Raw genomic sequence first — 84,590 nt, 5'->3', positions numbered from 1 at the left:
CTCCCGGGCCACGTGGCTGCGAACCACGCAACGCAGGACGCCGCCCCTCTCCCCGCCTCAAGACGCCTCCGGAGGCGCCCCTCGATGGGAGAGGTAATGTGTATTTATTCCTATTCGATCTGCTTGTCAACGGCGATTTTTGCCGCTTGGCGGCGGGCGCATTTCCACTGCGCGTTTCGAGCCCGGTCGACGGCGGCCTGATTGAGTTGGTATCAATCCTGCGGCAAACGCTAGAAGTCTCCATGGACGTTGCGATCATACCATCACGGGAGCAGATCGATAGGATCGAACAAGCAAAGGCGCAGTTGCAGGCGCTTGGGTTCAAGGACCACGAGATGCAGCAAGTAGCCCGCGAAGGGCGGGTTAGCCGAAGGCGTAGGCCGCCGGTGACAGCGGTGTTCTCATTGAGGGAGTGGCAGATTACGCTTCGCTCATCCGCCCAACCGGCCGGGAGATCGAGGATGGAATTCGACACCGGCAAGATCGACGACGCGACGCTGGCACTGCTGTATCTGACATTGCATGACGGCACCCGCGCCTGGAAAGGCCACGACTGGAATACGTTGGACCGGCTGCACGACAAGGGCCTGATCGGAAACCCGGCCGGCAAGGCGCAGTCGGTCGTGGTTACCGACGAAGGCCTTCGGCGTGCCAAAGAGTTGTTCGAGGGAATGTTTGCGAAGAAGAAAACGTAACGCCGACGTGTGACCGTAGGGCGGGTTAGCCGAAGGCGTAACCCGCCGGGCCAACGTGGCGGTGCCTTGGCGCAAGGGCGGATTACGCTACGCTAATCCGCCCTACGGCCTGCCGAGCTAACCCGCGTTAAGGGCGACGATCCGAATTCGATTATCAGTCCATCTCCGTATTTGACCAGCGCGACCTGATCTCTTCCACTTTATTAGTGCCTCTCCATTCGTCTATCATTATCCAGTTTAGATAGTGAGTAAGATTCGGCGTCTTTAAAGCGATTTTTTCAAAATCGGTGACGATACCTGTAAGAAACATTCCAAGCGTATAGTCGCCCCAATCGAAGGTTTCGATAGAGCCATCAAGGTTATGTAAGATGCATCCCTTGCCGAGAACACTGATGCTCTTGACGAGATAACGACGTTTATTGTGTCGTTTGTAGCCAGGGCTCTTTGTGCTGAACGAGCTGAAACTTTCCTCGACCGGGTATTGCCTACTAAGTTTATCGAATTGATCGGCTATCGAATGCAATGACCTTTCATCCGCAAAAGCAAAGATATTCAGAGCAGGTGGGCAGCCGGTAACCAATTCGTTGTTTGAAAGATTCGATCGTCGTTTAAGGTCGTGCACAGTCTTTAGATTCTCAAAGGCGTCCGCGAGAGTCTTTGACGTTAAAGTCGTTTTAATTTCAACGACCTCAAACACCCCTTCGATTGGGAGAATTTGATTCTCGTTCTCGTCAACGAACAGGGCAGGACATTGAAACGCGTCGTAAATGATTAAGTCGGCGTGTCGACTCATCTTTCCATCTGAGTTTGCGACTTTGCCTTTGCCAATTCCGAATCGTCTTGGGAGAAACCATTTAAGAAGATCCCGGAGGGCCTGCTCATTTCCCAGGCCCTTTTCTAAATTGTGTTGAATCAATTCGGCTTGATGCTTCTTTGCCTCAAGCATTCTATGCAACTGTTTCGAAATTGATCTCGCTAAGGATGAACGATCGTCGGAGTTCATCTACTTACTGTCCTCCAGCGAGTAGCCCGAGTGAGCGCAGCGATACGCGGGGTTGAACGAACGCAGGAGCCCCGGGTATCGCTTCGCTCACCCCGGGCTACGCTTGCTAGCGTTGCTTAGACAACTTGATCACTTCATCCAGCCATTGGACAACGGGAAGAAGCCATTTACGGTTGTCGTTCATGCCTACATACAGCTTAAGATAGGGAATAATTCTCTCCAAGTATCTAATGTATCTTGATTGATTGCGAGACAAATTGTTCTGTATGGTCTTAGCAAGCTCAATCACATGCCGTATGTTGACCTTTATAAAGTTCTCCAACGAGCGCCAGACGCCCAAAGTTGCCGTCTTTCTAGTCTCGATCTCCCCGCTGCTCCGTTCCAGTCGTTCAAGTGCGGCCAAAACCTCATTACTCGCTACCCCCGATGCTTGTCGAGTTTCCGTAGCGATATTGGCGAGAAGGTCGTGTTGTTTCGTAAGTTCGTCCTGATCTGGTTCGTACTGAGACGCGTCAGATTCGAACTCTCTCCAAACTGGGAACTGCCTTAGCACGCGTTCTTGTGACAGAAGTAGAGCTGATACTTCCGCAATTGCGAAGCTTGGAAGCTCGTCTGCCATCTGGAGCAGATAGGCGCGAAGTTTGCTGGAATAAAGGTCAACCTTAATTGGCGAAAAGTCAGTCTCGATTAACGCTCCAATGTAATCGGTTAGAGCAGTTAAGAAGCGGCGGTCAGCATTTGTAAGTTCTAAGCGTTTAGCTATCGCAGAAGCTTCGCTGGTCAAGATTGCGAGGGCTTCAGAGGCGTTAGCAGGTTTTTCAATCGGAGGGGGTGGAGCGAGGTCGATGGTGTCGTTGTCAACTTCAAATAGGTAGGGCGCGTCGAGCTGCTCAAGTTGGCTCCCAATCACGAGTTCATAAATCTTGTCTCTCGCGTTCGGGTCGCTCTTCGTCAAAACGTTGGTCAGTAGATGAATTTTCTCAGATAGTGGGGTGAGTGATCGTCTTAGGTTGGCAAGGTTGGTGTCTATGTTTGTATAGCGAACAAAGTGTCTTCTGCTGTCTAGAAAGAATTCAGTCGCTCGGATTTTACTCTGGTATATCTCAGAAATGGTCTTGATGGCTTCGTTGCATCTGTTCGAAATATGGATTCGATATCTAACGTTCGGGTCGTATGCGTCGTAGTATTGGCGAGTGGCGTCGTTCTTTTCATTCTGTCCGGCTCGCGGGTTGCTCAGGAGCGATCGTCTAGCGAGATAGAGATGGTGGTCTGCCAAGAATGAAATTTCGACGAGATCATCGACGAGATTCATCGCAAATATTCGAATAATCGGATCGTGGACGTCATCAAAAGCTGCCATCTTATGCTCTTCGCGCCGGTTCGGTGTAGTATTCGCTAACATTCATTTCAGATGGATGCCCGGGTCGAGCCCGGGCATGACGTTTGTGGTGTGGTGAGCCCGCTGCCTTACGACAGCGCCTTGTTGCTCTCTTTCACCTTCTCCGCGTCGAGATACACGCTCGATCCCATCTCCTTGAACTTGGCGCTCATCTGCGCCATGCCGTCTTCGATGGTGCCGCTGATGGTCATGCCGGCGTGGCCGACCGGGTAGAGGGCGGCTTTTTCGTTGTCGCCGAGGCCGGCGGCGTAGTCGCGGACGTCCTGGGTGATCTTCATCGAGCAGAATTTTGGGCCGCACATCGAGCAGAAATGCGCGACCTTGTGGGCGTCCTTCGGCAGGGTCTCGTCGTGGAAGGCTTGCGCCGTATCCGGATCGAGGCCGAGGTTGAACTGGTCCTGCCAGCGGAATTCGAAGCGGGCGCGGCTCAATGCGTCGTCGCGGAGCTGCGCGGCGGGGTGGCCCTTGGCGAGGTCGGCGGCGTGGGCGGCGATCTTGTAGGTGATCACGCCGGTCTTGACGTCGTTGCGGTCGGGCAGGCCGAGGTGCTCCTTCGGCGTGACGTAGCACAGCATCGCGCAGCCGAACCAGCCGATCATCGCGGCGCCGATGCCGCTGGTGATGTGATCATAGCCCGGCGCGATGTCGGTGGTCAGCGGGCCCAAGGTGTAGAACGGCGCCTCGCCGCACTCCTTGAGCTGCTTGTCCATGTTGATCTTGATCTTGTGCATCGGCACGTGGCCGGGGCCTTCGATCATCACCTGGCAGCCCTTGTCCCAGGCGATCTTGGTGAGTTCGCCGAGCGTCTCCAGTTCGGCGAACTGGGCGCGGTCGTTGGCGTCCGCGATCGAGCCCGGCCGCAGGCCGTCGCCGAGCGAGAACGACACGTCGTATTTCCGCATCAGATCGCAGATCTCGTCGAAATGCGTGTAGAGGAAGCTCTCCTTGTGATGCGCCAGGCACCACTTCGCCATGATCGAGCCGCCGCGCGACACGATGCCGGTGACTCGGCTGGCGGTGAGGTGGATGTATTGCAGCCGCACGCCGGCGTGGATGGTGAAGTAATCGACGCCCTGTTCGGCCTGCTCGATCAGCGTGTCCTTGTACAGCTCCCAGGTCAGCTTGACCGGATCGCCTTCGCACTTCTCCAGCGCCTGATAGATCGGCACGGTGCCGATCGGGACCGGCGAATTGCGCAAAATCCATTCCCGGGTGGTGTGGATGTTGCGCCCCGTGGAGAGGTCCATCACGGTGTCGGCTCCCCAGCGGATCGCCCACACCATCTTGTCGACTTCCTCCTCGACCGACGAGGTCACCGCCGAGTTGCCGATATTGGCGTTGATCTTGGTGAGGAAGTTGCGGCCGATGATCATCGGCTCGAGTTCGCCGTGATTGATATTGGCCGGGATGATCGCGCGGCCGCGGGCGATCTCGTCGCGGACGAATTCCGGGGTGATGAACGCCGGCACTGCGGCGCCGAACGATTCACCGTCCGCCAGCGCCGCTTCGGCGCGTTCGAGCTGCTGCTTGCGCCCCAAATTCTCGCGCTCGGCGACGTAGATCATCTCCTTGGTGATGATGCCGCGCTTGGCGAATTCGTACTGCGTGATCGGCGCATCACTGAGGCCGCGCAGCGGCTGGTGATGTGCGGTGAAGGCTTTCGCCGCATGCGCGGCGCCGACATTGCCGTTGTCTTCCGGCTTGATGTCGCGGCCTTCGTACTGCTCGACGCCGCCGCGCTCCTTGACCCATTCGGTGCGGGGACGTGGCAGGCCCTTGTTGACGTCGATGACCACGTTCGGATCGGTGTAGGGGCCGGAGGTGTCGTACACCGGCAGGTTCGGCTCGGAGGCAGCCTCGCTCAGGATGATCTCGCGCAGCGGCACGCGCAGTTCCGGCGCGGCGGTCGGGTTCGCGTAGATCTTCTTGGAGGAGGGCAGGGCGCCGGTGGTGACGGCCGCGCGGGTGGTCTCGGGATTGGAGCGGATATTCATGCCATCCTCCTTGTTATCGGTTGTTATTCGGGCCGCTTGGTTCGGTCGTGTTGTCGGTCGGAGTGGTGAGGGCACGTTGCGTGTCGCCCTCACCCCGACCCTCTCCCGCACGCGGGAGAGGGGGAATTAGCGCTTCGGTCGCGGCGGCGCCTCACGCACGGCCTGCTCCCTCTCCCGCTTGCGGGAGAGGGCTGGGGTGAGGGCGCCGCGCGTCGCAGCGGTCATCACGCCTTCTCGGCGACGAAATCGAGCCAGGCGCGGACGCGGGCGTCTGGATCGGGGTTCTGCGTCACGTCGCTGACCACCGCGATCGAGTCGGCGCCGGCGGCGAAGATCTCTTCGGCCTGCTCCAGCTTGATGCCGCCGATCGCGACCAGCGGGATGTTGCCGACGCGCTTCTTCCATTCGGTGATCTTCGGAACGCCCTGCGGGGCAAACCGCATCGATTTCAGCGTGGTCGGGAAGATCGGGCCGAGCGCGATGTAGTCCGGCTTCGCGGCCAGCGCGGTTTCGAGTTCGGCGTCGTCGTGGGTGGAGAGGCCGAGCGTCAGCCCGGCGCTCTTGATCTCGGCGAGGTCGGCCTCGGCGAGGTCTTCCTGGCCGAGATGCAGATGCTGGGCGCCGGCGACGATCGCGGCGCGCCAGTAGTCGTTGATGATCAGCTTGGTGGGCGTGTCCTTCACCGCCGCGAGCGCGTCGGTGACGAGCTGCAGCGCGGCGCCGTCGTCGAGGTCCTTGGCGCGGAGCTGCACGGTGCCGACGCCGAGCGCGGCGAGGCGTTTGACCCACGCGATGCTGTCGACGACGGGATAGAAACGGTCAGGATACGGCATGCCAGAACGGGGTCCCGATCACAGGGGTGGAGGGCGAAGCGAAATCGCGGGCGCCCATCAGCCCCGCTTCGTAACCAGTGCGGCCGGCTTCGACCGCGAGCTTGAAGCCGCGCGCCATCGCCACCGGGTCTTCGGCCTTGGCGATCGCGGTGTTGAGCAACACGGCGTCGTAGCCGAGCTCCATCGCTTCGGCGGCGTGGCTCGGCGCGCCGAGGCCGGCATCGACCACCAGCGTGATGTCGGGCAGGCGGTCGCGCAGCAGCTTCAGCGCGTCGCGACTGACGATGCCGCGCGCGCTGCCGATCGGCGCCGCCCACGGCATGATCACCCGGCATCCGGCATCGACCAGCCGCATCGCCACCGACAGATCCTCGGTGCAATAGGGAAACACCTCGAAGCCATCCTTGATCAGGATTGAAGCTGCTTCGACCAGGCCGACCACGTCCGGCTGCAGCGTGTCGTTATCGGCGATCACCTCTAACTTGATCCAGCTCGTCCCGAACAATTCGCGCGCCAGCTTGGCGGTGGTCACCGCATCGCGCACGCCGCGGCAGCCGGCGGTGTTCGGCAGCACGGTGACGCCGAGTTCGCGGATCAGCGACCAGAACTGATCGCCGGCCTTGCCGCCCGCGGTCTCGCGCCGCAGCGACACCGTGACGATCTCGGCGCCGGACTCGCGGATCGAGTCCTGCATGATCGAAGGCGACGGATACAGCGCGCTGCCGATCAGCAGCCGGGAGCCGAATTCGCGGTCGTAGAATTTCACCATGACGCATCTCCAGTGCCGCGGCGCGCTCCCTCTCCCCGCGTGCGGGGAGAGGGCTGGGGTGAGGGGGCGGTTCGGCGAGTTCGAGCCTCTCGGCTGCGCGGAGGCGCCCCCTCACCCGAACGCTTCGCTGCGCTCAGCATTCGACCTCTCCCCGCGCGCGGGGAGAGGTGAGTAGCAGCGCTGCGACTCGCGGCCCCCCACCCCCGACCCCTCCCCGCAAGGGGGAGGGGAGCGGAGGCGCTGCGGCGCGTAGCGTGTATCACCGCCATCCTCATCCCCACCACAGTCGTCATCCCCGCGAAGGCGGGGATCCAGTATTGCAGGGCGGTGGTGATAGATCGCAGCCGCTCTGGGATACTGGGTCGCCCGGACGAGCCGGGCGATGACGGCGGGGTGTGGGGCAGGCGCGGTGCATCACTCCGATTGAAGGACGGTGATGTCCGGGGCGCGGCCATCCTCATCCCCCCTGCCGCGGGGTCAGGATCTCGATTTCGTCGCCGGCGGCGACCGGCGTCTCGTCCCATTTGCCGCGGGGGACGACGTCGTAGTTGAGCGCGACGGCGAAGTGGCCGCCGGTGCAGTCGAGCTCGGCCATCAGCGCCGCGACGCTGGCGGACTGGATCTCGCGCTGTTCGCCGTTGATGGTCACAAGCATCGCATCACCTGATTGTCGATCTCGCCGCGCTCGACATAGGCCACCACTTTCTCGGCCAGCGACGGCGCCATCAGGAAGCCGTGACGATACAGGCCGTTGGTGGCGACGCGGCGGTTGCCGATGGCGATCCGCGGCAGGTTGTCGGGGAAGGCGGGACGCAGCCCGGCGCCGAGTTCGACGATGTGGGCTTCGCCGAACGCCGGATGCACCGCGTAAGCCGCGCTCAGCAGTTCCAGCGCCGAGCGCACCATCACCAATTCGTCTTCGCTTTCGACGGTGGTGGCGCCGAGCATGAAGTGATTGTTCTGGCGCGGGATGACGTAGAGCGGCCAGCGCGGGTGCATCAGCCGCACCGGGCGCGACAGCTGTACCTCGGCGGTCTTGATCACCACCATCTCGCCCTTGACGCCGCGCAGCTCCGGCGCCTTGTCGCGGGCCGCGAGGCCGCGGCAGTCGATCACCAGGCCGTCGAGATCTTCCGGCGTCATTTCCGATTCGAAATGGATCGAGCCGCCGGCCTCGATCAGCCGCTCGTGCAGCCGCGCCAGCACCAGCCGCGGCTCGACATGGCCTTCGTCGGGGAAGAACAGGCCTTCGCGGAACCGGCCGGCCAGCGCCGGTTCCAGCTCGGCGATGCCGTCGGCGTCGACGCGGCGGTGGCCGGTGGTCATCTTGGCGAAGCGCTCGAAATCGGCGCGGTCGCGCGGATGCGCCACCACCAGCGAGCCGTTGAACACCGCGTCCGGGAATTCCTTGCGCCACATCTCCAGCGAGCGCATGCCGATCTGGCTGACCATCGGCTCGGCGCCCTCGGCCTCGCAATACGGCGCAAGCATGCCGCCGGCCCAATGGCTGGTGGCCTGTGTCATCTCGTTGTCGCCGCGCTCGTACAGACTGACCTTGCGGCCGGCGCGCGCCAGCAGCAGTGCCTGCCAAGCCCCGGCGATGCCGGCGCCGATCACCGACACCGGTGCATCCTTGCGCAGGTCCGGCTTCTCGCTGCGCAGCGCCGCGGCGGTCAACGCCGAAGCAGCCGAAGCCGAGGCAACTGAAGCCGAGGCAACTGAAGCCGAGGCAACTGAAGCCGAGGCAACTGAAGCCGAGGCAACTGAAGCCGAAGCGACGGAAGCCGAAGCGACGGAAGCCGAAGCGACGGAAGCCGAAGCGACGGAAGCAAACGCGGAAAGATTGGCGGATTCGGCCCCGCCACGGCCTTCAAGTCTCTGATGCATCCCTGTCCCTTCGCCGGCATGACCCGGATCAGGTTCAAAGGGTCACCGCGGTCTCTGTGCCTCGCGATCGAAGCGGCGAGCGTGCGGTATCTCAGCTCCTCGTCGGAGCCCCCCTCGGAACGGGCTCAATGTAGGCGGATGAATCCCGCTGTCAACGTGCCTTTGGTGCAGGGCTGCGCGCCGCCCGTCCCGCCGCGGAATTGGAACGATGCGCCGTGCAGCGGCCGCCACGCGGCGCTGCGATCCGGCTATTGCCGCGGCAGGGTGATGCGGGCGACCAGGCCGTTCGGCGTGCGGTTGTGCAGCGACAGCTCGCCGCGATGGCCGCGGGCGATGGCGCGGGCGATCGACAGGCCGAGGCCGAACGAGGAACTGTCGTCCATGTTGCGGGCGTCGTCGCCGCGCACGAACGGCTGCAGCACGCTGTCCTTGTCGGCGTCGGCGATGCCGGGGCCGTCGTCCTCGACCTCGATGGTGACCCTATCCTGCGTCAGTGCCAGCCGGATCGTCACCTCGGTGCCGAACCGCACCGCGTTCTCGACCAGGTTGGTGACGGCGCGATGCAGATCGCCCGGCCGCGCCATTGCCATCGCGTGCTCCGGGCCCTGATAGCTGACTTTGGCGCCGACGTCGGCGAACTGATCGGCGATCAGTTGCATCGCGCTGGCGAGATCGATCAGCGTCGGCGCGTCGCGGGTGGCGCCGTCGCGCAGAAAGGTCAGCACCGCGGTCAGCATCGCGCCCATCTGGTCGAGGTCGTGCAGCGTCTGGGTGCGCTGGTGCTCGTCCTCGATGAACTCGGCGCGCAGCCGCATCCGGGTGATCGGGGTGCGCAGATCGTGGCTGATCGCCGCCAGCATCCTGGTGCGATCCTCGATCAGCGTGGTGATGCGCCCGCGCATCCGGTTCAGCGCCCGCGCCAGCGAGCGGATCTCCGCCGGTCCGCGCTCCGGCAGCGGCGCGTCCGAACTGTCCAGGCTGAAATTCTCCGCCGCCGCGGCGAAGCTCGACAGCGGCGCCGCCAGCGTGCGCGCCGCCCACAGCCCGAGCAGCGCCAGGCTGACCACACCGATCAGCAGCGAGGCCATCCACGGATTGCCCCATGGCGGCGGCCGGCGCCGCTCCGGCGGCATCCGCGCGCCGATCGCGGCGCCGTCCGGCAGTGTGATCACCACCTTGCCGTCGCCGAGTGCGGTGACCCGGTAGCTCGGGCCGAGCCGCCAGCCCAGTTCGGCGATCTCGTGCGGCGGCCATTGCGATCCGGCGGCATCGGCGGGGGGCGACGCGGCGGTGGTGATCTCGAGCCGCGGGAAGGCGGCGGCGATGGTCGCGATCAGTTGCGGCCGATCCGCGGCGGCGCTGCGCCCGATCAGTTGCGTCAGCGCGTGCAACTGCTGCGGCTCGGCCAGCGAGGGCATCGGCCGGTCCGGCCGGTTGACGAAGAACACCACCGCGATGATCAGGTGGCTGGCGATGATCGACGCCAGCACCAGGATGGCGATCTGGCCGCGTATACCCTCCAGTCCGAGGCCGAATTTGAGCGCCGCCAGCCGCCTGCGCACGCTCATGTCGCCTCGACCACCGGGGTGAAGACGTAGCCGCCGGCCCGCACCGTCTTGATCAGCGTCGCCTCGCGCGGATCGGGCTCGATCTTGCGCCGGATTCGGCTGATCAGCACGTCGATCGAGCGCTCGAAGGCGCCGACGCTGCGGCCGTGGGTGAGGTCGAGCAGGGCCTCGCGCGACAGCACCCGTCCGGCGCGCTCGCACAGCGCCTGCAGCAGGTCGAACTCGGCGCTGGTCATCGCCACCAGCGCGCCCTCGGGATTGCGCAATTCGCGCCGCCGGCAGTCCATCCGCCAGCCGAGAAAGCCGAGCGTGGTGGCGCCGGGCACGGCGCTGGCGGTGACCGCGGTGGCCTGCCGGCGCAGCACCGAGCGGATCCGCGCCAGCAGCTCACGCGGATTGAATGGTTTCGGCAGGTAATCGTCGGCGCCCATCTCCAGGCCGAGGATGCGGTCGACGTCGTCGCCGCGGGCCGTCAGCATGATGATCGGCAGTTGCGAGGTCGCGCGGATCTTGCGGCACAGGCTGAGGCCGTCCTCGCCCGGCAGCATCACGTCGAGCACCACGAGATCGACGCGATGGTCGGCGATCCAGCGCTCCATATCGCGGCCGTCCGCGGCGGTGGCGACGTTGCAGTTGTTGCTGCGCAGATACTTCGCGATCAGCGCGCGGGTTTCGCGATCGTCCTCGACCACGAGAATGGATGGCGGTGTGCTGCTCATGCCGGGGGTTCTGCGATGTTTCGAGGCGGCCTGCCGAAGAATCTTGTTTCAGTTTGTTTCTACGCGCCAGTCCGCAAAATCCCGCAACCAACCGGGCAGGGCGCCGGAATATCTCGTTAATTGATTAACCATAGCGTCGGTCGTGATCAAAGCCTGGAGTTTCTCATGACCTCCATTTCCTCCGCCGCCTCGACCGGCAGCTACCTGTCACCGCTCCAGATGCTCCAGAAGGAGCTCGCCTCCGAAGTCTCCGCCGGCGCCGTCAGTTCGTCCGACGCGGACGCGCTGTCGACGGCGCTGCAAGACATCGATACGGCGCTGCAGAGCGATCGTGCCGGCGGCAGCGCCGGCTCGAAGCCGAGTGACATGAAGTCGAAGATCGACGATCTGATCGCGACCGAAGTCTCCAACGGCACCCTGACCACCGACCAGGCCGGCGAACTGCAGAGCCTGTTCCAAAGCGCCTTCGCCGGCGGCGCGGCCGGCGGCGCCGGTGGACCGCCGCCGCCACCGCCACCCGACGATTCCTCCGGTTCGGTGTCCTCGGTCTCGTCGAGCGGCTCCTCGTCGTCGAGCTCCGACGTCAGCGAGGTGCTGAAGGAGTTCCTGAAGCTGCTGCAGGAGCAGCAATCATCGTCGAGCGCGAGCAGCTACGGCGCGAGCGGCAGCGCGACCAGTTCCTCCTCGTTCTCGGCGCTGCTGATCAACTACCAAGTCTGAACTCCACCAACTGGATCTACCCGACTGTGTGACGCCGTCGGTTCGAGCGCACCTCTTCCGTCCCGGAGGAGGTGCGCTTCTTCGTTGGAGTCGCCGAGGTGACGCGCGTCGTTGCGACGCACCTTGGAGTGATTGCGGCTCGCTACGGGAACCCGGATACAAGGGAACTCCGTGGCCGCGAACTAATCGTGCGGATGCCGGGAAGCGGCGAAAAAAAGTTCGATTGCGGGAACGCAGTGTGGTGTCCGCGGTTTTGTAGGCACCATTCACAAGCAAGGAGGGCTTCCCATGAAGGCCAACACGATGATCGCCGGTCTGCTCGGCACCACGCTGCTCGCGACCGCCGCCTATGCGCAGAATCCGGCGCCGGCCAACAACGCCAACACGATGTCGAAGTCGACCACCGCGGCGAGCTCGGATGCGTCGCAGCAGAACATGGGGCAGTGGCGCGCGTCGAAGATGATGGGCCTCGACGTCTACAACCAGGGCAACGAGAAGCTCGGTGACATCAACGAGATCCTGCTCGACAACCAGGGCCGTATCCAGGCGGTGGTGATCGGCGTCGGCGGCTTCCTCGGCGTCGGCGAGCGCGACGTCGCCGTGGCGTTCGACAAGCTGCAGTTCGTCAACACCCCGGTGTCGTCGAATACCGCGATGAACAAGACCACGCCGACCGGCTCGGCCACCTCGACCACGTCGCCGGCCGGCACCACCACCGGCGCCGCCACCTCGACCGGTGCCGCCAGCTCCACCACCACGACTGCGAACAACGCCGATCGCTGGTATCCGGACCACGCCGTGTTCAACGCCACCAAGGATCAGCTGCAGTCGATGCCGGAGTTCAAGTACTCCAAGTAAGCGACTCGGGTCCATGAACGCGGGCGCCGCCGGTTTTGCCGGCGGTGCCCGTGCGCGTTGACATGAAGGGGACGCCAGCCGGTCAGCGCGGCTGCGGCTGCGGCAGCTCCGGCGGCTTCAGACGCGTGATCTTGACCTCGAGAATGCCGTTGGCCTCGGCGGTGATCCGCAGCATGTTGGAGTCGAACACCAGATCCGACAGCCGCAGGCTGGAGATTTCCGAGGAAATCCGCATTCCATCCTCGTTGCGCTGATAGTTGGCGATCATGCTGCCGACCCGGCGCTGGATGTTGGTGGATTCCGGCTTGAGGTCGATGACCGCCTTTTCGGCGATCGCCTTCTCCAGATACGGCACTGCGGCGCGGGCGGTGTCGCCGAGCAGCCCGAACGCGGCTTCGGATTCGACCGCGAGCTGGATGTCCGACAGCCGCAGCGTCTGCTCTTCCTGATCGAGCGTCGGCCGGCCCCAGACATGCAGCGTCGCCTCGGTGCCGAAGCCGAACAGGCTGCGGTTCTCCTTGGCGTCCACCAGCAGCGAGATCAGCAGCCGGTCGCCGCTGGCGGCGAGCTTGGCGCGCTTCACCGTGATCGCGGCGCGGCTGTCGCCCTCCGGAAAGGTCTTGCCGACGAACTGCGCTTCGAGGATGCGGTCGAGCTCCTTGAACGGGATGTCGATCGGCACCGCGACTTTGACGCCGGCGGTGTCCGGCGCGACCATCTGCAGCGCCGGCGGGAACGGGCATTGCGGCTTGGTCGGGCCGGCGGTGATCCTCGTGTCGGCGACGATGCCGAGCGTCAGCGTCGCCGCCGCCGCGTCGACCTGCGGCTGCGCTGCCAGCGCCCGGGTCGGGCGGATCTCCAGGAAAAAGCCGTTCGGCACGCCGGCGCCCTGCAGCGGCACCGAGCGGCACAGCCGGTCCCATTCCCGCCGCGCGCTGCGTTCCAGCGCACCGTCGTCGCGGATGTGGCGTTCGAGTTTGCCGAGCTGCTCGGCGATCGCCTTGTCGATCACCGGCTTGACCTGCTGTGGCACGTCGATGCGGACGCCGCCGACCGAAACGCCGGAATCCGACAGCGCCACTTCGGCGTCGAGATGCGGGTCGACGTGCCAGTTCGGCAGCACCTCCGGGCGGGCGCTGATCGCGATCGTGCCTTTGAGTTCGCCATTGGCGTTGAACGACTTGATGTTGACGCCGATCTGCTTGGCGACCTTGCTGCCGAGCAGCCGGCCGAGCGTGTCGTCGACCTTGGATTGGGTGCTCGCCGACAACGATCCCTTGGCGTTCACCGTACCGGTCAGCGGCGCGGTGATGGTGAGCTGATCGCGGACGCCGCGCACCGCGACCGCGCCGCGGGTGGCGGTCCAGCGGATGTCGGCGTTCTGCACGTATTGCGACAGCGGGTTATCGGCCTTGCCGGAGAAGCTGCGCGGCGCCACCGCGTCGACCAGATCGCGGATGGTGCCGAGCGGCACCGACACCGGCACCACCACGGTCGACTGCCGGATCGGCGGCAACGGCGGCAGCGCCTGCAGGCTCGGCGGCGAGATGGCGCGCGGCGCCATCCAGTCGAACGCCTTCAGCGTGACGGTGAACGAGATCGCGACGATCGCGAGTGCTACCAATCCAAACTTGACGAAACGCATCGATACCCCGGGGCGGAACGGCCGGACAATACAGGCCGGCGCCTGGGTGCGCCAGCCGCGGAACAGGCGGCTACCATGCCGCCGTGGAAGGCCCGCAAAACCGCCGCAATGCCGCCGGCAACGGCGCCGCGGATGCGGCGACGTGTTGCCGAAGATTACAGCCGGATCGGCCCGTCGGGCTCGCAGCGCAGTGCGCTACAGCGCTGTGCCCACGGATTGGACACCAATCCGTGCTGATCCGTCGTTCGACCGCCAGGCACTGGTCCGGTTCCTGGTAGAACCGGCAGGGGCCGCCGCCCGGAGGTCGCGATCGCGACGAAGCGGTGCGCACAGCGAACGGCCGCGATCAAGGGAACCGTTAGTCCCGCCGCGCTGACGATGAGCGGACGACACCCGTGACGAGCCGCGCTGGCCGCCTGACGCAGCGACGCGCGGCCTCGGTCCAGGCCGCGCGTTTCGAATAAACTAATTGATTACCAGGGCTGTAATTCAGCCGCGGCGTCCGTTGCCGGCATCGGCGGCGCGGCGGCTGTCCGGCAGCACGATCACCTTGGCGCCGACGCTGACCCGGGCATACAGATCCTTGACGTCCTCATTGGTCAACCGGATGCAGCCGGACGAGACGTGGGTGCCGATCGTCGACGGGGCGTTGGTGCCGTGGATGCGATACACCGTGCCGCCGAGATACATCGCGCGGGCGCCGAGCGGATTGCCGGGGCCGCCGGCCATGTGGCGCGGCAAATACGGCTGGCGGGCGATCATTTCCGGCGGCGGAGTCCAGTCCGGCCATTCGGCCTTTCGGGTCACTGATTTGACGCCAGACCAGGTGAAGCCGTCGCGACCGACCCCGATACCGTAGCGGACCGCGCGACCGCCGCCCAGCACGTAGTACAGATGGGTGTTCGGGGTGTCGACGATGATGGTGCCGGGCGCCTCGCGGGTCTGATAGGCGACGATCTGCCGCTTCAGCCGGGCCGGGAGTTCGGCGGTGGTGCTGTCCTCGTCGTCCTGCGGTGCAGCCTGCACCTGCGGGGCGGCCTGTTCGACCGGGGCGTAAGCCAGCGGCTGCATCGCCGCCGGCTGCGGCAGGAACGGCAGAAACGGGAAGGGCAGCGGCTGCGCGGCATTCGCGGGTGCGGCAAGCGCAACGGTCCCGATCGCGACGATGGCGACCGCGGCGGCACGGCTGGTACGCGGAAAACGGATCATCGTTGGTCCCCCTGTGGGTGCTCTGTTCGTTCGCCTCGGCGCCTTTGGCGGCGCCTTGTTGGCGTTACCAGTACTCCAGCATCCGTTTCCGGACGTTTTCGCCGACCGGCGGATTTGGTTTCGTCGCGGTAGGGAATTGTTTCACTTGACGCCCGGGACGACGCGTCCGGCGGCGAGCCGGGCCGTTTGATCAGGCGCAATTGAGAATGGCCGCCTGCCCGATAAGCCAAGGCCCCCGCGCGGTGCGGGCAAGGGTCGGGGGAGTTTGACGACATGGCGACAGTGAAGTTTTTCGGCAACGAGGCGGTGCCGCTCGAGATGCACAAGGTGCGGATCGTGCAGAAACTCAACCTCCCGCCGGTCGAGCGCCGCCTGGAGAAGATCACCGAGGCCGGCAACAACACCTTCCTGCTGAAGAACGACGACGTCTTCCTCGACATGCTGACGGATTCCGGCGTCAACGCGATGAGCGACCGCCAGCAGGCCGCGATGCTGACCGCCGACGACAGCTACGCCGGCAGCGCCACCTACACCCGGCTGGAAGACAAGCTGCGCGAGATCTTCGGCATGCACTACTTCCTGCCGACCCATCAGGGCCGCGCCTGCGAGCACATCCTCGCCAAGGTGTTCGTCTCGCCCGGCAAGGTGGTGCCGATGAACTATCACTTCACCACCACCAAGGCGCACATCGTGCTGCAGGGTGGCACGGTTGAGGAGCTGGTGACCGACGCCGGCCTCGAAGTGACCAGCGCCAATCCGTTCAAGGGCAACATGGACATCGCCAAGCTGCGGGCGGTGATCGACAAGGTCGGCGCCGCCAATGTCGGCTTCGTCCGGATGGAGAGCGGCACCAACCTGATCGGCGGTCAGCCGGTGTCGCTGCAGAATCTCGCCGACGTCAGCAACGTCTGCAAGGAGCACGGCATTCCGCTGGTGCTCGACGCCAGCCTGCTCGCCGACAATCTGTACTTCAACAAGACCCGCGAGGATCACTGCAAGGCGCTGTCGATCCGCGAGATCACCCGCCGCACCGCCGATCTGTGCGACATCATCTACTTCTCGGCGCGCAAGCTCGGCTGCGCCCGCGGCGGCGGCATCTGCATCCGCGACCGCGCCCTGTACGAGAAGATGCGGCCGCTGGTGCCGCTGTACGAAGGCTTCCTCACCTATGGCGGCATGTCGGTGCGCGAGATGGAAGCGCTCACCGTCGGCCTCGACGAGACCATGGACGAGGAGATGATCAACCAGGGGCCGCAGTTCATCGCCTATATGGTCGAGCAGCTGGTCGAGCGCGGCGTTCCGGTGATCACCCCGGCCGGCGGCCTCGGTTGCCACGTCGACGCCAAGCGCTTCGTCGACCACATCCCGCAGTCGCAATATCCGGCCGGCGCGCTGGCCGCGGCGCTGTACGTCGCCTCCGGGATCCGCGGCATGGAGCGCGGCACGCTGTCCGAACAGCGCGAGCCGGACGGCAGCGAAATCTACGCCAATATGGAGCTGGTGCGTCTCGCCATGCCGCGCCGGGTGTTCACGCTGTCGCAGGTCAAATACGCGGTCGACCGCATCGCCTGGCTGTACGCCAACCGCAAGCTGATCGAGGGCCTGACCTTCGTCGAGGAGCCGGAAGTGCTGCGGTTCTTCTACGGTCTGCTCAAGCCGGTGTCGGACTGGCAGAACAGGCTGGTGGCGAAATTCCGCGAGGATTTCGGCGACAGCCTGTAAGCATCGCTGTTACTCGAGTCTTGCAGCACAAATGTCGTCATGCCCGCGCTTGTCGCGGGCATCCACGTCTTGGAGACCTGTCGGCGAGCAGGGCGTGGATGGCCGGGACGATGCCCGGCCATGACGAGGGCGGCAGGCTCTTGTTCGATTCAATTCGGGACGACGCCGCGTCGTCGGAACCTGCGATTCCTGAATGCGTTGCTCACGAAGGCAACATCAGGAGGCCAGCATGGCTGCGAAGAAAGCCACCAAGAAGACCACGACGCGCGGGCGCAAGCAGGACCGGGCGCGCGTCGCCGGCGGCCAGGACTACGAAGTGCGCTACGAAGCCAAGAAGACCGGCCGCTCCGCGCCCGCAGTGAAGAAGGCCGTCAAGAAGGTCGGCAACGTGCGCAACAAGGTCGAGAAGCGGCTGGCGAAGAAGAGGTAATGCGCCGGCGGGCGGGTTGATCTCAGCTCGCAATGACTTCGCCAGGACACCGTGTTCAGGTGCAACATCCTGCGGGCGAGTTTCCATCGGGCTTGCTGGCCCGAATGAATCCGCTGAAGAACTTGTCCTGCATCTTGGGGGCGAGGGCATCGACGTCGATGCCCTTGCCGGCGAGGAATTCGCGCGCGTCCTCGATGTCGTACACGCGGGTCGGCTCGATCGAGATCTGCGCGAAGCCGGCGGCGGCCAGCCTGGCGACGTAGTCGCTCTCGTCGAGCGCGCCGGCGAGGCAGCCGACCCACAGCAGCACGTCGCGGCGCAGCGCTTCCGGAATCTCGCCGCGGGTCACCACGTCCGACACCGCGAACCGGCCGCCCGGCTTCAGCACCCGGAACGCCTCGCGCAGCACGCGATCCTTGTCGCCAGACAGGTTGATGACGCAGTTCGAGATGATCACGTCGACCGAATTGTCGGGGAGGGGGATCGCTTCGATCTCGCCCTTGAGGAATTCGACGTTGTCGAGTCCGGCCTTGCGCTGGTTGTCGCGCGCCAGCGCCAGCATCTCGTCGGTCATGTCGAGGCCGTAGGCCTTGCCGGTCGGGCCGACCCGGCGCGCCGACAGCAGCACGTCGATGCCACCGCCGGAGCCGAGGTCGAGCACGGTCTCGCCCGGCGACAATTGCGCCAGCGCGGTCGGGTTGCCGCAGCCGAGCGAGGCCAGCATCGCCTCGGCCGGCAGGCCCTGTTCCTGCGCCGCGTCGTAGAGATTGCTGGTGATCGGGCTGGCGCCGGGAGGCACCGACGATCCGCAGCACGACGCGCCGCCGCCGGTGGCGACCTTCAGCGCGGCGCCGGCGTATTTCTCGCGGACGATGTCCTTCACGTCTTGCACGTCAGTCGCGGACATAGGGGGCTCCTGCTAGTGTTCGATAATTCGATCAAACCAGAATGATCGAATAATGAGGCCTGACAAAATTAAGCGGCGGTCTTGGTTTCCTTCAGCTCGACGGTGTCGGCGCAGCATTCCGCGACCATGTAGCCCATCAGGCTGCGCATCACGTCGTAATTGGCGTGGCAGTTCAGCGTCGTCGCCTCTCGTTCCTGGCGGATCAACCCGGCAGCGATCAGCGTCCTAAGATGATGCGACAGCGTCGACGGTGCGATCTTCAGCCGTTCCTGCAGCCGGCCGACCGGCGTGCCGGCCTCGCCGGCGCGCACCAGCGCCCGGTAGATCTTGAGCCGGGTCGGATTGCCCAGCGCTTCGAACTTGGTGGCGACATCCTCAAGCTTCATGCTCACAATGATGCGCGGGATGGCGCCGCCCGTCAATCCATAATTCTAGTATCATCGAAATAATCGGCGCGGTCCGGCGTTGCATGTCGTCCATTTGGCGCGGGCGGTCCTTTCTCGGCGCTTCGGCTAAGCGCTGTGCCGCCACACCTTGACGGCCGAGATCACCAGCAGAGCCGCCAAGGACGGAAGCAGCACGGCTCCCGGGACGATGCCGAGCAGCAGGCTGCCGATCAGGCTGCCGACGATCGAACCGGCCGCCATGACCAGGACGAACGAGCGATTCTGATCCAGCACCGAGAAGCTCTGGTCCCGACTGTAGCGTGTGAAGCCGACAATCATGGTGGGCAGGCTGACCGCGAGCGACAGGCTGCCCGCCAGTTTGATATCGGCGCCGAACAGTAGCACCAGCGTCGGAATCAGCAGTTCGCCTCCGGCGACACCCAGCAGTGAAGCCACCACGCCGATTACAAACCCGGCCACGACACCCGCAATGATCTGGCTGGTGCCGTTCAGAACCGGTTGCGATCCGGCGGCGTCGTGCCCCCACAGCAGAACCAGGGCGATCACGACCAGCAGGAGGGCGATTACCCGATACAGCGAAGCCGATTTGAGGCGCGTCGCCCAGCCGGCGCCGAACCATGCCCCGATCAGGCTTCCGCCCAGCAGGTTGACCACGATGGTCCAGTGCGCCGCCAGCTCGTCGAGCGGCACCGTGCGCGTGCGGAATAACAGAGCCGTCGCGACCACGATCAGACTCATCGCCTTGTTGAGAATGACTGCCTGAAGCGCGGCGAAGCGGAAGGCGCCAATCAGCAGCGGGAGGCGAAACTCTGCGCCGCCGAGGCCGATCAGACCACCAAGCGTACCGATCAAGGCGCCGCCACCGAACGCGCCCGACAATCTGCCGATCATTCCATGCCCCCGACCAGATCGGCGCAACTAGCATGCAGGTGCGCGATTCCGGAGCCGAAATTTTGGGCGGCGGCCGGCCCTCGGTCTTGGACACCACGGCGGAGGGCGGAACGCGCGCCGCAACTCCGCGCTTGACCGTTTATGCGCATAGGCGCATAGATTATCGATGGACACCGAAGCTCTCTGTTATCTCAACGCGCTCGCCGATCCGACCCGGCTGGCGGCATTGCGGCTGCTGTGGGACGGCGAGGAGCACTGCGTCTGCGAATTGATGCGCGTGCTCGGCGCGACGCAGTCGCGGATGTCGCGGCACATGGCGGTGTTGCGCAGCGCCGGTCTGGTCACCGATCGGCGCGACGCGCAATGGGTGCGCTATCGGCGCTCTCCCAATCTGTCGCCCGAAGCGGTGGCGCTGGTCGAGGCCGCGCTCGCCTTCCGGCGCAAACGGCGCGCGAGGGCCGCATGACCACCAGCGATCTGACCGGGAAACCGCGCCCGCTGACCGCCAAGCTGCTCGTCACCGTCCTGCTGGTGGTGCTGTGGGCCGCCGTCTATGCGGCGCTGTCGCCGGCTTCGGAATGGATCGTGCGCCAGCTTCCGCTCGATCCGGCCGGCGGTTCGGCGCGGGCGCTGGCGTTCTTCATCTATGACACTCCCAAGGTGCTGATGCTGCTGACGCTGATCGTGTTCGCGATGGGCATGGTGCGCAGCTTCTTCTCGCCTGAACGCACCCGCGCGCTGCTCGCCGGGCGGCGCGAAGGCGTCGGCAATGTTGCCGCGGCCGGGCTGGGCGTGCTGACGCCGTTCTGCTCGTGTTCTGCGGTGCCGCTGTTCATCGGCTTCGTCAGCGCCGGCGTGCCGCTCGGGGTGACGTTCTCGTTCCTGATCTCCGCGCCCCTGGTCAACGAGGTCGCGCTCGGGCTGCTGCTGGCGCTGCTCGGCTGGAAAGTGGCGCTGCTGTATTTGCTGTTCGGCCTCGCGGTCGCGATCGTCGCCGGCATGGTGATCGGCCGGCTGCATCTCGAAGGCTGGCTGGAGGATTGGGTGCGGGCGCTGCGCACCGACGCGGCGCCGCTCGCAGCCGAACGCCTCAGCGTGTCGGACCGGATCGACGCCGGGGTCGAGGCGGTGCGCGACATCGTCGGGCGGGTGTGGCCGTGGATCATTGCCGGCATCGCGATCGGCGCCGGCATTCACGGCTGGGTGCCGCAGGGGCTGCTCGCCGGGATCATGGGACGCGAGGCGTGGTGGTCGGTGCCGGCCGCGGTGGCGATCGGCATTCCGATGTACTCCAACGCCGCCGGGATCGTCCCGGTCGTCGAGGCGCTGCTCGGCAAGGGCGCCGCGCTCGGCACCACGCTGGCGTTCATGATGAGCGTCACCGCGCTGTCGGCGCCGGAACTGATCATCCTGCGCAAGGTGCTCAACGTCCGGCTGATCGCCGTGTTCGTCGCCGTCGTCGGCCTCGGCATCCTGGCGGTCGGCTATCTGTTCAATTTCCTGTTCGGCTGAAGGAGAAGGTCATGAAGGACGTCAAGGTGCTGGGTTCGGGCTGCAAGCGTTGCATCGAAACCGCCGCTCTGGTGCAGGGCGAGGCGGACCGTCTCGGCGTGCCGATCCGGCTGGAGAAGGTCACCGACTACGCTGAGATCGCCAAATTCGGCATCGCCTCGACGCCGGGCGTGGTGGTGGACGGCAAGGTGGTGCATGCCGGCGGGCTTCCGAAGGCCGAGAGCATCGCGGCCTGGCTGTCGAGCTGACGGGCCTCCGCGAGAGGACTTGACTGGTCCTTATAATTCCATTATTCTTGAAATATGGAATCAACAGCAGCCCTCGATGCTCTGTCGGCCCTGTCGCAGGAAACCCGCCTCGCGGTGTTCCGGCTGCTGGTCCGGCGCGAGCCGGACGGCGTCGCCGCCGGCGACCTCGCCAAAGCGGTGGGAGTGCCGGCCAACACCATGTCGGTGCATCTCGGCGTGCTGAGCCGCGCCGGCCTGGTGACCTCGGAGCGGCACAGCCGCTCGATCGTGTACCGCGCCGACCTGGCGCGGTTCCGAGCCCTGATGTTGTTCATGCTGATGGATTGCTGCGACGGCCGCAGCGACATCTGTGCTCCGCTGATTGCCGACCTGACCCCCTGTTGTCCTTCGAAAGAGACCGTCGATGTCTGATCGCATCTTCAACGTGCTGTTTCTCTGCACCGGCAACACCGCCCGCTCGATCATGGCCGAGAGCATTCTGCGCAAGGACGGCGCCGGCCGTTTCCATGCGTTCTCGGCCGGCAGCCAGCCGAAAGGCGTGGTCAATCCGTTCGCGCTGAAAGTGCTGGCGGACGGCAACTATCCGACCGAGGGGCTGCGCTCCAAGAGCTGGCAGGAGTTCGCCGCCGCCGACGCCCCGGTGATGGATTTCGTGTTCACCGTCTGCGACAACGCCGCCGGCGAGGCCTGTCCGGTGTGGCCCGGCCAGCCGATGACCGCGCATTGGGGGATCGACGATCCCGCCGCGGTCGAGGGCAGCGATCTCGACAAGGAACGCGCCTTCGTCCAGGCGTTCCGGTTCCTGAAGAACCGGATCGACGCCTTCAACGCGCTGCCGATCAAGATGCTCGACGGCGTCGCGCTCGGCACCAAGCTGCAGGAGATCGGCCTGCTCGCCGGCGTCAGCTTCGGCCGGCCGAAGGTGGCATGATGGACGTCGTCATCTATCACAATCCCGCCTGCGGCACCTCGCGCAACACCCTCGGCTTGATCCGCAACGCCGGGATCGAGCCGCACGTGATCGAGTATCTGAAGTGCCCGCCGAGCCGGTCGCTGCTCGAGCAGCTGATCGCCCGCGCCGGGCTGACGGCGCGGCAATTGCTGCGCGAAAAAGGCACGCCCTATGCCGAGCTGAAGCTCGACGATCCGACGCTGAGTGACGACGCTCTGCTGGACGCGATGATGGCGCATCCGATCCTGATCAACCGTCCGCTGGTGGTGACGCCGAAGGGCGTGCGGCTGTGCCGGCCCTCGGAGGACGTGCTCGACCTGCTGCCGCCGCAACGCGGCGAGTTTTTCAAGGAAGACGGCGAGCCGGTGATCGACGCCAGCGGCCGGCGCGTGGCGACGGTGTAGTGCTCGTTCGAGGTGGAGAGGAAGCAGGGCGCTTCCATCTCCACCCACCGTCATCGCCCGGCTTGTCCGGGCGACCCAGTATCCCAGAGCGCCGCTGAGTTCGCGCGGCGATGTGAGTAGTTGAAGTCGGGCGTTCTGGGATACTGGATCCCCGCCTACGCGGGGATGACGTTTGTTAGTTTGGTGGGCGGAGCGGCCAACAGATCATTCGACAAAAGAGTCCAGAGAACGGGTTAGAGATCATTCCATGTCCACCTTCGAACGCTACCTCACCCTGTGGGTCGCGCTGTGTATCGTCGTCGGCATCGCGCTCGGGCATCTGATGCCGGGGGCGTTTCAGGTGATCGGGGCGGCGGAGATCGCCAAGGTCAATCTGCCGGTGGCGGCGCTGATCTGGCTGATGATCATTCCGATGCTGGTGCGGATCGACTTCGCCGCCTTGGGCCAGGTGCGCGAGCACTGGCGCGGCATCGGCGTGACGCTGTTCATCAACTGGGCGGTGAAGCCGTTCTCGATGGCGGCGCTGGCGTGGCTGTTCGTCGGCTACCTGTTCAGATCGTATCTGCCGGCGGACCAGATCAACTCCTACATCGCCGGCCTGATCATCCTGGCGGCGGCGCCGTGCACCGCGATGGTGTTCGTGTGGTCGAACCTGACCAAGGGCGAACCGCATTTCACCCTGAGCCAGGTCGCGCTCAACGACACCATCATGGTGTTCGCGTTCGCGCCGATCGTCGGTCTCCTGCTCGGCCTGTCGGCTATCACCGTGCCGTGGGACACGCTGGTGCTGTCGGTGGTGCTGTACATCGTGGTGCCGGTGATCATCGCGCAGGGCCTGCGGCGCTGGGCGCTGGCGTCGGGCGGCGAGGCGAGCTTGCAGCGGCTGCTCGGCGTGTTCCAGCCGTTGTCGCTGGTGGCGCTGCTGGCGACGCTGGTGCTGCTGTTCGGCTTCCAGGGCGAGCAGATCATCCGGCAGCCGCTGGTGATCGCGCTGCTCGCGGTGCCGATCCTGATCCAGGTGTATTTCAACGCCGGGCTGGCGTACCTGCTCAACCGGCTCTCCGGCGAGCAGCACTGCGTCGCCGGCCCGTCGGCGCTGATCGGCGCCAGCAACTTCTTCGAACTCGCGGTCGCCGCGGCGATCAGCCTGTTCGGCTTCGAATCCGGCGCCGCGCTCGCCACCGTGGTCGGCGTGCTGATCGAGGTGCCGGTGATGCTGACGGTGGTGGCGATCGTCAACCGCTCCAAGCGCTGGTACGAGGCCGACGCCGAGGCGCCGGTGGCGCGGACGCCGGGCTGAGCGCGCACTGGGGCGCGTCACCTCTCCCCGGTGGCGGCGCGCACCGCGCTGCGGGCGACGCCGAACGGCTCGCACAGCGACAGACCGCCGTCGATCACCAGCGTCTGGCCGGTGATATAGCCGGCCGCCGGTGAGCACAGGAACGCCACCACCTCGGCGATCTCGGCGGCGGTGGCGGCGCGGCCGAGCGGCACCGCCGCTTCGATCACCGCGCGATTAACCGGATCGTCGCTCAGCCTCGCGCCCGCATCGCGATCGACGACACCGGGCGCCACCGCATTGACCCGCACGCCGCTGCGGCCGAGGTGCCAGCCGAGATAGCGGGTGAGCTGTTCGACCCCGGCCTTGGCGACGTGATAGGCGGCGGTCTCGTGCGCGACGCTGCGCGCCAGCACCGACGACAGGTTGACGATCGCGCCGCGCGCTTGCGCCAGATGCGGCAGCGCCGCCTGCGCGGTGAGCATGTAGCCGCGCAGCATCACCGCTTCGGTCGCGTCCCACAACGCGGCGCTCTGCTCGGCGAACGGCGGCCGCGCCCGCTGCGACGGCGCGGCGTTGTTGACCAGGATGTCGAGCCCGCCGATCGCGGCGACGCTCGCCGCCACGGTCGCGGCGATCGCCGCTTCGTCGCTCATGTCCCCGACGATGAAGTGCGCATCGCCGCCCGCGTCGTTGATCGCACGCGCCGCGGCTTCGCCGGCATCGTGCCTGAGGTTGACCAATACGACCTGAGCGCCCTGCATCGCCAGCGTGCGCGCGATCGCCAGGCCGATGCCCTGCGCCGCGCCGGTGACCATCGCGCGGCGGCCGTACAGGGGCAGGGCGGCGTTATCGCTCATCGCGGCGCCGGCGATGGCGGCCGCGCCGGCCGCAGCTCGATCCGGCTCGCCAGCGCCCGCGGCGCGAACGACAGCACGTCGATCACCGCCTGCGCGACATCGTCGGCGGACAGGTGCCAGTCCTGCGGCGGTTCGTCGGCGAAGTCGGTGGCGACCCGGCCGGGCATCACGCAACTGACGCGGATGCCGTACGGATGCAGCTCCTGCAGCAGCGATTCCGACAGGCCGAGCAGGCCGAATTTCGAGGCGCAATACGCCGCGCCGCCGCCATAGGCGTTGACGCTGGAACGGCTGCCGATGTTGACGATGGCGCCGCCGCCGCGCGCCTTCAGCGCCGGGATCGCGTAGTGGCAGCAATAGAACGCGCCGGTGAGATTGGTATCGATCGTCGCGCGCCAATTCGAGGGGGCGAAGCTCTCGACCGGGCCGAGCAGGCCGATGCCGGCGTTGTTGACCAGAATGTCGAGGCCGTCGAACGCCGTGACGGCGTGGTCGATCAGCTGGCGCACCTCCGACTCGTCGCGAACGTCACACGCCACGCCGTGAACCCGGCCGGCGACGCCGTCGCGCAGCGCCGGCAGAGCCTGGGCGATCTCGCTGTCGTCGCGGGCGCAGATCATCACGTCGCAGCCGGCCTGCGCCAGCGCCCGCGCGATCGCAAAGCCGATGCCCTTGCTGCCGCCGGTGACCAGCGCGGCCTTGCCGGCGAGCGTCACGCCGGCACCTGTCCGGGCCGGGCGAACGCCAGCGGCCTGGTCAGAGCCAGCGGCGGCGAACCGGCGAACCAGGCCGGCGCTTCGTCGACATGCGCCAGCGACAGCAGTTCGGGGAATTGCGCCACGCGGGTCTGCCAATACGGCGAAGTCTCGGTCAGCCGCAGGAAATCGGCGCGGTGGTGAGCGTGGCGCACCTGATCGCCGAGCAGCCAGTAAGCGTGCGCCAGCGCCGCCGCCATCGAGGCGTCGTAGGGATAACCATCGTGGATCGCCTCGATCCAGCGCGCCAGCTTGGCGACATTGCCGCCGGGGCGGAAGTTCGGGTTGTCGAGGAAGTTGGCGACCAGGTTGAAGCTGAACCAGATCTCCTTCTGCTGCTCGAGATCGGGCACGGCCTGGTGCGGGATGTCGAACACCTCCCAGCCGGTGCGCAGCCGCTCGCGGTCGGCGGCGAAGCGATAGCCGAATTCGCCGCGCTCGGCGGAGCGGCCGGGATTGATGGTCTTGTCGTAGCGCTCTTCTTTGGTGCGCGCGTCGCCGAGCGACTGGAAAGCCGAGAACATCTCGGTGCCCTTCAGCGGCTGGCAGATGTAGAAGCTCGCCCAGTCGCTGGCGAGCTCGACCGCGAGATCGTAGCTGTCCATCATCTGGCCGAAGGTCTCGTCGGGAAATCCGATGATGAAATTGGTCGAGACGAACACCTCCGGGTATTTCGCGAACAGCCTGGCGCGCTCGCGCAATTTCGGTTTGGTGGTCGGCTTCTTGATCGTCTTCAGCATCGCGTCGTTGCCGGACTCGACCCCGATCTTGAAGGCGCGCAGCCCGGACGCGACCATCGCCTGCATGATCTCGTCGTCGATCGCCACTGCGATCACGCCGTTGCTGGCGGTCCATTCCAATCCAGGCACCTGTTCGGCGAGGCCCTTGAACAGCGCCAGCGTCCGCTCCCGGTCCCACAGCAGATCGTCGTCGAGCCAGTCGATGTAACGGATGCCGTGATGCGTCACGAGGTGCTTCACCTCGTCGATCACGTCCTGCACCGTGCGCTGGCGCAGCCCGAAGCCGTTGAAGTTGCGCACCGTGCAGAAGGTGCAGCGCGCCCGGCAGCCGCGGGTGGCGAGCACGGTGGCGTAGGGCTTGTCCTCGCCGACATAGCGCGAGAACGCGCCGAGTCCGCCGTAGCGATGATACTCCTCGACATTGATCGCGTCGTAGAACGGCAGGATGTCCCAGTTCACCGGATTGTCGCTGTGCGGCTTGCCGAGTTCGACGATCCGGCCGCCATCGGCGAACGCCATGCCCTCCGGCACGGCGTCGGCGTCGCCCGCCAGCGCCGCCAGATAGCTCATCAACTGCCGCTCGCCCTCGTGGCGCGAGACGATGTCGCACAGCCCGCTTTGAAGGATTTCCTGATAGTCGAACGTCGCCTGCACCCCGCCCGACAGGATCGGCACCTGCGGAAATTCGCTGCGGATCAGCTCGATCACCTCGACGAAACACGGCTTGGTGGTGCCGAACATGTACGATACGGCGACATGCGGATGGGCGCAGGCTCCGATCGCCTCGCGCACCAGATCGCGCCACAGGTCGTAATCGAAGCCGTCGCTGTGCGCGGCCTTGAGCAACTGGTGATTGATGTCGATCAGGCGGATGCCGATCTCCGGATCGGCGGCGCGCGCCGCGGCGGCGAGATACAGCAGCCCGGCCGGCGGGAAGTTGTAGTAGCCGCCGTTGCGTGCGGTGGTGACGTCGAAGAATTTCTCCGGCACCAGCGCCGGCTGGATCAGGATCAGGTCGCTCGGCCGGCTCAGCGACCGCGCGGCGGCAAAGCGCGCGAAGTCTGCGCGGATGAGCGCGTGGTCCACGGGCGAGGGCGGGCTGGCGAGCTTGGTCATCGGGTGCTGGGCTCGGCTTACGTGGCTGTCGGACGCAAGGCGACTCGAGCCGCCGGCAACTCACCACAAACGGCGCGCTCGACGAATCATTAACGTCTTTCGCCGCGCAATCAAAGCTGCGCGGCGCCCGGGGCGAAGTAATAAAGTGCGGCCGTGAGCCCGGGCGCGGAACGGGTATTAAGAAATCGGTAACCAGTCGTGCTGGAAGCGCGCTGATTCGGGGCGTGTCGCCGTCGCAAGGTCGTCATGCCCCGGGTTGCCCCGGGCATCAACGCCTTTCCCTCCGCGCGTCGCAAAGACGTGGATGGCCGGGACGAGCCCGGCCATGACGGGTGCCGAGGCCTGGGGCGAAACAAGAATCAGCCGTTGCGGAGGTTCAGCCCGGTTGCGGCCTCGAGGTCGGCGATCGCCTGCTCGCCGCTCGTCACCTTGATGGTCGCCATCCCCATCTCACGCGCCGGCTTGAGGTTGACGCCGAGGTCGTCGAGATACACGCAGGCCTTCGGGTCGACGCCGAGCGCGTCGGTCATCATCCGGTAGATCTTCGGGTCCGGCTTGCGCAGGCCGATCTTGGCGGATTCGATCACATGGTCGAACAGCGCCATCACCTCGGCGACGTACAGCGTCCGCCCCGACGCCGAGCCGATCGCGTTGGCCGGCAGGTTGTTGGTGATGCAGCCGGTCTTGTGGTTCTGTTTGATGATCTTCAGAGCGGCGACCATCTCCGGCCGCAGCGTGCCGGACAACAGCGGCAGCACGTCCCGGCCGCGCACTTCCGCGCCGAGCGCGCGGGATTCTTCGGCGAACAGCGCGTCGAACGTGTCGAGATCGATCTCGGCGCGCTCGAACTTGGCCCAGGCGTTCTCGAAATGATTGGCGGCGTTGGTGCGGCGGATGATGTCGATCGGCAGCCCGCGCTCGGTCTCGAACCGTGCAAACGCTTCGAACGGCGAGCTCGTGAGTACCCCGCCGAAATCCCAGATCACCGCCTCGATCATCGCGTTCCGTCTCCCCGCTGTTGTTTGCGGGAGCGCTAGCATGCGTCGGCGGTGGGGACCAGCCTGATCGCCGATGTGGGTTCCAATAATGGTTCCTATTTGCATCCCGATCCCGAACCTCTAGGCTGATTCCTGAATCAGGTCGCCAATGACCTGAGAGGTGGCGGGACAGTTGCGTGCAGGTTGGTGAAATTGGTGAGGAACTGAGGCCGGGGGCGACGGATCGGGCGGGCGCTGCGCGAAGGCGGACCCTGCTGTCGGCGCTCCTGGCTTCCACGGCGCTGGTCGCGGTCACGATGCCCGCTTCAGCGCAGCAGGTCTGGATCGGCGCCGGTCAGGATTTCAACGCGGCGTCCAACTGGAGCGGTCCCGCGGCCGTGCCCGACACCGGTTCGACTGCGGTGTTCACCAATAACGGCGCGTCGAATTCGGTGTTGCTGACGGCCACGCGCAGCCCCGACGGCTTCACCTTCGAGGCCGGGGCACCGACTTATACGATCGGGGTGGCGTCCGGCGGGCAGCTCAACATGAGCGGCGCCGGCATCGTCAACAACTCCGGCAACGCCCAGAACTTCCTGATCGGTCCCGGCGGCCAGATCGATTTTGTGGGCTCCAGCACCGCAGGCAATGCGACCTTCACCACTCTGAGCGGGGGCACGTTGCTGTTCAGCCAATCCTCGTCGGGAGGAACGGCCGAAATCGTCAACAACGGCACGATCGGCCTGCGCTCCGGCTTGGGCGCGATCTCGATCGGGTCGCTGTCGGGCAGCGGGGTCGTTGCGGCAACGGTGGTGAGCGGGGTTCCGGTGCAGACTCTGACGGTCGGCAGCCTGAACACCTCCACGGAATTCTCGGGCGCGCTGATCGACAACGGCGGACAATTCGCGCTCGGCAAGACCGGCACCGGCACGCTGACGCTCACCGGCGACAATTTCTACACCGGCGGCACCACGATCTCGGGCGGAACGCTGCAACTCGGCAATGGCGGCATCAGCGGCTCGATCACCGGCGACATCACCAACAATGCGACGCTGACGGTCAACCGCAGCAACGGCACCAGCCTCGGCGGCGCGATCTCCGGGACAGGCAACCTGATCAAGTACGGCAGCGACATCCTGGCGCTCCTCGGCAACAACACCTACACCGGCGGCACCACGATCTCGGCCGGCACGCTGCGGGTCGGCAACGGCGCCACCAGCGGCTCGATCGTGGGCGATGTCGTCAACAACGGCGTACTGCAGTTCAATCGACACGATTCGATCGGCTTCGGCGGTGTGATCTCGGGGAGTGGATCGCTCGAGAAGATCGCGGCGGGTACGCTGACCCTGACCGGCGCCAACACCTACACCGGCGGCACCACGATCTCGGCCGGCACACTGCAGATCGGCACCGGCGGCACCACCGGCTCGATCACCGGCAACGTCGTCAACAATGCGTCGCTGGTGTTCAACCGCTCGGATGCCGCGGGCTTCGGCGGCGTGATCTCCGGCACCGGCAGCGTCACCAAGCTCGGCAACGACGCGCTGATCCTGTTCGGCGACAACACCTACACCGGCGGCACGACCATCAGCAGCGGCTTCTTGCAGGTCGGCAACGGCGGCACCACGGGGTGGATCGTCGGCAACGTCGTCAACAACGGAACGCTGCAGTTCGCCCGCTCCGACGCCAACACGTTTGGTGGTTCGATTTCGGGCGCAGGCAATCTGATCAGCTTCGGCGGCAGCAGCGGCAGTGGCGTTTTCACGTTGACCGGGACCAATACGTACACCGGGGGCACGACCGTCTCCAGCGGCACACTGCAGATCGGCGACGGCGGGACGTCGGGTTCGATCGTCGGCGATGTCGGCAACAGCGCGACGCTGGCTTTCAATCGCTCCGACGCGACCAGCTTCGGCGGCGCGATTTCCGGCGGCGGCCAACTGATCAAGCGCGGCGCCGGCAATCTGTCGCTGACCGGCATCAGCAGCTACACCGGCGCCACCACGGTCGAAGCCGGCACGCTCAGCGTCGACGGCTCGATCGCGTCGTCGTCGCTCACGACGGTGAATGCCGGCGCGGCGCTCGGCGGCAACGGCACCGTCGGCACCACGCTGATCAATGGCGGCGCGCTGGCGCCGGGCAATTCGATCGGCACGCTGAATGTCAGCGGCAACCTGACGCTGACGGCGGCGTCGAGCTACATGGTCGAAGTGTCGCCGACAAGCGCCGATCGCGTCAACGTCACCGGCATTGCGACGCTCGGCGACGCGACGGTGAATGCGTCGTTCGCCGCCGGCGGCTATGTCGAGCGGCAATACACCATCGTCAACGCGACCGGCGGCATCGCCGGGACGTTCGGGACGCTGGTCAACACCAACCTGCCGTCCGGCTTCAAATCGAGCCTCGGCTACGACGCCAACAACGCCTATCTCGATCTGGTGCTCGACTACACGCCGCCGACGCCGCCCGGACCGACGCCGCCGGTTGTCAACAGCGGCCTCAACGCCAACCAGACTGCGGTCGCCAACGCGCTGACGAACTACTTTACGCGGACCGGCAGCATTCCGATCGTGTTCGGCGCACTGAACGCGAACGGGCTCAGCGCCGTGTCGGGCGAGACCGCCACCGGCGCGCAGCAATCGACCTTCAACGCCATGACGCAGTTCATGGGGCTGCTGACCGATCCGTTCGGCAACGGCCGCGAGCCACCGGGTGCGGACAGCCGGCTGCTGCCGTTCGCCGCGACGAGTGCCGGCGCAGTGCGCGATGCGAATGCGATGATGACCAAGGCTCCGGTGCCGGCGGCGTTCGAGCCGCGTTGGAACATGTGGGCCGCGGGCTTCGGCGGCGCGCAGACCACCGACGGCAATGCTTCACTCGGCTCCGCCACCGCGACCAGCCGGCTCGCCGGCATCGCCGCCGGCGCCGATTACTGGCTGTCGCCGCAGACCGTCGCCGGCTTCGCGATGGCGGGCGGCGCCACCCAGTTCGGCCTGGCGAACGGGCTCGGCTCGGGGCGCTCCGATCTGATGCAGGTCGGCGGCTTCCTCCGCCACAGCTTCGGCGCCAGCTATCTCACCGCCGCGGCGGCCTATGGCTGGCAGGACATCACCACGGAACGGACTGTCGTCGTCGGCGGCTTCGATCAGCTGCGCGCCGACTTCAATGCGCATAGCTATTCGGCCCGTGTCGAAGCCGGCCATCGCTGGGTTGCACCGGCGTTCGGCGGCGTCGGCCTCACGCCCTACGCCGCCGCGCAGGTCACCGCCTTCGATCTGCCGGCCTATACCGAGCGGGCGGTGGGCGGCAGCAGCGTGTTCGCGCTCGGCTACGACGCCAAGACCGTGACCTCGACGCGCAGCGAACTCGGCCTGCGCAGCGACAAATCGTTCGCGCTGGACGGGGCGCTGCTGACGCTGCGCGGGCGCGCGGCGTGGGCGCACGAATTCGACGCCGTTCGTTCAGTCGCGGCCACCTTTCTGGCCCTGCCGGGCGCCAGCTTCGTGGTGAACGGCGCCCGCCCGGCGCGGGACGCGGCGCTGACCACGGTGTCGGCGGAACTGAACTGGCTGAACGGCTTCTCTGTCGCCGCCGCGTTCGAGGGCGAGTTCTCGGACGTCACCCGCAGCTACGCCGGCAAGGGCGTGCTGCGCTATTCGTGGTGACTGCGCAGCCGTCCGCCGTAAGTGTGCGGACCGGCGCCCTCAATGCATGGTCTTGCTGCTCTTGAGGAACGGCCGGCGGGCGGATTCGTGTTTCTCGTAGAGCTCGAGCCAGCGGCGGTCCTCCGGCCGGTACCACTCGTCGCGCGTGACCTGCGGAAGCGGCATGCTCTTGCTGATGATTTCCTCCAAGCGGAAATATTCGGCGGTTTCCTCCGCCGTCAGCCCGATCAGCACGCGGTTGCCGAAGCGGTCGAGTTCGTAGTCGTCGTCCTTGATCATGCGGTTAGTTGACCGGGCGCGCGCGCGCGGTCAACGCGATTGCGGTCTTAACCTAACCAGTCAACCTTACCGGGACGGGATTTGTCTGCTTGTTTCGTAGTTCTACGAGGTAATCGTTAACCGCTTCTTGTGGCCTTGCGCTTAGTTATGGATCCAACGAACCAACAGCACGTGACGGGAAGAAGGACCGCGGAATGCTCAAATCGATTTCGGCCCGAATGATTGTGGCCATCACGCTGGTCGCGATCGGCTCGTGCGCGGTTCTGGCCGGCTTCAGCCTGTGGCGGCAGCAGGCGACGATCGACGTTGCGCTGGAGCGTGAACTACGCGCCGACTACGCCAACATCACCGCGGCGACCGAGGCCGAGACCCGAACCACACTCGCACTCAGCGATAGTCTGGCGGCGCTACAACCGGTGCGCGATGCCACCAAGGCCGGCGACCGCGACGGGCTGATGAAGCTGCTGAAGGAAGGCCGCGATCTGACCACGCTGCGTGGGCTGTCGCTGTACACGATCCAGGTGCCGCCGGCGACGACGCTGGTCCGGATCCATAATCCGAAGACGTTCGGCGACGACGTGTCGCCGCGGCGCAAGATGGTGGTGCAGGCGATGACCACCGGCCAGGCGGTCGGCGGCATCGAGCCGGGCCTCGACAATCTCACCGTGTTCGGCACCACGCCGATGCTCGAGAACGGCAAGGTGATCGGCACGGTCGATATCGGCGCGCCGTTCGGCAAGGCCTTCGTCGAGCGGATGAAGGCGCGGTTCGGCGTCGACGTCGCCATTCTTCAGCTCAACGGCGACAAGGTCAACGTGATCGCGTCGAGCCTCGCGAGCCCCGGCACCGATCTTGCGACGCTGCGCCGCGCGTTCGGCGGCGAGCTGGTGATCGAAAAGGGCGAAGCCGACGGTAAGGCGATCGCCACCACCTTCGGCCAGATCAAGCGGTTCTCCGGCGATCCGGTCGCGGTGCTGCAGATCGTGCGCGACGCCAGCGCCTATGCGGCGCTGGAGCGGCAGTCGATGCAGTGGCTGGCATTCGCCGCGATCGCCGCCGTGCTGGCGGCGGCCGCGGTCGCGGTGTGGCTGGGCCGCGGCATGGCCAAGCCGATCCAGGCGCTGGAGAGCGCGATGCGCGACATCAGCAGCGGCCGTCACGACGTCGAGGTGCCCGGCAAGGGCCGGCGCGACGAGATCGGCTCGATGGCCAAGGCGGTCGAAGTGTTCAAGGAAGGGCTGATCGAGACCGGCCGGCTGCGCGCCGCGCAGGACGAGCAGCGGATCAGCCACGAGAGCGAGCGGCGCAAGGCGATGCACGAACTGGCGGCGCGGTTCGAGACCGGCGTCGGCAGTGTGGTCGCGCTGGTGGGCTCGGCGGCGACCGAACTCCGCGGCACCGCCGACTCGATGGTCGGCACCGCGCGCGAATCCGAGCGCCGGCTGGTGGCGGCGACCGCGGCGTCGTCGCAGGCGACGTCCAATGCCCAGGCGGTGGCTGCCGCAGTGGAAGAACTCGACGCCTCGATCACCGAGATCGGCAACCGAGTCGACCAGTCGGCGCGCGTCGCCAGCGACGCCGCGACCCAGGCCGGTCGCACCAACGAAGAGGTCAGGAGCCTCGCGGAAGCGGCGCAGAAGATCGGCGAGGTGGTGACGCTGATCAGCGACATCGCTTCGCAGACCAACCTGCTGGCGCTCAACGCCACGATCGAGGCGGCGCGCGCCGGCGACGCCGGCCGCGGCTTCGCAGTGGTGGCCGCCGAGGTCAAGGCGCTGGCCGAGCAGACCTCGAAGGCGACCGAGGAGATCACCACCCAGATCAACTCGATCCAGCAGGCGACCCAGTCCTCGGTGCAGGCGATCGAAGGCATCACCGGCACGGTGGCGCAGATCAACGAGATCGCCACCGCGATCGCCAGCGCGGTGCGCGAGCAGAGCGCGGCGACGCGCGAGATCGCCCACAACGTCGCCGAGGCGGCGCGCTCCACCACCGAGGTTTCGGGCAACATCACCGGCGTCAACGAAGCTGCGCGCGAGACCGGCGTGGCGGCGACGCAAGTCGTCGAATCCGCGTCCGAATTGTCGCGCAGCGGCGAGGCGCTGAGGACCCAGGTCGAAACCTTCCTGCGCGAAGTCCGCGCCGCCTGATCGGCGAGTACGGCGACATCGCGGCGCTGCGGAGCAGTGCGCTCCGCGGCGCCGCGCATAGTTAACGAATCGTCGCCCGATACCGTTCAATTCTCTTTAATCAGATTGGTGGACTGTGCGCGGATGACGCGCGGAGTTCGTTTGTATCTCGTCGGCTCCTTCGTCCTCGTGTCGCTCGCGGGTTGCGGCCGCGGTCTGTTTCAGATCGCCGAACGCGAACCGTGGCGGGCCGAGGCCGAGATCGCGTGCCTGAAATCGGGCGCCGTCAAGGAAGGGCCGGACGTGGTCCGGATCGATCCGATTTCCGGCCCCGGCGTCTGCGGCGCCGAGTTTCCGCTGAAGGTGGCGGCGCTCGGCGAAGCCGGCGCGATCGGCTATGCCGACGATCTGCGGCCGCCGGGATCGATCGGCGGCACCAGCCAGCCGCGCTGGCCCGGCGCCCAGCCGCAACCGAACTACGCGACCACGCATCGCGGTTACGGCGAGCCTCCGGCGCGGGCGCCGAACTACGGCGCACAGCCACAGGCCGGCTACGGCGCGCCGCAAACCGGCTACGGCAACGGTCCGGTCTCGCTCAACGCGCCCGGCGTGGTGCCCTCTCAGGACGACATCGAATTGCCGCCGGAGGGCGAGCCTGCAGCCGGGCGGCCTCCGGCCGAGAACGTCACCGGCTATCCGCACGACCGCAACTATTCGCCGCCCCCGCGCTATCCGGGCGTCGACGAGCGCCCGCTGCCGCGGCTCGGCCCGGCGCAGCAGGGCGGCGTCACCGGTTCGGTCGGCCCGGTTGCGATCAAGCCGACCGCGACGCTGGCGTGTCCGATCGTGTCGGCGCTGGATCGCTGGCTGGCGGAATCGGTGCAGCCGGCGGCGATGCGCTGGTTCGGCATGCGGGTGGTCGAGATCAAGCAGATCTCGGCGTATTCCTGTCGCGGCATGAACGGCAATCCGAACGCGCACATCTCCGAGCACGCGTTCGGCAACGCGCTCGACATCTCGGCCTTCGTGCTGGCCGACGGCCGCCGCATCACCGTCAAGGGCGGCTGGCGCGGATTGCCGGAGGAGCAGGCGTTCCTGCACGATGTCCAGGATTCGGCGTGCCGGGTGTTCAACACGGTGCTGGCACCGGGCTCGAACGTGTATCACTACGATCACATCCACGTCGACCTGATGCGCCGGCGCAACCTGCGCTCGATCTGCAAGCCGGCCGCGGTGCCCGGCGAAGTGATCGCCCAGCGGCTGCAGCAGCGTAATCCCTATGCCGGCAGCAGCGGCCCCGGCTGGAACGGCGTCACCGGCTCGATCAGCCGCAGCGCCTCGCGCCACAAGGTCGACCGCGACGAGGCCGAGGACGATTAGTCAGGATCCGGCGCCCGGCTCCGCCCGGTAGGCCGCGAGAAACATCCGCGTCGCGCTGTCGACGACGCCGGAGATCCGCTGCGGGGAGGGCGGCTCGGCGGTCTGAAAAATGAACGGCAGGAACAGCGTCGCCTGACAGGCTTGCATGAACTGCGCGGCGGCGAGTTCGCAATCCTCGATCGCCAGCGCGCCCGCCGCGACCTGTCCTTCCAGATAGCGCGCGAACCGGCCGATGGTGTTGGCGATCACCCGCTCGTAGTAGCGCCGGCCGATGTCCGGCATCCGCTCGGCGATCGCCATCACGGTGCGGATCGCCGAGGCGCCGCGCGGATTGCAGATCAATCCGATATAGGCGTTGCCGAACGCCTGGAGCGTCGCTTCGATGCCGCGATCCGCAACGAAGTCGAACGACAGCATCCCCTGCACCAGGCTCTCCTGCTCGACGATCTCGCAGAACAGCGAGTTCTTATCGGCGAAGTACACGTACAGCGTGCCCTTGGAGACGCCGGCGGCGCGGGCGATCTCGCCCATGCTGGCGCCGTCGAAGCCGAATTCCAGAAACACCGCGCGGGCGCCCTCGAGGATCTGGCGTCGCTTGGCGCTGTCGTCGTCGCTGTGAAGCGGCGCCACCGATGCTGTCGCAACCATTGGTTCAGCCTGTCCTGCGAAATCACGGGCGGTGGAGCATGAGCAGAAACGCTCACCTGCTACCCTGATGTCAGATAGTAGGTTGACCGAACCGTTCGGTCAATGCTAGACGAGAATACCTGCCAGGGCTACCGTCCGGGCAGCGCTTTTCGCGCGAGCTGATTTCAGGAGACCTCGATGTCCGGACGCGACCAGGCTGCCCGCGTGCTGCGCCCCGATCCGGAGAACGGGGAGGCGGTGCCCGCCGCCGGTGCGCAGGCGAGTGCGGCGCCGTCGCAAACCGCGCCGTCGCAGGCCGAGGCGCTGCGCTCGCTGCTGGAAGATCCGTCGACGCTGAAGCTCGCCGATCCGCCGGAGCCCGAAACCGAGTCGGAACCGATCGCGCCGCCGGCGCGTCCCGCCGCCGCCAAGCCGCCCGGCAAGAAGAAGTTCGTGCTGATCGGCGTCGGCATCGCGGCGCTGGCGGCGCTCGGTTATTTCGGCACGCAATACATGCTGGTCGGCCGCTTCATGGTCGGGACCGACGACGCCTATGTCCGCGCCAACAACACCACGCTCGGCGCCCGGGTTTCGGGTCACCTCGCAGCGATCCTGCCGCGCGACAATTCCGAGGTGAAGGCCGGCGACGTCGTGTTCCGGATCGACGACGGCGACTACAAGATCGCGGTCGACACCGCCCGCGCCAAGATCGGCACCCAGGAAGCCACCATCGCGCGGATCGGCCGCCAGATCGCCGCGCAGCAGAGCGCGGTGGAGCAGGCCCAGGCGCAGCTCGACTCCGCCGAGGCCGCAGCCAGGCGCGCGGCGCTGGATTTCGATCGCCAGCAGGCGCTCTCGACCAAGGGCTTCGCCTCGCGCGCGGTGTTCGAAACCTCGCAGGCGAGCCGCGATCAGACCATCGCTTCGGTGGCCGCCGCCAAGGCCGCGTTCGACGCCGCCCGCGACAACGTCGAAGTGACCAAGGCGCAGCAGGCGGAAGCCCGCGCCCAGCTCGTCGAACTGCAGAGCGCGCTGGCCAAGGCCGAACGCGATCTCGCCTTCACCAATGTGCGGGCGCCGGTGACCGGCGTGTTCTCCAACAGGCTGGTCAATGTCGGCGACTTCATCAATGCCGGCCAGCGGATGGCCAACATCGTGCCGCTCGACGGCGTGTATATCGACGCCAATTTCAAGGAGACCCAGCTTCGCCGGCTGAAGCCGGGCCAGAAGGTGGCGATCTCGGTCGACGCCTATTCCAGCCGCAAGATCGAAGGCATCGTCGACAGCCTGTCGCCGGCCGCCGGGCAGGTGTTCACGCTGCTGCCGCCCGACAACGCCACCGGCAACTTCACCAAGATCGTGCAGCGCGTCCCGGTCCGCATCCGCGTCCCCGCCGACGTGGCAGGCGAAAACCTGCTGCGCGCCGGCATGTCGGTGTATGTCGACGTCGACACCCGGACGGGCGAGTAAGCGGCCGATCAGCCGGGGCGCCAACCATTCGTCATGCCCGGCCTTGTGCCGGGCATCCACGCCCGACTGAGATCGCTGCAACAAAGACGTGGATGGCCGGGACGAGCCCGGCCATGACGATGAGGACGAGCGAACTCCTCCGAGGACTTGCCGATGTCGGCATCGACCACCGCTGACGCAGCACCAGCCCAAGCGCCCGCCGAGCCGTCGGAGCATGTTCCGGCGAGCCGGCTGATCGCGTTCTTGATCATGGTGTTCGGGATGTTCATGGCGATCCTGGACATCCAGATCGTCTCGGCGTCGCTGTCGGAAATCCAAGCCGGCCTGTCGGCGTCGTCGAGCGAAGTCTCGTGGGTGCAGACCGCCTATCTGATCGCCGAAGTGATCGCGATCCCGCTGTCCGGCTTCCTGTCGCGCGCGCTCGGCACCCGCAACCTGTTCGCGATCTCCGCGGCCGGCTTCACCTTCGCCAGCCTGATGTGCGGTTTCACCTCGTCGATTGCCGAGATGATCGTGTGGCGGGCGATCCAGGGCTTCCTCGGCGCCGGCATGATCCCGACCGTGTTCGCCTCGGCCTATACGGTGTTCCCGCGCTCCAAGTTCAACATGGTCGGCCCGATCATCGGCCTGGTCGCGACGCTGGCGCCGACCATCGGGCCCACGGTCGGGGGCTACATCACCGACCTGATGTCGTGGCACTGGCTGTTCTTCATCAACGTCGTGCCCGGCGTGCTGATCACCATCGGCGTGCTGGCGCTGGTCGATTTCGACGAGCCGCATTACGAGCTGCTCGATCATTTCGACTGGTGGGGGCTCGGCTTCATGGCCGGCTTTCTCGGCTCGCTCGAATACGTGCTGGAAGAGGGGCCGCGCAACGACTGGTTCAACGACGAGTCGATCTTCATTTTCGCGATCGTCGGCGTGGTGTCGGCGGTGGCATTCTTCTGGCGGGTGCTGACCGCGCGCGAGCCGATCGTCGACATCCGCGCCTTCACCGACCGCAATTTCGCGATCGGCTGCATGTTCCAGTTCTGCGTCGGCATAGGGCTGTACGGCCTGACCTACATCTACCCGCGCTATCTGGCCGAAGTGCGCGGCTACAGCGCGCTGATGATCGGCGAGACGATGTTCGTCTCCGGCATCGCGATGTTCCTGTCGGCGCCGCTGGTCGGCCGGCTGATGGCGCTGGTCGACATGCGGATCCTGATCGCGGTCGGGCTGCTGTTGTTCGCCGGCGGCACCTGGCAGATGACCTGGATCACCCGCGACTTCGATTTCTACGAGCTCTTGTGGCCGCAGATCTTCCGCGGCGTCGGCATGATGATGGCGATGGTGCCGGTCAACAACATCGCGCTCGGCACGCTGCCGCCGCACCGGGTCAAGAACGCCTCCGGCCTGTTCAACCTGACCCGCAACCTCGGCGGCGCGCTCGGACTGGCGCTGATCAACACCGCGCTCGACGGCCGCACCGACTTCCACATCTCCCGGCTGCACGACAAGGTGACCTGGGGCAACGCCCAGGCGGTCGAACTGCTCAACACCTTCACCCAGCGCTTCCAGGGCATGGGCGACGCCTCGATGATGGCGCTGAAACAGCTCAGCAGCATCGTCCACCGCCAGGCGGTGGTGATGAGTTACGGCGACGCGTTCTTCCTGCTGACGATCTTCTACCTCGGACTCAGCACGCTGGTGTTCCTGCTCGCCAAGCCGGCCAACCCGATGGCCGCGGCGGGCGGCGGGGGGCATTGAGACACTCAGCGCAACTTCCCTCGTTAGAAGAATAGCCGTCCGCGATGTCCTCTCCTACGATAGCGATAGGAGCGCGACATGGCCGAGCCGAACAAATTGGTCCGGAATGAACGACGGAAGCTGCGTGCAACGTGGTATAATAACGCGTCGATAGCGGTGTTGGTCGCCGGATTTCTGTCGCCATTCTGGACGATCATCTACGGAACCACGGCTGCTGCGGCCGATGATTTTTCCCGCACCGTTGGTTTTCTCGTTTGCATTGCTGCCGGTGTGTTCCTACGTTTTGCGGGGCGATGGGCTCTTGGAGGGCTTGAGGAATGACGGCCTTTCAGTGGTTTGCACTCATGTCGCCGGTTGTGTTGGCGGCGGTTATGGCGGTGGTCGGACTGGTCGAGGCTTGGCTCGACCGCCGCGGCGTGGAGCGCGCTGAGAAGCTCGCCGCAAGTGCTGGCGGGAGTCGCTTTTTGGGTACGACGCGTCGCTACATGCCGCCGGGCGAATAGGCGAAGGGCCCGGCGTTTCGGCCGAGCCCTTCATGGATCAAGTATCAGCCGGCCTGTAAGCCGGGTTCTGGAGGGCAGCGCCCGCTTGCGCAGGCACTACGCGACGGCCATTCCTCTGGGACGCTGTTTGCACAGCGCCTCGAGCAACCTACCCGGACGGCGAGCCTGACATCGCCCTGCGGAGTTATCGCTGCAAGCAGCGAACTATCCGCGATGCCGTCCCTATTCGGTTTTGCTCCCGGTGGGGTTTACCATGCCGTCTCCGTTGCCGGCGACGCGGTGCGCTCTTACCGCACCTTTTCACCCTTACCCGCCGTCGCAGCTTGCGCTGCTATGGCGCGGCAGGCCCGGGGGCTTGTCGCACCGAAGCCCCGAAGGGGCGTAGGCGGGCGGTTCGTTCTCTGTGGCACTTTCCCTGGGGTCGCCCCCGCCGGACGTTATCCGGCACCGTATGTCGATGGAGCCCGGACTTTCCTCCCCGGCGGCCTTTCGGCGCTTGCCGGAGCGGCCGTCCGGCCGACTGACGCGGCAAGCCATGCGGGCTCGGGCCGCGATCGTCAAGCCGCAAGTGGCGTGGAGGAAACGGTTAGCCCAGCGCCGCGACCGCGCGGGCTTCGATCGGGAGGCGTGCGAGCAGCGCGTGCAGCGTCGCCAGCGTCGAGGCGTCGGCGATGCCGTCGACCTTGTCGGGGCGGAAGTGGCGCTGGAACGCGGTGACGACGTCGGTGGTGGCGTGGTCGTAGCTGCCGTTGACCGGGACGCGGTAGCCGTAATCGGCCAGCGCCTGCTGCATCAGCCGCACGTCGTCGCCCTCGGCGCCTTGCTTCAGCGCCGGACCCGGCACGATCCGCGCCGGCTCGACCCACAGGCCGACTCCGGAGGCGGCGAGCGACCGCCACGGGAATTTTTCGCCGGGGTCCTTCTTGCGCGCCGGAGCGACGTCGGAATGGCCGACGACGCGATGCGGCGGCACCTCGCGGCGCAGGATGATGCCGCGGCACAGCGCGATCACCGCCGCGATCTGGCGCAGCGGAAAATCCGGATAGCCCCAATCATGGCCGCGATTGACGATCTCGATGCCGATCGAGCAGGAGTTGATGTCTTCCTCGCCGGCCCAGCAGGCGACGCCGGCGTGCCAGGCACGCTTGGATTCCGGGACGCATTGCAGGATGCGACCGTCTTCGAGCACGACGTAATGCGCCGACACTTCGGTGCCGGCCTTGCACAGCCGCGTCAGGGCGCCTTCGACGTCCGGCATGCCGGTGTAGTGCAGCACGATCATGTCGGGCCGGCGCGCCTTGTTCCGTTCGCCATGATTGGGCGAGGGAATGACATCGGACACCATCGACGAGTCGGGCGTGAAGGTCTGCATGGGCACCATGCCCTTGGGCAAAGGGAGGGCGCGTCGACGTTTCGACTCCGGACCAGCGGACGCTAACGAACCTGACAACATCGGACGACTCAATACTGGCAGGACAACGGCGAAGCTGATCAACGCCGACTGCAACTTCCGATTTACTATCTGAGTCCCCGCCGCTTCCTGCAACGCGCTGTATTCACGATTTCGCCATTTTCTGTGGACGAGGCCGGGTTCCGCATCCTGCAGCGCAGCGAAACGCGCGGCTGACCGGGGGCGTCATTTCTGGGCTGAACGGACCGTCCGACCGTCAACGGTTTCTTAAGCGTAAGCGCCGTTACTGAGAGGTGAACGGCCGGTGTCCAAAACCCCGGCAAATTCTCCTGTAACGCCCCATAAGCCGATGGAACTCCACCAGATTCCAAGCGGAGCGCCGGGTTGGTCGGTCGTCTCGGCTGGCTGGCGCGGGGCCCCGCCGGCGCAATGGGACGAGGCGAGGCATGATGGGCCGATTGCCCTGCAGCAAGCCGATGGGCCGCCCGTCCGGCGTCCGCGCGAAGCGGGGCCGGCGCGGCCCCGGCGCGCCCGGGGTATCGCCATGACCGGTTCCGCTGCACGGCACGTTCCGGTGCTCGGGCCCGAGGCGGTCGGACTGCTCGCGCCGCGCGACGGCGGGATCTATCTCGACGGCACGTTCGGGGCGGGCGGCTATACCCGGCTGATCCTGCAGACCGCCGGCAGCCGGGTGATCGCGATCGACCGCGATCCGACCGCGATCGCCGGCGGTGCCGAGCTGGTCGCCGAAGCGGCCGGCCGGCTGACGCTGGTGCAGGACCGGTTCTCCAATCTGGCGGACGTCTGCGCCGCGCAGGGCGTCGCGACGGTCGACGGCGTGGTGATGGATATCGGCGTGTCGTCGATGCAGCTCGATCAGGCCGAGCGCGGCTTCTCGTTCCGGTTCGATGGGCCGCTCGACATGCGGATGGGGCGCGACGGCCCGAGCGCGGCCGACGTCGTGGCGCGCGCCTCCGAAACCGATCTCGCCAACATCATCTACATCTTCGGCGAGGAGCGCTATTCGCGCCACGTCGCCCGCGCCATCGTGGCGGCGCGCGGCGAGGCGCCGATCACCACCACCAAGGCGCTCGCCGACATCGTCGCCAAGGTGGTGCGCGCCAAGCCCGGCGAGATCCATCCGGCGACCCGCACGTTCCAGGGCCTGCGGATCTTCGTCAACGAAGAGCTCGACGAATTGCATCAGGCGCTGGACGCCGCCGAGCGGGTGCTGAAGCCGGGCGGCCGGCTGGCGGTGGTGTCGTTCCATTCGCTGGAAGACCGCATCGTCAAGACCTTCCTGGCCGAGCGCAGCCGGACCGGCGGCGGTTCGCGGCATCTGCCGGAGCTGGCGCAGGCGGCGCCGAGCTTCACGCTGCTGTCCAAGCGGCCGATCGTGGCCGGCGATGCCGAAGTCGCCGCCAATCCGCGCGCACGCTCCGCCAAGCTGCGCGGCGCCGAGCGCACCGCGGCGCCGGCCCACGCCGCCGGCGAACTGCCGGGATGGCCCACCCTCGCCAGCGTGATGAGGGCCGGCCGATGATGCGCCTGGTGCATGTGCTGGTGATCGGCATGCTGGTGTTCGCCGCGGCCTATGTCTACCGGATCAAGATGGAGTCCACGGTCCGCACCGAGAAGGTGCTGCAGATCCAGGCCGAGCTGCGCAAGGAGCGCGAGGCGATCGCGCGGCTGCGCGCCGAATGGGCCAAGCTCGACTCGCCGGGCCGGCTGCAGGGGCTCGCCGCCCGTCACCTCAAGCTGAAGCCGGTGTCGGCACGGCAATTCGATCAGCTCAAGAACCTGCCCGAGCGCCCGCCGGCGATCGTCGATCCCAACGCTCCCGATCCGATCGCCTCGATGATCGAGAAAATCGATCCCGACATCGTCACCGGCTCGCTGCCGGCTCCGGAGCCCGTCCAGTGACCGAACCCGCATTGCCGCTCGTCGGCCACCACGTCAAATGGCACCAGCGGCTGATCCGCAGCCTGATCTACGGCCGCGAGGTCGATCGCGACGCCAAGGCGCGCGCCCGCGTCGGGCTGGCGATGATCGCGTTCGCCGCGGTGTACGGCGTGATCGCGTTCAAACTGATGACGATCGCGGTGTTCGGCGACAATCACGGCGCCCGTCGCGGCGTCTCGCAGGACGCGGTCGCCACCGCGCGGCCGGACATCGTCGACCGCAACGGCCAGATCCTGGCCACCGACGTCAAGACGCCGTCGCTGTTCGGCGAGCCGCGCCGGATCATCGACCAGGACGAGGCGGTCGAGCTGCTCACCGCGACGCTGCCCGACCTCGAAACCCCGGAGGTGCGCGAGCGGCTGGCGTCGAAGAAGGGCTTCGTCTGGCTGAAGCGCGAAATCACGCCGCGGCAGCAGGCCGAGATCAAGAAGCTCGGCATCCCCGGCATCGGCTTTCTGCGTGAGAACAAGCGCGTCTATCCCAACGCCGCCGAGGTGTCGCATCTGATCGGCCTGGTCAACATCGACAACCAGGGCATCGCCGGCATCGAGAAGTGGCTCGACAACAATGGGCTCGCCGACCTGCACCGCGCCGGTTTCGCGTCCGACCGGATGCAGCGGCCGATCGAACTGGCGCTCGACGTCCGAGTCACCCACGCGCTGCGCGACGAACTGCTCAAGGCCAAGGAGAAATACAGCGCCAAGGCGGCCTCGGGCCTGGTCTCCAACGTCAAGACCGGCGAGATCGTCGCGATGGTGTCGCTGCCGGATTTCGATCCGAACAATCCGCGCGAAGCCAACGACCCCGATCGCATCAACCGGCTGACCACCGGCGTGTACGAGATGGGCTCGACCTTCAAGACGCTGACGCTGGCGATGGCGCTCGATGCCGGCAAGGCGAACCTGCATTCGATGTACGACGCGCGCGGGCCGCTGCACTACGGCAAGTTCGCGATCCACGACTCCCACAACATGGGCCGGGCGATCTCACTGTCGGAAGTGTTCACCTATTCGTCGAACGTCGGCGCGGCGCGGATCGCGCTGTCGATGGGCGTCGACGCCCACAAGGCGTTTTTGAAGAAGGTCGGCCAGCTCGACCGGCTGCGCACCGAGCTGCCGGAAAGCGCGTCGCCGATCGTGCCGAAACGCTGGAGCGAACTCAACACCATCACCATCTCGTTCGGCCACGGCGTCGCGGTGGCTCCGCTGCAGGCGGTGATGGGCATCAACGCCATGGTCAACGGCGGCTATCTGATCCCGCCGACCTTCCTGAAGCGCAGCGAGGAAGACGCGCTGAAGCTCGCCAAGCGCGTGGTCAGGAAGGAAACAAGCGACAAGATCCGCTACCTGATGCGGCTCAACGCCGAGGTCGGCACCGCCAAGACCGCGGACCAGATCGCCAGGGGCTACTACATCGGCGGCAAGACCGGCACCTCGGAGAAGGTGATCAACGGCCGCTACGCCAAGAAGCAGGTGCTGAATTCGTTCACCGCGATCCTGCCGGCGGACGATCCGCAATTCCAGGTGCTGGTGATGCTCGACGAGCCGAAGGCGCTGCCGGAAACCCACGGCTTCATCACCTCGGGCTGGAACGCGGTGCCGACCGGCGGCAAGGTGATCGAGCGAATCGCGCCGCTGCTCGGAATCGAGCCGCGGTTCGACCTGCCGCCGCCGGACCGCCTTATTCTTGCGGCATCGCGGGCCGGTCAGTAACGCCCGATTGAGCCGGGCGGGCGGTTTTCCGCCGAGTTGCGCTGCGCCCCGCTTGCGCTAAAAGCCTCGCAGGCGTGAGAACACCTGTCTCGAATCGGACGCCCGAGGACCATGAAGCTCCGCGACCTCTTCAGCGACGAGGCCGAGATCGCCGCGCCGGCGGCCGACCTCGCCATCGGCGGTCTCGCCGTCGACAGCCGCGCGGTGCAACCGGGCGATCTGTTCTTTGCGATCGCCGGCGCCAAGACCGACGGCGCCCGCTTCGTCGCGGCGGCGGTGGCGGCCGGCGCAGTCGCGATCGCAGGCGCGCATCGGCCGGACGGCGACCTGGCGGTGCCGTTCGTGCAGCTCGGCAATCCGCGGCTGGGGCTGGCGCAGGCCGCGGCGCGGTTCTACCCGCGTCAGCCGGGCGTGATCGCCGCGGTCACCGGCACCAGCGGCAAGACATCGGTCGCGGCCTTCACCCGGCAGATCTGGCAGCGACTCGGCCGCGCCTCCGCCAGCATCGGCACCATCGGCCTGGTGACGCCGACCCGCAGCGTCTACGGCTCGCTGACGACGCCCGACCCGATCGCGCTGCATCGCTCGCTCGACGAGATCGCAGGAGAGGGCGTCACCCATCTGGCGCTGGAAGCCTCGTCGCACGGGCTCGATCAGTTCCGGCTCGACGGCGTCCGCGTCGCCGCCGGCGGCTTCACCAATCTGTCGCGCGATCACATGGACTATCACCCCGACGTCGCGCACTATCTGAACGCCAAGCTGCGGCTGTTCCGCAATCTGGTGCAGGACGGCGGCGCTGCGGTGATCTCCGCCGATCACGATTGTTCTTCTGAAGTGATCGAAGCGGCGCGCGCGCGCGGCCTGCGGCTGATCACCATCGGCCGCAACGGCGATCCGGGCGCGGGCATCAGGCTGATCGACGCCGTAGTCGAGGGCTTCGCACAGAGGCTCACGATCGAGCACGAGGGGCGGCGCTCTGCGGTCAAGCTGCCGCTGGTCGGCGAATTCCAGATCGAGAATGCGCTGGTCGCGGCTGGTCTGGTGATCGGCACCGGCGGTGATGCGGCGGCGAGCTTCGCCGCGCTCGAACATCTCGAAGGCGCGCCGGGCCGGCTCGACCTGGTCGGCGCCCGGGGCGGCGCGCCGGTGTTCGTCGACTACGCGCACAAGCCCGATGCGCTCGCCAAGACGCTGCAGGCGCTGCGGCCCTATGCCAAGCGCAGGCTGGTCGTCGTGTTCGGCGCCGGCGGCGACCGCGACGCCGGCAAGCGGCCGCTGATGGGCGCGATCGCGGCCGAGCACGCCGACGCCGCGATCGTCACCGACGACAATCCGCGCAACGAAGATCCGGCCGCGATCCGCGCGGCCATTCTCGCCGCCGCCCCCGGCGCGCGCGAGATCGGCGACCGCGCCGAAGCGATCCGCACCGCGATCGGCGAATTGCAGCCGGGCGATGCGCTGCTGATCGCCGGCAAGGGCCACGAGACCGGGCAGATCGTGGGCGACCGCGTGCTGCCGTTCAGCGATCACGACGCCGCCAGAGCGGCGCTGTCAGCGAGCGCCGCATGAGCACAGAACCGCTTTGGACCTCCGACGCGATGGCGGAGGCGATGGCCGCGACGCGCAGTGGCACGTTGCCGCGCGACGTGTTCGGGATCTCGATCGACAGCCGCACGCTGGCGCCGGGCGACGCTTACTTCGCGATCAAGGGCGACGTCCATGACGGCCACGACTTCGTCGCGGCGGCGCTCAACGCCGGCGCTGCGCTGGCCGTCGTCGAGAAGGCACAGCGCGCCAAATTCGCCGCCGACGCGCCGCTGCTGGTGGTCGACGACGTGCTCGAAGGCCTGCGCCGGCTCGGCATCGCGGCGCGGTCCCGGCTGTCGGCCAAGGTGATCGCGGTCACCGGCTCGGTCGGCAAGACCTCGACCAAGGAAGGCCTGCGCGGCGTGCTCGGCGCGCAAGGCCCGACCCACGCCTCGGTGGCGTCGTTCAACAATCACTGGGGCGTCCCGTTGACGCTGGCGCGCTGCCCGGCCGGCGTGCGCTTTGCAGTCTTCGAGATCGGCATGAACCATGCCGGCGAGATCGAGCCGCTGGTGAAGATGGTGCGACCGCACATCGCGATCGTCACCACGGTGGAGCCGGTGCATCTGGAATTCTTCTCCGGCATCGAAGGCATTGCGGACGCCAAATCGGAGATCTTCTCGGGGCTGGAGCCCGGCGGCATCGCGGTGCTCAACCGCGATACCCCGATGTTCGATCGGCTCAGCGCCAATGCGTTGCGCGCCAATGTCGGCCGCATTGTCACGTTCGGCGCCGATCCCGCGGCCGATGCGCGGCTGCTCGACGTCGCACTGCATGCCGACTGCTCGGCGGTGCACGCCAGCATTCTCGGCCAGGACGTCACCTACAAGGTCGGCATGCCGGGGCGGCACATGGCGCTGAACTCGCTGGCGGTGCTCGCCGCCGCCGACCTCGCCGGCGCCGACCTCGCGCTCGCCGCGCTGGCGATGTCGCAGATTCAGCCCGCCGCAGGCCGCGGCGCGCGCAAGCCGCTGTGGATCGGCGCCGACGAAGCGATCCTGATCGACGAGAGCTACAATGCCAATCCGGCCTCGATGGCGGCGGCGCTGGGAGTTCTCGGCCGCGCCGAGATCGGGCTGCAGGGCCGCCGGATCGCGGTGCTCGGCGACATGCTCGAACTCGGCCCGACCGGGCCGAAGCTGCACCGCGACCTGGCGGCTGCGGTGCGGGCCAACGACATCGACCTGGTGTTCTGCTGCGGACCGTTGATGCGCAATCTGTGGGACGCCCTTTCCTCCGGCAAACGAGGGGGCTATGCAGGCGACGCGGCCGCGCTCGAATCCCAGGTCGTCGCCGCGATCAGAGCCGGCGACGCCGTGATGGTGAAGGGTTCGCTCGGATCGCGCATGAAAACGATTGTCACCGCGCTCGAGAAGCGCTTCCCCGGCAAGGCCGCGCGCGACGACGCAGCGGTGTAAGGCGGCTTGAATGCTTTATTGGTTGATCGACCTGTCCACCTCGTTTCCGGCGTTCAACGTCTTCCGCTACATCACTTTCCGCACCGGCGGCGCGATGGTGACCGGGGCGCTGTTCGTGTTCATGTTCGGGCCGTGGATCATCGACAATCTGCGGCTGCGCCAGGGCAAGGGGCAGCCGATTCGTACCGACGGCCCGCAATCGCACCTGGTGTCCAAGAAGGGCACGCCGACGATGGGCGGCCTGATGATCCTGTCCGGGCTGACGGTCGGCACCGTGCTGTGGGCCAATCCGCTCAATCCCTATGTCTGGATCGTGCTGGCGGTGACGCTCGGCTTCGGCTTCGTCGGCTTCTACGATGACTACATGAAAGTCACCAAGCAGACCCACGCCGGCATTTCCGGCCGCACCCGGCTGCTGATCGAATTCACCATCGCCGGCGCGGCGTGCTTCGCGCTGGTGTGGCTCGGCCGCGCGCCGCTGTCGAGCTCGCTGGTGATTCCGTTCTTCAAGGAAGTGATGCTCAATCTCGGCTGGGCGTTCGTGGCGTTCGGCGCGTTCGTGGTGGTCGGCGCCGGCAATGCGGTGAACCTGACCGACGGCCTCGACGGCCTCGCCATCGTGCCGGTGATGATCGCCGCGGCGAGCTTCGGACTGATCTCGTATCTGGCCGGCAACGCGGTGTTCGCCGAATATCTGCAGATCAACTACGTCGCCGGCACCGGCGAACTGGCGGTGCTGTGCGGCGCGCTGCTCGGCGCCGGGTTGGGCTTTCTGTGGTTCAACGCGCCGCCGGCTTCGATCTTCATGGGCGATACCGGATCGCTGGCGCTCGGCGGCATGCTCGGCTCGATCGCGGTGGCGGTGAAGCACGAGATCGTGCTCGCCGTGATCGGCGGCTTGTTCGTGCTCGAAGCGGTGTCGGTGATCGTGCAGGTCGCTTCGTTCAAGCTCACCGGCAAGCGCGTGTTCAAGATGGCGCCGATCCACCACCACTTCGAACAGAAGGGCTGGACCGAACCGCAGATCGTGATCCGGTTCTGGATCATCGCGGTGATGCTGGCGCTCGCCGGCCTGTCGACGCTGAAGCTGCGGTGATGTTGTTAATGCGATCGAGTAGGCACAGCCTCATCCTGAGGAGCGGTCCGCAGGGCCGCGTCTCGAAGGATGTGCCAAATAATCATCCTTCGAGACGCGCGCTGGCGCGTGCTCCTCAGGATGAGGTCGTCCTTGTAGTCGGAGCGTCAGCATGATCCCCGTCACCTCCTTCGCCGGCGCCTCGGTCGCGGTGTTCGGGCTCGGCGGGTCGGGGCTGGCGAGCTGCCATGCGTTGAAGGCCGGCGGCGCCGAAGTGATCGCGTGCGACGACAATCTCGACCGCATGGTCGAGGCGGCGCAGGCCGGCTTCATCACCGCCGATCTGCGCAATCTGCCGTGGACCAATTTCTCCGCCCTGGTGCTGACGCCCGGCGTGCCGCTGACGCATCCGACGCCGCATTGGACCGTGCTGAAGGCGCAGGAGGCCGGCGTCGAAGTGATCGGCGACGTCGAGCTGTTCTGCCGCGAGCGCAAGGCGCATGCGCCGCACGCGCCGTTCGTCGCCATCACCGGTACCAACGGCAAATCGACCACGACGGCGCTGATCGCGCATCTGCTGCGCGAGGCCGGCTGGGATACCCAGCTCGGTGGCAATATCGGCACCGCGATCCTGTCGCTGGAGCCGCCGAAGGACGGCCGCGTCCACGTGATCGAGATGTCGTCGTATCAGATCGACCTGACGCCGTCGCTCGATCCCACCGTCGGCATCCTGCTCAACGTCACCGAGGATCACATCGACCGCCACGGCACCATCGAGCACTACGCCGCGGTGAAGGAGCGGCTGGTCGCCGGCGTGCAGGACGGCGGCACCGCGATCATCGGCGTCGACGACGACTTCGGCCGCGCCGCCGCAGACCGGATCGAGCGCGCCGGCAAGCGCGTGGTGCGGATGTCGGTGCAGGGGCCGGTTACGTCCGGCATCACCTCCGATCTTGAAACCATTCGCCGCGTCGACGGCGGCAATTCTACCGAAGTCGCTAAGATCGGCGGCATCGGCTCGCTGCGCGGGCTGCACAACGCACAGAACGCCGCGGCCGCAGCGGCTACGGTGCTGGCGCTCGGCGTATCGCCGGAGCAGTTGCAGCAAGGGCTGCGCAGCTTCCCCGGTCTCGCGCACCGGATGGAGCAGGTCGGCCGGCAGGTCGGCGAGAACGGGACGACGCTGTTCGTCAACGACTCCAAGGCCACCAATGCAGATGCGGCCGCGAAGGCGCTGGCGTCGTTCGGCGAGATCTTCTGGATCGCCGGCGGCAAGCCGAAGACCGGCGGCATCGAAAGCCTGGCCGAGTATTTCCCGCGCATCCGCAAAGCCTACCTGATCGGCGAGGCCGCGCAGGAATTCGCCGCCACGCTGGAGGGCCGGGTGCCGTACGAGATCAGCGAGACGCTGGAAGCCGCCGTGCCGGCCGCCGCCCGCGATGCCGCGGCGTCGGGGCTGACCCAGCCGGTTGTGCTGCTGTCGCCGGCCTGCGCTTCGTTCGACCAGTTCCGCAATTTCGAGATCCGCGGCACCAGGTTCCGTGAGCTGGTGACGGCGCTGGATGGTGTTGCGGCGGTGTGACGCCGGCACTGCGCCGCCAAACACACGCCCGTCATCGCCCGCGCAGGCGGGCGACCCAGTATTCCAGGGCTTTTCGATTGAAGAGATAGGCTCTGGGATACTGGATCCCCGCCTTCGCGGGGATGACGACGATGGCGGGATGACCGCTGTGCCCCGGCGATACAGACTCTCCCGTTCACATCTCAATTCCGCCTCGAAGCATTAACCCCCTGGCAACCACGTGGGCGCACCAATGGGCGATCTCTTTGCCCAGGATCGCCGATGATCTCCCGTGACCAACGCACCCCGTTCACCGAATGGTGGTGGACCGTCGACCGCGTGCTGCTGGTGGCGCTGATCGCACTGATGCTGGCGGGCGTGATCCTGTCGCTGGCGGCGTCGCCGCCGGTCGCGACCCGGATCGGGCTCGATCCGTTCCACTTCTTCAATCGCCATGTCCTGTTCCTGGCGCCGTCGCTGATCGTGCTGATCGGGGTGTCGTTCCTGTCGCCGCGGCAGATCCGGCGCTCGGCGCTGCTGGTGTTCGGGCTGTCGGTCGCGCTGATCGTGGCGACGCTGCTGTTCGGGCCGGAAGTGAAGGGCGCGCGGCGCTGGATCACGCTGATCGGCATCAACATCCAGGCCTCGGAGATCGCCAAGCCGTCGTTCGTCGTCCTCGCCGCCTGGCTGTTCTCGGAAGCGGCGCGGCGGCCGGAAATGCCGGCGACCTCGATGGCGATGATGCTGCTGCTGACGCTGGTGTCGCTGTTGGTGCTGGAGCCGGATTTCGGCCAGACCATGCTGGTGCTGATGGTGTGGGGCGCGCTGTTCTTCATCGCCGGAATGCGGATCGTGTGGGTGTTCGGGCTCGCCGGCGTCGCGGCCGGCGGGCTGTTCACCGCCTATCTGTTCGTCCCGCACGTCGCCGGGCGCATCAAGCGCTTCATGAATCCGGCCTCCGGCGACACCTTCCAGGTCGACATGGCGAGCGAGGCGTTCAGCAACGGCAGCTGGTTCGGCCTCGGCCCCGGCGAAGGCATCGCCAAGCGCAACCTGCCGGACAGCCACACCGACTTCGTGTTCGCCGTCGCCGGCGAAGAATTCGGCATCGTGCTGTGCCTGGCGCTGCTGGCGCTGTTCGCCTTCATCGTGCTGCGCACGCTGTCGCGCGCCTATCGCAGCGAGGATCTGTTCTCGCGCTTCGCTGCCTCCGGGCTGGCGATCCTGTTCGGCATCCAGGCCGCGATCAACATGGCGGTCAACCTGCAACTGATCCCGGCCAAGGGGATGACGCTGCCGTTCATCTCCTATGGCGGCTCGTCGATGGTGTCGCTGGCCTACGGCGTCGGCATGATGCTGGCACTGACGCGGCAGCGCCCCAAGACCGAGGTCAATGCGATCGAGGCGGCGGGAAGCTACGCGTGAGGCCATGACCGACGCACCCCTGATCCTGCTCGCCGCCGGCGGCACCGGCGGCCATCTGTTTCCGGCCGAGGCGCTCGGCGCGGTGCTGATCCGGCGCGGCTACCGCGTCCGGTTGGTCACCGATCATCGCGCCACCCGCTACAGCGGGCTGTTCACCGCCGAGACCACCGACGTGGTGCCGAGCGAAACGGTGCGCGGCCGAACCCCGTGGGCGCTGGCGAAGACCGCGCTGAAGCTCGGCTCCGGCGCGCTGCTGGCTTTCAATCTGATCGGACGGCTGAAGCCGGCCGCGGTGGTCGGGTTCGGCGGCTATCCGACACTGCCGCCGCTACTCGCCGCGACCTGGCGCAAGGTGCCGACCCTGATCCACGAGCAGAATGCGGTGATGGGCCGCGCCAACCGCTTCCTGGCGCCGCGGGTCGATGCCATCGCCACCGGCTTTCCCGGCCACGAGACCGCTTGGCCGGCGCTCGCGTCCAAGATCAGCAATACCGGTAATCCGATCCGTCCGGCCGTCGCCGAGGCTGCGACCGTCGCCTACGACCCGCCGGCCGCCGACGGGCCGCTGCGGGTGCTGGTATTCGGCGGCAGCCAGGGCGCCCGGGTGATGGCCGACATCGTGCCGCCGGCGCTGCAGAAGCTCGACCCGGCGCTGCTGCGCCGGCTGGTCCTGACCCAGCAGGTCCGCGACGAGGACATGGCCCGCGTCCGTGCGGTGTACGACCGATTGCAGCTGACCTGCGAGCTGGCGCCGTTCTTCACCGATCTGCCGCAGCGGCTGGCGTCGAGCCAGCTCGTGGTGTCGCGCTCGGGTGCCGGCACCGTCGCCGAACTCGCCGCGATCGGCCGCCCCGGCATCCTGGTGCCGCTGCCCGGCGCGCTCGATCAGGACCAGTTCGCCAATGCCGGCGTGCTCGTCGATGCGGGCGGTGCGCTGCGCATCGTTCAACCGGATTTTACCCCGGACCGGCTCGCCGCCGAGATTACCGCGCTGGCGGCCGATCCGGCCAAACTCGCCCAAATGGCCGCCTCCGCGCGGCAAATCGGCCGTCTGGACGCTGCCGAACGGCTCGCCGACGTGGTCGGCCGCGTCGCAGGCACCTAGGTCCGGCGCGCGGAAAACGTCGGCTCGGCGCATTTGCCGGACTTGTCCCGGCCATCCCCGTCTTGCATGAAGTGACCCTGAATCGCGAACGCCCGGGACGAGCCCGGCACGGCGAACAACGATAGAGACCCTCCCCATGAGACTGCCGCGCGAGATCGGACCCATCCACTTCGTCGGGATCGGCGGTATCGGTATGAGCGGCATTGCCGAGGTGCTGTGTAACCTCGGCTACACCGTGCAGGGCTCCGACGCGTCCGAAAGCGCCAATGTCAACCGGCTGCGGGAGAAGGGCATCGAGATCCACGTCGGCCACCAGGCCGACAACATCAAGGGCGCCGACGTGCTGGTGGTGTCGACCGCGATCAAGCGCGACAACCCGGAACTGCTGGCGGCGCGCGCCCAGCGCATCCCCGTGGTGCGGCGCGCCGAAATGCTGGCCGAGCTGATGCGGCTGAAGAGCTGCGTCGCGATCGCCGGCACCCACGGCAAGACGACCACGACCTCGATGGTGGCGGCGCTGCTCGACGCCGGCGAGCTCGATCCGACCGTGATCAATGGCGGCATCATCAACGCCTACGGCACCAATGCGCGGCTCGGGGCCGGCGACTGGATGGTGGTCGAGGCCGACGAGAGCGACGGCACCTTCCTGAAGCTGCCGGCCGACGTGGCGATCGTCACCAATGTCGATCCCGAGCATCTCGATCACTTCAAGACCTTCGACGCCGTGCAGGATGCGTTCCGCAATTTCGTCGAGAACGTGCCGTTCTACGGCTTCGCGGTGATGTGCATCGATCATCCGGTGGTGCAGACGCTGGTCGGCAAGATCGAAGACCGCCGCATCATTACTTACGGCGAGAACCCGCAGGCCGACGCGCGGCTGCTCGACCTGACGCCGTCGGGCGGCGGATCGAGCTTCAAGGTCGCTTTCCGCGATCGCAAGGCCGGCACCGCGCACGAGATCGCCGATCTCAAACTGCCGATGCCCGGCCGCCACAACGCGCTCAACGCCACCGCCGCGATCGCCGTGGCGCACGAATTGGGGCTGTCCGACGACACCATCCGCAAGGCGCTGGCGAATTTCGGCGGCGTACGCCGTCGCTTCACCAAGACCGGCGAGTGGAACGGCGTCACCATCATCGACGACTACGGCCACCACCCGGTGGAGATCGCCGCGGTGCTGAAGGCGGCGCGGCAGTCGACCGCCGGCAAGGTGATCGCGGTGGTGCAGCCGCATCGCTTCACCCGGCTGCAGTCGCTGTTCGAAGAGTTCTGCACCTGCTTCAATGATGCCGACGCGGTGATTGTCGCCGACGTCTATCCGGCCGGCGAGGCGCCGATCGAAGGCGTCGACCGCGATCACTTCGTGCTCGGCCTGCGCGCCCACGGCCATCGCGAGGTGCATCCGCTGCAGGACTCCGCCTCGCTCGCCGGCGTCGTCGCCGGCATTGCTAGGAACGGCGACTACGTCGTCTGCCTCGGCGCCGGCAACATCACCCAGTGGGCCTATGCGCTGCCCGGCGAACTCAAGGCGCTGGGCGGCTGACGCGACACGAGGCGCCGATGGCGGTCTTGAGCGACGACACCTGGAAACGGCACGCCAATCCGTGGAGCGTGTGGACCCGCTACGCCGCGTTTCCGGTGCTGGTCCTCGCAGTCTGGAGCCGGGATTGGATCGGCTGGTGGTCGCTGCTGCCGGTCGGACTGACGATCGCCTGGCTCGCCTATAATCCGCGCGCGTTTCCGCCGCCGGCTTCGACCGATAGCTGGGCCTCGAAAGCGGTGCTCGGCGAACGGATCTGGGTCGGGCTGCAGCGCGACGAGATTCCGGAGCGACATCGCATCGTTCCCGGCGTCGCCGCAGGGATATCGATGTGCGGCCTGCCGGTGCTGACCTGGGGCCTGATCGTGCTCGATCTCGCCGTGACCTTGCTGGGCATGATGGTGGTGATCCTCGCCAAGACCTGGTTCGTCGATCGCATGGTGTGGCTGTTCGAAGACATGAAGGATCAGAACCCGGAGTATCGTTCTTGGCTGTACTGAACTTCCCCGACATCACCCTTGAGCTGAAGGCCGCGATGCCGGAGCTGCGCGGGCGGCTGCTCGGCAACGAGCCGCTGGCGCCGCTCACCTGGTTTCGCGTCGGCGGGCCGGCGCAGGTGCTGTACACGCCGGCCGACGAGGACGATCTCGGTTACTTCCTGTCGCGGTTGCCGGCCGAGATCCCGGTGCTGTGCCTCGGGCTCGGCTCCAACCTGATCGTGCGCGACGGCGGCCTGCCTGGGGTCGCGATCCGGCTGTCGCCGCGCGGATTCGGCGAGCATCGCGTCGAGGACGAAGTGGTTCACGCCGGCGCCGCCGCACTCGACAAGCGCGTCGCCGAGACCGCAGCCGCAGCGCAGCTCGGCGGACTGGAATTCTACTACGGCATTCCCGGCTCGATCGGCGGCGCGCTGCGGATGAACGCCGGCGCCAACGGCCGCGAGACCAAGGACGTGCTGATCGACGCCACCGCGTATGATCGCAGCGGCACGCGCAAACTGCTCGACAACGCCGCGATGCAGTTCTCGTATCGCCACAGCGGCGCCGATCCTGCGCTGATCTTCACTTCGGCGCGGCTGCGCGGCACCCCGGCGACGCCGGACCACATCCGCGCCAAGATGAACGAGGTGCAGGCGCATCGCGAACTGGCGCAGCCGATCCGCGAAAAGACCGGCGGCTCGACCTTCAAGAACCCGCCGGGGCAGAGCGCGTGGCGGCTGATCGACGCCGCCGGCTGTCGCGGCCTTCGTGTCGGCGGCGCCCAGGTCTCGGAGATGCACTGCAACTTCCTGATCAATACCGGCGAAGCCACCGCTGCCGACATCGAGACGCTCGGCGAGACGGTCCGGGCGCGCGTCAAGGCACAGTCCGGCGTCGAGTTGCAGTGGGAGATCAAGCGGATCGGAGTCCCGACCGGGCAGGACTGAGGTGGTTGTTACTTCGGCCGCGGGCCGGTCGGCAGCTCGGGCGTATCCGGCAGCGACAGCACGTGTTCGAGCGGCACCGCGGACACCCGGAAGATGCCGCTGAACGGATCCTCCTGCAGCGCGATCAGGCCGAGCGCGACGATCGCTCCGGTCGCGAACACGGTCAGGGCGGCCAGCATCGGCCGCGGCTTGTCGAGATGCACCAGCGCGAGCGCCACCTGGGTGATGACGCCGAGCAACATCACCGAAATCCACTTCAGATCGCTGGTGCGGTCGGTCGACAGGCTGATACGGGTGTTGCGGGCGGTGCCGACCCGCACCGCGGCACTCAACAGCGCGACGTGGACCGCCGCGCCGGAATCGCGGGTGATCGCCGGCGCGCTGATCTCGTTGAGCATCCTGTCGTAGGCGAGGCTGGTGGACGGGGCGGCGACGCCGTTCACCGTCGGCCATTCGTTCTTCAGCACGGAGTCGGCGTAGGCCTTCAGCGCAACCCGAATGTCGCGCATGTCCGAGGCCGCCGCGACGCTGAGGGTGTAGACGTTCTGCAACTCGCCGGCCTCTGCCTGCACCGCGCGCGTCGCCTGGCGGTTGCGTTCGGCGACATCGTAGCCGAGGAAGCCGGTCAACAGCCCGAACAGCACCGCCACCGAGGAGAAGAACGGCGCGACAACGCCTTGAAACCGCGCGATCGGACCTCGGAGCGGAGATGCGAATACTACTGCGATCAGTAGCGCCGCCACGCCGTAGTAGAGTACGGCCAATGTGACGAAGGAGCCGAACGGAGGAAGATCGAGCCAGGCGTGGATCATATGTTTCTCATTGTTTCCCGCTGCCGCAGGAAACGGTCTTACAGCGGTGCGTTGTGGCATTTCGGGCGCGCAGGACGCCGATTCTGCACGAACCATGGCGGTTTTCGCACCGATCGTCCACGGAAAGCGGCGCGAGGGGTTTGGCTGCTCTGCACGTATGTGGGCTGGAGCGCCACGGTTCCGCCCGACCTGGCTGCGAAGTACACCGTTGACCGAGATGGAGCATCCTGCCTTGCAATCGCGATTTGCACCCCGCTGGCGGGCTCTGCGCTGGTACGAAATCCTCCTGATCGCCGCGATAACGCTGGCCCTGTGCATTTACCTTCCGGTCGTGGTGCGGCGCGCCGCGGTGCACGGCTTCGGCGACGTGCAGGTGTTCTTCCGGGCCGGTTGGGCGGTGTGGACCGGCTATCCGCTGTATCAGGTCGCCGATCATCACGGCTGGACCTATCACTACCCGCCGTTCTTCGCCTTGCTGATGGGTGTATTCGCCCACCCAGTCGACGGCCTTCCTAAGCCGAGCTGGGCGCTGCCGCTGCCGGTTTCGGTCGGCGTCTGGTACGCCGTGAGCGCGTTGGCGATGCTGGCGGCGCTCGATCTGTGGGCGAGGGGGCTACAGCGCTTCACGCCGCAGTCGCTCGATCAGTCCGGCTGGAATGCGTGGTGGCTGTTGCGGCTCGGTCCGCTGGCGGCGCTGCTGCCGTTCTTCGGCGACGGCCTCGGCCGCGGCCAGCCGAGTGCGGTGGTGCTGCTCACCATGGTGGCGTTCCTGGTGCTGTACGTGCGCGGCCGGATCTATCTGGCGGCCTGCGCGCTGGCGCTCGGCTTCACCATCAAGCTGTTTCCGCTGGCGCTGCTGATCTTTCCGGTGCTGCGCGGCGATCTCAGAACCGTCCTCGCCACCGCCGGCTTCAGCCTGGTGTTCCTGTTCGTCGTGCCGATGCTGTGCCTGGGACCGTCGGAAGTCGTGGCGCTGTATCAGGCGATGTGGACCGAGCATCTCAGCGGCATCTTCACCGGCGTGCCCAATCCGAAAATCGCCGGCGAGATCACCTTCACGTCCTACGACATGCTCAGCATCGGCGCGATGCTGTCGCGGATCGCCGCCGGCGGCCTGCCGGAGACCGACACGCTGCCGCGCTTCGCCACCGCCGCACAGCTCGCCTTCGATGCGGTCTTTCTGATTGCGCTGGTGTGGATCGGTCACGGCCGGTTCTGGCGCCTGAACGGGCCGCAGCCGCAGCCGGGCGAAGCGTTGCTGATCGGCGGCGCGCTGCTGGCCGCGGCGTTGCCGGTGATGCTGTCGGTGTCGCAGCCGAACTACGTCGCCTTCGTCGCCCCGCTGGTGGCGGCGATTCAGCTCGAGGCGTGGCGGCGGAGCGGGCGGGTCGACATCGTGCCGGCGCTGGTCGCCTGGGCGGGGGTGATGTGGCTCGGCATGATCGCCACCGAGGGCGGCCTGTGGCAGCCGCTGCGGGTGATCGGTCTGGTTACCCCGGCGCTGATCGCGCTGGCGATCTGGGGAATGGTCTGTCTGCGGCGCGCCGCAGCGCCGCCGTAACGCCGCTTCTCCGAATCGAGCAAATCGGCAAGATTGCGCCGCGCGCCGGCCCGCGGGACGCAGCCGCCGTTCTTCGACTTCAACAGGGACCGCGCGGCGGATCGATGATGCGACACACCATTCTGTTCGGCGGCACCAGCAAGGAGCGCCTGGTGTCGGTCGCCTCGGCGCAGGCGCTGCACGATGCGCTGCCGGACGCCGATCTGTGGTTCTGGAACGACGACGACAGCGTCCATGCGGTGTCGGCGCAGACGCTGCTGGCGCATGCACGGCCGTTCGAGGAAGCGTTCGTGCCGGACGGCGAGGTGGTCGGCGCGCTCGAAGCGGCGCTCGACCGCGCCGCAGCCGAGCAGCGGTTGCTGGTGCTCGGGCTGCACGGCGGCGTCGCCGAGAACGGCGAATTGCAGGCGATGTGCGAACTGCGCCGGGTGCCGTTCACCGGCTCGGGCGCGGCGGCGTCGCATCTCGCCTTCGACAAGGTCGCGGCCAAGCGCTTCGCGGCGATCGCCGGCATCCGCACCGTGACCGGCGTGTCGCTCGCCGATGCCGAGGCGGCGCTCGAGACGCACGGCCGGCTGATCGCCAAGCCGGCCTGCGACGGTTCGAGCTACGGCCTGTTCTTCATCAATGCCGAGCAGGACCTGGTCGCGGTGCGCAACGCCGCCAAGACCGAGGACTATCTGATCGAGCCGTTCGTCGCCGGGATCGAGGCGACCTGCGGCGTGCTGGAGGCGGAGGACGGCTCACTCCAGGCGCTGCCGCCGATCGAGATCGTGCCGGCCGACGGCGGCTTCGACTACACCGCGAAATATCTGGCGAAGTCGACCCAGGAGATCTGCCCGGGCCGGTTCGCGCCCGAGATCGCGGCGGCGATCATGGATTACGCCGTGCGGGCGCATCGGGTGATGTCGTGCCGCGGCTACTCGCGCTCCGACTTCATCGTCGGCGAGAACGGTCCGATCTTCCTGGAGACCAACACGCTGCCCGGCCTGACCAAGGCCTCGCTCTACCCCAAGGCGTTGAAGGCGCAGGGGATCGCGTTCGCCGACTTCCTGCACGGCCAGATCGCGATAGCCGAGCGCCGCGTCCGGAGCTGACCGGACAGCCCCGCCGGTTCCCTCCGAGGGGCGTGCAGAAAAGCCGCGGTTTCGCCGCAAATCCTTCTCCGGACGAAACAAATTCGGCTCTGCCGAGGCCTGCTTTACGATTTGTTTACCAGGAGGGCCGAAGGTTAACGCTGGCGGCGCATCCTGGCGCTCGGCTGTCGTGGCGTGAGCCGGGCGGAGCTCATCATCCGTTTCGGTTGGCATTACAGGCAGACGGACCGGCCCCGCGGGCGGGCCCGGAACCACCGAGACGTCACCTGCGCCAATGCCCGGAAGTAGGTGCGGGCGCAACGTGTAACGAGCTTTTGCAATGGATGGTGGAGGGCGCCTCGCCCGGTCGTCGCGACTGTCGAGGCTTCAATCTGACCTGAAAGCGGTCGCCGTCGCGGTGGCTGTGCTGCTGCGCGAGCGCCGTTCGCGTAAGAAGGCGCAGCCGCAACGTCTGGTGCGGCCCGAGCCGCAACGCGGGCTGATCGCGGCGCTGGAGCGCTGGCTGCCGCGCCGGGTCGGCGTCGCCTTCACCGCGCTGATCCTGCTCGGCAGTGCCGGCATGGGCATCGTCAAGGGCGGGCACGTCGACGAATTCATCCAGGCGCTGGACGACACCCGCAACGCCGCCGCCAATCTCGCCGGCTTCCGCATCAAGCAGGTGGCGATCGCCGGCCGCAAGCAGCTCACCCAGGACGAAATCCTGGCGATCGGCGGCATCACCGGCCGTTCCTCGCTGCTGTTTCTCGACGCCGCCGCGGTGCGCGACAAGCTGAAGGCGAATCCGTGGATCGCCGACGCCACCGTGCTGAAATTCTATCCGGGCGAGCTGCAGATCGACGTCGTCGAGCGCACCGCGTTCGCGCGCTGGCAGCTCGACGGCCAGATGTCGGTGATCGCCGACGACGGCGCGGTGCTCGAGCCCTACGTCGCACGTCGGTTTCTGTCGCTGCCGCTGGTGGTCGGGAAGGGCGCCGGCGAACGCGCCAAGGATTTCCTGGCGCTGCTCAAGCGCTATCCGCAGGTGTGGTCGCAGACCCGCGCGGTCGCTCTGGTCGGCGAGCGGCGCTGGAACGTCTGGCTGACCAGCGGCCTCGTCATCCGGATGCCCGAGCACGACGTCGGCAACGCGCTGACGATGCTCAGCAAGCTCGATCAGGACGACAAGCTGTTCTCGCGCGACATCACCGCGATCGACATGCGGCTGCCGGACCGGCTGACGGTGCGGCTGTCGGACGCCGCCTTCAAGGCGCGCGAGGAGCAGTTCAGCAAGGACAAGAAGTCCAAGAAGAAGGCTGGTGACGCGTGACCGGCTTCGATCGCACCCAGACGCCGAAGACGCGCCCGATGCCGCCGCATCGCACCGCGATGGTCGCGTCGCTCGACATCGGCACCAGCAAGATCGCCTGCATGATCGCGCGGCTGAAGCCGTGTCCGCCGCAGGATGCGCTGCGCGGCCGCACCCACGCCGTCGAACTGGTCGGCTTCAGCCAGATCCAGTCGCGCGGGGTCAAGGCCGGCGCCGTGGTCGACATGGGCGAGTGCGAAAAGGCGATCCGCCACGCCGTGGCGCTGGCCGAACGCATGGCCAAGGTGCGGGTGGAGTCGGTTCTGCTGTCAGTGTCCGCCGGCCGGCTGCAGGGCCAGCTGATCGAAGCGACTTCCGACATCAAGGGCGGCGCCGTCACCGCCGAGGACATCAGCCGCGTCACCTCGACCGGCATGCACCACGCCACCGGGATCGGCCGCGCCGTGCTGCACGCGCTGCCGGTCGGCTACACGCTCGACGGCGTCAAGGGCATCCGCGATCCGCGCGGCATGGTGGCGCGGCAGTTCGGCGTCGACATGAACGTGGTCACCACCGACGCCACCGTCGCCAAGAACCTGATGCTGGCGGTCGAGCGCTGTCACCTCAACGTCGAGGCGATGGCGGCGAGCCCCTACGTCGCCGGCCTGTCGATGCTGACCGACGACGAGGTCGATCTCGGCGCCGCACTGATCGAGATGGGGGCTGGTACCACGACGATCGCGATCTATTCCGGCGGGCGCTTCGTCCACGCCAGCGGCTTCGCCGTCGGCGGCCAGCACATCACGATGGATCTCGCACGCGGACTCGGCGCCTGCATTGCGGATGCCGAGCGAATCAAGACGTTATATGGCACGGTGCTAACTGGCGGTTCCGATGCGCGCGAGTTGATGTCGATCCCGGCCGCCGGGGACGAGCGGGACAGCCCGCAAGTGATCTCCCGCGCCACGATCGCGAACATCATCCGGCATCGGGCCGAGGAGATTTTTGAAATGGTCAGGGACCGGCTGGCGGATTCGCCGTTCGCGGCAGAGCCCCGGGCGAGGGTGGTGCTCAGCGGCGGCGCGTCGCAGCTCACCGGCGTGCCCGAGCTCGCGACGCGGATCCTCGGCCGTTCGGTGCGGGTCGGCCGGCCGCTCGGCGTCAGCCGCTTGCCGAACGAAGCCAAGAGCGGTTCGTTCGCGGTGCCGACCGGGCTGCTGGTGTATCCGCAATACGCCCATCTCGAACATATCGAGCCCCGCCACACCCGTCACGTTCGCTCCGACGCCCATGCCGGTTACTTCGGCAAGGTCGGCCGCTGGCTGCGCGAGGGGTTCTGATGACTCTTTTCCGCCCCCTTCCGCTTTCACAGATCGCCCGGTTCGTTCGCCGGGGACGTCACGAACCAACGCGCGCGTAATCGAGAGGCAACCATGACCATCAATCTCAACGTCCCGGATATTCGCGAGCTGCGGCCCCGGATCACCGTGTTCGGCGTCGGTGGCGCCGGCGGCAACGCGGTCAACAACATGATCACGGCCGGGCTCGATGGCGTGGACTTCGTGGTCGCCAATACCGACGCGCAGGCGTTGACGATGTCGAAGGCCCAGCGGCTGATCCAGATGGGAACGCAGGTGACTCAGGGTCTGGGCGCCGGTTCGCAGCCGGACGTCGGCTCGGCCGCCGCGCAGGAAGTGATCGACGAGATCCGCGACCATCTGTCGGGCGCCAACATGGTGTTCGTCACCGCCGGCATGGGCGGCGGCACCGGCACCGGCGCCGCGCCGGTGATCGCCAAGGCCGCGCGCGAGATGGGTATACTGACCGTCGGCGTGGTGACCAAGCCGTTCCATTTCGAGGGCGCGCGCCGGATGCGCACCGCCGAGAGCGGCATCACCGAGCTGCACAAAGTCGTCGACACGCTGCTGATCATCCCGAACCAGAACCTGTTCCGGGTCGCCAACGAGAAGACCACCTTCGCCGACGCGTTCGCGATGGCCGATCAGGTACTGTATTCGGGCGTCGCCTGCATCACCGACCTGATGGTCAAGGAAGGCCTGATCAACCTCGACTTCGCCGACGTCCGCGCCGTGATGCGCGAGATGGGCAAGGCGATGATGGGCACCGGCGAAGCCTCCGGCGAGAAGCGCGCGCTGACCGCGGCCGAAGCCGCGATCGCCAATCCGCTGATCGACGATAGCTCGATGAAGGGTGCCCGTGGCCTGCTGATCTCGATCACCGGTGGCAAGGACCTGACGCTGTTCGAAGTCGACGAAGCCGCCACCCGGATTCGCGAAGAGGTCGACCAGGACGCCAACATCATCGTCGGCGCCACCTTCGACGAGAGCCTCGACGGCATCATCCGCGTGTCGGTGGTCGCCACCGGCATCGAGCAGGCGCAGTTGTCGCGCAACGCCGGCACCCCGGCGGCCGCGCCGAGTGCGGTGGGAAACGACAGCCGCCTGGCTGAGCTGACAGCCAAGCTGCGGGCCGACAATCAGCGGATCGCCGAAGCCGCCGCGCTGCGTGCCGCCCAGGCCACCGCGCCGGTCGCCCCGGCCGCCGAGCCGGCCGCGCCGCGGCAGGCCAGCAATGTCGAGCGCGCCGCGCTGGCCGCGATTGCCGCCGCTGTCGGCAACGAGCCGATGCCGCAGGCGGAAACCCCGGTGCAGCCGGCGTCGTATGGCGACGTCACCGTCCGCCCAATCCCGCAGAAGCCGTCGCTGTTCCCGGATCCGGAACAGTCGCGCGTCGTCGCCGAAGAGACGATCGCGCCGGAAGCCTTCGTGCCGCCGGCGGCCGACCGCGCCGCGATGCGCCCGCCGCGGATGCCGCGGTTCGACGAACTGCCGGTGCCGGCCCAGAACGAAATCCGTCAGGCGGTCCGCGGCGAGGCCGAGGACGATCACCCGCAGAAGAACCGGCTGTCGCTGCTGCAGCGACTCGCTAACGGCCTCGGCCGCCGCGAGGACGAGCCGGCTGAACAGCCGATCGCCCGTGGCAATGGTCCGGCGATGCCACAGATGCCGCCGATGCCCGAGCGTCGGCCGCAGCGCAGCGTCGCCGAACAGATGGGCAAGGAGCCGGTGTCGGAGTACGCCAAGCGCCCGGCGCCGCAGGGACTCGATATCCACGGCCGGCCGGCACCTGTGGCCCCCGCGCCACAGGGCGACGACCATCTCGATATCCCCGCCTTCCTGCGGCGGCAGGCGACCTGAAACAGTGTCTGAAATCTGACATGAAGCAGGGCCTCGGCGAACCGCCGGGGCCCTTTTTTGTGGCAAGCCCGGGTTTTCGTCACTGCGATTTAAGCTACTGAAATATCGCCAGTTTGCGACTTTTGGCCAAGTTTGAATGAATGCCGGCGCGATCACGATTGATGTCGAATTCGATCGCGAGGCGGCGGTAATACGGCGGAGTTGGGGTAACAATCCGTAAAAAAGCGTGAGTTGGCGCGATTTGGGGCAGTGCTATGGTCAATCCGGACTTGGGGACGCACAGAGCGAGTCGCCCGGCCGTCAGGACCGGAAAGATCTCCGCACTGCGTCAGTGGGACACTTTATTGATGAAGTTCAGCCGGCAAACCACGCTGCGTTCGCAAGCCACGGTGACGGGCGTAGGTGTTCATTCGGGCCGTCCTGTGACTCTGACGTTGGGACCCGCAGATGTCGATGCGGGTTTTCTTTTTGTCCGGACCGGACTGGACGGCGCCGACCGCGAGATCAAGGCGACGTCGAAATCGGTGGTCGCCACCGAACTCGCCACCGTCCTGGGGGATAGCGACGGACCGCTGGTTTCCACCGCCGAACACGTTCTGGCCGCGCTGCGCGGCATGGGCATCGATAACGCCACCATCGAAGTCGACGGTCCCGAAGTCCCGATCATGGACGGCAGCGCTGCCCCGTTCGTCGCCGCCATCGACCAGGCCGGTATCCGCGAGCAGGCTGCTCCCCGACGGTATCTGCAGGTTCTGAAGCCGGTTTCGGCCGCGATCGGCGAATCCATCGGCGAATTCCGCCCCTATGCGTCCGGCTTCCGCGTCGAAGTCGAAATCGACTTCGCCAACCCCCACATCGGCAAGCAGAATTACGCTCTCGGCGTCGAGCCGGAGATGTTCCGCCGCGAAGTCGCCCGCGCCCGCACCTTCGGCCGGATGAACGACGTCGCCCGGCTGTGGAAGATGGGTTACGCGCTCGGCGCCTCGTTCGAAAACTCGGTGGTGTTCGACGACGATCGGCTGCTGAACCCTGAAGGCCTGCGCTACGCCGACGAATGCGCCCGCCACAAGGCGCTGGACGCGATCGGCGATCTCGCGCTCGCCGGCCTGCCGATCCTCGGCGCCTATCGCTCGGTGCGCGGCGGCCACAAGCTGAACCACACCGCGCTGACCACTCTGCTGGCCGATCGCAGCGCCTGGCGGGTGATCGAAGCCGAGCCGGCCCGCCGCGCGGTGCGCGGCCACGCGGAAGCCGTCACTGGTCTGGTCGGCGGCATGGTGGCCCCGGCCTACGGCCCGGACGTGTCCTGACCGCAACAGCGCGTCAGGTGATTTTCCACAGCGATGCCGCCTGTTAACCGATTGAGCCGGCCGCCTTATTCCCGGCGAATTGGCTGCGTAACCGGTTGGTGAAGTCGCCTTTTTCGGCTAAACAGCCGGCGGTCGCCTGTTTTCGTCCGGCGTCGTTCGATGGCTGAAGGCCATCGTAGCCTCGGCCGGATGCCGGGCTCACCGTTCTCCATTGGTCGGGTTGGAATTGATGTCGGCACAGCGGATCGCGCTCGGACTGCGGAACGGAAATACTTCTCGCAGAGGCGATCGCCTGCGGCGCGGCCTTCCGATGATCTTCAGTCTGCTCGCGCTGTCGCTGCCGCTCGGCGGCTGCGGCACCGGCGCGATCTGGGACAAGTTCCTGGCCAAAGACGACAAGATGATCGATGAGCCGGCGGACAAGCTCTATAATGAGGGCTTGTACCTGATGAACAAGGACAAGGACATCAAAGGCGCCGCCAAGAAGTTCGAGGAAGTCGACCGCCAGCACCCGTATTCGGATTGGGCGCGCAAATCGCTGCTGATGTCGGCCTACGCCTATTATCAGGCCGGCGACTACGACAGCTGTATCGGTGCCGCCACCCGCTACGTCACGCTGCATCCCGGCAGCGCGGATGCCGCCTATGCGCAGTATCTGATCGCGGCGTCGAATTACGACCAGATCCCGGACATCTCGCGCGACCAGGGCCGCACCGAAAAGGCGATCGCGGCGCTCGAAGAGGTGATCCGCAAATATCCGACCTCCGAATACGCCAACAGCGCCAAGCAGAAGCTGGAAGGCGCCCGCGACCAGCTCGCCGGCAAGGAGATGGATATCGGCCGCTATTACATGAGCAAGCGCGACTACGCCGCGGCGATCAACCGGTTCAAGACCGTGGTGACGCGCTACCAGACCACCCGCCACGTCGAAGAGGCGCTGGCGCGGCTGACCGAGGCCTATATGGCGATCGGCATCGTCGGCGAGGCGCAGACCGCCGCCGCCGTGCTTGGCCACAACTTTCCTGACAGCAAGTGGTACAAAGACGCCTACACTCTTGTAAAGTCGGGTGGACTCGAACCGACCGAGAACAAGGGCTCCTGGATCTCTAGGTCGTTCAAGAAACTCGGCCTCGGATAGGACCTGTCTCTCATGCTGGCGCGCCTTTCGATCCGCGATATCGTGTTGATCGAGCGGCTCGACATCGAATTCTCCCGTGGCCTCGCGGTGCTGACCGGCGAAACCGGCGCCGGCAAGTCGATCCTGCTCGATGCCTTTGCGCTGGCGCTCGGCGGCCGCGGCGATGCGGCGCTGGTCCGCCACGGCGCCGAGCACGGCCAGGTCACCGCCTCCTTCGACGTCGCCAGGACCCACCCGGCGTTCGCGATTCTCAAGGCCAACGGCCTGGACGATCGCGAGGTCGACGAATCCGGCGAATTGATCCTGCGCCGCGTCCAGCTCGCCGACGGCCGCACCCGCGCTTTCATCAACGACCAGTCGGTCAGCGTGCAGACCCTGAAGACCGTCGGCGCGACGCTGGTCGAGATCCACGGCCAGCACGACGAGCGCGCGCTGGTCGATGCCGCCACCCATCGCCGGCTGCTCGACGCCTTCGCCGGCCTCGACAAGGACGTCGCCGCGCTGGAGACGCTGTGGGAGGGCCGCCGCACCGCGCGGGCCGCGCTCGACGCCCATCGCGCCGGGATGGAGCGCGCCGCGCGCGAGGCCGACTATCTGCGCCACGCCGCCGACGAATTGAAGCAACTCGCGCCGCAGGACGGCGAGGAGACCTCGCTGGCCGAGCGCCGCGCCACCATGATGCAGGGCGAGAAGATCGCCGCCGATCTGCGCGAGGCCCAGGAAGCGGTCGGAGGGCATCATTCGCCGGTGGCTTCGCTCGCCGCCGCGGTGCGCCGGCTGGAGCGCCGCGCCGGCTCCGCGCCGCAACTGGTCGAGCCGGCGGTGAAAGCAATCGACGCCGCCATCAATGCGCTGGAGGAGGCCGACCAGCTGCTCAATGCGGCGCTGGCGGCGGCGGATTTCGACCCCTTGGAGCTGGAGCGGATCGAGGAGCGGCTGTTTGCTTTGCGCGCCGCCGCCCGGAAATATTCGACGCCGGTGGATTCGCTCGCCGCGCTGGCGGCGCAATACGTCGCCGACGTCGCGCTGATCGACGCCGGCGCCGATCGGCTGGTGGTGCTGGAGAAGGACGCCGCCGAGTCCGACGCCCGCTACAGCGCTGCGGCGACCAAGCTGTCCGCGGCGCGCGCCAAGGCCGCCGACAAGCTCAACAAGGCGGTCGGCGCCGAGCTCGCGCCGCTCAAGCTCGAACGCGCCAAGTTCATGACCCAGGTCGAGGCCGACGTGGCGGCTCCGGGGCCGCAGGGGATCGACCGGGTCGAATTCTGGGTGCAGACCAATCCGGGCACGCGGCCGGGCCCGCTGATGAAGGTGGCATCCGGCGGCGAGCTGTCGCGCTTCCTGCTCGCGCTGAAGGTGGTGCTGTCCGACAAGGGCTCGGCGCCGACCCTGGTGTTCGACGAGATCGATACCGGCGTCGGCGGTGCGGTCGCCGACGCGATCGGCGCCCGGCTGGCGCGGCTCGCCTCCAAGGTCCAGGTGATGGCCGTCACCCACGCGCCCCAGGTCGCCGCCCGCGCCGACCAGCATTTGCTGATCTCGAAAGCCGCCCTCGACAAGGGCAAACGCGTCGCCACCCGCGTCGCCGCGCTGGCCGAAGAACACCGCCGCGAAGAAATCGCCCGCATGCTGGCCGGGGCCGAGATCACCGCAGAGGCGCGGGCCGCGGCCGACCGGCTGATCAAGGCGGCGGGGTAGGTCTTCTCCCTCTCCCCGCGCGCGGGGAGAGGGGCGGGGTGAGGGGGCGTATCCGCGAGGCCGAGTTGTGCGGTTAGCACCGTGCCTTGCCCCTCACCCGACCGGCTTCGCCGGTCGACCTCTCCCCGCATTGCGGGGAGAGGTAAGCGAGCCCGCTTTCATCACTACGTCCTTCATTGTATCGATCGGTCATGACAAAGTTGCCGAAACCACCCCCCGATATCGCCACACTCACCAAGCCGAAGGCCAAGATCGAGCTGATGCGATTGCGCCTCTCGATCGAGGGGCACGACAAGGCGTACTATCAGGACGACGCGCCGAAGATCTCGGATGCCGATTACGACGCGTTGCGGCGGCGGCTGGAGGCAATCGAGCAGAAGTTTCCCGAGCTGGTCAGCGCCTCGTCGCCGACCCAGACCGTCGGTGCGGCGCCGGCGCGCGGCTTCGCCAAGGTGCAACACGCGGTGCCGATGCTGTCGCTCGGCAACGCCTTCGCGGACGACGAGGTCACCGAATTCGTCGAGCGCGTGCAGCGTTTCCTCAAGCTCGACGACGTTCCGGCGATCGTTGCCGAACCGAAAATCGACGGCCTGTCGCTGTCGCTGCGCTATGAGCATGGCGAGCTGGTGCGCGCGGCGACGCGCGGTGACGGCTTCACCGGCGAGGACGTCACCGCCAATGTCCGCACCATCGTCGACGTGCCGAACACGCTGAAGGGTAAGCACATCCCCGCCGCCTGCGAGCTGCGCGGCGAGGTCTACATGCTGAAGCAGGACTTCCTCGCGCTGAACAAGCGCCAGGAGGAGGCCGGCGAGACCGTGTTCGCCAATCCGCGCAACTCCGCCGCCGGCTCGCTGCGGCAGAAGGACGTGGAGGTCACCCGGTCGCGCCCGCTGAAGTTCTTCGCTTACGCGTGGGGCGAGATGAGCGACTATCCGATGGAGGAGCCGACCCAGCACAAGATGCTGCAATGGCTCGCTCACGCCGGCTTCGTGGTGAATCCCGAGATCACGCTGTGCCACAGCGTCGAGGACGCGCTCGCGTTCTATCGCCGGATCGGCGAGCAGCGCGCGTCGCTGCCGTACGACATCGATGGCGTGGTCTACAAGGTCGACCGCCTCGACTATCAGGCGCGGCTCGGCTTCGTGTCGCGCTCGCCGCGCTGGGCGATCGCGCATAAGTTCGCCGCCGAGCAGGCGACCACCGTGCTGGAGAAGATCGACATCCAGGTCGGCCGCACCGGCGCGATGACGCCGGTGGCACGGCTGCAGCCGGTGACGGTTGGCGGTGTGGTGGTCCAGAACGCGACGCTGCACAACGAGGACTACATCAAGGAACTCGATATTCATCTCGGCGACACCGTCGTTGTGCAGCGCGCCGGCGACGTGATCCCGCAGATCGTCAGCGTCGTGCTCGACAAGCGGCCCGCCGGTGCCGAGCCGTATCACTTCCCGCACAAATGTCCCGTCTGCGGCAGCCACGCGGTGCGCGAAGAGGGCGAGGCGGTCTGGCGCTGCACCGGCGCGCTGATCTGCCCGGCGCAGGCGGTGGAGCGGCTGAAGCACTTCGTGTCTAGGCTCGCCTTCGACATCGACGGGCTCGGCGAAAAGCAGATCGAGCTGTTCCACGAGCGCGGCTGGGTGCAGGAGCCGGCCGACATCTTCACGCTGAAGTCGCGCAATGCCGAACTGAAGCTCGAACAGCTCGAAGGTTACGGCGAGACCTCGGTGCGCAATTTGTTCGCGGCGATCGACGCGCGGCGCACGATCGAGCTGCACAGGCTGATCTTCGCGCTCGGCATCCGCCATGTCGGCGAGGGCAACGCCAAGCTGCTGGCGCGGCACTACGGCACGCGCGATGCGTTCTTGACGGCGATGCGCGCCGCCGCCGATGCGCAGACCGAGGAGGGCAACGCTTCCGAGGCGTATCAGGACCTCGACAACATCGCCGGCATCGGCGACGTGGTGGCCGAAGCAGTGGTCGAGTTCTTCGCCGAAGAGCGCAACATCAAGGCGCTGAATGCGCTGCTGGACGAACTCACCGAGGTGCTGCCGGCCGAGCAGGCGCGACGCGACACCGCGGTCGCCGGCAAGATCGTGGTGTTCACCGGATCGCTGTCGAAATTCACCCGCGACGAAGCCAAGGCCACTGCCGAGCGGCTCGGTGCCAAGGTCGCCGGCTCGGTGTCGAAGAAGACCGACTACGTCGTCGCCGGCGAGGATGCGGGGTCCAAGCTGACCAAGGCGAAAGACCTCGGCGTCACGGTGCTGACCGAAGACGAGTGGCTGGCGCTGATCGGTGGATGATCGTCGACATCCCCCCATCCGTCATCGCCCGCGCAGGCGGGCGAACCAGTATCCCAGAGCTTTGAGGCGGTCCGCCGTCCCCTCCACGAGTCATTCCGGGGCGCGCGTAGCGCGAACCCGGAATCTCGCTGCAGTCCATCCGCGTGTCAGATTCCGGGTTCGCTCACTTGCGTGAGCGCCCCGGAATGACTCGTTGAGGCGCTTCGATGTGAACGCGTGAGTCTCTGGGATACTGGATCCTCCGCTTTCGCGGAGGACGACGCTGGGATCGGTCTACACCAGCGTCTCTTCTTCCGCCTGTTCGATCATCTCCTCGGTCGCGATCAGATTGCGGCGTGGCACCAGGAAGATCATCGCCGAGGCGCAGGCGAGCGCCGTCCCGAAGATCGCGATGTTGAGCGGCAGCGGCGTCGCGAAATGGCCGCCGAGCCAGGCGCCGGCCTGCGAGCATAGCGAGCCGAACCCGAATTGGGTGAAGCCCATCAGACCGGATGCGGTGCCGGCCGCCTGCGGCCGGATGCTGATCGCGCCGGCGGCGGCATTGGCCATCACCGCGGCGTTGCCGAACATGATGATCATGTGGGTGCCGAACAGCCAGCTCGGCACTTGATTCCAGCCGAGCACGCCCCACGCCAGATTGAGCGCCGCGCCGGCGATCTGCAAGCCGAGGCCGAACCAGATCAGCCGGTCGAGCGAATGCCGCGGCGAGAACTTCACGCAGAACAAATTGCCCATCAGATAGGCGAAGCCGGAGCTGGCGAACCAGGCGCCGTACTCGGCGCTGCTGCGGCCCATCTGCGTCACCACGACGTAGGGGCCGCCGCCGGCGAAGATGAAGATGATCGCCGAGGCCAGCACCTGGCACAGCACATAGCCGATGAAGGCGCGGCTGCCGAACAGGCTGCGCAGGTCGGTGCGGAAGCCGCCGCGCGGCGCGGCGGGCGCGCTGCGCCGGCATGTTTCCGGCAGCGCCAGTGTGATCGCGGCGGCGACGACGATCGCCCCGGCGGTGACGGCGTAGAAGATCGCGCGCCAGCCGAACGCGGTTTCGATCACGCCGCCGGCGAGCGGGCTCAGCATCTGCGCGATCATCATCACGGCGATCACCAGGCTGAGCATGCCGCCGACGCGGTCGCGGCTGTAGAGATCGCGGATGATGGCGCGGCTGATCACCATGCCCGAAGCGCCGCCGAGCGCCTGCAGGAAGCGCAAGGCGATCAGTTGCGGCAGCGTCTGCGCGAAGATGCAGCCGATGCTGGCCGCGACCATCAACGCCAGCCCGCCGAGCAGCACCGGGCGGCGGCCGAACCGATCTGACAACGGCCCCATGATCAGCTGCGAGCAGGCCAGCCCGACCATGTAGAGCGACACCGTCATCTGCGCGACCGAGATGTCGCTGGAAAAATCGCTCGCCAGCACCGGCAGCGCCGGCACGAAGATGTACAGCGCGATCGGTGCGGCACCGTTCATCAGCACCAGCAGCAGAAGCAGCAGCTTCGACGGCGGCGCGTCGCGCCGGCTGGCGTCGATCGTTGCGTATCTGCCGACGATTCCGTGCATGCGTGAGCGGTTCCCGACGGGCCTGCCGTGGCGAAGGATGTGAGCTGGTGAAACGACTGTAGCCTGCCGGAACGATGCTAACAGGCGGTTTTTCGGCATAAGGCTATGCGGAGGGCGGGCGGGGGCGGTGTCGGCAGTGGCCGATCGTCAGCCACGCGTCATTCTGGAGTGTGCGCAGAGACTCTCGACTGTCATTCCGGGGCGCGCGGAGCGCGAGCCCGGAATCCATATCCCCTGGCGTCTGTGATGGAGGAGGGGCGCAGCCGCCGTGCTTCTCCGCGAGTCCAGGGGCTATGGATTCCGGGCTCACGCGCTATGCGCGTGCCCCGGAATGACTCGTGGAGAGGGCGGCGCTCACCGCCTCAAAGGTTAGGCCTCCAACGGCGCTGTCGCAGCGTCGAGCCAAAGCTGGATCGGGCCGTCGAGGTGGGGGCGGACGGTTTCGCGGACGCGGGCGTGGTAGGCGTTCAGCCATTCCAGTTCCTCGGCGCTGAGCATCGCGACGTCGATCAGGCGGCGGTCGATCGGCGCCAGCGTCAGGGCCTCGAAGCCGTTCATCGGCTTCTCGGCGCCGCCGATCTGTTTCTCGACCACCAGTTCGAGATTCTCGATGCGGATGCCGAAGCCGTCGGTCTTGTAGTAGCCGGGCTCGTTGGACAGGATCATGCCGCGCTTCAGCGGCGTGGTGCCGAGCTTGGAGATCCGCGCCGGGCCTTCGTGCACCGACAAATAGCTGCCGACGCCGTGGCCGGTGCCGTGCTCGAAATCGATCCCGGCCTGCCACAGGAACTGCCGCGCCAGGGTGTCGAGCTGCGCGCCGGTGGTGCCGTCGGGAAACACCGCGCGGGCGATCGCCAGATGGCCGCGCAGCACGCGGGTGAAGCGGTCGCGCATCTCCGCCGAAGGCGTCCCGACCGCGATGGTGCGGGTGACGTCGGTGGTGCCGTCCTGATACTGCGCGCCGGAATCGATCAGCAGCAGATCGCCGGGCTGGATCCGCCGGTTGCTCTTGCGGGTGACGCGATAATGCACGATCGCGCCGTTCGGGCCGGTGCCGGAGATGGTCGGGAACGACACGTCCTTGAGCGCGCTGGTGTCGCGGCGGAACGTCTCCAGCGCTTCGACCGCGTCGATCTCGGTCAGCGTGCCGTTCGGCGCCTCCGCATCGATGAAGGCGAGAAAGCGCGCCAGCGCCACCGCGTCGCGGCGATGCGCGGCGCGGGTGCCGTCGACCTCGGCGGAGTTCTTCACGGCCTTCAGAAGCGCCACCGGATCGGCGCCGCGCAGCGGCTTGCCGCCGGCATCCCGGATCAGCCGGGTCAGCGCATCGGCCGCGGTGGCGCTGTCGAGCGCGATCGTCGCGCCGGTTTTGGCGAGCTCGCGCAGCATCGGCGCCAGCGCGGCCGGCTCGGCGACCTCGGCGGTCTGTTCGAGATGGTCGCGCACGCTGTTCGACAGCTTGCGGCCGTCGATGAAGATGGTGGGGCGGCCGTCCTTCGGCAGCAGCGCGTAGGACAGCGGCAGCGGCGTATGCGAGACGTCGGCGCCGCGGATGTTGAAGGTCCAGGCCACCGCGTGCGAGTCGGACAGCACCAGCGCATCCGCCTTCAACCGGGCGAGCTCGTCGTTGATGCGGCCGAGCTTGCTGGCCTCGCTCTCGCCGGAAAATTCCACGCCGTGGATGCTGACCGGTCCGAGCGGCGGCGCGGGGCGTTCGCTCCACACCGCATCGACCGGATTGCCGTCGACCGCCACCAGCTCGGCGCCGGCCTTGGCGCAGGCGGCCTGCATCCGCTCGACTGCCGAAGAAGTGTGCAGCCACGGATCAAATCCGAGGCGATCACCGGCTTTCAGATGTGTCTCCAGCCAGCGTTCCGGCGGCGGCTCGACCAGTGACTCGATGCGCCAGGCATTTCCGTCGACCTGTTTGGCGGCCTGCAGCGTGTAGCGGCCGTCGACGAACAAAGCGGCCTGATCGATCAGCACGTAGGCCAGACCCGCCGACCCGGTGAAGCCGGAGAGCCACGCCAGCCGCTCTTCGGACGGCGGCACATATTCGTTTTGTTGCTGATCGGCGCGGGGAATCGCAAATCCGGTGAGCTTGCGCCGCAGCAGCTCTTCGCGGAACGCCGACAGCCGCGCGGTGAGTGCGACGCCGCTCTCGGGCTCCTCGAAGCTCTGGAAATGCGACTCGAACATAGCGGTCTGCTCCCTGGACCTGTTGTGCACTGCTCACCCGGCATGCATAAAGCTGAGCTTATGGCACGAGTTATGCTTGATTTATCGAGCCCGCAAGAGACGGGCGGGAGCTCCGCAGTGCCAGCTGCAACAAGCTCCGACAACGCGTCCGGGACAAATCCCGGGAGTGTCTCAACTCAATGACGAGGTGATACACCATGCCTGCTTTTACGTTTGAGAAGATCTCCCCGCCGGTCCGCCCGGGTGGTACACCTCCGAACGTCGAGCCCGAGCAGAAGCAGCCGCGTGGTGTGATCGTGCGGATCCTGGATCGCTTCGTCCAGTCGGCGGTCAAGCGCACCGACCCGAACGGCGACGCCCACAGTCGCTTCCCCGACAAGCCCGCGCACTGAGCCCTCGCACAGCGGCGCTCCCCGTCAGAACGTCTTCACCAGAAGCAGGCTGCTCCAGCCTTCGATCACCAGTTGCCGCAGCAGCACGCAGCCGCGGGCCCGATAGGCCGCGATCACGCTCTGCGCCTGCGGCTGCAGCAGCCCCGACAGGATCACCAGCGCGCCGGGCGCCAGGTGCTCGCTCATCGGCTGCGCCAGGCTGCGCAGCGGATTGGCGAGGATATTGGCCAGCACCAGATCGAACGGCGCATGGGCGGCGAACACCGGCGAGGCGAAGCCGGTCGCCCATTCGGCCTGCACCAGATTGCCGACGCCGTTGAGCCGCGCGTTCTCGCGCGCGACCGCGACCGACTGCTTGTCGATATCGGTGGCCAGCACGGTGTGACGCAGCGCCTTGGCGGCGGCGATCGCCAGCACGCCGGTGCCGGTGCCGAGGTCGAGCACGCGCTGCGGAGGGCCGGCGCGCAGCACCAGGTCGAGCAGGGTCAGGCAGCCGCGGGTGGTGCCGTGATGGCCGGTGCCGAACGCCAGCGCCGCCTCGATCTCGATGCCGAGCTTGTTGGCCGGCACCCGATCACGGTCATGACTGCCGTGGACGACGAAGCGGCCGGCCGGCACCGGCACCAGCCCTTCCAGGCTCGCCGCGACCCAGTCCTTGGCGGCGACGGTTTCGACGCTGATCGCCTGCGCGGCCTCGGGGCCTGCGGCCTGCGCCACCAGTTCGCGGATGTGATCGAGGTTCGGCTGTTCGCCGAAATGCAGCGCGACCTCCCAGCTGCGGTCCGGCCGCTCGAACGCTGCGATCGCCATCTCGGCCTCGTCGAAGCACTCGCCGAGCAGATCGGTGACGCGGCGGGCGGTGGCCTCGTCGCCGAGCACGAAGCTGGCGCGGACGGTGGGGGCGGGATCAGTCATGGCAGGTCCGAAGGTTGGCGGCGAGGGAGCGCGGCTGAAGCGATTTCTCAACAGATCGTCCACCGCTTCTGCGCCGGAAACGCACAACTTGTCCATGACTTATGCACAGGGTTGAATCCGGAAGATTCACCGGCTGTCCACAGCCTTCACGCGACTTGTCGACAGACTCGTGCACAGCGTGACGAAGATACGCCAAGTCCATGCCCGCGGTGTAGAAAACGCTCGGCGCAGCCGAGGTTCTGATGCTTGAGCACGGTCGCTACGACGCGTCGCTGGCGCTGCCAGAAAATCCAATCGTTCCAGCTTCGACCGGGGAACCAGTTCCAATTTTGCTGCGTTTCAAGTTTTGGTTGTGAGCGTCATGTTGTCGCCTTGATCTCTGGCCAATGCGTTCGCGCGCTCGGCCGCAGCTTGATTGACAGCGCCGCCAGCGACGACCCCAGACAAGCCAACGTGAGGTGTGATGATCAAGGCCAACGAAGTTTCATTTGCGACCGCCGCCCGGCGTCGGGGACTGTCCGCGATTGTAGCCGTTTCAGCCTTGTTCGCACCGGTCGGCACGTCCGCGGCATTCGCCAACGGGCAAGGCGGCGTCACGCCGGTGGCTTTCCCCGCCGGGCAGCCGGCCATTCCGGCGGGCGTCGACTGCGTCACGGTGCGCTACTACGTCGGCGAACACGGCCGCGCCAAGTCGATCGCCTGGGCGATCAAGAACGGCTACAGCTGGGCCCAGATCGCCGAAGCCAAGCGCTGCCTGCGCGGCTGAGGCACGGCGCGCAAAGGCCGGCGTCGGCAACAGGTTTTCCACAGCTTATCCACAGGCTTATCCCCGGCCTTACCCACGGCTTGCGAACAGGCTGCGGTGGTCGTTGAGGATGGCGGCTGCGGCGTTGTGGCCGGGAGCGCCGGTGACGCCGCCGCCGGGGTGGGCGCCGCTGCCGCAGTGATAGAGGCCCTTCAGCGGGCCGCGATAATCGGCGTGGCCGAGCAGCGGACGGGCCGAGAACAGCTGGTTCAGCGACAACGCGCCGTGGAAGATGTCGCCGCCGACGAGCCCGAATTCGCGTTCGAGATCGAGCGGCGACAGCACCTGGCGGCCGAGCACGCTGGCAGCGAAGCCGGGGGCGTAGCGGTCGACGGTCGCGATCATCAGGTCGGCGACCTCGTCGCGATGGTCGTCCCAGGAGGCGCCGTCCGGCAGCTCGGGGGCGACGTGCTGGCAGAACAGGCTGGCGACGTGCTGGCCCTTCGGCGCCAGGCTGTCGTCGAGTGTCGACGGGATCAGCATCTCGACCACCGGATCGCGGCTCCAGCCGTGGGCGCGGGCGTCCTGATAGGCGCGGTCCATGTAGGCCAGGCCCGGGGCGATGATGATGCCGGCGGTGAGGTGGTCACCGTCGCCGGGCAGCGCGGTGAACGACGGCAGCTTCGCCAGCGCGACGTTCATCCGGAACGTGCCGGAGCCGGTCTTCCAATGCTGCATCCGGCGGCGGACGTCGTCGGGTAGGGCGTCCTGCGGCAGCAGGCAGGTGTATAAGAGCTTCGGATTGACGTTGGACGCCACGAACCGTGCCCGCACGCTGCGGCCGTCGTCGAGGCTGACGCCGACCACGCGATCCTGCTCGACCAGCACCTCGCGCACCCCGGCCGAGGTTTCGATCTCGGCGCCGGCGGCGCGGGCGGCGGCGGCCATCGCTTGGGTGATCGCGCCCATGCCGCCGAGCGCGTGACCCCACACGCCCTTCTTGCCGTTTACCTCGCCGAAGGCGTGATGCAGCATCACATAGGCCGAGCCGGCGGCATACGGGCTGGCGTAGTTGCCGACGATGGCGTCGAAGCCGAACAGCGCCTTGACCAGATCATGCTCGAACCTTGCGTCGAGCATCTCGCCGGCCGAGCAGGTGAACAGATCGAGCAGCAGCCGCTGCTGCTCGATCGTCAGGGCGCGCAGCCGGTTGGCCGTTCCTAGCGCGTTCAGGCTTTCGCGGATCGCTGGCAGGCCGAACTGTGCCACCAGATTGGGCGGGGCGCGCAGCACGAAGTGCCGCAGCACGTCGGCGATGGTTTCGAGCTCGGCGGCGAACCCGCCGAACGCCGCGGCATCATGCGCGCTGAGCCGCGCCAGCGAGGCGGCGGTGGCGTTGCCGCCGGTGAGCAGATATTGGCCGTCCGGCGCGGGCAGGAAGTTCTGCGCCTTGCGCTCGACGATTCTGAGCCCGTGCTCGTGCAGTTGGAGATCGGCGATCACTTTCGGATTGAGCAGGCTGACCGTGTAGGCCGCGACCGAGTTGCGGAAGCCGGGATGAAACTCCTGGGTCACCGCGGCGCCGCCGACCACGCTGCGGCGCTCCACCACCTTCACCTTCAGTCCGGCGCGCGCCAGATAGGCCGCGCAGGTGAGGCCGTTGTGACCGGCACCGATGATCAGGACGTCGAAATCGGACATCGCAAGGTTCCTGGACCGGTGCGACAGGATTGTTCGCGCCCGGTTTTGCCATCGTTCACAGAGCAACGCTAGGATGCGGCGCGTCACGGGCCTGCCGGAATTCATCGCCATGGCCGACGATGTCGAGCGTCCGCTGTGGCGGACCCAGCAGGAGCCGCCATGACCGAGTCGCCCCCCGTCGCGGGCCCGAACAGCCCGTCGCGCAACCGGCAGATCCTGATCGTCTATACCGTCGCGATCTTCGTCAGCGCGCTGCTGCTGTTCTCGGTGCAGCCGCTGTTCACCAAGATGGTGCTGCCGCGGCTGGGCGGCTCGCCGGCGGTGTGGTCGGTGGCGATGGTGTTCTTCCAGTCGCTGCTGCTCGCCGGCTACGCCTATGCGCACGGCCTCAGCCGGTTCGCCGACCGCCGGGTGCCGGTCGCGGTGCATCTTCTGCTGTTGGTCGGGGCGATGCTGACGCTGCCGCTGGCGATCACACCCGGCTGGGGCACGCCGCCGTCGAACGGCTCGGCGTTCTGGCTGCTCGGGCTGTTCGCGGTGTCGATCGGCCTGCCGTTCTTCGCGCTCGCCGCCAACAATCCGCTGCTGCAGGCGTGGTTCGTCCGCACCGGCCATCCCGACGGCCGCGATCCGTACTTCCTCTACGCCGCGTCCAACATCGGCAGCTTCCTGGCGCTATTGTCCTATCCGGTGCTGCTCGAACCGCTGCTGACGCTGCGGCTACAGAACCTGGCCTGGACCGCCGGCTACGGCGTGCTGATCCTGCTGATCGCCGGCTGCGGCGTGCTGCTGCTGCGGGCGCCGGCAACGGCGGCGACCGACGTCGCGGGCGAGGACAGCGACGCGCCGGCGCCGTCATGGCTGACGGTGGCGCGCTGGGTGTTTCTCGCCGCGGTGCCGTCCGGGCTGCTGATCGCCGTCACCGCGCACATCTCGACCGATGTCGCAGCGGCACCGCTGCTGTGGGTGCTGCCGCTGTCGCTGTACCTGCTGACCTGGGTGCTGGTGTTCCAGTCGCGGCCGCTGCTGCCGCACAAATGGATGCTGGCGCTGCAGCCGGTCGCGATCGCGGTGATCATCGTGCTGCTGGCGTCGTCGGCGGCCGAGCACAATCTGCTGCTGACGCTGGGCGGCCATCTGGTGTGCTTCTTCATCATCGCAATGGCCAGCCATGGCGAACTGGCCCGCACCCGGCCTCCGGCCCGGCATCTCACCGGCTTCTACGTGGCGCTGTCGTTCGGCGGCATGGTCGGCGGATTGTTCGCCGGGCTGGTGGCGCCGTACACCTTCTCGTGGATCGCCGAGTACCCGATCCTGTTGGCGCTGGCGGTGCTGTGCCGGCCGCAAATGCCGGAGCGCAGGCCGCAATGGTCGCTGCCGATCTGGCTGCTGATCGGGGCGATGGCGGCGGTGCTGATCACCTCGGCGTTCACCACCGGCAAGCTGCACGACTGGTTCGCGACCAACCGCGTGCTGATGATCGCCGACGTCGCGACGTTCGCCGCGGTGATCGCGCTGGTGCTGCGCGCCGCTCCGACGAAGCTGCTCGCCACCGTGGTGCTGGCGCTGCTGCTGATCCGGCTGTATCCGGCCGACGAGGGCCGGGTCGAGACGGTGCGCAGCTTCTTCGGCGTGCACAAGATCCAGGTGACGGCGGACGGCCGCTTCCATGTGCTGCTGCACGGCACCACGATCCACGGCGCCGAGCGGGTGCGCAATGACGACGGCACGCCGGTGACCGGGCGGCCGGAGCCGATCTCCTATTATTACAAGGACGGCGGTATCGGACAGGCGATCGCCGCGATCCGCGAACGCAAGGGCGGCCCGATCCGGGTTGCGGTGATCGGGCTCGGCTCCGGCTCACTGACCTGCGCGTCGGCGCCGGGCGAGCAGTGGCGGTTCTTCGAGATCGACCAGTCGATGATCGACACCGCGCGCGATCCGAAATATTTCAGCTTCGTCAGCAAATGCGCGCCGGATCTGCAGCCGGTGGTCGGCGACGCCCGGCTGACCTTCGCGCACCAACCCGATGGCGCCTACGACCTGATCATCGTCGACGCCTATTCGTCGGATGCGATCCCGATCCATCTCGCCACCCGCGAGGCGATGGCGATCTACAAGGCCAAGCTGGCGCCGCAGGGCGCGGTGCTGATGCACGTTTCCAACCGCCACCTCGAACTGTCGAGCGTCGCGGTCGGCATCGCCGCCGCCAACGGGCTGAAGAGCTGGACCGCATCGCAGGATCCCGGCCGCGATGCCGACTACATCTTCGCCACCTCGGTGGTGATCTCGGCACGCGACGAGGCCGACGTCGGTGCGCTCGGCGGCGACGACGACTGGACCATGACCGAGCCGCGGCCCGGCCAGCGGGTGTGGACCGACGATTACTCCAACGTGCTCGGCGCGGTGTGGCGCCGGCTGCGCGAAGGCGAGGAGTGACCCAGGAAAAACGCGCGGCCGGGGAGGCCGCGCGTTGCAATCGGATCTTGGCTCGGCTTCAGTAGGCCGAGTAGCCGCCATAGCCGTCGTCGAAGAAGCCGCGCGGCTGATAACGCCGCCGCGGCGCGTAATCCTGGGCGTAGGAGTCGTTCTCGACGTAGCCGTATTGCGGCGGGGCGACGCGGCGATAGCCGGGCGGGGCCGGGTAGCGGCGGTCGCCGTAGCTGCCGTCGGCCGGATAGATGTAGCCGTCGTCGGCAACCTGCGGACGTCCCACCCGTGGCTGGCTCGGCGCCAGCTCGACCGGCTCGCCGGCAGCATCATAAGTCGGGTTGGGCGCCGGTTCGGCACGGGCGACGGCACTGCCGGCCTTGGTCTTCAGCCGCGCCAGCGCGACCTGCGACGAGCCGGTCAGCGTCACCGTGGTGTTGAGCACGCCTTCCTTCTCGACCAGCGCGTACAGCGTCGCGGCGTTGTCGCGCGACAGACGGACACAGCCGTGCGACACCGGCACGCCGAGCTTGCCGGCCGCGTCGGTGCCGTGGATGGCGTGGCCGCGCTTGGTGAAAAAGATCGAGTGCGGCATCGGCGCGTCGTCGAACTCCTTCGAATAATGGTCGGCTTCCATCCTGAAGGTCTGGAATTTGCCGTTCGGGGTTTCGTGCGACGGATTGCCGGTCGACACCGGCCAGCGGTAGCGTTCGACGCCGTCGACCGCGACGGTGAGCTGCTGATTGTCCTTGTCGACGGTAATGGCGACTTTCGCCTGTGCGGTGGCGGAGAGCGCCAGCAGGATCAGGCCGGTGAGAGATACGAGATACGATCGCATGGTGCCGGCCTCCTGGCCCGATCCTTTCACTTCCTTGCCCGCCCGAAGGTAATATGCATAGCGGCTGCGACGGTTTCCAGTCGCCGCCGCGTCGCGGCAGCAAAACCTTCGGCATCGTTAAGAGCACTTCCGCGACGCCGGCGGCAGCATCAAGACACCGACGCGGCGGAATCTCGGCGAAACGGGAACCCGGGACGCGCCGCGGTGTTAATGTGACGCAGAGTCCGCGCCCGGCGTTCTGTCGGGCGTTTCAATCCGGAGGGACATCGATGAAGATCACTGCCAAGGCGTTCGCCGCTCGCGCCGAGCAAACCCCATTCAAAGCGCTGTTCGCGGCTGCCGCCCTGGCGCTCGCGGTGCTGACGATTCCGACTGCCGGTCATTCGCAAGGCATCGTCCGCGGCGCCGAGCAGGGCGCCCGCGAAGGCAATCGTGCGGCCGGTCCGATCGGTGGGGCGGTAGGCGGCGCGATCGGCGCCGGCGTCGGCGGCGCGGTCGGTGCGGTGAACGGCGTGCTGGGCCTGCCCAACCACGGCCCGCGCTATCGCTATCACCGCGGCCATCGCTGCAAGGGCTATTACACCCGCAGCGGCAAATTCCGCTGCTATCGCCGCCGCTGAGGGAGCGGGTCCGATCCGACGGGGCGCGGCCGTTCGGCCGCGCCTTTTCTTTTATAAAGCCATTGTGGTTGGTGAAATCAGCGTGATCAGGACTTCAGCCGATAGCCGGTCTTGAAGATCCACCACACCACGGCGAGGCAGGCCAGCAGGAAGCCGAAGGTGGCGGCGAGGCTGACGCCGACATTGACGTCGGAGATCTCGTAGAAGCTCCAGCGGAAGCCGGAGACCAGATACACCACCGGATTGAACAGCGCGACCGTCTGCCAGACCGGCGGCAGCATCGAGATCGAATAGAAGCTGCCGCCGAGGAAGGTCAGCGGCGTGATGATCAACAGCGGCACCACCTGCAGCTTTTCGAACCCGTCGGCCCAGATGCCGATGATGAAGCCGAGCAGGCTGAACGCCACCGAGGTCAGCACCAGGAAGCCGAACATCCATACCGGATGGGCGATGTGCAGCGGCACGAACAGGCCGGCGGTCGCCAGGATGATCAGGCCGAGGATGATCGACTTGCTGGCGGCGGCGCCGACATAGCCGACCGCGATCTCCAGGAACGACACCGGCGCCGACAGGATCTCGTAGATGGTGCCGGTGAATTTCGGAAAATAGATGCCGAACGAGGCGTTGGCGACGCTCTGAGTCAGCACGCTCAGCATGATCAGGCCCGGCACGATGAAGCTGCCGTAGCCGACGCCTTCGACCTGGTCGATGCGCGAGCCGATCGCTGCGCCGAACACGATGAAATACAGCGAGGTCGAGAGCACCGGCGACACGATGCTCTGCATCAGCGTCCGCCAGGTCCGCGCCATTTCGAACAGATAGATCGCGCGGATTGCTCGCCAATTCATGCTCACGTCCTCACCAGGCTGACGAAGATCTCCTCCAGCGAGCTCTGGCTGGTGTCGAGATCGTGGAAGCGGATGCCGGCGGCGCGGATGTCGCCGAGCAGCGCGGTGATGCCGGTGTGTTCGGCGCGGGTGTCGTAAGTGTAGATCAGCTTGCTGCGGTCGTCCGACAGCGCGAGGTCGTAGGCGGAGAGCTGCGGTGGCACGGTGTCGATCGGGGTGTCGAGATGCAGCTTGAGCTGCTTCTTGCCGAGCTTCTGCATCAGCGCCGACTTCTCGTCGACCAGGATCAATTCGCCGTGGTTGATGACGCCGACGCGGTCGGCCATCTCCTCGGCTTCCTCGATGTAGTGCGTGGTCAGGATGATGGTGACGCCGGTCGCCTTCAGCGCCCGCACCACCTCCCACATCCCCTTGCGCAGCTCGACGTCGACGCCTGCGGTCGGCTCGTCGAGAAACAGGATCTGCGGTTCGTGGCTGAGCGCTTTCGCAATCATCACCCGGCGCTTCATGCCGCCCGACAGGGTGATGATCTTGGAGTCCTTGCGGTCCCACAGCGACAGGTCGCGCAGCACCTTCTCGATATGGGCCGGGTTCTTCGGCTTGCCGAACAGGCCGCGGGAAAAGCTCACCGTGTCCCACACCGATTCGAACGCATCGGTGTGCAGCTCCTGCGGCACCAGCCCGATCAGCTCGCGTGCCGCCCGGTAGTCTGCAATGATGTCGTGGCCGTCGACCGTCACGGTGCCGCCGGTCGGGTTGACCAGCCCGCAGATCGTGCCGATCAGCGTGGTCTTGCCGGCGCCGTTCGGCCCGAGCAGCGCGAAGATCTCGCCGCCCATGATGTCGAGACTGACCCCGTTCAGCGCCTTGCGCCCGGTGCCGTAGGTCTTGCTCAGATTCTGGATGGAAATGATCGGGGCCATGCGGGCTCGGTAAGCTTCGGGCGCGGGGAAGGGCGGAACGCAGCCGGAACGTGCGGACGGATTACATAAGGACGGGCGAGGGGCGGTGCAACCGACAGCACGAACAGGCCGGGGAGGGGAAAATTCGTGTCGCGGCTTCCTGACACCGAACCTCAGCGCGTCGTCGCTTCATGGCACCGACCCTCACCGCGTCATTGCTGTGCGAGTTCACTAATTCGGTGATCGGATTTTTTTGTCGGCGGCGAAGTCCTTCGGGGTTTTGCCGCCGAGGGCCTGGTGGGGCCTGAAGTTGTTGTAATAGACCATGTATTCGAACAACTCGTTGGCGAAGTGGTCGAGGTTGTCGAAGGTGGCTCCGTCGATCACGTCGTCGTCCAGGGTCCGCCAGAAGCGCTCGATCTTGCCGTTGGTCTGGGGGCGGTAAGGCCGAGTGTAACGGTGCACGATGCCGAGCTCGCGCAGCATTGCCTC

At 66.9% G+C, this 84,590-nt stretch carries 74 protein-coding genes, 1 other RNA gene, 2 pseudogenes and 1 riboswitch; of the genes and pseudogenes, 45 read left to right on the top strand and 32 right to left on the bottom strand.

What is annotated here, in order from left to right:
* The first annotated feature begins 461 nt into the window (after positions 1-461).
* A complete protein-coding gene (locus DWA33_RS18975; protein ID WP_114360080.1) occupies positions 462-695 on the top strand; it encodes a DUF6429 family protein in 234 nt (77 codons plus the stop codon).
* A 154-nt stretch (positions 696-849) separates the two neighbouring features.
* On the opposite strand, the gene DWA33_RS24950 is transcribed toward DWA33_RS18975, so the two are convergent.
* The 7 genes from DWA33_RS24950 to DWA33_RS18945 all read right to left on the bottom strand — a co-directional run bounded on the left by DWA33_RS24950 (position 850) and on the right by DWA33_RS18945 (position 8,355).
* A complete protein-coding gene (locus DWA33_RS24950) occupies positions 850-1,698 on the bottom strand; it encodes a DUF6602 domain-containing protein (protein WP_147270256.1) in 849 nt (282 codons plus the stop codon).
* Positions 1,699-1,804: 106 nt separating this feature from the next.
* Positions 1,805-3,058: a hypothetical protein gene (locus DWA33_RS18970; RefSeq protein ID WP_147270255.1), complete on the bottom strand. Its 1,254-nt coding sequence runs from the start codon at positions 3,056-3,058 to the stop codon at positions 1,805-1,807.
* 107 nt (positions 3,059-3,165) lie between these two features.
* On the bottom strand, positions 3,166-5,091 hold the full coding sequence (thiC, locus tag DWA33_RS18965) for a phosphomethylpyrimidine synthase ThiC (protein ID WP_114360078.1): 1,926 nt from the start codon (positions 5,089-5,091) through the stop codon (positions 3,166-3,168).
* Between the two features lie 224 nt (positions 5,092-5,315).
* Positions 5,316-5,924 (bottom strand): thiamine phosphate synthase, encoded by a 609-nt coding sequence (locus DWA33_RS18960; protein WP_114360077.1) that lies wholly within the window; start codon positions 5,922-5,924, stop codon positions 5,316-5,318.
* Positions 5,911-6,693, bottom strand: a complete 783-nt coding sequence (locus DWA33_RS18955) for a thiazole synthase (RefSeq protein ID WP_114360076.1) — start codon at positions 6,691-6,693, stop codon at positions 5,911-5,913. Before DWA33_RS18955 ends, DWA33_RS18960 begins: the two co-directional genes overlap by 14 nt.
* A 457-nt stretch (positions 6,694-7,150) precedes the next feature.
* On the bottom strand, positions 7,151-7,348 hold the full coding sequence (thiS, locus tag DWA33_RS18950; protein ID WP_114360075.1) for a sulfur carrier protein ThiS: 198 nt from the start codon (positions 7,346-7,348) through the stop codon (positions 7,151-7,153).
* Positions 7,339-8,355: an FAD-dependent oxidoreductase gene (locus DWA33_RS18945; RefSeq protein ID WP_114360085.1), complete on the bottom strand. Its 1,017-nt coding sequence runs from the start codon at positions 8,353-8,355 to the stop codon at positions 7,339-7,341. Before DWA33_RS18945 ends, thiS begins: the two co-directional genes overlap by 10 nt.
* On the opposite strand from DWA33_RS18945, the gene DWA33_RS25355 reads away from it, so the two are divergent.
* Positions 8,294-8,575, top strand: coding sequence for a hypothetical protein (locus DWA33_RS25355; RefSeq protein ID WP_181902432.1), 282 nt, complete (start codon positions 8,294-8,296; stop codon positions 8,573-8,575). The genes DWA33_RS18945 and DWA33_RS25355 overlap by 62 nt on opposite strands.
* Positions 8,569-8,705, bottom strand: a riboswitch (TPP riboswitch). It overlaps the preceding gene by 7 nt.
* A gap of 123 nt (positions 8,706-8,828) precedes the next feature.
* Here DWA33_RS25355 and DWA33_RS18935 read toward each other — a convergent pair.
* Both DWA33_RS18935 and DWA33_RS18930 read right to left on the bottom strand, forming a co-directional pair.
* A complete protein-coding gene (locus DWA33_RS18935) occupies positions 8,829-10,148 on the bottom strand; it encodes an ATP-binding protein (protein ID WP_114360074.1) in 1,320 nt (439 codons plus the stop codon).
* Positions 10,145-10,867 (bottom strand): response regulator, encoded by a 723-nt coding sequence (locus DWA33_RS18930; RefSeq protein ID WP_114360073.1) that lies wholly within the window; start codon positions 10,865-10,867, stop codon positions 10,145-10,147. Before DWA33_RS18930 ends, DWA33_RS18935 begins: the two co-directional genes overlap by 4 nt.
* Before the next feature lie 165 nt (positions 10,868-11,032).
* Between DWA33_RS18930 and DWA33_RS18925 the strand changes: the two genes are divergently transcribed.
* Both DWA33_RS18925 and DWA33_RS18920 read left to right on the top strand, forming a co-directional pair.
* Positions 11,033-11,587: a hypothetical protein gene (locus DWA33_RS18925; RefSeq protein WP_114360072.1), complete on the top strand. Its 555-nt coding sequence runs from the start codon at positions 11,033-11,035 to the stop codon at positions 11,585-11,587.
* 288 nt (positions 11,588-11,875) lie between these two features.
* Positions 11,876-12,445, top strand: coding sequence for a PRC-barrel domain-containing protein (locus tag DWA33_RS18920; RefSeq protein ID WP_114360071.1), 570 nt, complete (start codon positions 11,876-11,878; stop codon positions 12,443-12,445).
* Between the two features lie 82 nt (positions 12,446-12,527).
* On the opposite strand, the gene DWA33_RS18915 is transcribed toward DWA33_RS18920, so the two are convergent.
* Both DWA33_RS18915 and DWA33_RS18910 read right to left on the bottom strand, forming a co-directional pair.
* A complete protein-coding gene (locus DWA33_RS18915) occupies positions 12,528-14,090 on the bottom strand; it encodes a DUF4403 family protein (protein WP_114360070.1) in 1,563 nt (520 codons plus the stop codon).
* Between the two features lie 489 nt (positions 14,091-14,579).
* Positions 14,580-15,299, bottom strand: coding sequence for a L,D-transpeptidase (locus DWA33_RS18910; protein ID WP_114360069.1), 720 nt, complete (start codon positions 15,297-15,299; stop codon positions 14,580-14,582).
* Positions 15,300-15,572: 273 nt separating this feature from the next.
* Between DWA33_RS18910 and DWA33_RS18905 the strand changes: the two genes are divergently transcribed.
* Positions 15,573-17,021 carry a tryptophanase gene (locus tag DWA33_RS18905; protein ID WP_114360068.1) on the top strand — a complete coding sequence of 483 codons (1,449 nt, stop codon included), beginning with the start codon at positions 15,573-15,575 and terminating at the stop codon, positions 17,019-17,021.
* Between the two features lie 229 nt (positions 17,022-17,250).
* Positions 17,251-17,451, top strand: a complete 201-nt coding sequence (locus tag DWA33_RS18900; protein WP_114360067.1) for a DUF3606 domain-containing protein — start codon at positions 17,251-17,253, stop codon at positions 17,449-17,451.
* Positions 17,452-17,506: 55 nt separating this feature from the next.
* Here DWA33_RS18900 and DWA33_RS18895 read toward each other — a convergent pair whose 3' ends face one another.
* From DWA33_RS18895 to DWA33_RS18885, 3 genes are all read right to left on the bottom strand, one after another.
* Complete coding sequence (locus DWA33_RS18895; protein WP_114360066.1) at positions 17,507-18,358, bottom strand: arsenite methyltransferase; 852 nt, start codon at positions 18,356-18,358, stop codon at positions 17,507-17,509.
* Positions 18,359-18,426: 68 nt separating this feature from the next.
* Positions 18,427-18,744 carry an ArsR/SmtB family transcription factor gene (locus DWA33_RS18890; protein ID WP_114360084.1) on the bottom strand — a complete coding sequence of 106 codons (318 nt, stop codon included), beginning with the start codon at positions 18,742-18,744 and terminating at the stop codon, positions 18,427-18,429.
* Positions 18,745-18,870: 126 nt separating this feature from the next.
* Complete coding sequence (locus tag DWA33_RS18885) at positions 18,871-19,656, bottom strand: sulfite exporter TauE/SafE family protein (protein WP_114360065.1); 786 nt, start codon at positions 19,654-19,656, stop codon at positions 18,871-18,873.
* A gap of 166 nt (positions 19,657-19,822) precedes the next feature.
* Between DWA33_RS18885 and DWA33_RS18880 the strand changes: the two genes are divergently transcribed.
* The 7 genes from DWA33_RS18880 to arsB all read left to right on the top strand — a co-directional run bounded on the left by DWA33_RS18880 (position 19,823) and on the right by arsB (position 24,072).
* The gene (locus DWA33_RS18880; RefSeq protein ID WP_011159099.1) at positions 19,823-20,122 is read left to right on the top strand and encodes an ArsR/SmtB family transcription factor; all 300 of its coding nucleotides are present in this window, start codon (positions 19,823-19,825) and stop codon (positions 20,120-20,122) included.
* On the top strand, positions 20,119-21,168 hold the full coding sequence (locus DWA33_RS18875) for a permease (RefSeq protein ID WP_114360064.1): 1,050 nt from the start codon (positions 20,119-20,121) through the stop codon (positions 21,166-21,168). The genes DWA33_RS18880 and DWA33_RS18875 overlap by 4 nt, the downstream gene beginning before the upstream one ends.
* 11 nt (positions 21,169-21,179) lie before the next feature.
* Positions 21,180-21,416 (top strand): thioredoxin family protein, encoded by a 237-nt coding sequence (locus tag DWA33_RS18870; RefSeq protein ID WP_011159097.1) that lies wholly within the window; start codon positions 21,180-21,182, stop codon positions 21,414-21,416.
* A gap of 54 nt (positions 21,417-21,470) precedes the next feature.
* Positions 21,471-21,827: an ArsR/SmtB family transcription factor gene (locus DWA33_RS18865; protein ID WP_114360063.1), complete on the top strand. Its 357-nt coding sequence runs from the start codon at positions 21,471-21,473 to the stop codon at positions 21,825-21,827.
* On the top strand, positions 21,820-22,347 hold the full coding sequence (locus DWA33_RS18860) for an arsenate reductase ArsC (protein WP_114360062.1): 528 nt from the start codon (positions 21,820-21,822) through the stop codon (positions 22,345-22,347). Before DWA33_RS18865 ends, DWA33_RS18860 begins: the two co-directional genes overlap by 8 nt.
* Positions 22,347-22,772, top strand: a complete 426-nt coding sequence (gene arsC, locus DWA33_RS18855; RefSeq protein ID WP_114360061.1) for an arsenate reductase (glutaredoxin) — start codon at positions 22,347-22,349, stop codon at positions 22,770-22,772. Before DWA33_RS18860 ends, arsC begins: the two co-directional genes overlap by 1 nt.
* Positions 22,773-23,019: 247 nt before the next feature.
* Entirely contained in the window at positions 23,020-24,072 is a 1,053-nt protein-coding gene (gene arsB / locus DWA33_RS18850) for an ACR3 family arsenite efflux transporter (RefSeq protein WP_114360060.1), read from the top strand.
* A gap of 17 nt (positions 24,073-24,089) precedes the next feature.
* On the opposite strand, the gene DWA33_RS18845 is transcribed toward arsB, so the two are convergent.
* From DWA33_RS18845 to DWA33_RS18830, 4 genes are all read right to left on the bottom strand, one after another.
* Positions 24,090-24,911, bottom strand: coding sequence for an SDR family NAD(P)-dependent oxidoreductase (locus DWA33_RS18845; protein WP_114360059.1), 822 nt, complete (start codon positions 24,909-24,911; stop codon positions 24,090-24,092).
* The gene (locus tag DWA33_RS18840; protein WP_114360058.1) at positions 24,908-25,627 is read right to left on the bottom strand and encodes an SDR family oxidoreductase; all 720 of its coding nucleotides are present in this window, start codon (positions 25,625-25,627) and stop codon (positions 24,908-24,910) included. Before DWA33_RS18840 ends, DWA33_RS18845 begins: the two co-directional genes overlap by 4 nt.
* Entirely contained in the window at positions 25,624-27,522 is a 1,899-nt protein-coding gene (locus DWA33_RS18835; protein WP_114360057.1) for a B12-binding domain-containing radical SAM protein, read from the bottom strand. The genes DWA33_RS18840 and DWA33_RS18835 overlap by 4 nt, the downstream gene beginning before the upstream one ends.
* Positions 27,523-27,881: 359 nt before the next feature.
* A complete protein-coding gene (locus DWA33_RS18830) occupies positions 27,882-28,520 on the bottom strand; it encodes an HAD-IA family hydrolase (RefSeq protein WP_114360056.1) in 639 nt (212 codons plus the stop codon).
* A 176-nt stretch (positions 28,521-28,696) separates the two neighbouring features.
* On the opposite strand from DWA33_RS18830, the gene DWA33_RS18825 reads away from it, so the two are divergent.
* Positions 28,697-32,164 (top strand): autotransporter outer membrane beta-barrel domain-containing protein, encoded by a 3,468-nt coding sequence (locus DWA33_RS18825; protein WP_114360055.1) that lies wholly within the window; start codon positions 28,697-28,699, stop codon positions 32,162-32,164.
* Between the two features lie 39 nt (positions 32,165-32,203).
* Here the strand turns inward: DWA33_RS18825 and DWA33_RS18820 are convergent, their stop codons facing one another.
* Complete coding sequence (locus tag DWA33_RS18820) at positions 32,204-32,443, bottom strand: hypothetical protein (protein ID WP_114360054.1); 240 nt, start codon at positions 32,441-32,443, stop codon at positions 32,204-32,206.
* Positions 32,444-32,637: 194 nt separating this feature from the next.
* On the opposite strand from DWA33_RS18820, the gene DWA33_RS18815 reads away from it, so the two are divergent.
* The gene (locus tag DWA33_RS18815; protein ID WP_114360053.1) at positions 32,638-34,593 is read left to right on the top strand and encodes a methyl-accepting chemotaxis protein; all 1,956 of its coding nucleotides are present in this window, start codon (positions 32,638-32,640) and stop codon (positions 34,591-34,593) included.
* Positions 34,594-34,716: 123 nt separating this feature from the next.
* Entirely contained in the window at positions 34,717-35,952 is a 1,236-nt protein-coding gene (locus DWA33_RS18810) for an extensin-like domain-containing protein (RefSeq protein ID WP_114360052.1), read from the top strand.
* Here the strand turns inward: DWA33_RS18810 and DWA33_RS18805 are convergent, their stop codons facing one another.
* Positions 35,953-36,600 carry a TetR/AcrR family transcriptional regulator gene (locus DWA33_RS18805; protein ID WP_114360051.1) on the bottom strand — a complete coding sequence of 216 codons (648 nt, stop codon included), beginning with the start codon at positions 36,598-36,600 and terminating at the stop codon, positions 35,953-35,955.
* A gap of 177 nt (positions 36,601-36,777) precedes the next feature.
* On the opposite strand from DWA33_RS18805, the gene DWA33_RS18800 reads away from it, so the two are divergent.
* The 4 genes from DWA33_RS18800 (at position 36,778) to DWA33_RS18790 (ending at position 40,301) form a co-directional block, all read left to right on the top strand.
* The gene (locus DWA33_RS18800) at positions 36,778-38,049 is read left to right on the top strand and encodes an HlyD family secretion protein (RefSeq protein ID WP_114360050.1); all 1,272 of its coding nucleotides are present in this window, start codon (positions 36,778-36,780) and stop codon (positions 38,047-38,049) included.
* A gap of 153 nt (positions 38,050-38,202) precedes the next feature.
* A complete protein-coding gene (locus DWA33_RS18795; protein ID WP_114360049.1) occupies positions 38,203-39,798 on the top strand; it encodes a DHA2 family efflux MFS transporter permease subunit in 1,596 nt (531 codons plus the stop codon).
* A 78-nt stretch (positions 39,799-39,876) separates the two neighbouring features.
* Positions 39,877-40,119: a hypothetical protein gene (locus DWA33_RS24945; protein ID WP_147270254.1), complete on the top strand. Its 243-nt coding sequence runs from the start codon at positions 39,877-39,879 to the stop codon at positions 40,117-40,119.
* Positions 40,116-40,301 carry a hypothetical protein gene (locus tag DWA33_RS18790; protein WP_114360048.1) on the top strand — a complete coding sequence of 62 codons (186 nt, stop codon included), beginning with the start codon at positions 40,116-40,118 and terminating at the stop codon, positions 40,299-40,301. The genes DWA33_RS24945 and DWA33_RS18790 overlap by 4 nt, the downstream gene beginning before the upstream one ends.
* Before the next feature lie 40 nt (positions 40,302-40,341).
* On the opposite strand, the gene rnpB is transcribed toward DWA33_RS18790, so the two are convergent.
* Positions 40,342-40,825, bottom strand: an RNA gene (gene rnpB, locus DWA33_RS18785) — RNase P RNA component class A.
* A gap of 62 nt (positions 40,826-40,887) precedes the next feature.
* Positions 40,888-41,754: a peptidoglycan recognition protein family protein gene (locus tag DWA33_RS18780; RefSeq protein WP_114360047.1), complete on the bottom strand. Its 867-nt coding sequence runs from the start codon at positions 41,752-41,754 to the stop codon at positions 40,888-40,890.
* 502 nt (positions 41,755-42,256) lie between these two features.
* Between DWA33_RS18780 and rsmH the strand changes: the two genes are divergently transcribed.
* From rsmH to murB, 12 genes are all read left to right on the top strand, one after another.
* Complete coding sequence (rsmH, locus tag DWA33_RS18775) at positions 42,257-43,255, top strand: 16S rRNA (cytosine(1402)-N(4))-methyltransferase RsmH (protein WP_114360046.1); 999 nt, start codon at positions 42,257-42,259, stop codon at positions 43,253-43,255.
* Entirely contained in the window at positions 43,252-43,635 is a 384-nt protein-coding gene (gene ftsL, locus DWA33_RS18770; protein ID WP_114360045.1) for a cell division protein FtsL, read from the top strand. The genes rsmH and ftsL overlap by 4 nt, the downstream gene beginning before the upstream one ends.
* Entirely contained in the window at positions 43,632-45,386 is a 1,755-nt protein-coding gene (locus DWA33_RS18765; protein ID WP_114360044.1) for a peptidoglycan D,D-transpeptidase FtsI family protein, read from the top strand. Before ftsL ends, DWA33_RS18765 begins: the two co-directional genes overlap by 4 nt.
* Before the next feature lie 111 nt (positions 45,387-45,497).
* Positions 45,498-46,955: a UDP-N-acetylmuramoyl-L-alanyl-D-glutamate--2,6-diaminopimelate ligase gene (locus DWA33_RS18760; RefSeq protein ID WP_114360043.1), complete on the top strand. Its 1,458-nt coding sequence runs from the start codon at positions 45,498-45,500 to the stop codon at positions 46,953-46,955.
* Complete coding sequence (locus DWA33_RS18755) at positions 46,952-48,391, top strand: UDP-N-acetylmuramoylalanyl-D-glutamyl-2,6-diaminopimelate--D-alanyl-D-alanine ligase (protein WP_114360042.1); 1,440 nt, start codon at positions 46,952-46,954, stop codon at positions 48,389-48,391. Before DWA33_RS18760 ends, DWA33_RS18755 begins: the two co-directional genes overlap by 4 nt.
* A gap of 10 nt (positions 48,392-48,401) precedes the next feature.
* Positions 48,402-49,487, top strand: coding sequence for a phospho-N-acetylmuramoyl-pentapeptide-transferase (gene mraY, locus DWA33_RS18750; RefSeq protein WP_114360041.1), 1,086 nt, complete (start codon positions 48,402-48,404; stop codon positions 49,485-49,487).
* Between the two features lie 151 nt (positions 49,488-49,638).
* On the top strand, positions 49,639-51,048 hold the full coding sequence (murD, locus tag DWA33_RS18745) for a UDP-N-acetylmuramoyl-L-alanine--D-glutamate ligase (RefSeq protein WP_114360040.1): 1,410 nt from the start codon (positions 49,639-49,641) through the stop codon (positions 51,046-51,048).
* Between the two features lie 261 nt (positions 51,049-51,309).
* A complete protein-coding gene (ftsW, locus tag DWA33_RS18740) occupies positions 51,310-52,452 on the top strand; it encodes a putative lipid II flippase FtsW (protein ID WP_114360039.1) in 1,143 nt (380 codons plus the stop codon).
* A 4-nt stretch (positions 52,453-52,456) separates the two neighbouring features.
* Positions 52,457-53,557: an undecaprenyldiphospho-muramoylpentapeptide beta-N-acetylglucosaminyltransferase gene (gene murG / locus DWA33_RS18735; RefSeq protein ID WP_114360038.1), complete on the top strand. Its 1,101-nt coding sequence runs from the start codon at positions 52,457-52,459 to the stop codon at positions 53,555-53,557.
* A 136-nt stretch (positions 53,558-53,693) separates the two neighbouring features.
* Positions 53,694-55,100, top strand: coding sequence for a UDP-N-acetylmuramate--L-alanine ligase (gene murC / locus DWA33_RS18730; RefSeq protein ID WP_114360037.1), 1,407 nt, complete (start codon positions 53,694-53,696; stop codon positions 55,098-55,100).
* A gap of 17 nt (positions 55,101-55,117) precedes the next feature.
* Entirely contained in the window at positions 55,118-55,597 is a 480-nt protein-coding gene (locus DWA33_RS18725; protein ID WP_114360036.1) for a DUF6653 family protein, read from the top strand.
* On the top strand, positions 55,594-56,523 hold the full coding sequence (murB, locus tag DWA33_RS18720) for a UDP-N-acetylmuramate dehydrogenase (protein ID WP_114360083.1): 930 nt from the start codon (positions 55,594-55,596) through the stop codon (positions 56,521-56,523). Before DWA33_RS18725 ends, murB begins: the two co-directional genes overlap by 4 nt.
* An 8-nt stretch (positions 56,524-56,531) precedes the next feature.
* Here murB and DWA33_RS18715 read toward each other — a convergent pair whose 3' ends face one another.
* Positions 56,532-57,335 carry a bestrophin-like domain gene (locus DWA33_RS18715; RefSeq protein WP_114360035.1) on the bottom strand — a complete coding sequence of 268 codons (804 nt, stop codon included), beginning with the start codon at positions 57,333-57,335 and terminating at the stop codon, positions 56,532-56,534.
* A 232-nt stretch (positions 57,336-57,567) separates the two neighbouring features.
* On the opposite strand from DWA33_RS18715, the gene DWA33_RS18710 reads away from it, so the two are divergent.
* The 9 genes from DWA33_RS18710 to ligA all read left to right on the top strand — a co-directional run bounded on the left by DWA33_RS18710 (position 57,568) and on the right by ligA (position 70,948).
* Entirely contained in the window at positions 57,568-58,896 is a 1,329-nt protein-coding gene (locus DWA33_RS18710) for a glycosyltransferase family 87 protein (RefSeq protein ID WP_114360082.1), read from the top strand.
* Between the two features lie 107 nt (positions 58,897-59,003).
* Positions 59,004-59,993 carry a D-alanine--D-alanine ligase family protein gene (locus tag DWA33_RS18705; protein ID WP_114360081.1) on the top strand — a complete coding sequence of 330 codons (990 nt, stop codon included), beginning with the start codon at positions 59,004-59,006 and terminating at the stop codon, positions 59,991-59,993.
* A gap of 319 nt (positions 59,994-60,312) precedes the next feature.
* Complete coding sequence (locus tag DWA33_RS18700; RefSeq protein ID WP_114360034.1) at positions 60,313-61,299, top strand: cell division protein FtsQ/DivIB; 987 nt, start codon at positions 60,313-60,315, stop codon at positions 61,297-61,299.
* Positions 61,296-62,618 carry a cell division protein FtsA gene (gene ftsA / locus DWA33_RS18695; protein WP_114360033.1) on the top strand — a complete coding sequence of 441 codons (1,323 nt, stop codon included), beginning with the start codon at positions 61,296-61,298 and terminating at the stop codon, positions 62,616-62,618. The genes DWA33_RS18700 and ftsA overlap by 4 nt, the downstream gene beginning before the upstream one ends.
* Before the next feature lie 93 nt (positions 62,619-62,711).
* A complete protein-coding gene (gene ftsZ / locus DWA33_RS18690) occupies positions 62,712-64,496 on the top strand; it encodes a cell division protein FtsZ (RefSeq protein WP_114360032.1) in 1,785 nt (594 codons plus the stop codon).
* 347 nt (positions 64,497-64,843) lie between these two features.
* Entirely contained in the window at positions 64,844-65,806 is a 963-nt protein-coding gene (lpxC, locus tag DWA33_RS18685) for a UDP-3-O-acyl-N-acetylglucosamine deacetylase (RefSeq protein WP_114360031.1), read from the top strand.
* Positions 65,807-66,035: 229 nt separating this feature from the next.
* On the top strand, positions 66,036-66,944 hold the full coding sequence (locus DWA33_RS18680; protein WP_114360030.1) for an outer membrane protein assembly factor BamD: 909 nt from the start codon (positions 66,036-66,038) through the stop codon (positions 66,942-66,944).
* A gap of 12 nt (positions 66,945-66,956) precedes the next feature.
* Positions 66,957-68,642, top strand: a complete 1,686-nt coding sequence (recN, locus tag DWA33_RS18675) for a DNA repair protein RecN (protein ID WP_114360029.1) — start codon at positions 66,957-66,959, stop codon at positions 68,640-68,642.
* A 191-nt stretch (positions 68,643-68,833) separates the two neighbouring features.
* Complete coding sequence (gene ligA / locus DWA33_RS18670; protein ID WP_114360028.1) at positions 68,834-70,948, top strand: NAD-dependent DNA ligase LigA; 2,115 nt, start codon at positions 68,834-68,836, stop codon at positions 70,946-70,948.
* A 273-nt stretch (positions 70,949-71,221) separates the two neighbouring features.
* Here the strand turns inward: ligA and DWA33_RS18665 are convergent, their stop codons facing one another.
* Both DWA33_RS18665 and DWA33_RS18660 read right to left on the bottom strand, forming a co-directional pair.
* Positions 71,222-72,508: a multidrug effflux MFS transporter gene (locus DWA33_RS18665; protein WP_114360027.1), complete on the bottom strand. Its 1,287-nt coding sequence runs from the start codon at positions 72,506-72,508 to the stop codon at positions 71,222-71,224.
* Positions 72,509-72,877: 369 nt separating this feature from the next.
* The gene (locus DWA33_RS18660; protein WP_114360026.1) at positions 72,878-74,707 is read right to left on the bottom strand and encodes an aminopeptidase P family protein; all 1,830 of its coding nucleotides are present in this window, start codon (positions 74,705-74,707) and stop codon (positions 72,878-72,880) included.
* A 197-nt stretch (positions 74,708-74,904) separates the two neighbouring features.
* Here DWA33_RS18660 and DWA33_RS18655 point away from each other — a divergent pair, with 197 nt between their 5' ends.
* Positions 74,905-75,099 carry a hypothetical protein gene (locus tag DWA33_RS18655; RefSeq protein ID WP_114360025.1) on the top strand — a complete coding sequence of 65 codons (195 nt, stop codon included), beginning with the start codon at positions 74,905-74,907 and terminating at the stop codon, positions 75,097-75,099.
* 24 nt (positions 75,100-75,123) lie between these two features.
* Here DWA33_RS18655 and DWA33_RS18650 read toward each other — a convergent pair whose 3' ends face one another.
* Complete coding sequence (locus DWA33_RS18650; RefSeq protein ID WP_114360024.1) at positions 75,124-76,014, bottom strand: 50S ribosomal protein L11 methyltransferase; 891 nt, start codon at positions 76,012-76,014, stop codon at positions 75,124-75,126.
* Positions 76,015-76,477: 463 nt separating this feature from the next.
* Here DWA33_RS18650 and DWA33_RS18645 point away from each other — a divergent pair, with 463 nt between their 5' ends.
* Positions 76,478-76,780, top strand: coding sequence for a hypothetical protein (locus tag DWA33_RS18645; protein ID WP_114360023.1), 303 nt, complete (start codon positions 76,478-76,480; stop codon positions 76,778-76,780).
* A gap of 69 nt (positions 76,781-76,849) precedes the next feature.
* Here DWA33_RS18645 and DWA33_RS18640 read toward each other — a convergent pair whose 3' ends face one another.
* Positions 76,850-78,460 (bottom strand): phytoene desaturase family protein, encoded by a 1,611-nt coding sequence (locus DWA33_RS18640; RefSeq protein ID WP_114360022.1) that lies wholly within the window; start codon positions 78,458-78,460, stop codon positions 76,850-76,852.
* 159 nt (positions 78,461-78,619) lie between these two features.
* Between DWA33_RS18640 and DWA33_RS18635 the strand changes: the two genes are divergently transcribed.
* Entirely contained in the window at positions 78,620-80,899 is a 2,280-nt protein-coding gene (locus DWA33_RS18635; protein ID WP_114360021.1) for a spermidine synthase, read from the top strand.
* Positions 80,900-80,957: 58 nt separating this feature from the next.
* Here DWA33_RS18635 and DWA33_RS18630 read toward each other — a convergent pair whose 3' ends face one another.
* Positions 80,958-81,728 (bottom strand): L,D-transpeptidase, encoded by a 771-nt coding sequence (locus tag DWA33_RS18630; protein ID WP_114360020.1) that lies wholly within the window; start codon positions 81,726-81,728, stop codon positions 80,958-80,960.
* Positions 81,729-81,997: 269 nt separating this feature from the next.
* On the opposite strand from DWA33_RS18630, the gene DWA33_RS18625 reads away from it, so the two are divergent.
* Positions 81,998-82,348 carry a hypothetical protein gene (locus DWA33_RS18625; protein WP_114360019.1) on the top strand — a complete coding sequence of 117 codons (351 nt, stop codon included), beginning with the start codon at positions 81,998-82,000 and terminating at the stop codon, positions 82,346-82,348.
* Positions 82,349-82,434: 86 nt separating this feature from the next.
* Here DWA33_RS18625 and DWA33_RS18620 read toward each other — a convergent pair whose 3' ends face one another.
* The 4 genes and pseudogenes from DWA33_RS18620 to DWA33_RS25765 all read right to left on the bottom strand — a co-directional run.
* Positions 82,435-83,196: an ABC transporter permease gene (locus DWA33_RS18620; protein WP_114360018.1), complete on the bottom strand. Its 762-nt coding sequence runs from the start codon at positions 83,194-83,196 to the stop codon at positions 82,435-82,437.
* A gap of 2 nt (positions 83,197-83,198) precedes the next feature.
* Entirely contained in the window at positions 83,199-84,119 is a 921-nt protein-coding gene (locus tag DWA33_RS18615) for an ABC transporter ATP-binding protein (protein WP_114360017.1), read from the bottom strand.
* Positions 84,120-84,329: 210 nt separating this feature from the next.
* Positions 84,330-84,509, bottom strand: a pseudogene (locus DWA33_RS18610) (integrase core domain-containing protein); the annotation flags it as partial.
* Positions 84,488-84,590 (bottom strand): annotated as a pseudogene (locus DWA33_RS25765) (integrase core domain-containing protein); the annotation flags it as partial. The pseudogenes DWA33_RS18610 and DWA33_RS25765, both read right to left, overlap by 22 nt.

Origin of the sequence: Rhodopseudomonas pentothenatexigens (assembly GCF_900218015.1) — a bacterium.
Taxonomy (GTDB): domain Bacteria; phylum Pseudomonadota; class Alphaproteobacteria; order Rhizobiales; family Xanthobacteraceae; genus Rhodopseudomonas; species Rhodopseudomonas pentothenatexigens.
The sequence above is the reverse complement of the archived record's forward strand: the minus strand, read 5'-3'. Positions and strand labels throughout refer to the sequence as shown.

Excerpts from the sequence above, each read along its gene's own strand:
- DWA33_RS18975 (WP_114360080.1), top strand. The coding sequence starts at position 462 with ATGGAATTCGACACCGGCAAGATCGACGACGCGACGCTGGCACTGCTG.
- DWA33_RS24950 (WP_147270256.1), bottom strand. The coding sequence starts at position 1,698 with ATGAACTCCGACGATCGTTCATCCTTAGCGAGATCAATTTCGAAACAG.
- DWA33_RS18970 (WP_147270255.1), bottom strand. The coding sequence starts at position 3,058 with ATGGCAGCTTTTGATGACGTCCACGATCCGATTATTCGAATATTTGCG.
- thiC (WP_114360078.1), bottom strand. The coding sequence starts at position 5,091 with ATGAATATCCGCTCCAATCCCGAGACCACCCGCGCGGCCGTCACCACC.
- DWA33_RS18960 (WP_114360077.1), bottom strand. The coding sequence starts at position 5,924 with ATGCCGTATCCTGACCGTTTCTATCCCGTCGTCGACAGCATCGCGTGG.
- DWA33_RS18955 (WP_114360076.1), bottom strand. The coding sequence starts at position 6,693 with ATGGTGAAATTCTACGACCGCGAATTCGGCTCCCGGCTGCTGATCGGC.
- thiS (WP_114360075.1), bottom strand. The coding sequence starts at position 7,348 with ATGCTTGTGACCATCAACGGCGAACAGCGCGAGATCCAGTCCGCCAGC.
- DWA33_RS25355 (WP_181902432.1), top strand. The coding sequence starts at position 8,294 with ATGCCGGCGCCGATCACCGACACCGGTGCATCCTTGCGCAGGTCCGGC.
- DWA33_RS18935 (WP_114360074.1), bottom strand. The coding sequence starts at position 10,148 with ATGAGCGTGCGCAGGCGGCTGGCGGCGCTCAAATTCGGCCTCGGACTG.
- DWA33_RS18930 (WP_114360073.1), bottom strand. The coding sequence starts at position 10,867 with ATGAGCAGCACACCGCCATCCATTCTCGTGGTCGAGGACGATCGCGAA.
- DWA33_RS18925 (WP_114360072.1), top strand. The coding sequence starts at position 11,033 with ATGACCTCCATTTCCTCCGCCGCCTCGACCGGCAGCTACCTGTCACCG.
- DWA33_RS18920 (WP_114360071.1), top strand. The coding sequence starts at position 11,876 with ATGAAGGCCAACACGATGATCGCCGGTCTGCTCGGCACCACGCTGCTC.
- DWA33_RS18915 (WP_114360070.1), bottom strand. The coding sequence starts at position 14,090 with ATGCGTTTCGTCAAGTTTGGATTGGTAGCACTCGCGATCGTCGCGATC.
- DWA33_RS18910 (WP_114360069.1), bottom strand. The coding sequence starts at position 15,299 with ATGATCCGTTTTCCGCGTACCAGCCGTGCCGCCGCGGTCGCCATCGTC.
- DWA33_RS18905 (WP_114360068.1), top strand. The coding sequence starts at position 15,573 with ATGGCGACAGTGAAGTTTTTCGGCAACGAGGCGGTGCCGCTCGAGATG.
- DWA33_RS18900 (WP_114360067.1), top strand. The coding sequence starts at position 17,251 with ATGGCTGCGAAGAAAGCCACCAAGAAGACCACGACGCGCGGGCGCAAG.
- DWA33_RS18895 (WP_114360066.1), bottom strand. The coding sequence starts at position 18,358 with ATGTCCGCGACTGACGTGCAAGACGTGAAGGACATCGTCCGCGAGAAA.
- DWA33_RS18890 (WP_114360084.1), bottom strand. The coding sequence starts at position 18,744 with ATGAAGCTTGAGGATGTCGCCACCAAGTTCGAAGCGCTGGGCAATCCG.
- DWA33_RS18885 (WP_114360065.1), bottom strand. The coding sequence starts at position 19,656 with ATGATCGGCAGATTGTCGGGCGCGTTCGGTGGCGGCGCCTTGATCGGT.
- DWA33_RS18880 (WP_011159099.1), top strand. The coding sequence starts at position 19,823 with ATGGACACCGAAGCTCTCTGTTATCTCAACGCGCTCGCCGATCCGACC.
- DWA33_RS18875 (WP_114360064.1), top strand. The coding sequence starts at position 20,119 with ATGACCACCAGCGATCTGACCGGGAAACCGCGCCCGCTGACCGCCAAG.
- DWA33_RS18870 (WP_011159097.1), top strand. The coding sequence starts at position 21,180 with ATGAAGGACGTCAAGGTGCTGGGTTCGGGCTGCAAGCGTTGCATCGAA.
- DWA33_RS18865 (WP_114360063.1), top strand. The coding sequence starts at position 21,471 with ATGGAATCAACAGCAGCCCTCGATGCTCTGTCGGCCCTGTCGCAGGAA.
- DWA33_RS18860 (WP_114360062.1), top strand. The coding sequence starts at position 21,820 with ATGTCTGATCGCATCTTCAACGTGCTGTTTCTCTGCACCGGCAACACC.
- arsC (WP_114360061.1), top strand. The coding sequence starts at position 22,347 with ATGGACGTCGTCATCTATCACAATCCCGCCTGCGGCACCTCGCGCAAC.
- arsB (WP_114360060.1), top strand. The coding sequence starts at position 23,020 with ATGTCCACCTTCGAACGCTACCTCACCCTGTGGGTCGCGCTGTGTATC.
- DWA33_RS18845 (WP_114360059.1), bottom strand. The coding sequence starts at position 24,911 with ATGAGCGATAACGCCGCCCTGCCCCTGTACGGCCGCCGCGCGATGGTC.
- DWA33_RS18835 (WP_114360057.1), bottom strand. The coding sequence starts at position 27,522 with ATGACCAAGCTCGCCAGCCCGCCCTCGCCCGTGGACCACGCGCTCATC.
- DWA33_RS18830 (WP_114360056.1), bottom strand. The coding sequence starts at position 28,520 with ATGATCGAGGCGGTGATCTGGGATTTCGGCGGGGTACTCACGAGCTCG.
- DWA33_RS18820 (WP_114360054.1), bottom strand. The coding sequence starts at position 32,443 with ATGATCAAGGACGACGACTACGAACTCGACCGCTTCGGCAACCGCGTG.
- DWA33_RS18815 (WP_114360053.1), top strand. The coding sequence starts at position 32,638 with ATGCTCAAATCGATTTCGGCCCGAATGATTGTGGCCATCACGCTGGTC.
- DWA33_RS18810 (WP_114360052.1), top strand. The coding sequence starts at position 34,717 with ATGACGCGCGGAGTTCGTTTGTATCTCGTCGGCTCCTTCGTCCTCGTG.
- DWA33_RS18805 (WP_114360051.1), bottom strand. The coding sequence starts at position 36,600 with ATGGTTGCGACAGCATCGGTGGCGCCGCTTCACAGCGACGACGACAGC.
- DWA33_RS18800 (WP_114360050.1), top strand. The coding sequence starts at position 36,778 with ATGTCCGGACGCGACCAGGCTGCCCGCGTGCTGCGCCCCGATCCGGAG.
- DWA33_RS18795 (WP_114360049.1), top strand. The coding sequence starts at position 38,203 with ATGTCGGCATCGACCACCGCTGACGCAGCACCAGCCCAAGCGCCCGCC.
- DWA33_RS24945 (WP_147270254.1), top strand. The coding sequence starts at position 39,877 with ATGGCCGAGCCGAACAAATTGGTCCGGAATGAACGACGGAAGCTGCGT.
- DWA33_RS18790 (WP_114360048.1), top strand. The coding sequence starts at position 40,116 with ATGACGGCCTTTCAGTGGTTTGCACTCATGTCGCCGGTTGTGTTGGCG.
- DWA33_RS18780 (WP_114360047.1), bottom strand. The coding sequence starts at position 41,754 with ATGTTGTCAGGTTCGTTAGCGTCCGCTGGTCCGGAGTCGAAACGTCGA.
- rsmH (WP_114360046.1), top strand. The coding sequence starts at position 42,257 with ATGACCGGTTCCGCTGCACGGCACGTTCCGGTGCTCGGGCCCGAGGCG.
- ftsL (WP_114360045.1), top strand. The coding sequence starts at position 43,252 with ATGATGCGCCTGGTGCATGTGCTGGTGATCGGCATGCTGGTGTTCGCC.
- DWA33_RS18760 (WP_114360043.1), top strand. The coding sequence starts at position 45,498 with ATGAAGCTCCGCGACCTCTTCAGCGACGAGGCCGAGATCGCCGCGCCG.
- DWA33_RS18755 (WP_114360042.1), top strand. The coding sequence starts at position 46,952 with ATGAGCACAGAACCGCTTTGGACCTCCGACGCGATGGCGGAGGCGATG.
- mraY (WP_114360041.1), top strand. The coding sequence starts at position 48,402 with ATGCTTTATTGGTTGATCGACCTGTCCACCTCGTTTCCGGCGTTCAAC.
- murD (WP_114360040.1), top strand. The coding sequence starts at position 49,639 with ATGATCCCCGTCACCTCCTTCGCCGGCGCCTCGGTCGCGGTGTTCGGG.
- ftsW (WP_114360039.1), top strand. The coding sequence starts at position 51,310 with ATGATCTCCCGTGACCAACGCACCCCGTTCACCGAATGGTGGTGGACC.
- murG (WP_114360038.1), top strand. The coding sequence starts at position 52,457 with ATGACCGACGCACCCCTGATCCTGCTCGCCGCCGGCGGCACCGGCGGC.
- murC (WP_114360037.1), top strand. The coding sequence starts at position 53,694 with ATGAGACTGCCGCGCGAGATCGGACCCATCCACTTCGTCGGGATCGGC.
- DWA33_RS18725 (WP_114360036.1), top strand. The coding sequence starts at position 55,118 with ATGGCGGTCTTGAGCGACGACACCTGGAAACGGCACGCCAATCCGTGG.
- DWA33_RS18715 (WP_114360035.1), bottom strand. The coding sequence starts at position 57,335 with ATGATCCACGCCTGGCTCGATCTTCCTCCGTTCGGCTCCTTCGTCACA.
- DWA33_RS18705 (WP_114360081.1), top strand. The coding sequence starts at position 59,004 with ATGCGACACACCATTCTGTTCGGCGGCACCAGCAAGGAGCGCCTGGTG.
- DWA33_RS18700 (WP_114360034.1), top strand. The coding sequence starts at position 60,313 with ATGGATGGTGGAGGGCGCCTCGCCCGGTCGTCGCGACTGTCGAGGCTT.
- ftsZ (WP_114360032.1), top strand. The coding sequence starts at position 62,712 with ATGACCATCAATCTCAACGTCCCGGATATTCGCGAGCTGCGGCCCCGG.
- lpxC (WP_114360031.1), top strand. The coding sequence starts at position 64,844 with ATGAAGTTCAGCCGGCAAACCACGCTGCGTTCGCAAGCCACGGTGACG.
- DWA33_RS18680 (WP_114360030.1), top strand. The coding sequence starts at position 66,036 with ATGTCGGCACAGCGGATCGCGCTCGGACTGCGGAACGGAAATACTTCT.
- recN (WP_114360029.1), top strand. The coding sequence starts at position 66,957 with ATGCTGGCGCGCCTTTCGATCCGCGATATCGTGTTGATCGAGCGGCTC.
- ligA (WP_114360028.1), top strand. The coding sequence starts at position 68,834 with ATGACAAAGTTGCCGAAACCACCCCCCGATATCGCCACACTCACCAAG.
- DWA33_RS18665 (WP_114360027.1), bottom strand. The coding sequence starts at position 72,508 with ATGCACGGAATCGTCGGCAGATACGCAACGATCGACGCCAGCCGGCGC.
- DWA33_RS18660 (WP_114360026.1), bottom strand. The coding sequence starts at position 74,707 with ATGTTCGAGTCGCATTTCCAGAGCTTCGAGGAGCCCGAGAGCGGCGTC.
- DWA33_RS18655 (WP_114360025.1), top strand. The coding sequence starts at position 74,905 with ATGCCTGCTTTTACGTTTGAGAAGATCTCCCCGCCGGTCCGCCCGGGT.
- DWA33_RS18650 (WP_114360024.1), bottom strand. The coding sequence starts at position 76,014 with ATGACTGATCCCGCCCCCACCGTCCGCGCCAGCTTCGTGCTCGGCGAC.
- DWA33_RS18645 (WP_114360023.1), top strand. The coding sequence starts at position 76,478 with ATGATCAAGGCCAACGAAGTTTCATTTGCGACCGCCGCCCGGCGTCGG.
- DWA33_RS18640 (WP_114360022.1), bottom strand. The coding sequence starts at position 78,460 with ATGTCCGATTTCGACGTCCTGATCATCGGTGCCGGTCACAACGGCCTC.
- DWA33_RS18635 (WP_114360021.1), top strand. The coding sequence starts at position 78,620 with ATGACCGAGTCGCCCCCCGTCGCGGGCCCGAACAGCCCGTCGCGCAAC.
- DWA33_RS18630 (WP_114360020.1), bottom strand. The coding sequence starts at position 81,728 with ATGCGATCGTATCTCGTATCTCTCACCGGCCTGATCCTGCTGGCGCTC.
- DWA33_RS18625 (WP_114360019.1), top strand. The coding sequence starts at position 81,998 with ATGAAGATCACTGCCAAGGCGTTCGCCGCTCGCGCCGAGCAAACCCCA.
- DWA33_RS18620 (WP_114360018.1), bottom strand. The coding sequence starts at position 83,196 with ATGAATTGGCGAGCAATCCGCGCGATCTATCTGTTCGAAATGGCGCGG.
- DWA33_RS18615 (WP_114360017.1), bottom strand. The coding sequence starts at position 84,119 with ATGGCCCCGATCATTTCCATCCAGAATCTGAGCAAGACCTACGGCACC.